The sequence below is a fragment of the Nocardioides marmoriginsengisoli genome (genome assembly GCF_003725695.1).
GTDB lineage: Bacteria > Actinomycetota > Actinomycetes > Propionibacteriales > Nocardioidaceae > Marmoricola > Marmoricola marmoriginsengisoli.
The window spans coordinates 1-98,975 of sequence record NZ_RJSE01000005.1; the positions used below are offsets into that span (position 1 = coordinate 1).

103 protein-coding genes, 1 pseudogene and 1 riboswitch are annotated in these 98,975 nt (G+C 71.0%); of the genes and pseudogenes, 9 read left to right on the forward strand and 95 right to left on the reverse strand.

The genetic code is table 11. The features are described from left to right. On the forward strand, window positions 1-918 hold a 918-nt coding region (locus EFK50_RS22090; RefSeq protein ID WP_221177298.1), incomplete at its 5' end, for a hypothetical protein. Here EFK50_RS22090 and EFK50_RS05820 read toward each other — a convergent pair. From EFK50_RS05820 to EFK50_RS05840, 5 genes are all read right to left on the reverse strand, one after another. Then, a complete protein-coding gene (locus tag EFK50_RS05820) occupies window positions 911-1,759 on the reverse strand; it encodes a CHAD domain-containing protein (protein ID WP_425454375.1) in 849 nt (282 codons plus the stop codon). The genes EFK50_RS22090 and EFK50_RS05820 overlap by 8 nt on opposite strands. A 13-nt stretch (window positions 1,760-1,772) precedes the next feature. Further along, complete coding sequence (locus EFK50_RS05825; RefSeq protein WP_123226644.1) at window positions 1,773-1,973, reverse strand: three-helix bundle dimerization domain-containing protein; 201 nt, start codon at window positions 1,971-1,973, stop codon at window positions 1,773-1,775. 62 nt (window positions 1,974-2,035) lie between these two features. Then, window positions 2,036-3,076, reverse strand: a complete 1,041-nt coding sequence (locus tag EFK50_RS05830) for an AI-2E family transporter (RefSeq protein WP_123226645.1) — start codon at window positions 3,074-3,076, stop codon at window positions 2,036-2,038. A gap of 55 nt (window positions 3,077-3,131) precedes the next feature. Next, the gene (gene rlmC, locus EFK50_RS05835; protein ID WP_123226646.1) at window positions 3,132-4,256 is read right to left on the reverse strand and encodes a 23S rRNA (uracil(747)-C(5))-methyltransferase RlmC; all 1,125 of its coding nucleotides are present in this window, start codon (window positions 4,254-4,256) and stop codon (window positions 3,132-3,134) included. Between the two features lie 6 nt (window positions 4,257-4,262). Beyond that, window positions 4,263-4,967 carry an acyltransferase gene (locus EFK50_RS05840; protein WP_246004055.1) on the reverse strand — a complete coding sequence of 235 codons (705 nt, stop codon included), beginning with the start codon at window positions 4,965-4,967 and terminating at the stop codon, window positions 4,263-4,265. 112 nt (window positions 4,968-5,079) lie between these two features. On the opposite strand from EFK50_RS05840, the gene EFK50_RS05845 reads away from it, so the two are divergent. Genes EFK50_RS05845 through EFK50_RS05855 form a run of 3 tightly spaced genes read left to right on the forward strand, consistent with a single transcriptional unit; the run spans window position 5,080 to window position 9,036 of the window. Then, window positions 5,080-6,495, forward strand: a complete 1,416-nt coding sequence (locus EFK50_RS05845; RefSeq protein ID WP_123226647.1) for a hypothetical protein — start codon at window positions 5,080-5,082, stop codon at window positions 6,493-6,495. 46 nt (window positions 6,496-6,541) lie between these two features. Continuing rightward, window positions 6,542-7,447 (forward strand): ABC transporter ATP-binding protein, encoded by a 906-nt coding sequence (locus tag EFK50_RS05850; protein ID WP_123226648.1) that lies wholly within the window; start codon window positions 6,542-6,544, stop codon window positions 7,445-7,447. After that, window positions 7,444-9,036: an ABC transporter permease gene (locus EFK50_RS05855; RefSeq protein ID WP_123226649.1), complete on the forward strand. Its 1,593-nt coding sequence runs from the start codon at window positions 7,444-7,446 to the stop codon at window positions 9,034-9,036. The genes EFK50_RS05850 and EFK50_RS05855 overlap by 4 nt, the downstream gene beginning before the upstream one ends. A 9-nt stretch (window positions 9,037-9,045) precedes the next feature. On the opposite strand, the gene EFK50_RS05860 is transcribed toward EFK50_RS05855, so the two are convergent. Further along, window positions 9,046-9,633 (reverse strand): 1-acyl-sn-glycerol-3-phosphate acyltransferase, encoded by a 588-nt coding sequence (locus tag EFK50_RS05860; RefSeq protein ID WP_246004056.1) that lies wholly within the window; start codon window positions 9,631-9,633, stop codon window positions 9,046-9,048. Between the two features lie 110 nt (window positions 9,634-9,743). On the opposite strand from EFK50_RS05860, the gene EFK50_RS05865 reads away from it, so the two are divergent. Then, the gene (locus EFK50_RS05865) at window positions 9,744-10,037 is read left to right on the forward strand and encodes a type II toxin-antitoxin system VapC family toxin (protein WP_183407697.1); all 294 of its coding nucleotides are present in this window, start codon (window positions 9,744-9,746) and stop codon (window positions 10,035-10,037) included. A gap of 48 nt (window positions 10,038-10,085) precedes the next feature. Here the strand turns inward: EFK50_RS05865 and EFK50_RS22095 are convergent, their stop codons facing one another. From EFK50_RS22095 to argC, 10 genes are all read right to left on the reverse strand, one after another. Further along, window positions 10,086-10,262 carry a hypothetical protein gene (locus tag EFK50_RS22095; RefSeq protein ID WP_183407698.1) on the reverse strand — a complete coding sequence of 59 codons (177 nt, stop codon included), beginning with the start codon at window positions 10,260-10,262 and terminating at the stop codon, window positions 10,086-10,088. 157 nt (window positions 10,263-10,419) lie between these two features. After that, window positions 10,420-11,757, reverse strand: a complete 1,338-nt coding sequence (locus tag EFK50_RS05870; protein ID WP_183407699.1) for an RNA polymerase sigma factor — start codon at window positions 11,755-11,757, stop codon at window positions 10,420-10,422. An 84-nt stretch (window positions 11,758-11,841) separates the two neighbouring features. Further along, on the reverse strand, window positions 11,842-13,266 hold the full coding sequence (gene argH, locus EFK50_RS05875) for an argininosuccinate lyase (RefSeq protein WP_123226651.1): 1,425 nt from the start codon (window positions 13,264-13,266) through the stop codon (window positions 11,842-11,844). A gap of 28 nt (window positions 13,267-13,294) precedes the next feature. Further along, window positions 13,295-13,819, reverse strand: a complete 525-nt coding sequence (locus EFK50_RS05880) for an arginine repressor (RefSeq protein ID WP_123226652.1) — start codon at window positions 13,817-13,819, stop codon at window positions 13,295-13,297. Then, window positions 13,816-14,739, reverse strand: coding sequence for an ornithine carbamoyltransferase (argF, locus tag EFK50_RS05885; protein ID WP_123226653.1), 924 nt, complete (start codon window positions 14,737-14,739; stop codon window positions 13,816-13,818). Before argF ends, EFK50_RS05880 begins: the two co-directional genes overlap by 4 nt. Next, on the reverse strand, window positions 14,736-15,929 hold the full coding sequence (locus EFK50_RS05890) for an acetylornithine transaminase (protein WP_123226654.1): 1,194 nt from the start codon (window positions 15,927-15,929) through the stop codon (window positions 14,736-14,738). Before EFK50_RS05890 ends, argF begins: the two co-directional genes overlap by 4 nt. Further along, window positions 15,926-16,837 carry an acetylglutamate kinase gene (gene argB / locus EFK50_RS05895; protein WP_183407700.1) on the reverse strand — a complete coding sequence of 304 codons (912 nt, stop codon included), beginning with the start codon at window positions 16,835-16,837 and terminating at the stop codon, window positions 15,926-15,928. Before argB ends, EFK50_RS05890 begins: the two co-directional genes overlap by 4 nt. A gap of 20 nt (window positions 16,838-16,857) precedes the next feature. Continuing rightward, a complete protein-coding gene (argJ, locus tag EFK50_RS05900) occupies window positions 16,858-18,009 on the reverse strand; it encodes a bifunctional glutamate N-acetyltransferase/amino-acid acetyltransferase ArgJ (protein WP_123226656.1) in 1,152 nt (383 codons plus the stop codon). 24 nt (window positions 18,010-18,033) lie between these two features. Beyond that, window positions 18,034-18,444 (reverse strand): ACT domain-containing protein, encoded by a 411-nt coding sequence (locus EFK50_RS05905; RefSeq protein ID WP_123226657.1) that lies wholly within the window; start codon window positions 18,442-18,444, stop codon window positions 18,034-18,036. Next, window positions 18,441-19,481, reverse strand: a complete 1,041-nt coding sequence (argC, locus tag EFK50_RS05910; protein ID WP_123226658.1) for an N-acetyl-gamma-glutamyl-phosphate reductase — start codon at window positions 19,479-19,481, stop codon at window positions 18,441-18,443. The genes EFK50_RS05905 and argC overlap by 4 nt, the downstream gene beginning before the upstream one ends. A 156-nt stretch (window positions 19,482-19,637) precedes the next feature. Between argC and EFK50_RS05915 the strand changes: the two genes are divergently transcribed. Beyond that, on the forward strand, window positions 19,638-20,327 hold the full coding sequence (locus tag EFK50_RS05915) for a sortase family protein (RefSeq protein ID WP_148046068.1): 690 nt from the start codon (window positions 19,638-19,640) through the stop codon (window positions 20,325-20,327). 3 nt (window positions 20,328-20,330) lie between these two features. Here EFK50_RS05915 and pheT read toward each other — a convergent pair whose 3' ends face one another. The 9 genes from pheT to EFK50_RS05955 form a co-directional block, all read right to left on the reverse strand. After that, window positions 20,331-22,811, reverse strand: a complete 2,481-nt coding sequence (pheT, locus tag EFK50_RS05920) for a phenylalanine--tRNA ligase subunit beta (RefSeq protein ID WP_123226660.1) — start codon at window positions 22,809-22,811, stop codon at window positions 20,331-20,333. A gap of 1 nt (window position 22,812) precedes the next feature. Further along, window positions 22,813-23,925 (reverse strand): phenylalanine--tRNA ligase subunit alpha, encoded by a 1,113-nt coding sequence (gene pheS / locus EFK50_RS05925; protein ID WP_123226661.1) that lies wholly within the window; start codon window positions 23,923-23,925, stop codon window positions 22,813-22,815. 70 nt (window positions 23,926-23,995) lie between these two features. Further along, entirely contained in the window at window positions 23,996-25,024 is a 1,029-nt protein-coding gene (locus EFK50_RS05930) for a sensor histidine kinase (protein ID WP_123226662.1), read from the reverse strand. Between the two features lie 32 nt (window positions 25,025-25,056). Beyond that, window positions 25,057-25,209 carry a hypothetical protein gene (locus EFK50_RS22100; protein WP_183407701.1) on the reverse strand — a complete coding sequence of 51 codons (153 nt, stop codon included), beginning with the start codon at window positions 25,207-25,209 and terminating at the stop codon, window positions 25,057-25,059. Continuing rightward, window positions 25,206-26,036, reverse strand: a complete 831-nt coding sequence (locus EFK50_RS05935; protein WP_221177299.1) for a TrmH family RNA methyltransferase — start codon at window positions 26,034-26,036, stop codon at window positions 25,206-25,208. The genes EFK50_RS22100 and EFK50_RS05935 overlap by 4 nt, the downstream gene beginning before the upstream one ends. Window positions 26,037-26,060: 24 nt before the next feature. After that, on the reverse strand, window positions 26,061-26,444 hold the full coding sequence (rplT, locus tag EFK50_RS05940) for a 50S ribosomal protein L20 (protein ID WP_123226663.1): 384 nt from the start codon (window positions 26,442-26,444) through the stop codon (window positions 26,061-26,063). Window positions 26,445-26,476: 32 nt separating this feature from the next. Further along, on the reverse strand, window positions 26,477-26,671 hold the full coding sequence (rpmI, locus tag EFK50_RS05945; protein WP_123226664.1) for a 50S ribosomal protein L35: 195 nt from the start codon (window positions 26,669-26,671) through the stop codon (window positions 26,477-26,479). A 16-nt stretch (window positions 26,672-26,687) separates the two neighbouring features. Continuing rightward, a complete protein-coding gene (gene infC, locus EFK50_RS05950; RefSeq protein ID WP_221177315.1) occupies window positions 26,688-27,368 on the reverse strand; it encodes a translation initiation factor IF-3 in 681 nt (226 codons plus the stop codon). A 242-nt stretch (window positions 27,369-27,610) separates the two neighbouring features. Then, on the reverse strand, window positions 27,611-28,141 hold the full coding sequence (locus tag EFK50_RS05955) for an SseB family protein (protein WP_246004057.1): 531 nt from the start codon (window positions 28,139-28,141) through the stop codon (window positions 27,611-27,613). A gap of 60 nt (window positions 28,142-28,201) precedes the next feature. On the opposite strand from EFK50_RS05955, the gene EFK50_RS05960 reads away from it, so the two are divergent. Continuing rightward, entirely contained in the window at window positions 28,202-29,416 is a 1,215-nt protein-coding gene (locus tag EFK50_RS05960; protein WP_246004058.1) for an amino acid deaminase/aldolase, read from the forward strand. After that, a complete protein-coding gene (locus EFK50_RS05965) occupies window positions 29,413-29,955 on the forward strand; it encodes a nucleoside/nucleotide kinase family protein (protein ID WP_246004059.1) in 543 nt (180 codons plus the stop codon). The genes EFK50_RS05960 and EFK50_RS05965 overlap by 4 nt, the downstream gene beginning before the upstream one ends. A 15-nt stretch (window positions 29,956-29,970) precedes the next feature. Here the strand turns inward: EFK50_RS05965 and EFK50_RS05970 are convergent, their stop codons facing one another. The 50 genes from EFK50_RS05970 to EFK50_RS06215 all read right to left on the reverse strand — a co-directional run bounded on the left by EFK50_RS05970 (window position 29,971) and on the right by EFK50_RS06215 (window position 79,704). Continuing rightward, window positions 29,971-30,432, reverse strand: coding sequence for a PH domain-containing protein (locus tag EFK50_RS05970; protein ID WP_123226985.1), 462 nt, complete (start codon window positions 30,430-30,432; stop codon window positions 29,971-29,973). Window positions 30,433-30,437: 5 nt separating this feature from the next. Continuing rightward, window positions 30,438-31,295, reverse strand: coding sequence for an ATP phosphoribosyltransferase (gene hisG / locus EFK50_RS05975; RefSeq protein WP_123226666.1), 858 nt, complete (start codon window positions 31,293-31,295; stop codon window positions 30,438-30,440). 8 nt (window positions 31,296-31,303) lie between these two features. Next, entirely contained in the window at window positions 31,304-31,567 is a 264-nt protein-coding gene (locus EFK50_RS05980; protein ID WP_123226667.1) for a phosphoribosyl-ATP diphosphatase, read from the reverse strand. Window positions 31,568-31,636: 69 nt separating this feature from the next. Beyond that, window positions 31,637-32,131 carry a 6,7-dimethyl-8-ribityllumazine synthase gene (gene ribH, locus EFK50_RS05985; protein ID WP_123226668.1) on the reverse strand — a complete coding sequence of 165 codons (495 nt, stop codon included), beginning with the start codon at window positions 32,129-32,131 and terminating at the stop codon, window positions 31,637-31,639. Then, on the reverse strand, window positions 32,128-33,420 hold the full coding sequence (locus EFK50_RS05990) for a bifunctional 3,4-dihydroxy-2-butanone-4-phosphate synthase/GTP cyclohydrolase II (RefSeq protein ID WP_123226669.1): 1,293 nt from the start codon (window positions 33,418-33,420) through the stop codon (window positions 32,128-32,130). Before EFK50_RS05990 ends, ribH begins: the two co-directional genes overlap by 4 nt. Continuing rightward, on the reverse strand, window positions 33,417-34,004 hold the full coding sequence (locus EFK50_RS05995) for a riboflavin synthase (RefSeq protein ID WP_123226670.1): 588 nt from the start codon (window positions 34,002-34,004) through the stop codon (window positions 33,417-33,419). Before EFK50_RS05995 ends, EFK50_RS05990 begins: the two co-directional genes overlap by 4 nt. 1 nt (window position 34,005) lies before the next feature. Next, entirely contained in the window at window positions 34,006-35,034 is a 1,029-nt protein-coding gene (ribD, locus tag EFK50_RS06000) for a bifunctional diaminohydroxyphosphoribosylaminopyrimidine deaminase/5-amino-6-(5-phosphoribosylamino)uracil reductase RibD (RefSeq protein ID WP_246004060.1), read from the reverse strand. Window positions 35,035-35,131: 97 nt separating this feature from the next. Next, a riboswitch (FMN riboswitch) is annotated at window positions 35,132-35,262 on the reverse strand. Window positions 35,263-35,405: 143 nt separating this feature from the next. Next, the gene (gene rpe, locus EFK50_RS06005) at window positions 35,406-36,068 is read right to left on the reverse strand and encodes a ribulose-phosphate 3-epimerase (RefSeq protein ID WP_123226671.1); all 663 of its coding nucleotides are present in this window, start codon (window positions 36,066-36,068) and stop codon (window positions 35,406-35,408) included. A 93-nt stretch (window positions 36,069-36,161) separates the two neighbouring features. Further along, complete coding sequence (locus EFK50_RS06010) at window positions 36,162-37,472, reverse strand: RsmB/NOP family class I SAM-dependent RNA methyltransferase (RefSeq protein ID WP_246004061.1); 1,311 nt, start codon at window positions 37,470-37,472, stop codon at window positions 36,162-36,164. Beyond that, window positions 37,459-37,890 carry a hypothetical protein gene (locus EFK50_RS06015; protein ID WP_123226673.1) on the reverse strand — a complete coding sequence of 144 codons (432 nt, stop codon included), beginning with the start codon at window positions 37,888-37,890 and terminating at the stop codon, window positions 37,459-37,461. The genes EFK50_RS06010 and EFK50_RS06015 overlap by 14 nt, the downstream gene beginning before the upstream one ends. Continuing rightward, complete coding sequence (gene fmt / locus EFK50_RS06020; RefSeq protein WP_123226674.1) at window positions 37,890-38,825, reverse strand: methionyl-tRNA formyltransferase; 936 nt, start codon at window positions 38,823-38,825, stop codon at window positions 37,890-37,892. Before fmt ends, EFK50_RS06015 begins: the two co-directional genes overlap by 1 nt. A 3-nt stretch (window positions 38,826-38,828) precedes the next feature. Continuing rightward, a complete protein-coding gene (gene def, locus EFK50_RS06025) occupies window positions 38,829-39,371 on the reverse strand; it encodes a peptide deformylase (RefSeq protein ID WP_123226675.1) in 543 nt (180 codons plus the stop codon). 162 nt (window positions 39,372-39,533) lie between these two features. Then, window positions 39,534-41,567 carry a primosomal protein N' gene (locus EFK50_RS06030; RefSeq protein WP_221177300.1) on the reverse strand — a complete coding sequence of 678 codons (2,034 nt, stop codon included), beginning with the start codon at window positions 41,565-41,567 and terminating at the stop codon, window positions 39,534-39,536. Between the two features lie 95 nt (window positions 41,568-41,662). Beyond that, window positions 41,663-42,859 (reverse strand): methionine adenosyltransferase, encoded by a 1,197-nt coding sequence (gene metK, locus EFK50_RS06035; RefSeq protein ID WP_123226676.1) that lies wholly within the window; start codon window positions 42,857-42,859, stop codon window positions 41,663-41,665. A 115-nt stretch (window positions 42,860-42,974) separates the two neighbouring features. After that, complete coding sequence (gene coaBC, locus EFK50_RS06040; protein ID WP_123226677.1) at window positions 42,975-44,216, reverse strand: bifunctional phosphopantothenoylcysteine decarboxylase/phosphopantothenate--cysteine ligase CoaBC; 1,242 nt, start codon at window positions 44,214-44,216, stop codon at window positions 42,975-42,977. Between the two features lie 12 nt (window positions 44,217-44,228). Then, a complete protein-coding gene (gene rpoZ, locus EFK50_RS06045) occupies window positions 44,229-44,528 on the reverse strand; it encodes a DNA-directed RNA polymerase subunit omega (protein WP_123226678.1) in 300 nt (99 codons plus the stop codon). Between the two features lie 48 nt (window positions 44,529-44,576). Beyond that, complete coding sequence (gene gmk, locus EFK50_RS06050; protein WP_123226679.1) at window positions 44,577-45,131, reverse strand: guanylate kinase; 555 nt, start codon at window positions 45,129-45,131, stop codon at window positions 44,577-44,579. Further along, window positions 45,124-45,444 carry an integration host factor, actinobacterial type gene (gene mihF, locus EFK50_RS06055; RefSeq protein ID WP_123226680.1) on the reverse strand — a complete coding sequence of 107 codons (321 nt, stop codon included), beginning with the start codon at window positions 45,442-45,444 and terminating at the stop codon, window positions 45,124-45,126. The genes gmk and mihF overlap by 8 nt, the downstream gene beginning before the upstream one ends. A gap of 79 nt (window positions 45,445-45,523) precedes the next feature. Next, window positions 45,524-45,961, reverse strand: coding sequence for a hypothetical protein (locus tag EFK50_RS06060; RefSeq protein WP_123226681.1), 438 nt, complete (start codon window positions 45,959-45,961; stop codon window positions 45,524-45,526). Further along, a complete protein-coding gene (gene pyrF / locus EFK50_RS06065) occupies window positions 45,958-46,791 on the reverse strand; it encodes an orotidine-5'-phosphate decarboxylase (RefSeq protein WP_123226682.1) in 834 nt (277 codons plus the stop codon). Before pyrF ends, EFK50_RS06060 begins: the two co-directional genes overlap by 4 nt. Continuing rightward, entirely contained in the window at window positions 46,788-47,837 is a 1,050-nt protein-coding gene (locus EFK50_RS06070; RefSeq protein WP_123226683.1) for a quinone-dependent dihydroorotate dehydrogenase, read from the reverse strand. Before EFK50_RS06070 ends, pyrF begins: the two co-directional genes overlap by 4 nt. Further along, on the reverse strand, window positions 47,834-51,133 hold the full coding sequence (carB, locus tag EFK50_RS06075; protein WP_123226684.1) for a carbamoyl-phosphate synthase large subunit: 3,300 nt from the start codon (window positions 51,131-51,133) through the stop codon (window positions 47,834-47,836). The genes EFK50_RS06070 and carB overlap by 4 nt, the downstream gene beginning before the upstream one ends. Window positions 51,134-51,136: 3 nt before the next feature. Beyond that, window positions 51,137-52,264, reverse strand: a complete 1,128-nt coding sequence (carA, locus tag EFK50_RS06080) for a glutamine-hydrolyzing carbamoyl-phosphate synthase small subunit (RefSeq protein ID WP_123226685.1) — start codon at window positions 52,262-52,264, stop codon at window positions 51,137-51,139. Beyond that, on the reverse strand, window positions 52,261-52,740 hold the full coding sequence (locus EFK50_RS06085) for a PH-like domain-containing protein (protein WP_123226686.1): 480 nt from the start codon (window positions 52,738-52,740) through the stop codon (window positions 52,261-52,263). Before EFK50_RS06085 ends, carA begins: the two co-directional genes overlap by 4 nt. Next, window positions 52,740-54,026 (reverse strand): dihydroorotase, encoded by a 1,287-nt coding sequence (locus tag EFK50_RS06090; protein ID WP_123226687.1) that lies wholly within the window; start codon window positions 54,024-54,026, stop codon window positions 52,740-52,742. The genes EFK50_RS06085 and EFK50_RS06090 overlap by 1 nt, the downstream gene beginning before the upstream one ends. After that, window positions 54,023-55,000, reverse strand: coding sequence for an aspartate carbamoyltransferase catalytic subunit (locus EFK50_RS06095; protein ID WP_123226688.1), 978 nt, complete (start codon window positions 54,998-55,000; stop codon window positions 54,023-54,025). The genes EFK50_RS06090 and EFK50_RS06095 overlap by 4 nt, the downstream gene beginning before the upstream one ends. Beyond that, complete coding sequence (gene pyrR, locus EFK50_RS06100; protein WP_123226689.1) at window positions 54,997-55,566, reverse strand: bifunctional pyr operon transcriptional regulator/uracil phosphoribosyltransferase PyrR; 570 nt, start codon at window positions 55,564-55,566, stop codon at window positions 54,997-54,999. Before pyrR ends, EFK50_RS06095 begins: the two co-directional genes overlap by 4 nt. 106 nt (window positions 55,567-55,672) lie before the next feature. Next, window positions 55,673-57,025, reverse strand: coding sequence for a dihydrolipoyl dehydrogenase family protein (locus EFK50_RS06105; RefSeq protein ID WP_123226690.1), 1,353 nt, complete (start codon window positions 57,023-57,025; stop codon window positions 55,673-55,675). A gap of 54 nt (window positions 57,026-57,079) precedes the next feature. Then, a complete protein-coding gene (gene nusB, locus EFK50_RS06110; RefSeq protein ID WP_123226691.1) occupies window positions 57,080-57,490 on the reverse strand; it encodes a transcription antitermination factor NusB in 411 nt (136 codons plus the stop codon). A 28-nt stretch (window positions 57,491-57,518) separates the two neighbouring features. Continuing rightward, a complete protein-coding gene (efp, locus tag EFK50_RS06115; RefSeq protein ID WP_123226692.1) occupies window positions 57,519-58,085 on the reverse strand; it encodes an elongation factor P in 567 nt (188 codons plus the stop codon). 68 nt (window positions 58,086-58,153) lie between these two features. Then, the gene (locus EFK50_RS06120) at window positions 58,154-58,591 is read right to left on the reverse strand and encodes a type II 3-dehydroquinate dehydratase (protein ID WP_123226693.1); all 438 of its coding nucleotides are present in this window, start codon (window positions 58,589-58,591) and stop codon (window positions 58,154-58,156) included. Then, on the reverse strand, window positions 58,588-59,694 hold the full coding sequence (gene aroB / locus EFK50_RS06125; RefSeq protein WP_123226694.1) for a 3-dehydroquinate synthase: 1,107 nt from the start codon (window positions 59,692-59,694) through the stop codon (window positions 58,588-58,590). The genes EFK50_RS06120 and aroB overlap by 4 nt, the downstream gene beginning before the upstream one ends. Beyond that, complete coding sequence (locus tag EFK50_RS06130; protein ID WP_246004062.1) at window positions 59,675-60,205, reverse strand: shikimate kinase; 531 nt, start codon at window positions 60,203-60,205, stop codon at window positions 59,675-59,677. Before EFK50_RS06130 ends, aroB begins: the two co-directional genes overlap by 20 nt. Then, window positions 60,202-61,380 carry a chorismate synthase gene (gene aroC, locus EFK50_RS06135; protein WP_123226695.1) on the reverse strand — a complete coding sequence of 393 codons (1,179 nt, stop codon included), beginning with the start codon at window positions 61,378-61,380 and terminating at the stop codon, window positions 60,202-60,204. The genes EFK50_RS06130 and aroC overlap by 4 nt, the downstream gene beginning before the upstream one ends. A 43-nt stretch (window positions 61,381-61,423) precedes the next feature. Beyond that, the gene (locus tag EFK50_RS06140; protein ID WP_123226696.1) at window positions 61,424-62,158 is read right to left on the reverse strand and encodes a prepilin peptidase; all 735 of its coding nucleotides are present in this window, start codon (window positions 62,156-62,158) and stop codon (window positions 61,424-61,426) included. Then, window positions 62,155-62,988 carry a shikimate dehydrogenase gene (locus tag EFK50_RS06145; RefSeq protein WP_123226697.1) on the reverse strand — a complete coding sequence of 278 codons (834 nt, stop codon included), beginning with the start codon at window positions 62,986-62,988 and terminating at the stop codon, window positions 62,155-62,157. Before EFK50_RS06145 ends, EFK50_RS06140 begins: the two co-directional genes overlap by 4 nt. Window positions 62,989-62,991: 3 nt before the next feature. After that, a complete protein-coding gene (gene mltG, locus EFK50_RS06150; protein WP_123226698.1) occupies window positions 62,992-64,143 on the reverse strand; it encodes an endolytic transglycosylase MltG in 1,152 nt (383 codons plus the stop codon). Between the two features lie 40 nt (window positions 64,144-64,183). Next, window positions 64,184-64,651: a Holliday junction resolvase RuvX gene (gene ruvX / locus EFK50_RS06155; protein WP_221177301.1), complete on the reverse strand. Its 468-nt coding sequence runs from the start codon at window positions 64,649-64,651 to the stop codon at window positions 64,184-64,186. After that, window positions 64,648-67,323, reverse strand: a complete 2,676-nt coding sequence (gene alaS / locus EFK50_RS06160) for an alanine--tRNA ligase (RefSeq protein WP_123226699.1) — start codon at window positions 67,321-67,323, stop codon at window positions 64,648-64,650. The genes ruvX and alaS overlap by 4 nt, the downstream gene beginning before the upstream one ends. After that, complete coding sequence (locus tag EFK50_RS06165) at window positions 67,323-67,616, reverse strand: DUF6167 family protein (protein ID WP_123226700.1); 294 nt, start codon at window positions 67,614-67,616, stop codon at window positions 67,323-67,325. The genes alaS and EFK50_RS06165 overlap by 1 nt, the downstream gene beginning before the upstream one ends. Further along, the gene (locus EFK50_RS06170; RefSeq protein WP_123226701.1) at window positions 67,613-68,107 is read right to left on the reverse strand and encodes a hypothetical protein; all 495 of its coding nucleotides are present in this window, start codon (window positions 68,105-68,107) and stop codon (window positions 67,613-67,615) included. The genes EFK50_RS06165 and EFK50_RS06170 overlap by 4 nt, the downstream gene beginning before the upstream one ends. A gap of 11 nt (window positions 68,108-68,118) precedes the next feature. Beyond that, window positions 68,119-69,474: a replication-associated recombination protein A gene (locus EFK50_RS06175; RefSeq protein ID WP_221177302.1), complete on the reverse strand. Its 1,356-nt coding sequence runs from the start codon at window positions 69,472-69,474 to the stop codon at window positions 68,119-68,121. A gap of 26 nt (window positions 69,475-69,500) precedes the next feature. After that, window positions 69,501-70,688: an ABC transporter ATP-binding protein gene (locus EFK50_RS06180; RefSeq protein WP_123226702.1), complete on the reverse strand. Its 1,188-nt coding sequence runs from the start codon at window positions 70,686-70,688 to the stop codon at window positions 69,501-69,503. After that, window positions 70,688-71,746, reverse strand: a complete 1,059-nt coding sequence (locus EFK50_RS06185; protein ID WP_123226703.1) for an ABC transporter ATP-binding protein — start codon at window positions 71,744-71,746, stop codon at window positions 70,688-70,690. Before EFK50_RS06185 ends, EFK50_RS06180 begins: the two co-directional genes overlap by 1 nt. 20 nt (window positions 71,747-71,766) lie before the next feature. Continuing rightward, on the reverse strand, window positions 71,767-72,783 hold the full coding sequence (locus tag EFK50_RS06190) for an ABC transporter permease (protein WP_123226704.1): 1,017 nt from the start codon (window positions 72,781-72,783) through the stop codon (window positions 71,767-71,769). Window positions 72,784-72,877: 94 nt separating this feature from the next. Then, entirely contained in the window at window positions 72,878-74,614 is a 1,737-nt protein-coding gene (locus EFK50_RS06195) for an ABC transporter substrate-binding protein (protein ID WP_123226705.1), read from the reverse strand. 87 nt (window positions 74,615-74,701) lie between these two features. Next, window positions 74,702-75,736, reverse strand: a complete 1,035-nt coding sequence (locus EFK50_RS06200; protein ID WP_123226991.1) for an ABC transporter permease — start codon at window positions 75,734-75,736, stop codon at window positions 74,702-74,704. A 148-nt stretch (window positions 75,737-75,884) separates the two neighbouring features. Then, complete coding sequence (gene aspS, locus EFK50_RS06205; RefSeq protein WP_123226706.1) at window positions 75,885-77,663, reverse strand: aspartate--tRNA ligase; 1,779 nt, start codon at window positions 77,661-77,663, stop codon at window positions 75,885-75,887. Next, window positions 77,660-78,991: a histidine--tRNA ligase gene (gene hisS, locus EFK50_RS06210; RefSeq protein WP_123226707.1), complete on the reverse strand. Its 1,332-nt coding sequence runs from the start codon at window positions 78,989-78,991 to the stop codon at window positions 77,660-77,662. The genes aspS and hisS overlap by 4 nt, the downstream gene beginning before the upstream one ends. Then, window positions 78,991-79,704, reverse strand: coding sequence for an MBL fold metallo-hydrolase (locus EFK50_RS06215; protein ID WP_123226708.1), 714 nt, complete (start codon window positions 79,702-79,704; stop codon window positions 78,991-78,993). Before EFK50_RS06215 ends, hisS begins: the two co-directional genes overlap by 1 nt. 121 nt (window positions 79,705-79,825) lie before the next feature. On the opposite strand from EFK50_RS06215, the gene EFK50_RS06220 reads away from it, so the two are divergent. After that, window positions 79,826-81,067 carry a DUF349 domain-containing protein gene (locus EFK50_RS06220; protein ID WP_246004063.1) on the forward strand — a complete coding sequence of 414 codons (1,242 nt, stop codon included), beginning with the start codon at window positions 79,826-79,828 and terminating at the stop codon, window positions 81,065-81,067. 27 nt (window positions 81,068-81,094) lie between these two features. On the opposite strand, the gene EFK50_RS06225 is transcribed toward EFK50_RS06220, so the two are convergent. The 20 genes and pseudogenes from EFK50_RS06225 to EFK50_RS06320 form a co-directional block, all read right to left on the reverse strand. Then, entirely contained in the window at window positions 81,095-83,440 is a 2,346-nt protein-coding gene (locus tag EFK50_RS06225) for a RelA/SpoT family protein (protein WP_123226709.1), read from the reverse strand. A gap of 21 nt (window positions 83,441-83,461) precedes the next feature. Then, a complete protein-coding gene (locus EFK50_RS06230; RefSeq protein ID WP_123226710.1) occupies window positions 83,462-84,007 on the reverse strand; it encodes an adenine phosphoribosyltransferase in 546 nt (181 codons plus the stop codon). 7 nt (window positions 84,008-84,014) lie between these two features. Continuing rightward, window positions 84,015-85,247, reverse strand: a complete 1,233-nt coding sequence (secF, locus tag EFK50_RS06235; RefSeq protein WP_123226711.1) for a protein translocase subunit SecF — start codon at window positions 85,245-85,247, stop codon at window positions 84,015-84,017. Beyond that, on the reverse strand, window positions 85,247-86,971 hold the full coding sequence (secD, locus tag EFK50_RS06240) for a protein translocase subunit SecD (protein ID WP_123226712.1): 1,725 nt from the start codon (window positions 86,969-86,971) through the stop codon (window positions 85,247-85,249). Before secD ends, secF begins: the two co-directional genes overlap by 1 nt. A 14-nt stretch (window positions 86,972-86,985) precedes the next feature. Continuing rightward, window positions 86,986-87,285, reverse strand: coding sequence for a preprotein translocase subunit YajC (yajC, locus tag EFK50_RS06245; protein ID WP_183407702.1), 300 nt, complete (start codon window positions 87,283-87,285; stop codon window positions 86,986-86,988). A 117-nt stretch (window positions 87,286-87,402) separates the two neighbouring features. Further along, the gene (ruvB, locus tag EFK50_RS06250) at window positions 87,403-88,536 is read right to left on the reverse strand and encodes a Holliday junction branch migration DNA helicase RuvB (protein WP_123226714.1); all 1,134 of its coding nucleotides are present in this window, start codon (window positions 88,534-88,536) and stop codon (window positions 87,403-87,405) included. Next, a complete protein-coding gene (gene ruvA, locus EFK50_RS06255) occupies window positions 88,536-89,141 on the reverse strand; it encodes a Holliday junction branch migration protein RuvA (RefSeq protein ID WP_123226715.1) in 606 nt (201 codons plus the stop codon). Before ruvA ends, ruvB begins: the two co-directional genes overlap by 1 nt. Then, complete coding sequence (ruvC, locus tag EFK50_RS06260; protein ID WP_123226716.1) at window positions 89,138-89,662, reverse strand: crossover junction endodeoxyribonuclease RuvC; 525 nt, start codon at window positions 89,660-89,662, stop codon at window positions 89,138-89,140. Before ruvC ends, ruvA begins: the two co-directional genes overlap by 4 nt. Window positions 89,663-89,756: 94 nt before the next feature. Beyond that, window positions 89,757-90,527 (reverse strand): YebC/PmpR family DNA-binding transcriptional regulator, encoded by a 771-nt coding sequence (locus EFK50_RS06265; RefSeq protein ID WP_123226717.1) that lies wholly within the window; start codon window positions 90,525-90,527, stop codon window positions 89,757-89,759. Beyond that, window positions 90,527-91,153 (reverse strand): pyridoxal 5'-phosphate synthase glutaminase subunit PdxT, encoded by a 627-nt coding sequence (gene pdxT / locus EFK50_RS06270; RefSeq protein WP_123226718.1) that lies wholly within the window; start codon window positions 91,151-91,153, stop codon window positions 90,527-90,529. The genes EFK50_RS06265 and pdxT overlap by 1 nt, the downstream gene beginning before the upstream one ends. A gap of 31 nt (window positions 91,154-91,184) precedes the next feature. Further along, window positions 91,185-92,228 carry a signal peptidase I gene (locus tag EFK50_RS06275; protein ID WP_148046069.1) on the reverse strand — a complete coding sequence of 348 codons (1,044 nt, stop codon included), beginning with the start codon at window positions 92,226-92,228 and terminating at the stop codon, window positions 91,185-91,187. A gap of 5 nt (window positions 92,229-92,233) precedes the next feature. Next, window positions 92,234-92,827: a SipW-dependent-type signal peptide-containing protein gene (locus tag EFK50_RS06280; RefSeq protein WP_123226720.1), complete on the reverse strand. Its 594-nt coding sequence runs from the start codon at window positions 92,825-92,827 to the stop codon at window positions 92,234-92,236. Then, window positions 92,814-93,491, reverse strand: a complete 678-nt coding sequence (locus EFK50_RS06285; protein WP_123226721.1) for an LPXTG cell wall anchor domain-containing protein — start codon at window positions 93,489-93,491, stop codon at window positions 92,814-92,816. Before EFK50_RS06285 ends, EFK50_RS06280 begins: the two co-directional genes overlap by 14 nt. Further along, a complete protein-coding gene (locus tag EFK50_RS06290; protein WP_123226722.1) occupies window positions 93,488-94,072 on the reverse strand; it encodes a signal peptidase I in 585 nt (194 codons plus the stop codon). The genes EFK50_RS06285 and EFK50_RS06290 overlap by 4 nt, the downstream gene beginning before the upstream one ends. Before the next feature lie 26 nt (window positions 94,073-94,098). Next, window positions 94,099-94,617, reverse strand: a complete 519-nt coding sequence (locus EFK50_RS06295; protein ID WP_123226723.1) for an alternate-type signal peptide domain-containing protein — start codon at window positions 94,615-94,617, stop codon at window positions 94,099-94,101. A gap of 214 nt (window positions 94,618-94,831) precedes the next feature. Next, window positions 94,832-95,551, reverse strand: a complete 720-nt coding sequence (locus EFK50_RS06300; RefSeq protein WP_148046070.1) for a TetR/AcrR family transcriptional regulator — start codon at window positions 95,549-95,551, stop codon at window positions 94,832-94,834. After that, complete coding sequence (locus EFK50_RS06305) at window positions 95,548-97,200, reverse strand: FAD-dependent oxidoreductase (RefSeq protein ID WP_123226725.1); 1,653 nt, start codon at window positions 97,198-97,200, stop codon at window positions 95,548-95,550. The genes EFK50_RS06300 and EFK50_RS06305 overlap by 4 nt, the downstream gene beginning before the upstream one ends. Window positions 97,201-97,203: 3 nt before the next feature. Next, window positions 97,204-98,175 carry an AurF N-oxygenase family protein gene (locus EFK50_RS06310; protein ID WP_123226726.1) on the reverse strand — a complete coding sequence of 324 codons (972 nt, stop codon included), beginning with the start codon at window positions 98,173-98,175 and terminating at the stop codon, window positions 97,204-97,206. 126 nt (window positions 98,176-98,301) lie between these two features. Continuing rightward, a complete protein-coding gene (locus tag EFK50_RS06315) occupies window positions 98,302-98,853 on the reverse strand; it encodes a DUF6891 domain-containing protein (protein ID WP_123226727.1) in 552 nt (183 codons plus the stop codon). Further along, a pseudogene (locus EFK50_RS06320) lies at window positions 98,853-98,975 on the reverse strand (pyridoxal 5'-phosphate synthase lyase subunit PdxS); the annotation flags it as partial. The pseudogene EFK50_RS06320 and the gene EFK50_RS06315, both read right to left, overlap by 1 nt.

The following is a 98,975-nucleotide window of genomic DNA, read 5'->3' on the forward strand; positions in this document are numbered from 1 at the left end:
ATCGGCGAGGCCATCACTGTCGAGGTCACCGGCACCCTGGCGGGACACACCACGACCGTGAAGACTTCGTCGCCCACTGCTGCGGTGACCGCGGCTCCGGTTCCCCCGGTCACCGGGACGACGCCGACGATCAACGGAACGCCTCAGGTCGACCAGGTCCTCACCGCGACACCGGGAACGTGGGGGCCGTCCGGGGTGGCGCTCGCCTACCAGTGGTTCGCCGGTGCCGACGAGATCACCGGCGCGACCAACCCGACCTACACGCCTGTCACCGGTGACATCGGGGACGCCATCACCGTCCAGGTCACCGGCACCCTGGCCGGACACACCACGACCGTGAAGACCTCCTCGCCCACCGCTGCGGTGACCGCCGCTCCCCTGCCCCCGGTCACCGGGACGACACCGAGGATCACCGGCACCGCGCGCACCGGCTCCACGCTGACGGCGGTCCCGGGCGCCTGGGGACCTGCTGGTGTCCACCTGACCTACCGCTGGTTCGCCAACGACACGGTGATCGCGGGAGCACGGTCCAGCACGTTCAAGCCGCGCAACACCGAGGCCGGCCGAAGGATCACCGTCGAGGTGACCGGCACGTCACCGGGAGTCGCCGCCGTCACGAAGCGGTCGGCGCCCACCGCCACCTCGATCGGCGTCCTGACCCCGACTGCCGTCACGATCACCGGGACCCGCAAGGTGGGCAGGACCCTGAGCGCGAGCACCGGGTCCTGGGGGCCCAAGCCGGTCGCGCTGAGCTACCGCTGGTACCGCGACGGGAAGCTGATCCCCGGACAGGTCCGACGCACCTACAAGCTCCGCAAGGCCGACAAGGGCAAGCGGATCTCGGTGCGCGTCTACCAGAGCAAGACGTCCTACCTGACCGCCAACCGGGTGAGCGCGAAGACCGGGAAGATCAAGTAGCCGTACGGATCGCGCCGGCCCGGGCGACGAGCCGATCGACCGCGGGGACCAGCTTCTCCTCGACGGCGACCATCCCGGCACGCTCCTCCCGGCGGAGCCGGCGTACCAGGTCGGCCGTGGCCGGTTCCCGGATCGCGACCAGCGTCATCCACTCTCGGGCCACGACCGCGTCGTGGTGCTCCCCGAGTAGCTCCTGGACGGACCGCATCGCCTTGTCGAGCCCGGAGCGCTGCTCCGCGGCCACGTCCAGCACACCGGTGACCGCCCGGGCAACCTTCACCTGCTTCCGTTGGTCGTGCAGCAGGCGCGCACGCCGGCCCGGCGGGAGGTCGGTAGCAAGGGCCGCCGGCAGGTCGGCGCAGAGGTCGTCGAGCGTCCGCATCGCCAGTCGCCGGATCTCGAGGTCGAGGTAGATCTGCGGCGCGGTCGGCACCTGGAGGTGCAGCCGGCCCAGCGCGAGCAGCAGGAGGTCGGTGCGCTCGTCGGCGAGGGCCGCTCCGGCCGCAGCTGCTGCCTCGTCCGCCCAGCAGGCCAGGTGGTCGGCGAGGACCACGGCCGCGGCACGCTCCTCGGCTGCCTCCAGGCGCCCGCCCAGTCGCTCGCCGGCGACCTCCGCGTCTCGGGTCGCGGCCAGCTGCCGGGCGAACCAGCGCAGGTCCGTACCGAGCTCGGGCGGGAGGTCCGCCAGCACCGGTCGGAAGACGGTCAGCGTCGCCCGCAGTCTGCGCAGCGCGACCCGGGCGTCGTGGACCGCTCCCAGGTCGACCCGCAGCTCGGCGACGGCGGCACGCACTGCCACCACCTGGTCCTCGACGAGCCGACCCAGGGGTACCCGTGACACCCCCGCGCCGGGGTCAGGCAACCTGCTGTTCCACCTTCTCCAGCGCAGCGCGTTCGACCAGGATCTCCACGAAGTCGCGGATCGGGGCCCCGTCGAACTCGTGGTACGCCGCGTCGACCTGGGCCTTGATGGTGGTGATGTCGATGCTCGGGTGCCGCGCCTTCAACCGGGCCGCGACCTGCTCGAGCGCTTGTGCCTCATCCTTGGACGCCATGACTCATCATCGGCATCGTCCCGCTCCACGACAAGTGAACGGTTGGTGAACAATCCAGAGGCTCAGTCGGCCGCCGGGACCTTCCCGGAGATCAGGGGCAGCGCCCAACGGGCGTCCGGATCGGCCTCGACCAGCAGTGCCTTGAACAGCAGGCTCAGCGGGACCGCGAGCAGTGCCCCGAGCGGGCCGACCGCCCAGGCCCAGAAGACCAACGAGATGAAGGTCAGCGTCGCCGAGAGGCCGACGGCGTCACCGACGAACCGGGGCTGGATCACCGACTGGATCACGAAGTTGATCACCGAGTAGATGATGACCACCGCGATCATCAGGCCCGGGCCGCCGTCGAGGAGCGCGATCACCGCCGGCGGGACCACCCCGATCACGAAGCCGACGTTCGGGATGAAGTTGGTGACGAACGCCAGCACTCCCCAGATGAAGGCGCCGGGCACACCGATGATCAGCAGCGCGCCGACATCGACCACGGCGACGATGAACCCGAAACCGGCCGAGACCGCCATGTAGCTGCGGGTGCCGCTCGCGAAGCTGGCCAGGCCCGCCACCACGTCGGGCTTGTGGTCGGCCAGGGTGCCGACGACCTTCATCGTCGGCGCCGCGTCGAACGCCAGGAAGAGCAGCAGGGTCATGATGAAGAAGATGTCCGAGAGGACGCCCAGGATGCCGCTCAGGATGTCCGTGGCGACGCCCACCAGGCTGCCGACGTCGAAGGAGTCCTTGATCGCGTTGACCTGGTCGCTGCCGACACCCCGGTCCTGCAACCAGGCCGTCACGTCGGTGACGTAGCCGTTGATCTGCGGGGTGTAGTCGGGCACCAGTACCGCGAGCCGCCCGACCGAGATCACCAGGGCCAGGGTCACCAGGATCATCAGCGCGTAGACCGAGAGCAGCAGGATCACCGAGGCCAGCCACCCCGGCACGTGGTGCTTCACCAGCCACACCCGCACGGGGTAGACCGTGATGATCAGGACCAGCGCCAGGAAGGCAGGGCCGACGATGCCGGCGACACCGCGCAGGCCGGCCAGCGCGATCGTCAGCGCAGCCAGCCCGACGAGGACGCTGAGCGCCCGGGGTTGAAGTCGTTCCATCGCCGGCTCCTCGGGTGTCGGTGAGCGTCGAACGTACTGCATCACCTGGTCGCGCTCACCGGCCGGTGCGCTCCAGCAGGGTCAGCACCTCGACGTGCTCGGTGTGCGGGAACATGTCGAAGAGCCGGGCGCGTCGTGGAACGAGGCTCGGCATCCGGGCCAGATCGCGGGCCAGCGACTCGGGGTTGCAGCTGGAGTAGAGCACCTGGCGGACCGTCGAGGCCTCCAGCCAGTCGGTCAGCTCGGTACCGATCCCGCGGCGAGGCGGGTTCACGACCACCAGGTCCGGCGGCGGGCTGTCCAGTGCGTACGCCGTCGCGTCCGCGACCACGAACTCCGCAGCGGCCCCGGCGTCGACCGCGCTCTCCTGGGCGCTCCTGATCGCCTCGGCGCTCGACTCGACGCCGATCACCCGGCGCCCCGGCCCGGCCAGGTGCAGCGCGAAACCGCCGACCCCGCAGTAGAGGTCCCAGACCGCCTCCGTCCCGAGGTCGGCGACCCAGCTCCGGGCGTCCCGGTAGAGCGCCGCCGCCACGGTGGTGTTGGTCTGGAAGAAGCTCCTGGTGCGCAGCTGCAGGTGGACGTCGTTGACCGGCATCGGCAGCGCGTCCGCCTCGGTGAGCAGGATCTCGTCCGCACCCTCCAGCACCGCCTTGTGCTCGGGCTGGAGGTTCACCGAGACCACGAGCAGACCGGGCAGGGTCTCGAGCAGCCACGGCAGGTGCTTCCGGATCCGGGTCACCGGCTCCTGCGAGCGGGCCACGAACCGGAGCATCAGCCGGCCGGTGGGCGCGGCGGTCAGGATCACCAGCTTCAGCTCACCGCGTCGCGCGGCCACGTCGTACGGCGGCAGCTTCGCCCGGGTGACGAACTCGGCGACGACCGGGAGCGCGTCCGTGATCGCCGGCACGTAGAGGCCGCAGTCGCGCAGGTCGACCCCCGCGCCGGACTCCCCCAGGATGCCCAGCCGCGGTGCGTCGGCGGTGCCGGTGACGACCATCTTGGCCTTGTTGCGGAACGCCTGCTCGGGACCGCGGAACGGTACCTCCCAGACCAGTCCCGCGGGGGTCTGGAGCAGCGCCTCACTGCGTGCCTGCAGCGCGGCGACCTGGTCGTCGTACGGGCGGGGCAGCCAGCTGCAGGAACGGCAGCGGCCGGCGTCGTAGTGGTCGCAGTCCATCGGAGCTCAGAAGAGCGGAGGGATCTCGCCGGCGAGCATCGCCTCGACCTCTTCGGTCGTCCAGGTGGGCCGCAGGTCACCGGACCCGCTGGTCGCCAGCCAGCCGACGCCCGGCTCCAGCACCCGGACCACCTTGGCCGGCACACCGGCGATCACGGCGTGGTCGGGGATCTCGCCGCGTACGACGGAGCCGGCACCGACGACCACGTTCCGCCCGATCTGCGCGCCCGGGAGCACGATCGCGCCGTGCCCCAGCCAGCTGCCCGACCCGATCGAGACCGGCTGCTTCGGACCGAGCTGCTGCCCGATCGGCGTGCTCGGATCCTGGTAGCCGTGGCTGGCGTCGGAGACGAAGACGTTGCGGCCGAACCAGACGTCGTCGCCGATCGTGATCGACTCGTGCGCGGTGAGCGTCGCCATCGCGCCGATCACGCAGCGATCGCCGATCACCAGGCCGCGTGCGGGGAGGTCCACCTCGTCCGGGGAGTACCCGACGATCAGGTTCGAACCGGCGCCGATCAGGGTGTCCTCACCGATGTGGATCGCGCGGTGCCCGTAGACGGCGGCCGGCGGGTAGGAGAAGTAGCTCCGCGCCCCGAAGGTGCCGAACTTGTCCGCTTCCGCCGTACCGGGCACGATCGCGCCGGCCTCCAGCACCCAGCGGCGGGCGGCATGGACGGCGCGGTTGCGCAGGCGACGGGACCAGGACACGGGCGGAGATTACCGCTTCGCGCCGGTGCGCACAGCACCGCAGGCGCTAAAGTCCGACCCGCTGGTGCGACAGCCGCCCTTGTCGATCTGCGCCGGCAGCAAAGGACGGGTCGTGCGCACCGAGCACCGCAACACCTCCGCGCCTACCCGGTGGGGGCGCGTGCTGCCGTGGGCGCTGGGACTGCTCGCCGCCCTCGTGCTCACCGAAGCCTGGCGCCAGGTCGGGCACCCCTACATCGCCCACGACGACTGGGGCTTCCTGCTCCCCGTCGATGCGGCGCGACGCGACGCGATGCTCGATCACGTCCTGGCCGAGGGGCGCTGGCTCAACTACCTGTGGTGGCTCGGGCCCGGGCACCTGCTCACCCCGGTGACCGCGGTGCTGCTCTTCGGGACCGCCTACCTGACCTTCGTCGCCGGCGTCGCCCGACGGTGGGCGCCGGGCTGGCTCGGCCTGCCGGTCGCGCTGGCGTTGTTCTCCTCCCCGATGATCGCCGACCTCTGGCTCTGGCCGGCCACCCTCGGGCCCTCGATGCTGATCACGGCCGTGGCCGCCCTCACGGTCTCCCGCTGCGCGCGACGCCCCCAGCTGCTCCGCGCCTGGGTGGTGCTCGCTACCTTCCTGGCGTTCCTGAGCTATCCCCCGGCGGCCCTCGTGATCCTGGTGATCGTCGTGGTCGAGCTCGTCGACCGCAGCCTGCGCGAGCTGACCGGGATCACCGTCGTCTTCGGACTTGCCTACGTCGCCAGCGCGCTGGTCGTCTTCACGCTGAACCAGATCGCCTTCGGCACCTTCGGCATCGAGCCGATGGCCTGGCGGCGCCCGAATCCGCTGCACGACCTGGGCGATGTCGGCCAGAACCTGCGCACGTACGCCGACAGCGTCGGCGAGCTCGTCGGCAGCACGACGATTCCGATCGCGCTCGGCGCCCTGGGCGTCGCCGTCTGTCTCGCACTGCCGCGGTTGCGCGCCCGCGGCCTGCGCCTCGTGCTGCTCGTCGTCGCCCTCCTCGGGGTGCAGGCCGCAACCACGATCGCGAGCGGCACCTTCACGCCGTACCGGTCCAACGCCTGGCTCTGGCTGCTCGTGGTCGTTCCGTTCGTCTGGATCGCCCGGGAGACGAGCGCACGTCAATGGGGCCGCGCGGCCGCGGTGGTGGCGCTGGTCGTCGTCGGCTCCTGGGGTATCCGGTACTGGCAGGCCGCCGTCGAGTACTCCCAGGACCGGCGCGAGCACTACCAGCGGATCGAGGACCGGGTGGTGGCCGAGGCCCGGAAGGCGCCGTACGACGCCATCTACCTCCTCGGCAGCGAGGAGGACTGGCGCCGGGGCCTGTTCCGCCAGGAGACCCAGTACCTCAGCGAGAAGACCCGCGCCGACCACGGGATCACGCTGCTCGGGTGTCACCCGCCGTCCTGCCGGCTCGGCTCGAGACCGAGCGTGGTCGCCCGCATCGCGGCCGGCCGCCACGTGATGCGTACCGGTGACTACATCGTGGTGGTCCCCTCCGCGGCTCGCCACCGGTGACGGGTGTTCTGAGAACTCTGCCGGTCCCTGGTCGTAGTTTGGGTGCATGAGTGCTGCTGTCATCGACGTGCAGGGGCTGGTCAAGGAGTTCGGTGCCTTCCGAGCCCTCGACGGCCTCGATCTCTCGGTCGCTCCCGGCGAGGTGCACGGGTTCCTGGGCCCGAACGGCGCCGGCAAGTCGACGACCATCCGGGCCCTGCTCGGCCTGCTGCGGATCGACGGCGGCACCGCGTCGGTGTTCGGCCTGGACCCCTGGCGCGACACCGTCGCGATCCACCGACGGCTGGCCTACGTGCCGGGCGACGTCGCTCTCTGGCCGAACCTGACCGGTGGCGAGACGATCGACCTGCTGACCCGGATGCGGGGCACCAAGCCGGACCCGGCCCGTCGGGGCGCGTTGCTCGAGCTGTTCGCGCTCGACCCGACCAAGAAGGGGCGGGCCTACTCGAAGGGGAACCGTCAGAAGGTCGCCCTGGTCGCCGCGTTCTCCGCCGACACCGATCTGCTGATCCTCGACGAGCCGACCTCCGGACTGGACCCGTTGATGGAGCAGGTGTTCAACGACTGCGTGGCCGATCACACCGCACGCGGCGCGACCGTCCTCCTCTCCAGCCACATCCTCAGCGAGGTCGAGCGGCTCGCCGAGCGGGTCACGATCATCCGGGACGGCCGGGCGGTCGAGACCGGGTCCCTCGCCGAGCTGCGACACCTGAGGCGCACCAGGATCCGGGCCGAGGTGAGTGCAGCGGTCCCCGACCTCGGCGGCCTCGACGGCGTCCACGACCTCGGCGTCGAGGGCCGGTGGATCAGCTGCTCGGTCGACCCCGACGCCCTGGAGAAGGTGCTCACCGCGCTGACCGGCGCTGGCGTGGTGTCCCTGACCAGCACGCCGCCGACCCTGGAGGAGCTCTTCCTCGACGCCTACCGGACCGATCCGGAGCGGACGCCGTGACCAGCGGCACGCTCGCCGGTACGACGCTCCTGGTCCGGCACTCGTGGCGACGGGACCGGGTGCTCGCGTCGCTCTGGGGACTGGCACTCGTCGCGGTCGCCTACGCCTCTGCCGCCGCCACCTCCTCGCTGTACCCGACCGTGCGCGACCAGGTCGCCGCCGCCGAGGCGATCAACGCCAGCCCGGCGATCGTCGCGCTGTACGGGCCGATCCTCGACGTCACCAGCCTCGGTGAGCTGGCGATGACGAAGATGACGGTCCTGTACTCGGTCTTCGTCGCGGCGCTGTTCGTCGTCCTGCTCCGCCGGCACACCCGGGTGGAGGAGGAGTCCGGACGTGCAGAGCTGCTGGGCGGCACCGCGATCGGCCGGGACGCACCGCTGGCCTCGGCGGTGGTCGAGTCGAGTGCCATCGCGGTGGCGATCGGCCTCCCGACCGCCGCCGTCAACGTCGCCGGAGGCCTCCCGCTCGCCGGGTCGCTGGCATTCGGCGCCGGCTGGATCGGGATCGGCCTCGTCGCGATCGGTATCGGGGCGGTCGCCTCCCAGGTCTCCGCCAGCGCCCGGACCTGCGGCGCGGCGGCGGCCGGGGCGATCGGCGCGGCGTACCTGCTCCGTGCCGTCGGCGACACCTCCGTGCACTGGCTCAGCTGGGCGACGCCGTTCGGGTGGTCGACCCAGCTCCGGGCGTACTCCGACCCGCGCTGGTGGGTGCTCGCCCTCTACGCCGTCCTGGCGGTCGCACTGCTCACCGGCGCGCAGGCGTTGCGAAGCCGGCGCGACCTGGGAAGCGGCCTGGTCGCCGCGCGCCCGGGGCCGGCCGACGCGGCGCCGGGACTCACCGACGCCCTGGCGCTCGCCCTGCGCGTGCACACCCCGACGATCGCGGTCTGGAGTGCGGCGACCGCCGTCCTGGGCGCAGTGCTCGGCGCGATCGTGCCGAACGTCGGCGACCTCCTCGACTCGGAGGCCGCCCGCGAGGTGGTGGCCCGGCTGGGCGGCGACGGTGCTGTCGAACGAGCACTGATCGCTGCGGAGCTCTCGATCGTGGCGATCGCGGTCAGCTGCTTCGGCATCGCCGTGATCGCGCACGGCGGCGCGGACGAGCAGGCGGGCCGCACCGAGCTGGTGCTGGCCACCGGTACCTCACGCGCGCGCTCCTTCGGCGCCACCCTGCTGGTCGCGCTCACCGGCGCGACCTGGCTCCTGGCCGTCTCCGGGGCCGCTGTCGCCCTCGGCTACGGGATCGTGGGCGGCGACGTCGGCGACACCTTCGGCGAGATCCTCCCGGCTGCGCTCGCCCAGGCGCCCGCTGCCTGGGTGGTGGTGGCGCTGGCCGCCCTCGCCTTCTCCGTCCGGGCGTCCTGGACCGTGGCCGGGTGGGGAGCGGTGGCGCTCTTCGTCACGCTCGGCCAGGTGGGCGAGCTGCTCGGGCTGCCGGCCGTGGTGCTGGGGCTCTCGCCGTACACGCACACGCCGTCGATGCCGGTCGAGGCCTTCGCCGTGGTCCCGGAGATGGTGCTGACCGCGATCGCGGCGGCACTCCTCGGCGTCTCCTGGATGCGGTACCGCACCCGCGACCTCGGCTGACCGGTCAGCTCAGACGGTGCCGGTCTCCTCCTCGCGCAGCCGGGGCTCGGTGCGGTTCTCCGGCTTGATGCCGTGCTTGTCGGCGTAGAAGGCACGGACGAAGTCCATGTCGGCGACCAGGTCGCCGGACGGGTGGAAGGTCGGCCCCATTCCCAGGTTCCGGGTCGGACCGTCGACGAAGCCGAGGGTGATCGGCAGTCCGGTCTGCTGGGAGATCCGGTAGAAGCCGGCCTTCCAGTACTCCCCCTTGCCGCGGGTGCCCTCGGCGGCGATCGCCAGCAGGAACGCGTCGCTCCCCTCGGCCTCCGCCAGCAGCGCCCGGATCGCGGCGCCCGGGTTCTCCCGGTCCAGCGGGATGCCACCGGTCGCCCGCAGGATCACTCCGGCCGGCCCCTTGAAGTACGTGTGCTTGATCAGCACCTGCGGCCGGACCCCGTTGCTCCAGGCCATCAGCACGGTGACCAGCCAGTCCCACTGGGACGTGTGCGGGGCTCCCACCAGGATGCCGCTCTCGGGAACGCTCCCGACCAGCTTCCACCGGGTGAGCTTGAGAACGGTTCGGGCGAGGGCGGGACGGATCCTCATCGTGCGGGCCACGGGTCTCCTGCTCAGGGTGGGTGAAGGGTGAGCGTAGTGCGTGCCCCGGTGCGCAGCGTCAGCCGTCCCGCCACGCCCTCGCGGAAGCGCTCGACAGCGGGCGGGTTCTGGTGAACCCGATCGTGTACGCCGAGGTGTCGCTCGGCTTCGACCACGTCGAGGACCTCGACAACGCGATGCCTGCGAGCCAGTTCCTCCGAGAGCCCCTTCCCTACGCCGCAGGTTTCCTGGCGGGCAAGGCGTTCCTCGCGTACCGGCGTCGCGGAGGGTCGCGCCCGACGCCCCTTCCGGACTTCTACATCGGAGCGCACGCGGCTGTCGGCGGCTACCGGCTGCTGACCCGCGACGACAAGCGGTACCGGACGTACTTCGCCGGGCTGGAGCTCGTCACCCCCGGCGGCTGAGCACGGTCCCGGCAGGCTCTACCCCCGTGGTCGAGCCTGCCGAGACCCCTACCCCCGTGACCGCCGGGTCGCCCGGGGAAGGTCGTCGAAGATCGCGGCCAGGTAGTCGACCGGGTCGGACTCGTCGGCGCGCCAGACGGCGATCGGCGTGCCGTCCGCGCTCGCCAGGGTGTCCGGGGACGCCTTGGCCGGCCGTCGGTCGGCACTGATCTGGTCACGCCGCATGCTCGCCTCCAACCGTGGTGAACCTGTCCGGGTAGCGCGTCGCCCGGGCGGAAGGGGGATAAGACTCCGACCGGGCGACGCGCAGTAGATCTCCCGGTGAACTGACGATCCCGGTCCCGAGATCCGACGCGGGCCGGCCTAGCTGGCCTAGACCAGCTCAGGGAACGGGCAGCGGCGGCAGCGTGACGGCGACGTCCGGGAGCGGCACCCGGTCGAGAACAGGCGCGTCCAGGACGTCGAGCTCACGGGTCAGCCGGGTCTCGGGCAGCTCGACCGGGACGACAGCGGTGCGTCCGGGGAGCGGGTCCTGCCGCAGGCTGACGGAGGGACACCCGGCGCCGGTCACCGAGCCGACGGCCGGTGCGACCAGCTCCGGGACCGTCGCGAGGCTGATCCCCGCCAGCGCCGTCGGTACGACGGACGGGAGCAGGTCGGCGCCCGCTGCGCAGGTCGGCGCGACCACCGCTGGAGTCACCTGCGACGCCGCCTTCACCCGGTGCGGAGCCGATGCCTTCACCCGCGCCTTCCGCAGCACGGTCGGCGTCGGCGCGACCTGGACGCGACTCGTTCGGACCGTGCCGTCCGGTTCCGGCTGACGCTCGCCGACGTCCACGGCCAGCACCGTCGCGGCTACCGCCCCGGCGACTGCGGCGGCGACCCCGTACCGGAACCCAGCGCTCGCGAGCCGGACGGACTCGAGCACGCCCATCCGGGCCGACTCCGAACCGGCGAGCACCAACCCGATCGCGGCCGGTCCCAGCAGCGCGCCGAGCCTGGTGTTGATCGCGCTCAGCTCGCGGTATCCCTCGGCGCAGTGCGCGCACCCGCGCAGGTGCTGCCAGACCTGGCGGTCGTCGGCGGTGCGCCGGTTCCGGCCGCGCACGGTGGCGGCCAGGCTCCGGTGCACCTCGGCGCACTCCGGGTCGCAGCCCGGGAGGGCGTGCTCGGTCAGGTAGCGCTGGCGGAGCGCCTCCAGCGCGCGGGCCTTCAGCGCGTAGACCGCCGACGGGGCGATTCCGAGCTCGGTAGCGACCTGGTCGCCCGGCCGTCCCTCGACGAGGGTTGCCCAGAGCACCTGGCGCCAGCGGTCCGGAAGCCCTCGGAACGCCCGGCCGACCAGCGCCGACTCGGTCACGTCCGGAGTCTCGGCCACCAGCCGCAGCACCCGGTCGTCGTCCAGCTCGACCGGGGTGCCGGTCCTCCGCTGGCGGCGCAGCGCGGTGGTGTGCAGGTTCCGGATCGTCGTCGCCACGTACGCCCGGACCACGTCGGTCGGACCGGCCCCGCGCGCGATCGCCGCGAAGACCGTGGCCATCGCCTCGGAAGCCAGGTCCTCGGCGTCCCCGGTGTCGGCCGCGACGAACCGGGCGACCGCGAGCGCGGAGGGCCAGCTGCGTACCCAGAGCACGGCAGCGGCATCCGGGTCGCCGGCGCGGGCCAGCGCCAGCAGCCGTCCGTCGTCGTACGTCTCCAGCGACTCGTGCCGAACCAGCACCGCATCACCCCCCGGTCGATGTCTCCGGCGCCGCCACGATCGACTGCCTGAGGGAAAGACTAAGCGCAGGACACCGCCGGTGTCTCAGCCTGCGAAAGCCCGGGCCCGGACGATCCGCTCCCGCAGCTCGGCGAGCTGCTCGGCGACCCGGACCGGGGCCGTGCCGCCGCGGCCGGTGCGGGACGAGACGGAGCCCTCGACGTTCAGCACCGCGCGGACGCCCGGCGTCAGGTTCGGGTCGATCTCGGCGAACTGGGCGTCGGTGAGCTCGTGCAGCTCGATACCGAGCTCCTCGCACCGCCGGACGCAGGCGCCGGCGACCTCGTGCGCGACCCGGAACGGGACGCCCTCGCGGACCAGCCACTCGGCGATGTCGGTCGCGAGCGAGAAGCCCTGCGGCGCCAGCTCGGCCATCCGGTCGGTGTCGAAGGTCAGGGTCGCGACCTGGCCCGCGAACGCCGGCAGCAGCACCTCCAGGGTGTCGACGGCGTCGAAGACCGGCTCCTTGTCCTCCTGCAGGTCGCGGTTGTACGCCAGCGGCAGCGCCTTCAGGGTCGCCAGCAGTCCGGTCAGGTTGCCGATCAGCCGACCGGCCTTGCCGCGCGCCAGCTCGGAGATGTCCGGGTTCTTCTTCTGCGGCATGATGCTCGACCCGGTCGAGAAGGCGTCGTCGAGGGTGACGAAGCCGAACTCCTTGGTGGCCCAGAGGATGACCTCCTCGGCGATCCGGCTGACGTCGACGCCGATCATCGCGGTCACGAAGGCGAACTCGGCGACGAAGTCCCGGGCCGCCGTACCGTCGATGGAGTTGGCGACCGAGCCGGTGAACCCGAGCTCGGTCGCGACCTGCACCGGGTCCAGGCCGAGGCTCGACCCGGCCAGCGCACCGGCACCGTACGGCGACTCCGCGGCGACCCGCGCGTCCCAGTCGGCGAGCCGGTCGACGTCGCGCAGCAACGGCCACGCGTGCGCCATCAGGTGGTGGCTCAGCAGGACGGGCTGGGCGTGCTGCAGGTGCGTCCGACCGGGCATGATCGCGCCCTGGTGGCTCTCGGCCTGGGCGGCGAGCGCGTCGACCAGGGTGAGCACCTGGTCGGCGATGATCCGGGCGTGGTCGCGCAGGAAGACCTTGAACAGGGTGGCGATCTGGTCGTTGCGGCTCCGGCCGGCGCGGAGCTTGCCGCCGACCTCGGCGCCGATCTCGGCGACCAGCAGCCGCTCGAGGGCGCCGTGCACGTCCTCGTCGCTCGGGTCCGGGTGCAGCTCCCCCGCGTCGTACCGGGCACCGAGGACGTCCAGCCCGCGCTGGAGCTCGGCGTGGTCCGCGTCGGTGAGCAGTCCGGCGGCGTGCAGGGCGCGCGCGTGCGCCCGCGAACCGGCCAGGTCGTACGGCGTCAGCCGCCAGTCGAAGTGGGTGCTCCGGGACAGGGCCTCGAGCTCCGGGCTCGGTCCCCCGGCGAAGCGACCGCCCCAGAGCTTGCCGTGGCCGGTCTTGCCTTCGTTCGTCATGAGTCCTCGATCGGGGTCGCGCGGTCGGTCAGTGGTCGGGGTGGTTGCCGTTGGCCAGGTCCAGCAGCCGCTGGGCGAGGATCTCGCCGCCGTCGGGATCGCGCGAGATCACCATCACGGTGTCGTCGCCGGCGATGGTGCCGAGCACCGCCGCCAGCTCGGCCTTGTCGAGCGCCGAGGCCAGGAAGTTGGCAGCGCCCGGAGGCGTGCGGAGCACCACCAGGTTGGCGGAGGCGTCGGCCGAGACCAGGAGCTCGGCGCAGAGCCGGGCGAGCCGCGCCTCGGAGGCGGCCGTCTCGCGTCCGACCACCGGCGTCCGGTCGCCGCCCTCGCTCGGAACCGCGTAGACCAGGGCGCCGGAGGCGAGCCGGACCTTGACGGCGTCGAGATCGACCAGGTCGCGGGAGAGCGTCGCCTGGGTGACGATCACCCCGGCCTCGGCCAGCCGGTCGGCCAGCTCGGTCTGCGAGCGGATCTCCCCGGTGGCCAGCAGCTCGATGATCCGCTGCTGGCGGGCGCTCTTGGTCAGCGGGATCGACGGGTGCCCGGTCATCGTCGCTCCCCCAGCCAGGTCAGGATCGCCTTCTGCGCGTGCCGGCGGTTCTCCGCCTCGTCCCAGATCACGCTCCGCGGACCGTCGAGGACCTCTGCCGTGATCTCCTTGCCCCGGTACGCCGGCAGGCAGTGCAGCACGATCGCGTCCGGCGCGCCCTGGGCGAGCAGCTCCTCGTTCAGCTGCCAGGGCCGGAACACCTCGGCACGGTCCGCCGACTCGGTCTCCTTGCCCATCGAGACCCAGGTGTCGGTGATCAGGACGTCGGCGCCGTCGCTGGCCTTGCGGGGGTCGGCGACCACCGCCGCCGATCCGCCGGTCGTCGCGGCGATCTCCTGCGCACGCGCCAGGATCCCTGCCTCGGGCTCGAAGCCGTCCGGGCCGCTGACCCGGACGTGCATCCCCGCGGCGGCACCGCTGAGCAGGTAGGAGTGGCCCATGTTGCAGGCGGCGTCCCCGAGGAACGTCATCGTCAGGCCCGCCAGCGTCCCCTTGTGCTCGCGGATCGTGAGCAGATCGGCCAGCGTCTGGCACGGATGGAACTGGTCGGTCAGCGCGTTCACGACCGGGACCCCGGCGTGCGCCGCCATCTCCTCGATCCGGCTCTGGTCGTGGGTGCGCCAGACGATGGCGCTCGCCTGCCGGCCGAGCACCCGGGCGACATCGGCGATGGACTCCCGGGTCCCGATCTGGGCCAGGTTGCCGTCCACCACCATCGGGTGGCCGCCCAGCTCGGCGATCCCGGCCACGAACGACGCCTGGGTCCGCAGGGTCGGCTTGTCGAAGATGATCGCCACCGTCTGCGGGCCGGCGAACGGCTTGCTCGCGTACGGCGCCGCCTTGAGCGCCGCGGCCAGGTCCAGCACCTCGACGAGCTCGGCCGGCGACAGGTCGTCGTCGCGCAGGAAGTGCCGGGTCATGACACGTCTCCCGGGAAAGCCGCGTCGAGGATCGAGGGCCAGGCCGCCAGGAACGCGTTCGCGTCCTCGTCGGTCAGCACCAGCGGCGGCGCGATCCGAATCCGCTCCGGCGTCGGGTTGTTCACGATGAAGCCCGCTGCCTGGGCGGCCGCGGCCACCTCGGCACTGAGCGACGCGGACAGCGTCAGGCCGATCAGCAGACCGACGCCCCGGACCTCCGTCACCCGCGGGTCGGCAGCGAGGCCGTCCCGGAGCTTCTGGCCGAGCACCGCGGTGCGCTCGAGCAGCCCCTCGGCCTCGATCACGCCGATCACCGCCAGCGCAGCGGCGCAGGCAACCGGGTTGCCGCCGAAGGTGGTGCCGTGGTTGCCGGGCTCCAGCAGGGTCGCCGCGTCGCCGAGCGCGAGGCACGCGCCGATCGGGAAACCGCCGCCGAGGCCTTTCGCCACCGTGACCAGGTCCGGCGCGACCCCCGGGTCGTTCGCGGCCGCGAACCAGGCTCCCGCCCGGCCCATCCCGGTCTGGATCTCGTCGAGCCAGAGCAGCGCCCCGTGCTCGGCAGTGATCCGCCGGGCCTCGGCCAGGTAGCCGTCCGGCGGGACCAGGACACCGGCCTCCCCCTGCATCGGTTCCAGGATGACGGCAGCGGTCTCGTCGGTGACCGCGGCCGCGAGGGCCTGGGCGTCGCCGTACGGGACGAAGGTGACGTCGCCGGGCAGCGGCTCGAAGGGACCCCGGTAGGCGGCCTTCGCGGTCAGCGCCAGCGCTCCCATGGTCCGGCCGTGGAAGGAGCCCTCGGCGGCGACGATCCGGGTCCGCCCGGTACGCCGGGTCACCTTGAAGGCGGCCTCGTTGGCCTCGGCGCCGGAGTTGGTGAAGAAGACCCTGCCCGATCCGGACGTCGAGCCTGTCGAGACGAGCTCCAGCAGCTTCTCGGCGAGCTCGACCTGCGGCTCGGAGAGGAACAGGTTCGAGATGTGCCCGAGGGTCTGCAGCTGCCGGGTGACCGCCTCGACCAGGGCGGGGTGCCCGTGGCCCAGCGCGTTCACCGCGATACCGCCGAGCAGGTCGACGTACTCGTTGCCCGCGTCGTCCCAGACGTGCGCACCCGCACCCCGGACCAGGGCGAGCCTGGGCTGGCCGAAGGTGTTCATCATCGCTTGGGCGTAGCGCCCCTGGAGATCGCTCATGAGGTGGCCTTGGCCTTCCTGATCTTGGTGACGACGCCGGGCAGCACCTGGGTGCCCACGCCCTCGTCGGTGAAGAGCTCGAGCAGGACGGCGTGCGGCTCCCGGCCGTCCACCACGGACGCCCGCGGCACGCCGCCGTTCAGTGCGGCCAGGCAGGCGGACATCTTCGGGACCATCCCGCTGGCCAGGCTCGGCATCAGCTCGGCCAGCGCCTCCGGGCTGATCTCGCCGATCACGTCGTCGCTGTCCGGCCAGTCCCGGTAGAGGCCCTCGACGTCGGTGAGCACCAGCAGCTTCTCGGCACCCAGCGCGGCGGCCAGGGCGGCAGCGGCGGTGTCCGCGTTGACGTTGTGGATGGCGCCGTCCTCGTCCGGCGCGACCGAGGAGATTACCGGGATGCGGCCGGCGTCGATCACGTCCTGGACCGCTTCGGGGCGGACCGAGGCGACCTCGCCGACCAGACCGAGGTCCACCTCCTCGCCGTCGATCACGACGCTGGTCTTCTGGGCGGTGAACAGGCCGCCGTCCTCACCGGAGAGCCCGACCGCCAGCGGGCCGTGCTGGTTGATCAGGCCGACGAGCTCACGCTGCACCTGACCGACGAGCACCATCCGGACCACGTCCATAGCCTCGTCGGTGGTCACCCGGAGACCGCCCTTGAACTCGCTCTCGATGCCGAGCCGGTCGAGCATCTCGGAGATCTGCGGTCCACCGCCGTGGACGACGACCGGCTTGAACCCGGCCATCCGCAGGAACACGATGTCCTCGGCGAAGGCCTTCTTCAGGCCCTCGTCGACCATCGCGTTGCCGCCGTACTTCACCACCACGATCTTGCCGTGGTACGCCTTCAACCAGGGCAGCGCGGCTGCCAGGGTCTCCGCCTTCGCCGGCTCGACGGCTGGCCTCATCTCGTCTCCGCTCGTCGCGCTCATGAGCTGTACGCGCTGTTCTCGTGCACGTAGGCGTGGGTCAGGTCGTTGGTCCAGACCGTCGCCCGCTCGGTGCCCGCCTTGAGGTCGATCGTCACCGACACCTCCCGCGCCGTCAGGTCGACACCGGCCGGGTCGGCGTCCGGGGTGGACTTCCGGCAGACCCAGACGCCGTTCATCGCCACGTCCAGGTCGGCCGGGTCGAACGCCGCCGCGGTGGTGCCGACGCTGGCCAGCACCCGGCCCCAGTTGGGGTCCTTGCCGAAGACGGCCGCCTTGAAGAGGTTGCTCCGCGCCACGCTCCGGCCGACCTCGACGGCGTCGTCCTCGGAGGCCGCGTTGAGCACGGTGATCGCGATCTCGTGGTCGGCGCCCTCGGCGTCCTTGAGCAGCTGCATCGCCAGGTCGGTGCAGACCTGGGTCAGCGCGTGCGTGAAGTCGGCCGCGGTCGGCGTGATCCCGCTGGCGCCGCTGGCCATCACCGTGACGGTGTCGTTGGTCGACATGCAGCCGTCGGAGTCGAGCCGGTCGAAGGTGACCCGGGTGGCGGCCCGCAGCGCCGCGTCCAGCTCCGCCGCCGGTACGACGGCATCGGTGGTGATCACCACGAGCATGGTGGCCAGCTGGGGCGCCAGCATGCCGGCGCCCTTCGCCATCCCGCCGATGCTCCAGCCGGCCCCCTCGACAAGAACCTGCTTGGCGACGGTGTCGGTGGTCATGATCGCCTGGGCAGCGTCCGCTCCGCCGTCCGCGCTGAGAGCGGCGACGCAGGCGTCGACCCCGTCGAGGAGGTTCTGCCGCGGATTGGCCAGGCCGATCAGCCCGGTCGAGCAGACGACCACGTCGATCGCACCGATCCCCAGGCCGGAAGCGACCTGCTCGGCCACGGCGTGCGTGGTCTGGAAGCCCTCGGCACCGGTGTAGCAGTTCGCACCGCCGGAGTTGAGGACGACGGCCTTGACGACGCCGTCCTTGACGACCTCCTGGCTCCACAGCACCGGGTTGGCCTTGCACCGGTTCGCGGTGAAGACGGTGGCGGAGTCGAAGGCGGGGCCCTGGTTGACCACCAGGGCGAGGTCCTTGCCGCCGGAGCTCTTCAAGCCGGCGGAGACACCGGTGGCGACGAAACCGGCGGGATGGGTGACAGACATGGGTTCAGCTCTTTCGGATCGGTGCTACTTGACGACGGGGGCGAGGGTGACGGTGTGCCCTCGTCGTCGCCAGGCCTCGGCCGCCTCCTCGGCCTGCTCCGTCGGCACCAGGATCCAGTCGGTCGGGTACGTCGAGACGGTGAAGACGCTGATCTCCGCCTCCGCCAGCGGCGCCAGCAGGCCGTGCAGCACGCCGGTCATCGTGAACTCCAGCGTCTGCGCCACCGCGAACGCGGTGAACGGACCTTCCTTCTGGACCTTCTTCGGCGCGGACCGGCCCGCGCAGACGAGCGTGGTCTCCGTCGCGGTCGCGATGACCGCGAACAGCGACGCCGACTCGGCCCACTCCGGGATCTCGGCGCCGACGGGCAGCGAGGCCACGATCAGCTTCTCCGGGTACTGGTGGAGCGTGAAGGTCTGCGGGGTCTCGCTCATGGCGCCACTCCTACGGTCGAGAGGCCGGTGGCCTCGGGGAGCCCGAGCGCCAGGTTCATGCACTGCACCGCCGCGCCGGCGGTGCCCTTGGCGAGGTTGTCGACCGCACCGATGACGACCACCCGCTGCGCGGCCTCGTCCAGCGCCACCTGCAGGTGCACGCTGTTCGAGCCGTGGACCGCCTTGGTAGCCGGCCACTGACCGGCGGGCAGCAGGTGCACGAACGGCTCCTCGGCGTACGCCTTCTCGTAGGCGGCCCGGAGGTCGTCGAGCGTGGTGCCGTCGACCACCGGAGCGGTGCAGGTCGCCAGGATGCCCCGCGGCATCGGCACCAGCAGCGGGGTGAAGCTGACCCGGACGACCTCGTCGGTGAGCCGGGAGAGGTTCTGGACGATCTCCGGTCCGTGCCGGTGGACGCCGCCGACCCCGTACGCCGAGACGCTGCCCATCACCTCGCTGCCGAGCAGGTGCGTCTTCGCGGCCTTGCCGGCGCCGCTGGTGCCGGACGCGGCGACGACCACCAGGTCGCCGGGGTCCGCCAGACCGGCCGCGATCGCCGGTGCCAGGGCGAGCGAGGAGACCGTCGGGTAGCAGCCGGGGACGGCGATCCGCCGGGCGCCGGTCAACGCTGCCCGGTTCCCGGGGAGCTCCGGGAGGCCGTACGGCCAGGATCCCGCGTGCGGGGTGCCGTAGAACTTCTCCCAGACCGCCGCGTCGGTGAGCCGGTAGTCGGCACCGCAGTCGATGATCACCACGTCGTCGCCGAGCTCGGCCGCGTACTGCGCGGACTGGCCGTGCGGCAGCGCCAGGAAGACGACGTCGTGGCCGGCGAGGACCTCGGTCGTAGTCTCCTCGAGGATCCGGTCGGCAAGCGGGACCAGGTGGGGCTGGAGTGACCCGAGGGACTCCCCTGCGTTCGCGCCGGCGGTCACGGCGCCGATCTGCACCCCGGGGTGGCCCAGCAGCAGACGCAAGACTTCCCCGCCCGCGTACCCGCTGGCGCCGGCGACGGCGACCTTGATCGAACTCATATGCATGACTATACATAAGCATGCATGTTTCCGCGAGACGGGTGTCCGGGAACGGCCTCCGACCAAGGGGACACTAAACTTCGCCGCACCCGCACCGGCGACCACAGGACATCAGAGTTGGCAGGCAGCCACCGCGCACCGCGCCCCCAGCAGTCTTCGCGCGTGTCCCGGCGTGCGGTGCTGATCGCCGTCGTCGTCGCCCTGGTGCCGGCCCTGGTCTTCAGCGTGCAGCGCCTCCTCGACGACGACCCTGCCGGGGCCAGGACTCCGCGGACCGAGCTGCCGATCCCGTCCGTCGGCACCCCGTCCAGCACACCGTCCGGCACCCCGACCAGTACGCCGTCCACGCCGGCTGCGACCCCGACCAGGACCGCACGCATCAACACCGCGGGTCTCCCCCGGGTGGCTCCGGACCCGCCCCGCCGGCTGCTCTCGGCGGGACTGCTCGACGTCGGCTTCGACAATTCCGTCGAACCCCGCAACGGCACCTTCCGGGCGGCGTCGACCGCCGAAGCCGCCCGCTGGGGCTCCCGCGGCACGCCCGGCAATCCGGCGACCGACACGGTCTACGTGATCGGCAAGACGAACTCCCGCGGAGTCAGCGCGTTCGACACCCTGCCCCGCATCAAGGTCGGCGCGAAGATCGTGATCAGGACCGACAACGGCGACCTGACCTACACCGTGCGGACCGTCGGGACCCGCGCCGCGTCCGGACTGGCCCGCAACGCCGGGATCGCGGCGAAGACGCCCGGCCGGCTGATCCTGATCGGGGTGCGTTACGACAACGCGCAGAACCTCACCGGCCAGGCCGTGGTCGTCACTGCGGACCTGACCGGCGCCGCTCGCCGCTAGGGTTCAGCGCTGCACGGCGCCGTGCCGCTCGGCCGCCAGCGCCACCGCGGCACCGCGGGCCTCGCCGGTCTCGGCCTCGGTCAGGGTGCGGTCGGGGGCCCGGAACCGGAGTGCGAACGCCAGCGACCGGTGTCCGGCCTGAACCTGCTCGCCGGTGTAGATGTCGAAGAGCCGGACCGACTCGCAGAGCGCACCCGCGCCCTCCCGCAAGGTCTGCGCGACGTCCTCAGCCGGAACCTCGACGGGCAGCAGCAGCGCGACGTCCTCCTTCGCGACCGGGAACGTCGAGAACTCCGGTCCGGGGACGACCGCAACTGCGTGCGCGAGCAGCGTCGACAGGTTGACCTCTGCCACGGCGGTGCGCTCCGGTACCCCGGCTGCCTTGCAGACCCGCGGGTGCAGCTCTCCGGCGTACCCGATGCTGAGGTCGCCCAGGAAGAGCTCGGCACAGCGTCCGGGGTGCCACGGTGCCTGGTCGCCGGCACGGACGGTCACCTCGATGCCCAGGGCAGCGGCGACCTCGCGGACCGCCTCGACCGCGTCGGCCCACTCGGCCTTGCGGCCGGGCCCCCACCAGCCGGCCGTGTCCCGGTCCCCGGTGAGGGCGAGCGCCAGGTGCAGCGGCTGGTCCGGGAGGGCTTCGTTCAGCTCGTCCCACTCGCTCGGCGTCGGACGACGGTCGACCGGCAGGATCGGGGCGACGGCGCCGACCCGCGGAAGCGTGACCGTGGCCGCCTCGAACAGCGCCAGGTCGCCGTTCCCGCGACCCAGGTTGCGGGCGAGCGCCTCCAGCGCCCCCGGCAGCAGGGTGGTGGCCATCAGCGGAGCCTCGGCCGAGAGCGGGTTCGCCAGCCGCAGCGCCGTACGACGGGCATCGTCCGCCGGCAGGCCCAGGGTGTCGAAGGCGGTCTCGCCGAGGAACGGGAAGGTCAGCACCTCCACGAAGCCGGCTCCGGCCAGGGTGCGACCGACCCGGCGGCGGAACAGCTGCTCCTGGGTCAGGCCGCGTCCGGCCGGTGCCGGTGGCAGCACCGAGGGGACGTTGTCGTAGCCGACGATCCGGGCGACCTCCTCGACGAGGTCGAACGGGTCGGTGATGTCCGGGCGCCACGGCGGCGGGACCACGGTCAGCCGGTCGGTGCCGGTGACCTCGCAGCCGACGGCCAGCAGGTTGTCGACGACGGTCTCGGCCGGGATCTCCATCCCGGTGATCCGGGCCGGCAGGCCGGCCTCCATGGTCACGGTCGGCTGCTCGGGCGCGACGCCGATCTTGGTCACGCCGGGCTCGGCAGTGCCGCCTCCGTGCGCCACCAGGAGCTCCACGACACGGTCAGCGGCCGCCTCGGGAATCGTCGGGTCGACGCCGCGCTCGTTGCGCTTGCCGGCCTCCGAGGTGAGCTTGTGGCGCTTGCCGGTGCGGAACATCGAGGTCGGGTTCCAGGACGCGACCTCGACCAGGATCCGGGTCGTCGTCTCCGACATCTCGGTGGTGGACCCGCCCATCACCCCGCCCAGGCCGATCGGCCCGGTGTCGTCGGTGACGACCAGGTCCTCGGACGCGAGCGTTCGCTCCGCCCCGTCGAGGGTGGTCAGCCGCTCGCCTTCGGTGGCACGCCGCACCCGGATCGGTCCGGCCAGCTTGTCGGCGTCGTACCCGTGGATCGGGTGACCGAGCTCGAGCATCACGTAGTTGGTGACGTCGACGGCCAGCGAGATCGGCCGCATCCCGGCCAGCTGGATCCGCCGCGCCATCCACCGCGGCGTGGGCGCGGCCGGGTCGAAGCCGGACACCGTCCGTGCCACGAAGACCGGGCAGCCCGCGGGGTCGTCGACGACGACCGGGTAGCCCTGGTCGTTCGGCGCCGGTGTCTCCCGCAGGGCGGGGTCCGCGTACGGCGCCTCGAAGGCCAGCGCCGCCTCACGAGCGACACCTCGCAACGAGAGCGCGTAGGCGCGGTCCGGGTTGATCTCGAACTCGATCACCTCGTCGTCGAGGTGCAGCAGCTCACGGACCTCGTCGCCGGGCTTGCCGGCGTCCGGGGGCAGCACGATGATGCCGTGCGCGCCGTCGTCGCCGAGGCCGAGCTCGGCCGACGAGCAGATCATCCCGGCGGAGAGGTGCCCGTAGGTCTTCCGCTCGGAGATCTCGAAGCCACCGGGCAGGACGCCGCCGGGCAGGACCACTACGACCAGGTCGCCGGGCGCGAAGTTGTGCGCGCCGCAGACGATCCCCTGGGGCTCGCCGGTGCCGTTGGCGTCCGCGACGTCTACGGTGCACCAGTTGATCGTCTTGCCGTTCTTCTGCGGCTCGGGGTCCATCGTGAGGACGCGGCCGATCACCAGCGGGCCGGTGATGTCGGCACCCGGGCGCTCCAGCGCCTCGAGCTTGAGTCCGAGCGCGGTCAGCCGGGCGGCGAGCTCGTCGGTGGTCGCTGCGGCAGGCAGGTCGACGTACTCGCGGATCCAGGAAACGGGGGCTTTCATGTCAGATCTCCGTTCCGAAGGCGCGGGAGAAGCGGACGTCGCCCTCGAAGAACGAGCGCAGGTCGCCGACTCCGTGGCGGAACATCAGGGTGCGGTCGATGCCCATCCCAAACGCGAAGCCGGTGTAGCGCTCCGGGTCGACGCCGCAGGCGGTGAGCACCCGCGGGTTGACCACGCCGCACCCGCCCCACTCGATCCAGCCCTCGCCGCGGCAGGTGCGGCAGGCACTCTCACCGGACTCGGCCAGGCCGCTCCCCCGGCAGACGAAGCAGATCAGGTCGACCTCGGCGCTCGGCTCGGTGAACGGGAAGTACGACGGCCGGAAGCGGGTGGTGATGCCCTCGCCGAAGACGGCCTGGGCGAAGTGGTCCAGGGACCCCTTGAGGTGCGCCATCGTGATGCCCTCGTCGACCACCAGGCCCTCGACCTGGTGGAACATCGGGCTGTGGGTGGCGTCGTACTCGTCGGTGCGGAAGACCCGGCCCGGGCAGACCACGTAGATCGGCGGCGTCCGGGTCAGCATGGTGCGCGCCTGCACCGGCGAGGTGTGCGTGCGCAGCACCACGTTGTTCTCGGCGGGCTCGGTCCAGAAGGTGTCTTGCATCGTCCGCGCCGGGTGGTCGGCGCCCAGGTTGAGCGCGTCGAAGTTCAGCCACTCGGCCTCGACCAGCGGGCCCTCGGCGACCTCCCAGCCCATCGCGACGAAGATGTCCGCGATCCGCTCGGACATCATCGTGATCGGGTGCCGGGCCCCGCGCGGCGACCGGTCCCACGGGACCGTGACGTCGACGGTCTCGGTGAGCAGCATCCGCTCCTCGGCCTCGGCCTCCAGCACCTCCTGGCGGGCGGCCAGGGCCTGGTTGACGGCGCCGCGGACCTGTCCGACGCGCATCCCGGCGTCCTTCTTGGCCTGCGGCGGCAGCGCGCCGATCTCGCGGTTGGCGAGACCGAGCGGCGAGCGGTCGCCGGCGTGCTCGGTCCGGACCTGCTTGAGAGCGTCCAGGTCCGCGGCCGCCTCGATCGCCTGCAGCGCCGCGTCGCGCATCGCAAAGACCTGCTCCTCCCCGAGCGGGGTGACCTGCACGGGATCGAAGGAGTTGTTGGGCGCTGACATGACGGCCTCTCGTGACGCGGGGGTGACAACGGAGCAGTCTAGAGGCCGGCGCCGGCCCGACGAACCGGTTTCAATTCCGGCGGTCCGCGGCGGGCCAGTCGACCACGATCCGGGCGCCGCCACCGGGAGCGTCCTGGATCCGCAGCTCACCGCCGTGCACCCGGACCAGACCGTTGACGATGTACATCCCCAGCCCGGATCCGCCCCGGGTGCCGTGCTTCCAGAACTTGGTGAACACCCGGGCGCGGAGCGCCTCCGGGATGCCCGAGCCCTGGTCGTCTACGGTGAACCGGGTGCCCAGCGGACCGTCGTCGACGGTCACGGTGACCGGCCCCTCGCCGTGTCGGACCGCGTTGTCGACCAGGTTGGTGAGCACCTGCACCAGCTTGTCCGGATCCGCGAAGACAGCAGCCGTGCCGCCGGGCGCGACGATCGTGATGCTCCTGCTGGTGCTGGCCCGGACGGAGGCGACCACCCGCTCGATCGTCGCCATCGCGTCCATCTCGCGGGGGTAGAGCGGCAGCCGGCCGGTGTCGATCCGGGCGACGTCGAGCAGCTCGGTGATCAGCCGCGACAAGCGCTCGGAATCGGTGGCGACGGTCCTGAGCATCAGCTTCTTCTGGTCGTCGTTGAGCCGCTCCCACTTGCTCAGCAACGTGGTCACGAATCCCTTCACCCCGGTCAACGGCGAGCGGAGCTCGTGGGCCACCGTCGCCACCAGGTCGGAGCGTTCCCGGTCGAGGCGCGCCCGGCCGCGTCCGGAGCGGAGCACCAGCGCGACCCGCTCGACCGGCACGTTCGGCCCGCTGCGCTCCAGGCGGGTGGTGACCAGGACCTCGGTGCCGTCCGGCAGCAGCCAGGACTGCTCGGGGACGCCGGACCGGGTCCCGATGCCGTCGTACGGGCGGACCTGGGCGAACCAGTCGCCGGCGTCCTGGTCCTGCAGGGTGAGCGCGTCGGCCAGCCGGGCGCCCGGTGCGGCCTGGTCCCCCAGCATCCGGCGCGCAGTCGCGTTCACCAGCAGGATCACCCCGGATCCGTCGGCCACGACGACACCGTCAGGCAGCGCATCCCACAGGTCGCGCGCGTCGGAGTCCACGAGTCGAGGCTACCGAGCGTCCGGGTCCGCCCTCACCCGGCGTTGCGCAGGACGAACGTCGTCTCCGGGTTGGTGCCGCCGTCGGGATCGGGAACCGGGCGGGTGTCGACCTCGGCGATGGTGTCCTCGAGCGCTACCGGCGCCGGGAGCGTTCGGTAGTCAGGCGATGCCGAGTCGGAGGTCATTCCCCTACGGTGCCACGCGCCTGGGCCGATGCATAGAGGCACACCGCGGCGGCGGTGGCGAGGTTCAGGCTCTCGGCCCGGCCGTAGATCGGGATCGAGACCCGGTGGTCGGCAGCGGCCGCGATCTCGGCGGGCAGGCCCCACGCCTCGTTGCCGAAGAGCCAGGCGACCGGTCCGGCGAGCAGGTCGCCGGCGGCGAACAGGTCGGTCTCCCCGGAGCCGTCGGCGGCGAGCACCCGGTACCCCGCCGCCTGGGCCGTGGCGATCGCCTCCAGCACGTCGATCCCGGTAGCGATCGGCACGTGGAAGAGGGAGCCGACGGTCGCCCGGACGGTCTTGTCGTTGTACGGGTCCACGCTGCTGCCGGCGAGCACGACCGCGCCCACCCCGGCGGCGTCCGCCGTACGGATGATGGTGCCGGCGTTGCCGGGGTCCCGTACGTCGGCGCAGATCACCACGGTGCGCCCGGTCAGGACGACCTCGACCGGGCGGTCGACGTACCGGCAGACGGCGACGACGCCCTGCGGGGCCTGGGCACCGGCCAGGGACGCGACCGCGTCGTCGGTGGCGGGCTGCCAGGGGAGCCCCGCTTCCTCGACCGCGGCCCGGAGCTCGGGCTCGGCCGCGGTGGCCGCCACGGTGGCGAAGACCTCGACGACGCAGCCGGGCAGCTCCAGCGCCTCGACCAGGGCCTTGGTGCCCTCGGCCAGGAAGAGCCGGACCTCGGCCCGGGAATTGCGACGGGCGAGCTTCCTGGCCGCCTTCACCCGGCCGCTGCTGCTGGTGAGCAGAACAGCGTCGGAGAGGTCGGTCGGGAAGCTCGCCACGTCGTCAGAGAGGTGTTGCGTCGATCAGGCGTTGACCGGGGCGTTCACGTCCGCCGGCAGCGCCGCCTTGGCGACGTCGACCAGCGCGACGAACGCGGCGTGGTCGTTGACGGCCAGGTCGGCGATGATCTTGCGGTCGACCTCGACACCGGCCAGGTTCAGGCCCTGGATGAACCGGTTGTAGGTCAGACCCTGCTCGCGCACACCGGCGTTGATCCGCTGGATCCAGAGCTTGCGGAAGTCGCCCTTGCGCTTGCGGCGGTCGTTGTAGCTGTAGACCAGGGAGTGGGTGACCTGCTCCTTGGCCTTGCGGTACAGGCGCGAACGCTGACCCCGGTAGCCGGAGGCGCGCTCGAGAACAACCCGACGCTTCTTCTGGGCGTTTACCGCCCGCTTAACGCGTGCCATCTTGTGTTACTCCTTCAGAAATTTCGGGTGACTCAGAGACCGAGCAGCTTCTTGGCGCGGGGGACGTCGGCCTTGGCGACCTCGGTCGTCCCGGACAGGCGGCGCTTCACGCCGGCAGACTGCTTCTCCAGGTTGTGGCGCAGACCGGCCTTCTGGCGGCGGATCTTGCCCGAACCGGTCACCCGGAAGCGCTTGCTGGCTCCGGAGTGCGTCTTGTTCTTCGGCATCTGTACTTTCCTTCTCTCAGGCTTCGATCTCGGGATCGAGGTTCTCTGAACGCTTGCGTTCCTTCTTCTGCGCGGCGGGTCCGGTGTGCGAGGCCTTGATCTCGGCCTCGATCTCGGCCTGCTCGGCTGCCTTCTCGGCGGCGGCCTCGACCTTCTCGGCCTTGACCTCGGCCTTCGCCTCCGCCTTCTTCTTGTGCGGGCCGATCACCATCGTCATGTTGCGGCCGTCCTGCTTGGGCGACGACTCGACGAAGCCCAGCTCGGTGACCTCCTCCGCCAGCTTCTGCAGCAACCGGTACCCGAGCTCGGGACGGTGCTGCTCGCGGCCGCGGAACATGATCGTGATCTTGACCTTGTCGCCCTGGCGCAGGAAGCGCACGACGTGACCCTTCTTGGTCTCGTAGTCGTGCGCGTCGATCTTGGGGCGCAGCTTCATCTCTTTGATGACGACGTTCGTCTGGTTGCGACGGGCTTCACGGGCCTTTTGCGCGTTCTCGTACTTGAACTTGCCGTAGTCCATGAGCTTGCAGACCGGCGGCCGGCCCTGGGGCGCGATCTCGACGAGGTCGAGGTCCGCTTCCTGGGCAAGCTTGAGCGCCTGGTCGGTCGGCACGATGCCAACGGTCTCCCCGTTGGGTCCCACGAGACGGACCTCGGGAACCCGGATCCGATCGTTGATGCGCAGCTCAGTGCTGATGTGTCCTCCTGGGTCGTGTTACCTGGTCGACCGGAGGGCGGCCCGTCATGACGAAAGGGCTCCCGCACCGACGCGGAAGCCCCTGGGACAGCGGGCCCGATGCATCCATCGAACCGCTGGACCTGACCCGACGACCTGATCGTGCTGCGGTCGGTGCGGGTGGGAGGAGGCCTCCACTTTGTCGGATCGGGCGCCCTGGAGTGATCCGGGACGTCCGATCGGTCGTCAACCAGGGTACAGGCTTATCGCTCCTGGGTCACATCGGGCCGCTCGACCGCTTGGGCCCAGCCCCAGCCCTCGCCCACGCGGACCAGCAGCAGGTCCTCGCCGAGCGCCCGCAGGTCGTCGCCCTCGATCGGGAAGAGCACCGGGCCGGCGACGTCGACCAGGAGTGCGTCGGCACCGTCCTGGATCGCCGAGAGCGCCGCCTTCCGCAGGCTCACCGCCACCGGGCGCGCCTCGGGGTTCCAGGTGGTCAGGGCTTCCTGGGAGGTGAACGCGAGCAGCGCCGTGCGGCCGTCCTGGCCGGTGATCAGCACGGTGGCCATGTCGCTGGTCTTGTCGTGGGCGAGTCCGTTCTCGTCGTACTCGACCTCGCCGAGGACGGCCAGCACCGGCACCAGCACCCTGGTGTCCTGGAGCGTTGCCAGCGTCGGCGCGTTTCGTCCGTGCGGGTCGGCGTCGTAGGCGGCCAGCGCCGCGGTGACGGCGGGGTCGGCACGGCCGTCGTCGTCGGCGAAGCCGGGATCGGGGATCACTCGTTCCAGCGCCACGCCGACCATCATCCCAAACCTGCTCCCCGCTCCGCAGCCCGGCTCCGTAGGCTGGCCGGTGTGAACGACTCCACTGCCCGCAATTCTCTGGCCCGCCGGCTCTCCGGGGCCGTGAACGCACTCGCCGACCCGGTCACCCCGATGGTGGTGGTCGACCTCGACGCCTTCGACGCCAACGCCGACGACCTGGTACGCCGGGCCGGCGGCACCCCGATCCGGGTCGCCTCCAAGTCGTTGCGGGTGCCGGCGCTGCTGACCCGGGCGCTCGCCCGCGACGGGTTCGCCGGGGTCCTGGGCTACACGCTGCGCGAAGGTCTCTGGCTCGTCGAGCAGGGCATCAGCACCGACGTCGTGCTCGCGTACCCGACCGTGGACCGCGGCGGCCTCCGACGCCTGCTCGCCGACGAGAAGGCACGCGCTTCGATCACCCTGATGGTCGACAACGTCGCCCACCTCGACCTGATCGACGGCTGCCGGGAACCGGGCACCAGCGTCCCGGTCCGGGTCGCCCTGGACATCGACGCCGGGCTGCGGCTCGGGCGCTCGCACGTAGGACCGAAGCGGTCCCCGCTGCACGACAGTGCCGACGTCCTCGGTTTCGCCCGCGCGGTGATCGCCCGGCCCGGTTTCGAGTTGGTCGGCGTGATGACCTACGAGGGCCAGGTCGCGGGCGTCCAGGACGCGGTGCCGACCCAGCGCGCCAAGTCGCTCGTCGTACGGCGGTTGAAGTCGGCCTCGATGGCCCAGCTGGCCGAGCGCCGCAGCCAGATCGCGTCGGCGCTCGCCGAGCTGGTCGAGCTGGAGTTCTGGAACGGCGGCGGATCGGGCAGCGTCGAGGCCACCGCCGCCGACCGCGCGGTGACCGAGATCGCTGCCGGTTCCGGGCTGCTGGTGCCCACGCTCTTCGACCACTACCAGAGCTTCCGGCCCCGTCCGGCGGCCTTCTACGGGGTTCCGGTCGTCCGGAAGCCGTCCGAGGGCATCGTCACGGCGGCTGGCGGCGGGTTCATCGCGAGCGGACCGGCCGGGAAGGACCGCGCGCCGCTCCCCTGGGCTCCGGCCGGGCTGCACCTGACCGGACTCGAGGGTGCCGGCGAGGTCCAGTCCCCGCTCACCGGACCCGGCGTCGCGGCGCTGGAGATCGGCGACTGGGTCTGGTTCCGGCACGCGAAGTCCGGCGAGCTCGCCGAGCACACCAACCTGGTGCACCTGGTCAGCGGTGATTCCGTGGTCGAGACGGTCCGCTCCTACCGCGGGTTCGGCTGCTCCTGGTGAGCAGCGCCGCGGAGATCGGCCGGCTCCTGGACCTGCGGGCCGGCGACGATCCCAGCGCACGGCAGATCCTCTGCATCGACGGCCGGGCCGGGACCGGCAAGAGCACCCTGGCCGCCGAGCTCTCGGCGGCCTCGGGCGGGATCACCGTCGTGCACACCGACGACCTCCTGCCGGGCTGGGGCGGTCTCCCCCGCCTCCCGGACCTGCTCGCCGCGCTGGTGGAGCCGCTGGCCGCGGGCCGACCGGGCAGCTACCCGCGGTACGACTGGATCGCCGGCCGGGTCGCGGAGACCGTCGTCGTCGACCCGCTGCCAGGACTCGTGATCGTCGAGGGCGTCGGCGCCGGGTGCCGGTCGCTGCGGCCGTGGCGCACCGTCCTCGCCTGGCTGGAGACGCCGACCGAGCTGCGTCGTACCCGCGCCCTCACCAGGGACGGCGACACCTTCGCGCCGTACTGGGACGCCTGGGCCGAGGCCGAGCTGGAGTACCTGCGCACCGACGCCGACCGGGACGCGGCCGACCTGGTCCTCAGGACCTGAGTCCGCGCAGGCCGATCAGCCTTCCGGCGGAGCCGGCGTGTTCTCGACGACCAGGCGGCGCAGGTCCCGGACCGCCTGCTGTGCGCGGGACCCGTCCGACGACTGGATCGCGACCGCGGAGATCGAGGTGCCGTCGGAGAGGTCCAGCCCCGCCCACGGTGCCCCGCGACGCAGGTTCACGGCGACGATCTGCGACCAGTCGTAGTGCCGGGTCCGGTAGCCGTTGACGACGGTGACGCCCTGGTCGTCGACGCTGACCCGGGACCGCATCAGAGCGAACCAGACCCCCAGCGCGATCAGGCCGAGGAAGACCAGCGTCGACTTCTGGAAGACGGTGAACCGGGCGCGCACGTCCGGTCCGAACGCGATCCAGACGGCCAGGGTGAGCACCAGCAGCATCACGCCGAGCGCGGTCCCCATCATCCGGGCGCCGAACGGGCGCCAGGTGTGCGGCAGGGTGACCGGCTTGGCAGTCATCGTGGTCACAGCCGGCAGGCGTGGATGTCGGTGAGCAGGATCGCCCGGGCTCCGAGCTCGTAGAGATCGTCCATCAGCCGCTGCGCACCGTCGCTGGGCACCATCGACCGCACGGCGACCCAGCCCTCGCGATGAAGCGGCGAGACCGTCGGGCTCTCCAGACCGGGGGTCAGCTTGACGGCTTCCTCGACCCGGTCCATCGGGATGTCGTAGTCCATCATCAGGTACGAGCGCGCCACCAGGACGCCCTCGAGGCGCCGCTTGAACGCGGTCAGTCCCTCCGGCTCGGCACCGGCCCGGGTGATCAGGACCGCTTCGGACTCCATGATCACGTCGCCGACGATCACCAGCCCGGCCTGCTTCAGGGTGCTGCCGGTCTCGACGACGTCGGCGATCACGTCGGCGACGCCGAGCTGGATGCTGGTCTCGACGGCGCCGTCGAGGTGGACGACGCTCGCTTCGATCCGCTGCTCGTCTAGGTAGCGCTGCACCACACCGACGTACGAGGTGGCGATCCGCTTGCCACGCAGCTCGGCGAGGGATTCGAGCACGCCGGGCCGGGCGGCGAACCGGAACTTCGAGCGGCCGAAGCCGAGCTGCATGGACTCCTCGGCGACCGAGCCCGAGTCGAGCAGCAGGTCGCGCCCGGTGATGCCGATGTCGAGGGTGCCCTCGCCGACGTACAGGGCGATGTCGCGGGGGCGGAGGTAGAAGAACTCCACACCGTTCGCGGTGTCGAGCAGGCTCAGCTCCTTGGAGTCCGTGCGCTGGCGGTAGCCGGCTTCACGGAGCATCTCGGAGGCAGCGGTGGAGAGGGCGCCCTTGTTGGGCAGGGCGATCCTCAGAAGATTGCCGTTCGTCATGAGACTTCCTAGAGGTGTGCGTAGACGTCGTCGAGCGAGATTCCGGCGGCGAGCATCAGCACCTGCGCGTGGTAGAGCAGCTGGCTGATCTCCTCGGCCGCCCGCTCATGGCCCTCGTGCTCGGCGGCCATCCAGGACTCGGCGGCCTCCTCGACCAGCTTCTTGCCGATCTGGTGCACACCGGCGTCCAGGGCCGCCACGGTGCCGGAGCCCTCCGGACGCGTCTCAGCCTTCTCGCTGAGCTCGGCCCACAACTCCTCGAACGTCTTCACGGGGTCCAGCCTAGTGGTCGCTGTCGATCGGTTTCCCACCGCGTCTCGACAAGCTCGACGACCGGGTCCTCAGTTCCCGAGATGCTCGCGGCGCCGGATCTTGCGCAGCGTGACCGCGGTCTGCAGCGCGGCGCTGGTCGCCTCGTACCCCTTGTCCTCCCGCGAGCCCTCCAGGCCGGCGCGATCCAGCGCCTGCTCCTCGTCGTCGCAGGTGAGCAGCCCGAAGCCGATCGGGACGCCGTGGTCCAGCGCGACCCGGTTCAGGCCGTCGGTGGCGGCGGTGGAGACGAACTCGAAGTGCGGGGTGCCGCCGCGGATGATCACGCCGAGCGCGATCACCGCGTCGAAGCCCTGCCGGGCGAGCGCGTCGGCCACCACCGGGAGCTCGAACGAGCCCGGGACGCGGACCACTACGGGAGACTCGACCTGGTGCTTCTTCAGAGCGTCCAGGGTGCTCTCCAGCAGCCCGTTCATCACCTTCTCGTGCCAGCTCGCCGCGACGACGGCGACCCGGAGGTCGTGGCAGTCGAAGGGCCGGTCAGCCGGGGTGCCGTCACCGCTCATGAGGTCGCTCCTGTGGTCTCGGCGTGCGGGGCCTGATCGGTGGCGAGGCCGGGCAGGTCGTGCCCCATCCGGTCGCGCTTGGTCCGAAGGTAGGCGATGTTGTGGTCGTTCGGCCGCGGTGTGAGCCCGACCTGCTCGGCGACCGGGATCCCGTACGACGCCAGGCTGTCCGTCTTGTCCGGGTTGTTCGTGAGCAGCCGGACCGAGCCGACGCCCAGGTCGCGCAGGATCTGCGTCGCCGCGCCGTAGTGCCGGGCGTCCGCGGGCAGGCCGAGGTCGAGGTTGGCATCGACGGTGTCGCGGCCGCCGTCCTGCAGCTGGTAGGCCTGCAGCTTGGCGAGCAGGCCGATCCCCCGGCCCTCGTGGCCGCGCAGGTAGATCACCACGCCGCGACCCTCCTGGGCGATCCGCTCGAGCGCCTCGTCGAGCTGGGGACCGCAGTCGCACCGGGACGACCCGAAGACGTCCCCGGTCAGGCACTCGCTGTGCACCCGGGCCAGCACCGGCTCCCCGGTGCGCAGCGCCCCCGGGTCGCCGTACACGAGGGCGATGTGCTCGGAGCCGTCGACGGTGATCCGGTAGCCGAACGCGGTGAAGTCGCCGTGCGCCGTCGGCAGCCGGGTCTCGGCGACGCGCTCGACGTGGGTCTCGTTCTTGCGGCGGTAGTGCACCATCTGCTCGATCGAGATCATCTTGAGGCCGTGCTCGTCGGCGAACTCACGGAGCTCCGGGCCGCGCTTCATGGTGCCGTCGTCGTTGACGACCTCCACCAGGACGCCGGCCGGGGTCAGACCGGCCATCTTCGCCAGGTCGACGGCCGCCTCGGTGTGGCCGCGGCGGACCAGGACTCCCCCTTCGCGGTAGCGCAGCGGGAAGACGTGGCCGGGCCGGGTGATCTCCCAAGGCTCGGTCGCCGAGTCCGCCAGCACCCGGGCGGTGTGCGCCCGGTCAGCGGCGGAGATGCCGGTGGAGACGCCGTCGCGGGCGTCGACCGAGATCGTGTAGGCGGTCCGCAGCTTGTCCTTGTTGTGCGGGGTCATCAGCGGGATCTCGAGCCGGTCCAGCATGTCGGCGGGCATCGGCACGCAGATCACGCCGCTGGAGTGCCTGATCGTGAACGCCATCAGCTCCGGGGTCGCCTTGGAGGCGGCGAAGATGAGGTCGCCCTCGTTCTCGCGGTCCTCGTCGTCGACGACCACCACCGCCTTGCCGGCGGCGATGTCGGCGATCGCCTCCTCGATCGGGTCCAGCCGGACCGGACCGCGGTTGTTCGGGTCTTTCGCGCTCATTGCTTCACCATCTTCTCGACGTACTTCGCGATCACGTCAACCTCGAGGTTGACCGGATCGCCGGGTTGCTTGAAGCCCAGGGTGGTCCGGGCGAGGGTCTCGGGGATGAGGCTGACGGTGAACGACTCCGCCTCCACGTCGGCCACGGTCAGGCTGATCCCGTCCACGGTGATCGAGCCCTTGTCGACCAGGTACCGGTTGAGCTCGAAGGGCAGCGAGATCCGGACCAGCTCCCAGTGCTCGCTCGGGGTGCGGGAGAGGATCTCTCCGGAGCCGTCGACGTGACCCTGGACGATGTGGCCGCCGAGCCTGGTCGCCGGAGTGACGGCCCGCTCCAGGTTCACCCGGGTGCCGACCTTGAGGGCGCCGAGCGAGGTGTTGGCCAGCGTCTGCAGCATCACGTCGGCGGTGAAGACGCCCTTCTTGTTCGTCACCACGGTGAGGCAGACGCCGTTGACCGCGATGGAGTCGCCCGGGCGGGCGTCGCCCGCGACCACGGGTCCCTTGACGGAGAGGCGGACAGCCTCGTGGAGCGGTTCGATGCCCGCGACCTGTCCGAGCTCTTCGACGATGCCGGTGAACATGTCAGTCCTTCCCTCTCAGCCTTCCGGTGATCCGGACGTCGGAGCCGAGGACGGTGACGTCCTCCACCACGAGGTCCAGCGCATCGGTGATCGATTCGATTCCCAGGTCGGCGACGGCGTTGCGGCCGGACCCGAGGAGCTTGGGTGCCAGGTAGCCGACGACCTCGTCCACCAGGCCCGCGCCGACGAAGGCGGACGCCACGGTCGGGCCGCCCTCCAGGAACAGGTGCTGGCACCCCCGGGCATGCAGCTCGGCCAGGACGGCGGCGACGTCGCGGGTGCGCAGGTGCACGGTCTCGGCAGCGTCGTCGAAGACCTTGGCGTCCTGGGGCAGGTCCCGCTCCCCCATCACTACGCGCAGCGGTTGCCGGTCCGCGGGTGCGCCGACCTCGTCCCGGACGGTCAGCGCGGGGTCGTCGCGGAGCACCGTGCCGGTGCCGACCAGGATCGCGTCGCACGCGGACCGGAGCCGGTGCACGTCACGGCGGGCGGGTTCGTCGGTGATCCACCGGCTGGACCCGTCGGCGGCGGCACTGCGGCCGTCGAGGGTCGCGGCGAACTTCCAGGTCACGAACGGGCGGCCCCGCTCCATCGCGAACGTCCAGGCCCGGTTCAGCCGCCGGGACTCGTGCTCGAGCAGCCCCAGCTCGACCGCGATCCCCGCGTCGCGCAGGGTCTGCGCTCCGCCGGCCGCCTCCGGGTTCGGGTCCGGTTGTGCGAAGACCACGCGGGCGACCCCGGCTTCGACCAGCGCGCGGGCGCACGGTCCCGTCCTGCCGGTGTGGTTGCAGGGTTCCAGGGTGACGACCGCGGTGGCGCCTCGGGCGGCGGCACCGGCCTCGGCCAGCGCTGCGGCCTCGGCGTGCGGCGTACCGGCTCCGCGGTGGAAGCCCTCGGCGATCTCGGAGCCGTCCGGGGCGAGCAGGACGCACCCGACGCGCGGGTTCGGGCCGTGCGGGACGCCGGGCGTGGCGGCGAGCTCGAGGGCGCGGCGCATCGCACGTTCCAGCGTGCTGCTGTCGATGCTCATCGGTCCCGCCTCTCGTCCTGGCCCGCGGACTCTGAGAGGTTGTCGAGAAGGGGACGCACGGGAACGCGGACGAACTCGGAAAGTCCGTCGACGGGCCCTGCGTGCAACTTCCCATCCGGACTTTCACCGTCGGTCCAGGAATTTCACCTGGTCAACCGGTCGCTGGCTGCGATCGGGTCGCGGACTTTAACCGCCGGCTCGGACTTTCACCGATCCCAGTGCACGCGAGTTGTTTCACTCGTCTTGGGGACAAGCCTGCCATATCTGGGACGGATGTGGACTGTGAGGTCCCTTACGCTCCGTTGAACAGGCCCTTCTAGCCCCTTCAATCGGCCCTTGCCGTCGCTTGACACTGCCGGGACCCGAGTCCGTCAACCGAGAGTGGCTTCGGCCTTCGCCTTCAGCTCACGCACCATCGCGTCCGGGTCCTCGGCGGAGAAGACAGCCGAACCGGCGACGAAGACGTCCGCGCCGGCGTCCGCGCAGCGCTCGATGGTCTCCAGGGAGACGCCCCCATCGACCTGGAGCCAGACCTCGAGGCCGGCCGCCGAGATCAGCTCGCGGGCACGGCGGATCTTGGGCAAGCAGAGGTCGAGGAACTTCTGACCTCCGAAGCCCGGCTCGACGGTCATGATCAGCAGCATGTCGAGCTCGCCGAGCATGTCGGCGTACTGGTCGATGCCGGTCGCCGGCTTGAGGGCCATCGAGGCGCGCGCGCCCTTGGCACGGAGCTCGCGGGCGAGTCGGACCGGAGCGGCGGCCGCCTCCGCGTGGAAGGTCACCGAACCCGCGCCTGCCTCGGCGTACGCCGGCGCCCAGCGGTCCGGGTCCGCGATCATCAGGTGCGCATCCAGCGGCGTCGTCGTCGCCTTCGCGAGCGATTCGAAGACGGGGATGCCCAGCGTCAGGTTCGGGACGAAGTGGTTGTCCATCACGTCGACGTGGATCCAGTCGGAGCTGGGGATGCGGGCGACCTCGTCCGCAAGGCGTGACAGGTCGGCGTTCAGGACGCTCGGCGTGATCTGGATTCCCATGGCGGGTCGATCCTAGTGGCCGCCGTCTGCGCCGACCCAAACGGCCGACTCAACGGACGGCAACGGCCTGTTCAACCGACGAGAAGGGACTACTCAACGGCGGCGGAGGAGGGAGAGGAACATGGCGTCGGTGCGGTGGCGGTGGGGCCAGAGCTGGAGGGCGCCGGGGAGATGGGCGGACTCGGCGTCCTCGAGGTCGCCGATCAGGTCCAGGGCCGGCTCCACGACCGCGTCGGTACGGCGCTCCAGCACCGTGCGCACCACGCCGGCGGTCTCGGCGACCACGGGCGAGCAGGTCGCGTAGAGCACGACTCCTCCGGGGCGGGCCGCGTCGAGCGCCGCATCGAGCAGGGCGACCTGGAGCGGCACCAGCTCCTCGACATCCGCTGCGGTGCGCCGCCACCGGCTCTCCGGACGACGGCGCAGCGCCCCCAGGCCGCTGCACGGCGCATCGACCAGGACCCGGTCGAAGGTGCCCGGCGACCAGGGCGGTCGGGTGCCGTCGCCGGTGACCACGCCCAGGACCCCCGCGCGTGCGGCGCGCACACCCTGGGCGACCAGCTGGGCCCGGTGCCGCTGCCGCTCGTTCGCGAGGACGCCGGCACCGCGCTCAGCGGCGATCGCGGCCAGCAGCGCCGCCTTGCCTCCGGGGCCGGCGCAGACATCGAGCCAGCGCTGATCGTCCCCCTCCAGAGCGGCGCGGGCCAGGACCAGGGCGACGAGCTGGGAGCCAGCGTCCTGGACCCCTGCCCGACCCTCGCGGACGGCCGGTACGGCGCCAGGATCGCCCCCCTCCAGCTCCACCGCGTACGGCGACGCCGCCAGCGCGCTGCCGCCGAGCTCGGCCACGTCGGCCAGTCCCGGCCGGGCGACCAGAACGACGGCCGGACGCTCGTTGTCCGCGGCGAGCAACGCGTCCAGCTCGGCGGGCCGGTCCAGCGCCTCGGCGAGCGCGTCGATCACCCAGGCTGGATGGGCCGTCCGTGCCGGCCGCGGCCGATCGGTGAGCCAGCTCTCCAGGTCCTGCGCGGCCACCTTGCGGAGCACCGCGTTGACCAGTCCGGACGGCTTGTGCCCGATCTGCTCCTTGACCAGGTCCACCGTGGTCGTGACCGCGGCGTGGGTCGGCACCCGCATCGAGAGCAGCTGGTGGGTGCCGAGGCGCAGGGCGTCGCGCACGGGCGGTTGCAGCGTTCCCTTGACCAGCCGGTCCAGGATGTCGTCGTAGGACCCCTGGAGGCGGAGGGTGCCGCCGACCAGCTCGGTCGCCAGGGCGGCGTCACGACCGCTCACCCCGCGTTCGCGCAGCAGCCGGGAGAGCTCGAGGTTCGCGTAGGCGTCCTGGTCGCTGACCGCGCGCAGCACCTCGAAGGCGACCAGGCGCGCCGGATCAGTCCGAGCCACCGGCACGGTCCGCGAGGAAGGCCTTCACGAGCGACTTCGCGGCGCAGGCGCACCAGGCATCGGTGATCACCTCGACCAGCTCGTCGTAGGAGATCTCACCCAGGCGCGAGGTCTGGACCAGGACGGCGTTGTAGCCGTTGAAGTGCGGGATCGTGAAGTACGGCCCGCCCCCGGCGAGGAGCGCCTGCTTGTCGCCGTCGTCAGCGGTCCGGATCACCAGCAGGTCGTCGTACAGGTCGCCGGTCTCGGGATCGATCGCGGACTTGTGCGGCTGCCGGTAGAGCAGGAACCCCCGGCCCTTGTCGCGGTGCGGCACCAACCAGGTCGGGACGTCGCCCCAGCTGGTCCCGAACCAGGTCTCGGGCAGCGAGGCGCAGATCGCGTCCACGTCCTCCGGGGTCGCCGGCCGGGACGCCATCAGGACCCCAGCGCCGGGTTCTCGGGGAACTGGGTCCCGCGGGCCCAGTCGGCGGCCGGCATCTGCTTCTTGCCGAACGGCTTCACGTCGCCGAGCTGCACCGGCGTAGTCGCGGTGCCGACCCGGACCGAGTTCTTGGTGATCTCCAGCCGGCCCGGCGGCAGCGGCTCGCCGTCCGAGGACTCGACCAGCCTGACCGGGCCGATCTTCATCCGCTCGCCGCCGAACGTCGTCCAGGCGCCCGGCCCGGGCGTGCAGGCGCGGACCCGACGGTCGATTGCGAGCGCGGGATCGTCCCAGTCGATCCGGGCGTGCTCGACCAGGATCTTCGGCGCGAAGCTGATCCCCTCGGCCGGCTGCTCGCGCGCCTCGATGGAGCCGTCGGCGATGCCGTCGAGCGTCGCGACCAGCAGGCCGGCGCCGCCCTCGGCCAGCTTGGCCAGCAGCGTCCCGGCGGTGTCGTCGTCGTGGATCAGCTGGGTCATCAGACCGAACGTCGGACCGGCGTCCAGCTCCTTGACGATCCGGAAGGTGGTGGCGCCGGTGACCTCGTCGCCGGCGAAGATCGCGTGCTGCACCGGCGCGGCCCCGCGCCAGTGCGGGAGCACCGAGAAGTGCAGGTTCACCCAGCCGTGCACCGGGATGTCCAGGGCCGACTGCGGCAGCAGCGCCCCGTAGGCGACCACCGGGCAGCAGTCGGGCTGCAGCGCCCGCAGCTCCTCCTGGAACGCCGGGTCCCGCGGGTGCTCCGGCTTCAGGACCGGTACGCCGAGCGACTCGGCCAGCTGGGCGACCGGCGAGGCGACCAGCTTGCGGCCCCGGCCCGCGGGCGCATCCGGGCGGGTGATCACGCCGACGAGCTCGTGCGGACTGTCGGCGATCGCCTGCAACGCGGGCAGGGCGGGCTCGGGGGTGCCGGCGAAGACGACGCGCATCGCCTAGATCCCCAGCCCGTTGGTGCCGTGCGGGGAGATCCGGACCTGGGTGTCGGCACTGAACCAGTCGGACTCCCGGATCGTCCGCATCGCTTCCCGGCGGGCTTCGCGGTCCAGCCGGTCGAGGAACAGGATGCCGTCCAGGTGGTCGGTCTCGTGCTGGATCGCCCGGGCGAGCAGCTCCGACCCCTCGATCGTCACCGGGTCGCCGTGCATGTTGAACCCGTTCGCCACCACCGACATCGCCCGGACGCAGTCGATCGACAGCCCGGGGAGGGAGAGGCAGCCCTCCTCCCCGTCCTGGGTGTCCGAGGAGAGCGTCAGCTTCGGGTTGATCAGGTGGCCGAGCAGACCGTCGACGTGCCAGGTGAACACCCGGAGGCCGACGCCGATCTGCGGCGCGGCCAGACCGGCACCCGGAGCGTCCAGCATCGTCTCGGTCAGGTCGGCGACCAGGGTCCGGATCTCCCGGTCGAAGTCCACGACCTCGAGAGCGGGGGTGCGCAGCACCGGATCACCGAACAGTCGGATGGGCCTGACAGACACTCGTTCTCCTTCGCATGGGGCGCGGCAAGTCTATGCGGGCACGCACGTCGTCAGACGTGGTGGAGGGCAAGGCGGAGGAGCGAAGGAGTCCACAGGCGGAGCGAAGCGGAGCGGACTTCGAGCGACGACAACGCGGCCAGGCGCCGCGTATGGCGCCGTGCGTCAGCCGAGACTCGTCGGGTCGACCTCTACCCGCAGGTGCGGCTCCTTGCGTGCCGACCGCCGTGCCTGCAGCTCCACCAGGGCGGCCGAGAGCTGGGCGCCCGCGGTCCGGGGCACCCGGACGACGTACCGCTGGTCCTCGGGGTCGTCCCCGCTGGGCACCGGGCCGAGCACCTCGGCACCCTCGGGGAGCGCGAGCGAGCCGAGCGCCGCTTCGAGGAGATCAGCCGGGCCGGTCACGGTCGCGACCCGGGAGGCGGGCGGCAGGTGCGCGTCCTGACGCTCGGCGATCTCGCGGCGGGCGAACCCGGCGGGGTCCCAGCGGATCAACGCCTGCAGCACCGGCCTTGCCGGATCCCCGACGACCACCACCCGGCCCGGCGCGTCCCCGGAGCCGACCAGTGCGGCCGCGTTCAACCAGCGCCGCAGCGCCTCCTCCTCGGCGCGCAGGTCCGAGCGCGCGAGCAGCAGCCAGGAGTCGAGCAGCACCACCGCGACGTACCCGCCGGGCACCGTCGGCTCGGCTCCCGGGGTCGCGACGATGATCGCCGGCCGCGCCCGGACGTCGAGCAGCACCCGGTCGGCCGACGACGTCTGCACCGGCACCGAGGGGAAGGCCCGGCCGAGCTCCTCGGCGGTGCGCTGGTCCCCGAGCACCGGTGCCCGCAGACCGCGGCCGCCGCACTCGGCGCACGTCCACCCCAGGGCCTGGGTCCCGCACCAGGTGCAGGTCGGCGGCGCCTGGGGCCCGGGGATCCGCAGCGGACCGTGACAGGTCGCGCAGACCGCGGGTGTCCGGCAGGTCTCGCACGCCAGCCGGGTCGCGTACCCGGATCGGGGCGTCTGCACCAGCACCGGACCCGCGGTGAGCGCGTCCCGCAGGACGTCGAAGACCTCCCGCGGCAGCCTGCTGGTCCGGGCTCGCGGGTCGCGGACGAGGTCGAAGTCGCTCCCGCCGGTGACGTTCGCGGCCACCCGCGTGCGCAGCTCGGCCCTGGGCAGCGAGACGTCCCGCGCCCAGCCGCTGCGGACCAGGTACTCGGCCTCCACGCTCCGCGCGTGCGCCGCCAGGAGGACGGCGCACCCGCTGCGCTGGGCTCGGATCAGCAGTACCTCACGCGCGTGCGGGTACGGCGCCCGCGGCTCGGCGTACAGGTCGTCGCCGTCGTCCCAGATCGCCACCAGCCCGAGGTCGTGGACCGGGGCGAACGCGGCGGCGCGGGTGCCGATGACGATCCGCACGGCCCCGCGGGAGACGGCCAGGAACGCCCGGTAGCGCTTGGCCGGTCCGGAGTCCGCCGTCAGCACCACGTGGTGACCGGGACCGAGTCGTTCGGTGAGCGCCTGGTCGAGCCGGGCCACGTCCCGTACGTCGGGCAGGCAGACCAGGGCGCCGCGTCCGCCGGCCGCCGTGGCCGCGACCGCCTCGGCGAGCAGCCGGGCGCCGTCGTCCCCGGGGCCGACCGTCCAGACCGCTCGGGCCTGCTCCCCCGCGGCCAGCGCCTCCAGCGTCTCGGCGCCGCCGTCGTACAGGCGCCAGGGACCGGGCTCGACCGTGCCGCTGAAAGGCGGGGCAGTGGCGCTCTCGAGCTTCTCGGTGGTGGCGTGCCGGGACGGAACCGCGAGCCGGAGCACGTCGGAGCGGGTCCCGGCGTACCGGGCGGCGACCTCGCCGACGACGGCCGCGATCTCCGCGGAGAGCACCGGCTCCGCGCTGACCACCCGGCGCAGGTAGGCGAGCCGGCCGGCGTGCTCGGTCTCCGCGACCCGGGCGACGAGGTAGCCGTCGACGTCCTGGCCGGCGAACCGGACCTTCACCCGCGCGCCCGGGACGGCCGTTTCCGCCATCGACGCCGGGACGGCGTAGTCGAACGGACGATCCAGGTGGGCGAGCGGCAGGTCCACCAGGACCTGGGCGATCGGATCGACCTCCGCGCGCTCCTGGGGCTTCTTCTCCACCGGTGCCTTGGCCTTGCGCGCCTCTGCTCGCGCGATCCCGGGCAGCGAGAGCTGCGCGTCGGGGTCCTCGGTCATGGGGTCATCCAATCAGTCGGGGCCGACTGATGCGGAGCGGCGGTGGAAACGCAGAACCGGCCGTTCCCCGCGGGGGAACGGCCGGTTCTGAGGGATCAGATGCCGGCGGCCTTCTTCAGGGCCTCGGCGCGGTCGGTGCGCTCCCAGTAGAACTCCGGGAGCTCGCGGCCGAAGTGACCGTACGCCGCGGTCTTGGCGTAGATCGGGCGCTTCAGGTCCAGGTCGCGCACGATCGCGGCCGGGCGCAGGTCGAAGACCTCGAGCACGGCCTTCTGGATCTCCTCGTCGGAGACGACGCCGGTGCCGAAGGTCTGGATGAAGACGCCCACCGGGGCGGCCTTGCCGATCGCGTAGGCGACCTGCGCCTCGCAACGGGTGGCCAGACCGGCGGCGACCACGTTCTTCGCGACCCAGCGCATCGCGTAGGCGGCCGAGCGGTCCACCTTCGACGGGTCCTTGCCCGAGAACGCGCCACCACCGTGACGGGCCATGCCGCCGTAGGTGTCGACGATGATCTTGCGGCCGGTCAGGCCGGCGTCACCCATCGGGCCGCCGACCACGAAGTTGCCGGTCGGGTTGACCAGCAGCCGGTAACCCTCGGACGGGATGTCGAAGGTCTCCAGGATCGGGTCGATGACGTGCTTCTTGATGTCCGGCGCCAGGGTGCCGTCCAGGTCGATGCCCTCGGCGTGCTGGGTGGAGAGCACCACGGTGTCGACGCGGACCGGGCGGTCGTTCTCGTCGTACTCGATGGTGACCTGGGTCTTGCCGTCCGGGCGGAGGTAGTCGAGGGTGCCGTTCTTGCGGACCTCGGTCAGCTTCTCGGAGAGGCGCTGCGCCATCGAGATCGGGAGCGGCATGAGCTCCTTGGTGTCGTCGCAGGCGTAGCCGAACATCAGGCCCTGGTCGCCGGCGCCCTGGCTGTCCAGGTCGTCGCCGGAACCGTCGACGCGGGCCTCGAAGCCCTTGTCCACGCCCTGGGCGATGTCGGGAGACTGCGCGCCGATGGCGATCTGGACGCCGCAGGAGGCCCCGTCGAAGCCCTTCTCGGAGGCGTCGTAGCCGATCTCGAGGATCTTGCCGCGGACCAGCTGCGCGATCGGCGCGTAGGTCTTGGTGGTGACCTCACCAGCGACGACGACGAGACCGGTGGTGATCAGGGTCTCGACCGCCACCCGGCTGTGCGGGTCGTCCGTCAGCAGCGCGTCCAGCACCGTGTCGCTGATCTGGTCGGCGATCTTGTCCGGGTGTCCCTCGGTGACAGATTCCGAGGTGAACAGGCGTCCAGTCACTTGTAGTCTCCTGCAATTTCTCCGGTCCCGAAACGGCCCGGTGAGTCATGGATTGGGTGCAACGGAGTCAGCCTAACGGCTTGTCCTCATGCTGAGATGGCATCTCAGAAACTTGTCAGCGGGATTCGAGCAGACCGGCTACCCGGTCCCAGATCGCTTGCGCCACCGCGCTCTTGGCGCCTCGCGGTACCGGCGTGGTCACACCGTCGGCGCCCAGGATCACGGCCTCGTTCTCCTCGGACCCGAAGACCTTGCCGCCGCCGACGTCGTTGACGACGAGCAGGTCGCAGCCCTTGCGCGCGAGCTTGGCCCGGGCGTGCTCCATCACGGTGCCGTGGGCGTCACCGGTCTCTGCCGCGAAGCCCACGACCACCTGGGCCGGGCTCGGACGGTCCCGGGCGAGTCCGGCCAGGATGTCCGGGTTCTGGGTGAGCCGGATGTCCGGCGCCGAACCGTCCTCGGCCTTCTTGATCTTGGAGTCGGTGAACTGCGCCGGGCGGAAGTCCGCGGGCGCGGCCGCCATCACCACCACGTCGGCGCTGCGGGACGCCGAGACCACCTGCTCCTGCAGCTGGGCCGTGGTCTCGACCTTGACCACCTTCACCCCGGCCGGGTCCGCCAGGGTGACGTTCGCGGCGACCAGGGTCACCTCGGCGCCGCGGGCGGCCGCGGTCCGCGCCAGCGCGTAGCCCTGCAGGCCCGAGGACCGGTTGCCGAGGAAGCGCACCGGATCGAGGTACTCGCGGGTGCCGCCGGCGGAGACCACCACGTGCCGGCCGGCGAGGTCCTGGGCCTGCGCTCCCCCGCGGGCCAGTACGTCGACCGCGTAGGCGTAGATCTCGGCCGGGTCCGGCAGCCGGCCCTTGCCGGTGTCGGCGCCGGTCAGCCGGCCCTCGGCGGGCTCGATCACCAGGGCGCCGCGCTCCCGCAGGGTGGCGACGTTGGCGACGGTGGCCGGGTGGTCCCACATCTCGGTGTGCATCGCCGGCGCGAAGACCACCGGGCAGCGGGCCGTCAGCAGGGTGTTGGTGAGCAGGTCGTCCGCCAGGCCGTGGGCGGCCTTGGCGAGCAGGTTCGCGGTGGCCGGCGCGACCACGACCAGGTCGGCGGTCTGGCCGATCCGGACGTGCGGCACCTGGTGGACGTCGGTCCAGACCTCGGTGCTCACCGGCTTGCCGGAGAGGGCGGCCCAGGTCGGCGCGCCGACGAACTCGAGCGCGGCCTCCGTCGGGACGACCGTGACGTCGTACCCGGACTCGGTGAAGCGCCGGAGCAGCTCACAGGCCTTGTACGCAGCAATCCCGCCGCTCACGCCGAGGACGACGTGAGGACGGGATGGTGCTGACGAAGTGGTCATCGTGAACCTGCGTCAGGCGGTCGCGGGCTCCGCGACGGCCTCGTCGGGGTCGATGTCCTCGCACACGAGCAGGTCCTCGTTGATCTCGCGCATCGCGATCGACAACGGCTTCTCCTGCACGTGGGTGTCCACGAGCGGGCCGACGTACTCCAGCAGGCCCTCGCCGAGCTGGGAGTAGTAGGCGTTGATCTGCCGAGCACGCTTGGCGCTGTAGAGCACCAGCTTGTACTTGGAGTCGGTCTTGGTCAGCAGGTCATCGATCGGGGGGTTGGTGATCCCCAGGGCGACGGGCTGGTTACCGGACACGCTCATGCGGGCCTCTCGAGAGCAGTGGAGTGGGCGATCCGAGGCGGATCAGCCTCAGGACCGCATCAACTCTACCAACTCTTCGACCGCAGCGGGAATCGTGTGGTTCACGACGGTGGCGTCGAACTCGGCCTCGGCCGCCAGCTCGGCCCGGGCGGTGGTGAGCCGGCGCTCCCGTTCCTCCTCGGTCTCGGTGCCGCGCCCGACCAGCCGGCGCACCAGCTCGTCCCACGACGGCGGCGCCAGGAACACGAACCGGGCCTCCGGCATCCGCTCGCGGACCTGCCGCGCACCCTGCAGGTCGATCTCCAGGAGTGCCAGCCGGCCCTCGGCGAGCGCTGCCGTGACGGGGCCGCGCGGCGTGCCGTACCGAGCGGCCCTGTGCACGACCGCCCATTCGAGCAGCTCGTCCTCGGCGACCATCCGGTCGAACTCGGCGTCGTCGACGAAGTGGTAGTGCACCCCGTCGACCTCGCCCGGACGCTGCTTGCGCGTGGTGGCGGAGACCGAGATCCAGACCTCCGGGTGGTGCTCGCGCAGGTGCGCGGTCACGGTGCCCTTGCCGACCGCGGTGGGGCCGGCCAGCACCGTCAGGCGCGCGTCACTCACCGGCGGGGAACTCGGCGACGAGCGCCGCGACCTGCTTCGCGCCGAGGCCGCGGACCCGTCGGCTCTCGGAGATCTTCAGACGTTCCATCACCTGGGCCGCCCGCACCTTGCCCAGGCCGGGCATCGACTGCAGCAGCTCGCTGACCCGCATCTTGCCGATCACCAGGTTGTGCTCGCCCTCGGCGAGCACCTCCGCGATCGACGCCCCCGAGTGCTTGAGGCGGTTCTTCACCGCGGCCCGTTCCCGACGGGAGGCAGCAGCCTTGTCCAGTGCAGCCTGGCGCTGTTCTGGAGTTAGTGGTGGCAGAGCCACGACGGCGACCTCTTTCAAATGTCCAGTGCGGTGTGGAGCAATCTAGTCAGCGATGCCGGTTCCCTGCAACGCGGGGCCTTCAGAGACCCAGCTGGAGCTTGCAGACATCCTTTGCCTGCTGGTCGATCCCGGTCAGCGCATCCGCCACCGTGGGCGAGGCCAGCTCGTTCGCCGCCGCCTTGATCTCCGCCCAGTCCGCCTCGGAGACGCTGTCGGGGCGCACTCCACCGACGATGTCGGCCGGCTTGACCCCGGCCGCGGTGATCTTGTCCCGCAGCTCCCCCAGCGCTCCGAGGAAGACCTGCCACTCGTCGCTGAGGTCGTCGGGCGCGTCGTCGCTGATCTCGGTCAGTGCCGACAGGTTCTCGACCAGGCTCTCGCCGGTGCCGTCGTCGGAGAAGATCGACTGGTGCTTCTTGAGCGCCGCGCAGTAGTCGGCCTCCTGGTCACCGCAGGCAGTCGGGCCGGCGAGCAGCACCACGGCGGTCAGGACGGCGCCGACCCGACGCGGGCTCATCGGGCACCCAGGGCCGCGAAGGAGGCCGCTGCCTGCTCCGCTGCCGCGGCGAGCGCGGCCGGATCGGGACCGGCACCGAGGATCTCGCGCGAGCTGGAGGGCAGTACCTGGTGCAGCACGTCACCGAAGAGCCGCCGTACGTCGTCCGCCGTCCCGCCCTGGGCACCGATACCGGGCACCAGCAGCGGTCCGTTGATGTCCAGCTCCGGGACCGGCTCGGCGATGGTGGCGCCGACCACCGCACCGAACGACCCCAGCGGGTCCGCTCCCGCGTTGGCGGCGCGCAGCGAGTCGAGCACCGACGCCGCGACCATCCGGCCGTCCGGCTTGGTGGCGTGCTGGAACTCCGGCCCCTCGGGGTTCGACGTGAGCGCCAGCACGAAGACGCCGGCATCGTTGCGCCGGGCCGTCTCGATCATCGGGTCCAGGCTGCCGAACCCGAGGTAGGGACTAGCGGTGATGGCGTCCACGGCGATCGGCGAGCGCTGGTCCAGGTAGGCGTCCGCGTAGGCCTGCGCCGTGCTCCCGATGTCCCCGCGCTTCACGTCGAGGACGACCAGGGAACCGGCCTCGCGGCAGACGGTGATGGTCTCCTCCAGCACGGCGACCCCGGCGGAGCCGAAGCGCTCGAAGAAGGCCGACTGGGGCTTGATCGCGGCCACGGTGGGCGCGAGTGCCTCGGCCGCCCCGAGCGCGAACCGGCGGAGGCCGTCGACGGTGTCGTCCAGCCCCCAGGCCGTGAGCAGGCCGACGTGCGGGTCGATGCCGGCGCACAACGGCCCGCGGGCGTCCATGGCCGCGCGCAAGCGGGTTCCGAACGGTTCGGTCATCGGCGCTGCTCCTTCGCGATGGCGGTGTTCATCCGCCGGGGCCACAGCGGGCCCTCGTAGATGAACGCGGTGTAGGCCTGGAGCAGGTCCGCTCCGGCGTTGAGCCGCTCCAGGGCGTCCTCGATGCCGGCGATGCCGCCGACCCCGATCAGGGTCAGGTCGTCGCCGACCGCGCCGCGGAGCAGCCGCAGGACCTCCAGGGACCGCTTGCGCAGTGGTTCACCGGAGAGGCCGCCGGCACCGGCCTGCTCGATCTCCGCGGCCGACGAGGTCAGGCCGGACCGGTCGATCGTGGTGTTGGTGGCGACGATGCCGTCCAGGCCGATCGCGGTGGCCAGCGCCGCCACCTCGAGGACGTCCGCGTCGCTGAGGTCGGGCGCGATCTTGACCAGCAGCGGCACCCTGGTGTCGGTCACCTCGTCGGCGCGGCGCCGTACGGCCAGCAGCAGCGGCTCCAGCTTCGCGACCGCCTGGAGGTCGCGCAGGCCGGGCGTGTTCGGTGAGGAGACGTTGACCACCAGGTAGTCGGCGTACGACGCCAGCAGCCCGGTGCTCTTCTCGTAGTCGGCGATCGCGGCGTCCTCGGGGACGACCTTGGTCTTGCCGATGTTGATCCCGAGGACCGGCCCTCCGGGCCGGCCGCCGGCCGCGCGGCGGGCCAGCCGGCGCGCCACCGCTTCGGCGCCGTCGTTGTTGAAGCCCATCCGGTTGACCACGGCGCGGTCGTGCGGCAGCCGCAGCAGACGGGGCTTCGGGTTGCCCGGCTGCGGTTCGCCGGTCACGGTGCCGATCTCCACCGAGCCGAAGCCGAGCGCGCCGAGCGCATCTATCCCGACCGCGTTCTTGTCGAAGCCCGCGGCCAGTCCCAGTACCCCCGGGAAGTCGAGGCCCATCACCCGGACGCCGGCCCTGGACGGGAGCGCCCGGGAGATCCCGCGCAGCGCCGGGGCCGCGGCCCGGATCCCCGCGAAGCCGAGGTGGTGCGCCTTCTCCGCGTCGAGGTTCACGAACCCCTTGTCGAAGAGCAGCCGGTAGGGACTCGTCACCCTGCGATCACCTTCGCCCAGTCCTGCAGCGACCGGACGCCGATCGAGCCCGCGCGGATCGCAGCGATGCCCTGGACGGCGGCAGCAAGCCCCTGGACCGTGGTGATGCACGGCGTCCCGGTCAGCACCGCGGACGACCGGATCTCGTAGCCGTCGATCCGCGAGTCGCCGCCGCCGGTCGAGCCGTGCGGGGTGTTCACGATCAGGTCGATCTCGCCGGCCAGGATCATCTCGACAACGGTCGGCTCCCCTGCCGGCCCGGTGCCCTCGAAGTGCTTGCGCACCACGGTCGCCGGGATCCCGTTGCGGCGGAGCACCTCGGCGGTGCCCTGGGTGGCGAGGATCTCGAAGCCGTAGTCGAAGAGCACCCGCGCCGGGAAGATCATCGTGCGCTTGTCCCGGTTGGCGATCGAGATGAACACCTTGCCCTCGGTCGGCAGCGACCCGTACGCGGCAGCCTGCGACTTGCTGAACGCGGTTCCGAAGTCGGCGTCGAAGCCCATCACCTCACCGGTCGACTTCATCTCCGGCCCGAGCACGGTGTCGACGAAGTGGCCCTCCTTGGTCCGGAACCGGTTGAACGGCAGCACCGCCTCCTTCACCGCGATCGGGGCGTCGGCCGGCAGCGAGCCGCCGTCCCCCTCCGCCGGGAGCGCGCCCGCGGCCCGCAGCTCCGCGATCGACTCGCCGAGCATCAGCCGGGCCGCCGCCTTCGCGAGCTGGGTGCCGGTCGCCTTGGAGACGAACGGGACGGTGCGCGACGCCCGCGGGTTGGCCTCGATGACGTAGAGCACGTCGGCGCCCAGCGCGAACTGGATGTTGATCAGGCCGCGCACCCCGACGCCCTTCGCGATCGCTTCGGTGGCCTCGCGGATCCGGGTGATCTCGGCGGCGCCGAGGGTGATCGGCGGCAGCGCGCAGGAGGAGTCGCCGGAGTGGATACCGGCTTCCTCGATGTGCTCCATCACGCCGCCGAGGAACAGGTCGGTGCCGTCGTACAGGGCGTCGACGTCGATCTCGACCGCGTCGTCGACGAACCGGTCCACCAGCACCGGGCGGTCCGGGCTGATCTCGGTCGCGGCGTTGATGTAGGCCTCCAGAGCGGCGTCGCTGTAGACGATCTGCATGCCGCGTCCGCCGAGTACGTACGACGGCCGCACCAGGACCGGGTAGCCGATCTCGTGCGCGATCGCGAGCGCCTCGTCGAAGGTGACCGCGGTGCCGTGCTTCGGGGCGACCAGACCGGCCTCGGCGAGGACCCGGCCGAAGGCGCCGCGCTCCTCCGCGAGCTCGATCGCCTCCGGGCTGGTACCGACGATCGGGACGCCGGCGTCCTCCAGGCCCTGCGCCAGGCCGAGCGGGGTCTGGCCGCCCAGGGTGGCGATCACCCCGGCGATCGGACCGGCAGCCTGCTCCGCCTCGTAGATCTCGAGGACGTCCTCCAGCGTGAGCGGCTCGAAGTAGAGCCGGTCCGAGGTGTCGTAGTCGGTCGAGACCGTCTCCGGGTTGCAGTTCACCATGATGGTCTCGTAGCCGGCCTCGGCGAGCGCCAGGCTGGCGTGCACGCACGAGTAGTCGAACTCGATGCCCTGACCGATCCGGTTCGGTCCGGAGCCGAGGATGATCACGGCCTGCTTGCCCTCGGCCCGCGGCAGCACCTCGGTCTCCTCGTCGTAGGACGAGTAGTAGTACGGCGTGGCCGCGGCGAACTCGGCCGCGCAGGTGTCGACGGTCTTGTAGACCGGGCGCACCCCGGCCTCGTACCGGGCACTCCGGACCTCGGCCTCGCTCAGGGTTCGGATCCCGGCAATCTGGGCGTCGGAGAAGCCGTGCCGCTTGGCCAGCCGCAGCACGTCCGCGTCCAGGCTCTCGGCCGCGGCGACCTTCTGCGCGATCTCGTCGATCAGGAAGACCTGGTCCACGAACCACGGGTCGATCTTGGTCGCGTCGTGGACCTCTGCCTGGGTGGCGCCGGCCCGGATCGCCTGCATCAGCTTCTGCACCCGGCCGTCGTGCGGCACCTTGATGAGCTCGAGGAGCTCGTCCTTGTCACCCAGGTCGGAAGCCCACTCGAACGGGGCCTTCTTGTCCTCCAGCGACCGCAGCGCCTTGTTGAACGCCTCGGTGAAGTTGCGGCCGATCGCCATCGCCTCGCCGACCGACTTCATGTGCGTGGTCAGCGTCGGGTCGGCGGTCGGGAACTTCTCGAACGCGAACCGCGGCACCTTCACGACGACGTAGTCCAGCGTCGGCTCGAAGCTCGCCGGGGTCTCCTTCGTGATGTCGTTCGGGATCTCGTCCAGGGTGTAGCCGACGGCGACCTTGGCCGCGATCTTCGCGATCGGGAAGCCGGTGGCCTTCGAGGCCAGCGCGCTGGAGCGCGAGACCCGCGGGTTCATCTCGATCACGATCACGCGGCCGTCGGCCGGGTTGACGGCGTACTGGATGTTGCAGCCGCCGGTGTCGACGCCGACCTCGCGGATGATGCCGATCGCCAGGTCGCGCAGGTGCTGGTACTCGCGGTCGGTCAGCGTCATCGCCGGGGCGACCGTGATCGAGTCACCGGTGTGCACACCCATCGGGTCGAAGTTCTCGATCGAGCAGATGATCACGACGTTGTCGGCCTTGTCGCGCATCACCTCCAGCTCGTACTCCTTCCAGCCGATGATCGACTCCTCGATCAGCACCTCGGTGGTCGGGCTGGCGGACAGGCCCGCACCGGCGATCCGGCGCAGGTCGGTCTCGTCGTACGCGATCCCGGAGCCCAGGCCGCCCATCGTGAACGAGGGCCGGACGACCACCGGGTAGCCGAGCTCGGCGGTCGCCTTCTCGACCTCGTCCATCGAGTGGCAGACGAAGGAACGGGCGACCTCGCCGCCGACCTTGTGCACGATCGCGTTGAACAGCTCACGGTTCTCGCCGCGGTGGATCGCCTCGAACGACGCTCCGATCATCTCCACGTCGTACTTCTCCAGGACGCCGTTCTCGTGCAGCGCGATCGCGGTGTTGAGGGCGGTCTGGCCGCCGAGCGTCGGCAGGATCGCGTCCGGGCGCTCCTTGGCGATCACCTTCTCGACGAACTCGGGGGTGATCGGCTCGACGTACGTCGCGTCGGCGAACTCCGGGTCGGTCATGATCGTCGCCGGGTTGGAGTTCACCAGGATGACCCGGATGCCCTCCTCCTTCAGCACCCGGCAGGCCTGGGTGCCCGAGTAGTCGAACTCGCAGGCCTGGCCGATCACGATCGGCCCGGAGCCGATCACCAGGATGGACTTGATGTCGTCGCGCTTGGGCACGGGTCAGGCCTTCTTCCGGTCGTTCATGAGCGTGAGGAACCGGTCGAACAGGTACGCCGCGTCGTGCGGCCCCGCTGCTGCTTCCGGGTGGTACTGGACCGAGAAGGCCGTCAGGGCGCCGGCCGCGTCCCGCAGCTCCAGGCCCTCCACGACGTCGTCGTTGAGGCAGACGTGGCTGACCGTGGCCTCGCCGTACGGCGTGGTCGTCGCGCCCTCCAGCGGCGCGTCCACGGCGAACCCGTGGTTGTGCGCGGTCACCTCCACCTTGCCGGTCGTGCGATCCATCACCGGCTGGTTGATGCCGCGGTGCCCGTACTTCAGCTTGTAGGTGCCGAACCCGAGCGCGCGCCCGAAGAGCTGGTTGCCGAAGCAGATCCCGAAGTACGGGAGGCCGCGGCCGAGAGCGTCCTTGAGCAGCTCGACCTGCCCGACCGTGGCAGCCGGGTCGCCGGGACCGTTGGAGAAGAACAAGCCGTCCGGCTCGACCGCGAGGACGTCCGACAGCGTGGCCGTCGCCGGGAGCACGTGCACCTCGATGCCGCGCTCGCTCATCATCCGCGGCGTGTTCGCCTTGATGCCGAGGTCGAGGGCCGCCACCGTGGCCACCTTGGCGCCGACCGCCGGGACGACGTACGCCTCGGTCGTGCTGACCTCGCCGGCCAGCTCCGCGCCGGCCATCTCGCCGGACGCGAGCACCCGCTCCAGCAGCGCCTTCGGGTCGGTCTCGGTGGAGGAGATCCCGACCCGCATCGCGCCGCGCTCGCGCAGGTGCCGGGTCAGTGCGCGGGTGTCGATGCCGCTGATGCCGACCACCCCCTGGGCGCGGAGCTCGTCGTCCAGGCTGCGCACCGAGCGCCAGTTGGAGGGCGTCCGCGCCGGGTCGCGGACCACGTAGCCGCTCACCCAGATCCGCGACGACTCCGGGTCCTCGTCGTTCATCCCGGTGTTGCCGACGTGCGGGGCCGTCATCACCACGACCTGCCGGTGGTACGACGGGTCGGTCAGGGTCTCCTGGTAGCCGGACATGCCGGTGGAGAACACCGCCTCGCCGAAGGTCTCGCCCTCGGCTCCGTAGCTCTCGCCCCGAAAGGTGCGCCCGTCCTCGAGGACCAGGATCGCTTCGTTCGTCATGAATTTCCCTTGCTCTCTCGGGCCAACTTCGAAATCGTGCGGACCCAGGCGCCGACGTCCGCGGCCGGCACCTGCCTGCCCTTGCCCAGCTGGGCCTTCGCCGCGTCCCGGACGCTGCGCGCCGCGTCCAGCCGGAACCCCGTCTCCCACTCCCGGCCGTCGTGCTGCCAGCGGATCACCAGCAGGTCGTCGACCGCCTTGCCGTTGAAGCGCTCCCCCGGACGGGCGCCGTCCAGCGCATCCGGCCGGATCCGGAACGAGCCGGCGATCCGGACCACGTCGATCCCCTCGGCGGAGAGCGACAACCGGGCCGCGCTCTTGGCGGAGAGACTCTGCCCGATCACCCGGTTGCCGTCGGCGTCCAGCGTGCCGAGGTACCGCGCCGACGCCTGCAGCTTCGCCGGCGGCAGCTCGGCGATCGGCGGGATCGGCACCAACGGCGCGATCCCGTCCGAGGCGTGCCTGAAGAGGGGCATCAGGCGAGCTTTCCGTCCAGCACGGTTGGCCTGCCGCGCAGGAACGTGGCCACCACGCGGCCGGGGAGCTCGCGGCCGGCGTACGGGGTGTTGCGGGAGAGGGACGCCATCGCGCCGGCCTCGATCACCCGGGTCGCGTCGGCGTCGTACAGGACGATGTTGGCCGGCTCGCCGACCGCGATCGGACGGCCGTGGTCGCCGACCCGACCGATCCGCGCGGGGGCGTAGGAGAGCCGCTCAGCGACGCCCTCCCAGTCGATCAGCCCGGAGTCGACCATCGTCTGCTGCACGATCGAGAGCGCGGTCTCCAGCCCCAGCATCCCGAAGGCCGCCGCCTGCCACTCGCAGTCCTTGTCCTCGTGCGGGTGCGGGGCGTGGTCGGTCGCGACGATGTCCAGGGTCCCGTCCGCCAGACCGGCCCGGACCGCCTCGACGTCGGCGGCCGAGCGCAGCGGCGGGTTCACCTTGTAGATCGGGTCGTACGTGGCCGCGAGCTCGTCGGTCAGCAGCAGGTGGTGCGGGCAGACCTCGGCGGTGACGTTCCACCCTTTGCTCTTCGCCCAGCGGACGATCTCCACCGAGCCGGCGGTCGACACGTGGCAGACGTGCAGCCGCGAGCCGACGTGAGCGGTGAGCAGGCAGTCCCGGGCGATGATCGCCTCCTCCGCCACAGCGGGCCAGCCGCGCAGCCCGAGCCGGCCGGAGAGCTCGCCCTCGTTCATCTGGGCGTCCTCGGTCAGCCGCGGCTCCTGGGCGTGCTGGGCGATGACGCCGTCGAACGCCTTCACGTACTCCAGCGCCCGGCGCATCAGCACCGGGTCGGCGACGCACTTGCCGTCGTCGGAGAAGACCCGGACCCGAGCGGCCGAGTCGGCCATCGCGCCGAGCTCGGCGAGCTGCTCGCCGGCCAGACCCACGGTGACCGCGCCGACCGGGTACACGTCGCAGTGCCCCGCCTCGCGGCCCAGGCGGTGGACCTGCTCGACGACGCCGGCGGTGTCGGCGACCGGATCGGTGTTCGCCATCGCGTGCACCGCGGTGAAGCCGCCCAGCGCCGCCGCCTGGGTGCCGGACTCCACGGTCTCGGCGTCCTCGCGGCCGGGCTCGCGGAGGTGCGTGTGCAGGTCGACCAGCCCCGGCAGCGCGATCAGGCCGGTCGCGTCGACCACCTCGGCGCCGTCCGCCGTCAGCCCGGTGCCGATCGCGGAGACGACGCCGTCCGCGATCAGGATGTCGGTCGGCTCCGCGCCGAGGATGCGAGCGCCGGACAGGAGGTAGCTGGTCACGCGGGGGTCTCCTCGGTGGTGGGGGTCTCGTCGGCGCCGATGGCCGGTTCGCTGCCGCCGAGCAGCAGGTAGAGCACGGCCATCCGCACGGCCACGCCGTTGGTGACCTGCTCGACGATCACCGAGCGGTCCGAGTCGGCGACGTCGGCGGTGATCTCCATGCCGCGGATCATCGGACCGGGGTGCATCACGATGGTGTGGTCCTGCAGGGTCGCCATCCGGCGGGCGTTCAGGCCGTAGCGCCGCGAGTACTCGCGCACGCTCGGGAAGTACGAGTCGTTCATCCGCTCGCGCTGGACCCGCAGCATCATCACCGCGTCGGCCTTGGGCAGCACCGAGTCCAGGTCGTACGACGTCTCGACGCCCCAAGTCCCGACGCCGTACGGGAGCAGCGTGGGGGGCGAGACCAGGGTGACCTCGGCGCCGAGGGTCTGCAGCAGCAGCGCGTTGGAGCGAGCCACCCGGCTGTGCAGCACGTCGCCCACGATCGCGATCCGGCGGCCGTCGAGGCCGCCCCCGTCGCTAGCCAGGTGCCGGGTCATCGTGAAGGCGTCGAGCAGCGCCTGGGTGGGGTGCTCGTGGGTGCCGTCGCCGGCGTTGATCACGGTGGACCGCGACCAGCCGGCGTTGGCGAGCGAGTGCGGGGCGCCGGACGCCCAGTGCCGGACGACGACGGCGTCGGCGCCCATCGCCTCCAGGGTGAGCGCGGTGTCCTTCAGCGACTCCCCCTTGCTCACCGAGGAGCCCTTGGCGGAGAAGTTGATGACGTCGGCGGAGAGTCGTTTCGCGGCCGCCTCGAAGGACATCCGGGTCCGGGTGGAGTCCTCGAAGAACAGGTTGACGACGGTGCGGCCGCGCAGGGCCGGCAGCTTCTTGATCGGCCGGTCGGCCAGGGCGCGCATCTCGCCGGCGGTGGCCAGGATCAGCTCGGCGTCGTCCCGGGTCAGGTCCCCGGCGGACAGCAGGTGCTTCATCGGATCGTCACCGAGTCCTCCCCGTCGTACTCCTCGAGCCGGACGGCCACCTTCTCGGCCTGGGACGTCGGCAGGTTCTTGCCGACGAAGTCGGCCCGGATCGGCAGGTCCCGGTGCCCGCGGTCGACCAGGACGGCGAGCCGGACGGCCTGGGGGCGACCGATGTCGTTCATCGCGTCCAGCGCCGAGCGGATCGTCCGCCCGGAGTACAGGACGTCGTCGACCAGGACGACGATCTTGTCGTCGATGCCGCCGGCCGGGATCTCGGTCGGCAGCAGGGTCCGGGCCGGGCGCATCCGCAGGTCGTCGCGGTACATCGTGATGTCCAGGGAGCCGACCGGCACCTCGACGCCCTCGACCTCGGCGATCCGGGCGGCGATCCGCTGGGCGAGGTGGACGCCGCGGCTCGGGATGCCGAGCAGGACCAGGTCGTGCGAACCCTTGTTGCGCTCGAGGATCTCGTGCGAGATGCGCGTCAGTGCCCGGGCGATGTCACGGGCGTCGAGGACGGTGCGGCCGTCGGCCGGCAGGTCCGTCCCGGGTGGGGGCGCAGCGGTAGGCGTCATCGCGCCTGACCTCCTTCTCCGCCTCACGGGACGGATCGTTAAAGGATGTCGAACAGCCCCGACTCTACCAGTCCGGCGACGGACCCCGGCCGCCGGTACTGCCGCGCTAGAGCAGGTCCCGGAGGACGGGCTGCACGGCCCGGTAGAACGTCGGGTAGGCGAAGTGCATCTCCGCCAGGGTCGCGATCGGGATCTCGGCGTGGATCGCGGTCGCCAGCATCGAGAGCACCTCGCCGCCGGTGGAGGCCACCACGCACGCGCCGACCAGCACCCCGCGGGACCGGTCCGCCACCAGCTTGACCAGGCCCTCCTCCTTCGCCAGCCAGCCCCGGGAACCCAGGTCGCCGGTCGCCACCCGCACGTCCAGGCCCTGCTGGCGCGCGGCCGCCTCCGAGAGGCCGACCGACCCGATCTCCGGAGCGGTGAAGGTTGCCCGCGCCACCGCCCGGTAGTCCGCCCAGGGACCGTCCTCGCCGAGGACGTCGCGGACGACCACGTCGGCCTGGTACATCGAGACGTGCGTGAACGCGCCCTTGCCGGTGATGTCGCCGACAGCCCAGACCCCGTCGGCCACCCGCATCCGCTGGTCCGGTTCGAGCACCCGCGCCTCCGGGTCCAGGCCGACGTGCTCGAGCCCGATCCCGGCGAGGTTGTTGCGCCGCCCGGCCGCGACCAATAGCCGCTCGGAGACGATCTCCCGGTCGTCGAGGACCACGGTGAACGCGTCCCCGGCGTGCTCGACCCGCTGGATCCTCGCCCCGGTGACCACCTCGATGCCCTGCGCGGCGAACGCCCGGGTCAGCAGGTCCGACGCCTCGGGCTCCTCGACCGCGATCAGCCGGTCCGCGACCTCGACCACGGTGACCGCGACGCCGAACGTCGCGAGCACCTGGGCCAGCTCGCAGCCGATCGGGCCGCCGCCGATCACGGTCAGGGACGCCGGCAGCTCGGTGACCTTGACGATCTCCCGGTTGGTCCAGAACGGTGTCTCCGCCAAGCCGTCGATCGGCGGTGCGCCGGGCGTCGTACCGGTGTTGAGGACGATGCCGCGGCGGGCGACGTACGCCGTCCCGTCGACGGTGACCTCGCGCGGAGCCGTGATCGTCCCCCGGCCGCGGACGAAGGTCGCGCCGGCCGCCTCCAGCCGCTCGACGGCCACCTTGTCGTCCCAGTCGTCGGTAGCCTCGTCCCGGATCCGGGACGCGACCGGACCCCAGTCGGGGCGTACGTCGGCTCTCCCGGCCAGGCCGGGGACCCGGCGGGCCTGCTGCAGCGCGGTCGCCGCGGCGATCATCATCTTCGACGGCACGCACCCGAAGTACGGGCACTCGCCGCCGACCAGGCGCTCGTCGATCGCGACGACGTCGAGGCCCTTGCCGGCGAGCACCGCGGCGGCGTGCTCACCGCCCGGCCCGAGTCCGAGGACGACGACGTCACACTCCTGCTGGTGCTGGCTCATACGGCCAGACAACCACCCGGAGCCGACGAGGACCAGTGCCGGCTAGGGCGTGCCCTAGGCGAGCAGGCGTTCCTTGTCGCGGGTCACCGACGCCAGGATGCCGTTGACGAACCCCGGGGACTCGTCGGTGGACAGGTCCCGGGCCAGGTTGACCGCCTCGCTGACCGCGACCGCGTCCGGGACGTCGTCGACGTACAGGAGCTCGTAGATGCCGAGCCGCAGCACGTTCCGGTCGACGGCCGGGAGCCGCTCGATCGTCCAGCCCTCGGCGTAGGTCGAGATCAGCTCGTCGAGACGGGCAGCCTTCTCGTGGACACCGCGGACCAGGGTGACCGTGTACTCGTTGGACGGGGCCTCGCCGGCGTCGACCTGCGAGCTCAGCAGCTCGTCGACGGACATTCCACGGGCCTCGGCGGCGAAGATCAGGTCGAGAGCCCGCTTCCGGGCCTTGGAGCGGGCGCTCATCGTGCTGCGATTCGCGTGGACAGCCGACTCAGCCCTTGACCCGGCCGAGGTAGGAACCGCCCTCGCGGGTGTCGACCTTGATCTTCTCGCCCTGGTTGATGAAGAGCGGGACCTGGATCTCGTGGCCGGTCTCCAGGGTGGCCGGCTTGGTGCGCCCGGTGGCGCTGTCACCGGCCAGGCCGGGCTCGGTGAAGGTGATCTCCAGCTCTACGGAGGCGGGCAGCTCGACGAACAGGACCCGGCCGTCGTTGGTCGCGACGATCGCCTCCTGGTTCTCCAGCAGGTAGTTGGTGGCGTCGCCGACGATCTCGGGCGAGACCTCGAGCTGGTCGTAGGTCGAGGTGTCCATGAAGACGAACGAGGTGCCGTCGTTGTACAGGTACTGCATCGTCCGCTTGTCGACCGTCGCGGTCTCGACCTTGGTGCCCGCGTTGAAGGTCTTGTCGACGTTCTTGCCGGACTCGACGTTGCGCAGCTTGGTGCGGACGAACGCCGGACCCTTGCCCGGCTTCACGTGCTGGAAGTCGGTGACAGCCCAGAGCTGACCGTCGATGTTGAGAACCATGCCGTTCTTGAGGTCGTTCGTCGTTGCCATGCGCGCAGGAACCTTGTCTTTGGAGTGCGGTGGAGGGGCGGCACCTGGAGGCGCGCCAGCGGGAGAGTCTATCCGTTCCGGGACGAAGCCAGGTGCTCCAGTGCCATCCGGTACCCGTCGACGCCGTACCCGGCGATCACCGCGGCCGCGTGCGGGGTCACCACCGAGGTGTGCCGGAACACCTCGGGACGGGACTCCGGGTCGGAGATGTGCACCTCGACCAGGGGGGCCGTGAGCTGACCGCAGGCGTCGAAGATCGCGTACGAGTAGTGCGTCCAGGCGGCGGCATTGAGCACCACCGGGGTCTCGGTGTCGGCCGCGTCGTTGAGCCAGTCCAGCAGCTCGCCCTCGTGGTTGGTCTGCCGGACCTCGACCTCCAGGCCGAGGTCGAGACCCCAGCCGACGCAGCGGTCGGCGAGCTCGTCGTGGGTGGTGTACCCGTAGATCTCCGGCTGCCGCCGACCGAGCCGGCCCAGGTTGGGGCCGTTCAGGACGAGCACCTTCATCGCGCACCGGCCAGGTGCTCGTACGCCGCCCGGAGGTCGGCGTCGGTGGGACCGGCCAGGATCGACGGCTGCGCGAGGCCGTCCAGGACCACGAACCGGAGCTGGGAGCCGCGAGTCTTCTTGTCGACGCGCATGGCGTCGTGCAGCACCTCGAAGTCGACCTCGCCGAAACGGACCGGCAGGCCCACCGACGCCAGCGCGGCGGCGTGCCGGGCGGCGGTGTCCGCGTCGAGCCGGCCGGCGAGCCGCGCGAGCTCGGCGACGTAGACCATGCCCAGCGCGACCGCCTCGCCGTGCCGGACCCGGTACGACGTCGCCTTCTCGATCGCGTGCGCCATCGTGTGGCCGTAGTTCAGGACCTCGCGCCCGGGGTGGCCGTCGGCTCCCCCGGTCTCCTTCAGGTCGCCCACGACGACCGCGATCTTGACCGCGATCGCCCGCTCGACGAGCTCCCGGAGCTCCGCCGAGCGCGGCTCCAGCGCATCGGCCGGGCAGCGCTCGATCAGGGCCAGGATCTCCGGGTCGGCGATGAAGCCGCACTTGACGACCTCGCCGAGACCGGCGATCAGCTCCGGCTCCGCCAGGGTGCCGAGGACGTCCAGGTCGACCACGACGCCGGCGGGCTCGTGGAAGGAACCGACCAGATTCTTGCCGGCCCGGGTGTTCATCCCGGTCTTGCCGCCGACGGCCGCGTCCACCATCGCGAGCAGCGTGGTCGGCACGTGCACCACCGGGACGCCGCGCAGCCAGGTGGCCGCGATGAAGCCGCCCATGTCGGTGGTGGCGCCGCCGCCGACCGTGACGACGGCGTCGGAGCGGGTGAAGCCGGCAGCGCCGAGCTGCTCCCAGGCGTCGATCGCGACCGCGCCGGTCTTGGCGATCTCGCCGTCCGGCAGCACGATCCGGAGCACCTCGTAGTCGCCGAGCGTGGCGATCACCCGCTCGGCGATCCCGGCCAGCGGCTCGGCGTGGACCACGGCGACCCGCTGCGGGCGGTCGCCGAGCATCCCGGCGACCTCGCCGAGGACGCCGTGCCCGACCACCACGTCGTACGGCGAGGCGCCACCGACGTGCATCCGGGTCTCAGTCGTGCTGGTGGACATGCTCACCATCCTGCACCAGCGCCAGCACCAGGTCAGCAACCTCGGCGGCATCCAGCCCGTCGGTGGGGACGGTGTGCCGGGCCACCGCCGCGTAGATCGGGGTGCGCTCGTCGAGCAGCTGCTTGATCCGGCCGCGGACGTTGCCGAGCAGGAGCGGGCGGGAGACGCCCAGGCCGACCCGGGACGCGGCGTCGCTCAGGCCGACCTGCAGGAAGACGACCTGGTGGCCGTCGAGCAGTGCCCGGGTGGACTCGTCGAGGACCGCGCCGCCACCGAGGGCCAAGACTCCCCCGTGGGAGCTCAGCGCCGCCGCTACGGCGATCCGCTCGAGCTCACGGAAGTGGTCCTCGCCGTCGTCGACGAAGATCTCCGCCACCGGCTTGCCCGCGGTCGCCTCGACCAGCTGGTCGGTGTCGAGGAACTCGACGCCGAGCGCCGTGGCGACCAGACCGCCCACGGTCGTCTTGCCGGCGCCCATCGAGCCGACGAGCACGAGCAGCGGTGCCGTCACCTGAACCTCAGGTTGGCCAGGTAGTTCTCCAGGTTGCGCTTGGTCTCGCCCACGGAGTCGCCGCCGAACTTCTCCAGCAGCGCGTCCGCCAGCACCAGCGCAACCATCGCCTCGGCGACGATCCCGGCCGCCGGCACCGCGCAGACGTCGGAGCGCTGGTGATGCGCGACCGCGGCCTCCCCGGTGGCGACGTCGACGGTGCGCAGCGCCCGCGGGACGGTGGCGATCGGCTTCATCGCGGCCCGGACCCGGAGGGTCTCGCCGGTCGACATCCCGCCCTCGGTGCCGCCCGAGCGTCCCGACGTACGGCGGATCGCCCCGTCGGTGCTCACGATCTCGTCGTGCGCCAGCGACCCCGGAGTGGCGGCCAGGTCGAAGCCGTCGCCGACCTCGACACCCTTGATCGCCTGGATGCCCATCAGCGCGCCGGCCAGCTTGGCGTCGAGCCGCCGGTCCCAGTGCACGTGCGAGCCCAGGCCCGGCGGGAGGCCGTGCACGACCACCTCGACGACGCCGCCGAGGGTGTCGCCGTCCTCGTGGGCCTGGTCGATGCGGGCGACCATCGCCGCCGACGCGTCCGCGTCCAGGCAGCGCACCGGGTCCTCGTCGAGGCGCGGCGTGTCACCGCGCTCCGGGACAGAACCCGCCGGAGCGGGCACCCCGCCGAGCTCGACCACGTGCGAGAGGACCTCGACGTCGGCCACCTGCGCGAGGAAGTTGGTGGCCACCCGGCCGAGCGCCACCCGGGCGGCGGTCTCGCGCGCCGACGCGCGTTCCAGGATCGGGCGGGCCTCGCCGAAGTCGTACTTCTGCATGCCGGCGAGGTCGGCGTGCCCGGGGCGCGGCCGGGTCAGGGCGGCGTTGCGCCCGGTCTCCTTGAGCAGCGAGGGGTCGACCGGGTCGGCCGCCATCACCGTCTCCCACTTGGGCCACTCGGTGTTGCCGACGCTGATCGCGATCGGGCCGCCCTGGGTGACGCCGTGCCGGACCCCGCCGGTGATGGTGACCTCGTCCTGCTCGAACTTCATCCGGGCACCACGGCCGTAACCGAGCCGCCGGCGGGCCAGCGCATCGGCGATGTCGGCGGAGGTCACCTCGACGTGAGCCGGGAGACCTTCAAGGATTGCGGTCAGGGAGGGGCCGTGCGACTCCCCCGCGGTGAGCCATCGGAGCATGTGCGAAGTCTTTCACGCGCGGCGCCGGCGGTGGCCGTCGCCGTCAGTAACCGAGACTGCCGGCGATCCACGGCCCGGTCGCGATCCCGACCAGTGCCCCGATCACCATGAACGGACCGAACGGGATCCGGCTCTTCAGGAAGCCCCGGTCGCGGCGGACCAGGGCGACCACGATCCCCGGGGCCACGAAGACCACGAACCCGGCGTAGATCCCGATCACGACCTCGGCCCAGCCCAGGTAGCCCAGGCCGAAGGCGAGCAGCGCGGAGAGCCGCACGTCGCCGAAGCCCATCCCCGCGGACCTGATCCACCAGAGCATCCAGAAGATCGAGCGCACCACCAGCATCGCGATCACGGCTCGGAGCAGGGCGTCGAGATCGGCGGACACCAGGGCGGCGACGACCCCCAGCGCGAGCAGCACGGCGTGCGCCGGCAGCAGCAACCGGCTGGGCAGCAGCCGGGTGTGCCAGTCGATGTAGCCGAGCGCCACGCAGACCGGGACCGCGGGCAGCAGGACCAGCAACGGCCAGTGCCAGCCGACCGAGGCGCCGATCACCGCGCTGGCGAGGCCGGTCGCCACGGCTGCCTGCCAGGCGAGGCCGCGGCGGGCCGCCAGATCGACGTACAAGAGCTTCGGCGCGGCATCCGGGGCCGCCTCGGGGTCGGGATCCGGTTCGGGGACCAGAGCCACCATCCTGGGCACCAGCAGACCGGCGAGCAAGCCGATCGCCAGCGCCGCCAGTGCGGTCGCCGGATGACCCGGGTCGAACCAGCTCACCGCCGGGTCCGGGCTGCCAGCGCACCTTCCCCGGCGGCCCGCATCGCGGCGACCGGAGCGGTCTGCTTGGTCATCAGCTCGACCTGCAGCGCTGCCTGGTTGATCAGCAGGTCCAGGCCGCTGATCAGGATCCGGCCGGACACCAGGGCGGCGGCGGCCAGCGGCGTCGGCCACGGGTCGTAGATCACCTCGAAGACGACCGGGCACGGGTCGGCGCTCTTCACCAGCCACTTCGTCTGGGCCACGGCCGGGATCGTGGAGACCACCAGGTCCACCGCGCCGACCGGGTCGCCCAGGGTCCCGACGGTGACCGCCGGGCCGCGCTCGAAGGCCGCCACGACCTGGAGGGTCTCGGTGGCCCGGGACGGCTCCCGGACCAGCAGCCGCGCGTGCTGGCAGCCGAGCTCGCCCAACGCCAGCAGCATCGAGGCCGCGGTGGCACCGCCGCCGAGGACCACGGCCTCGGTGAACGGCCCGGGGACCCGCTCCCGGAGCGCGGCGATCGCGCCCGGGATGTCGGTGTTGTAGCCGGTCAGCGCGCCGTGGTTGAGAACCACCGTGTTCGCCGACCCGGACAGCCGAGCCCACGGGTCCGCGTCGTCGAGCATCGGCATCACGGTGCGCTTGAGCGGCATCGTCAGCGAGAGGCCGCGCCAGGTGCGGTCCAGCCCCTTGATGAACCGGGCCAGCTCACGCTCCTCCACGTCGATCGCCTGGTAGCTCCAGGGCAGCCCGAGCTCGGCGTACGCCGCCCGGTGCAGCACCGGGGAGAGCGAGTGGTCGATGGGCGAGCCGAGAACGGCGCACTTCGTGGCTGCGGTCGTGGGCATCGGTCAGCAGGCGTCCGAGGTCTGGCAGTACTGGCGGAAGACCTCGACGTCTTGCTGGTGCGCCGCGAAGGTCTCGTTGAACCGGGTCTCTCCGGTCTTCAGGTTCACCACCACCCAGTACAACCACGGTCCGTCCGCCGGGTTCAGAGCGGCCTTGATGGTCTGCTCCCCCGGCGATCCGATCGGGCCCGGCGGCAGGCCCTTGTGCAGGTAGGTGTTGTACGGCGACGGGTTCGCCCGGTCCGCGTCGCTGGTGTAGATCGTGCCGGAGAGGTTGTTGGCGAACGCGACGGTCGCGTCGGACTGCAGCGCCATCCCGTCGTCGAGGCGGTTGTAGATCGCCCGGGCCACCTTCGGGTAGTCCTGGTTCCGGCTGGCCTCGTACTCGAGGATGCTGGCGATCGTGATGATCTGCGCCGGGGTGTAGCCGAGGGCCTGCGCCTTCGACTCCAGGTCCAGGTCCTTCTCGACCTGCTTGGCCTTGGTGACCATCTGCTTGAGCAGCTCGGCCGCGGTCTCACCGGGGACGACGCTGTAGGTGGCCGGGAACAGGTAGCCCTCCGGGTCGCCGTTCGCGGACGCGGGCAGTCCCAGGGCCCTGGTGTTCCTCAGCGCCTTGTTCACCTGGGCCTTGGTGAAGTCGGTAGCCTTCACGATCGCCTTCACGACCGACTCCTTGCGGGACCCCTCGGGGATCACCACCCGGGTCTGGATCAGGTTCTTCGGGTTGATCAGGATCGCCAAGGCGTCGACCGCCTTCATCTCCTTCTTGACCTCGTAGAACCCGACCTGGATCGACCGGGACGCCTCGTCCGCCCGGGCGGCGTCGACGAACGCGTCCACGCTCTTCACGACGCCCTCGGCCTTCAGGGTCCGGCCGATGTCGGAGGAGGTGTCGCCGCTGTGCACCTCGACGACGGCGGAACCGGAGCCCGGACCGCCGAAGTCGGGGCTCGAACCGGTCAGCGACTTGACCTTGTCCAGCGCCCAGCCGCCGCCGAAGTACGCGCCGGCGACGATCACCAGCAGGACCAGGAGCATCGGCAGGCACCCGCGGGTCCGGCTGGCCGTGGTGCGCTCGGCCCGTCGGGACCCGGCCCGCGGCAACGGCTGCTCGTCGTCGCCGGGTTCGAAGTCGAGTCCGATGTTGCTCACGTCTGTTCCTTCTCCTCGGGTCGTCCGGCGGCCTCGCGGCTCAGCCGGCCGCTACCAATTCGCCGGTGGGTCGCCCCTGGGTACGTTCGGTGTCGATCGCGTTCTGGAGGATGACCACGGCTGCCGCCTGATCCACCACCGCGCGCCGCTTCTTGCCCTTCTTGCCGCGGTCACGGAGCACTCCCTCGGCAGTGACCGTGCTCAGCCGCTCGTCGACCAGCCGGACCGGAAGTGGAGCCACCCGGACCGCGAGCTCGGCGGTGAATGCCCGAACCTTACCCGCCGCGGGGCCCTCGCCCCCGCCCAACGAGCGAGGAAGTCCGACGTAGAGCAGGACGGCGCCCAGGTCGTCGGCGATTGCCGCGATCCGATCCAGATCGCCCTCGCCGCGTGGGACCGTCTCCACCGGGGTCGCCAGAATCCCGCTCGGGTCGCAGCTCGCGACCCCGATCCTGGCATCGCCCGGGTCGAGGCCGACCCGGACGCCGCGAGGCTCCAGATCGGTCAACGCCGTGCCAGCTCTGCGCGCGCGGCCTCGAGCGCGTCGGTCACGCGGCTGGCGTCCGAGCCACCACCCTGGGCGACGTCGTCCTTGCCGCCGCCCTTGCCGCCGAGCAGCGACGCCGCCGCCCGGAGCAGGGTGTTGGCGGAGACGCCCGCGGCGATCCCGGCCTCGTTGACCGCAGTCACCAGGGAGGGCTTGCCGTCCTGGACGCCGATCACCAGCACCGCGCCCGGCCGGTCGCCGGGGAGCCGTCCGCGGACGTCGAGCGCCAGGGTCCGTACGTCGCCGCCACCGGCCCCCTCGACCACCTGGCCGACGAAGCCGACCCCGCCGATGTCCTCGGCGGCCGAGGCCAGGGCGCCGGCTCCGGCGAGCAACTGCTGCAGCCGCCCCTTCTCGAGCTCCTTCTCGACCGCGCGGAGGCGCTCGACCAGGTCCCCGACGCGGCCCACCAGGTCGTCGGGCTGGGTCTTGAGCAGTCCGGTGAGCTGGGCGACCACATCGCGCTCGCGGGCCAGGTAGGCGAAGCCCTCGTAGCCGGTCAGGGCCTCGATCCGGCGGTTCCCCGAGCCGACCGACGACTCGCTGGTCAGCACGATCGTGCCGATCTGCGAGGAGTGGTCGACGTGGGTGCCGCCGCAGAGCTCCCGGGACCAGCGACCGCCGATCTCCACGACCCGCACCTTGGTGTCGTCGTACGTCTCGCCGAAGAGCGCGATCGCGCCCCAGTCGCGGGCCTGGTCCAGGGTCATGTACTCCCAGCCGACGGCGAGGTCGGCGCGGAGCGCGTTGTTGGAGACCGTCTCCAGGTCCCGGTACTGCGCGTCGGTGAGGCCGGTGGTCCAGCCGAAGTCGAGGCGGAGGTAGCCGGGACGGTTGTACGAGCCGGACTGCAGCGCGGTCGGGCCGAGCACCTCGCGCAGGGCGGCGTGCACGACGTGGGTGCCCGAGTGGGCCTGGCGCGCGCCGGTCCGCCAGTCGGGGTCGACCTCGGCCTGGAGCGTCCCGCCGCTGACGAACTCGCCCTCCAGCACCCGAACCTGGTGCACGACCAGTCCGCGCACCGGGCGCTGGACGTCGAGGACCTCCAGGACGCCGCCGTCGAACACGATCCGGCCCGCGTCGGCCACCTGGCCGCCGGACTCGGCGTAGAACGGAGTGCGGTCGAGCACGAGCTCGCCGATCTCGCCCTGGCCGAGCGCCGGGACCGGGGCGCCGCCGGCGAGCAGCGCCAGCGGCCGGGACTCGGTGGTCAGGGTCTCGTAGGCCAGCCACTCGGTCGGGCCGTTGGCGTCGAGGATGCCGCGGTAGACGCTGGTGTCGGCGTGCTGGCCCTTCTTGGACTTCGCGTCGGCCTTGGCGCGGTTGCGCTGCTCGGCCATCAGGGCGCGGAAGCCCTCCTCGTCGACGGTGAGGCCGTTCTCGGCCGCCATCTCCAGGGTCAGGTCGATCGGGAAGCCGTAGGTGTCGTGCAGAGCGAAGGCCTGCTCACCCGCGAGCACGGTGGCGCCGGCCGCCTTGGTCTCCACGGCGGCGTTGTCGAAGATCTGGGTCCCGGCGCGCAGGGTGCTCCGGAACGCGTCCTCCTCGGCGAACGCGACCTGGGCGATCCGGTCCCAGTCCGCGGTGAGCGCCGGGTAGCCGGGCGCCATCCTGTCCCGGCTCACCGGGAAGAGCTCGGGCAGGGCGCGGTCCTCGTAGCCGAGCAGCCGCATCGACCGGACCGCCCGCCGCAGCAGCCGGCGCAGCACGTAGCCGCGGGACTCGTTGCCCGGCGTGACGCCGTCACCGATCAGCATCATCGAGGAGCGGACGTGGTCCGCGACGACCCGGAACCGGACGTCGTCGACCGGGTCCGCGCCGTACCGGCGGCCGGAGAGCTCCTGGGCACGCTCGATCACCGGGAACATGGTGTCGATCTCGTACATGTTGTCCTTGCCCTGGAGCAGGAACGCGACCCGCTCGAGGCCCATGCCGGTGTCGATGTTCTGCTTCGGCAGCGCGCCGGCGATGTCGAAGTCGACCTTGCTCCGGACCGCGGAGAGCTCGTCCTGCATGAAGACCAGGTTCCAGATCTCCAGGTACCGGTCCTCGGCGCCGAAGTCGCCGTCGGCGCCGTACGCCGGGCCGCGGTCGTAGAGGATCTCCGAGCACGGGCCGCCGGGTCCGGGCACGCCCATCGACCAGTAGTTCTCGCTCTTGCCGAGGCGGGCGATCCGGTCGTCGGGGACGCCGGTGATCTTCTTCCAGAGCTCGACCGCCTCCGGGTCGTCCTCGTAGACGCTCGGGTAGAGCCGGGACTCCTCGAGCCCGAAGCCGCCGTCGGCGACCGGCTTGGTGATCAGGTCCCAGGCGAGCTCGATCGCGCCGGCCTTGAAGTAGTCGCCGAACGAGAAGTTGCCGCACATCTCGAAGAAGGTCCCGTGCCGGGTGGTCTTGCCGACGTCCTCGATGTCCGGGGTGCGCACGCACTTCTGCACGCTGACGGCCCGCTGGTACGGCGGCGTCTCCTGGCCCAGGAAGAACGGCTTGAACGGCACCATCCCGGCATTGACGAAGAGCAGGTTGGGGTCGTCGACCAGCAGCGGCGCCGAGGGCACGGCCGTGTGGCCGGCGGCCTCGAAGTGCTCGACGAAGCGGCGGCGGATGTCCGCGGAGCTGGTGTCGGGGTGCATCAGTGTCTGCCTTCCAGCGGGAGTGGCGCCGAGCTCTCGGTCAGCGACCCATGGTTGTTCGCACGGTTTCCGTCAGGTCCGTCCAGTACGTAGCCGAAGCGCTCGCGCAGCTCGGTCTCGCGTTCGGTCATGCCGTTGCGGACCTCGTCCGCGAAGAGCTGCGCGCCCACGCCCAGGCCGGCCACCCGGTCGCGGAGGCCTTCGGGGGTGAACACCTCGGCGGCGCGGCGGGCCTTGACCATCACGTAGACCCCGGCACCGGCACCGGCGACGAACCAGAAGCCACGCCTCATGCGAGGCCCTCCTGGGCACGCTCGTCGGCGCGCACGTTCCGGAGGTGCTCTCGGACCTGCCGGCGGCGTCGCTTGCGCGAGCTGCGCACCTCTCTCCGCATCTCGAACCAGATCCTGTTGCGGGACTCGGCCGAGAACGCCCGGCGGAGGCCGTGCGTGAACGCTGCGGCCTTGACCAGCGGAGCTCCGAGGGTGGCCGAGAGGACGAGCCGGTCGGGAACCGGAACCGGCTCCTCGGCGGGCTCGACCGGGCCGGAACCCGCGTCGGTGATCACGTACGTCGGCGAGGCGGGAGCGCTCCGCGGAGCCACGGAACCAGGTGCCACCAGGTCGTCCAGCTGGGCCCGCAGGTCATCGCTCTCCCGGTGCGCGGCGTCCAGCATCGCCTCCAGGTCGGCCCGCCCGCGGCTGCGTCGGCGCGCGACCGAGATCAGCGCCACCACGAGCAGCGCCGAGACGGCTCCGCCCAGGGCAGACAGGATCTCGCTCATGGCAGATGACCCTACCTGCCGCGGATCATCCGCCGAACCCGCTCCCAGCGCTCCCGGAAGCCGGCCTCGGCGCCGAGCGCGGTCGGCTGGTAGTACTCCGCGTCCTCGACCGTGTCCGGCAGGTACTGCTGCTCGGCGATCCCGTAGGGCTGGTCGTGGGCGTACAGGTACCCGGCGCCGTGGCCGAGATTCTTCGATCCCGGGTAGTGCGCGTCGCGCAGGTGCGGCGGGACGGTGCCGATCTTCCCGGCCCGGACGTCGGCGATGGCGGCGTCCACCGCCTTGATGACCGCGTTCGACTTCGGTGCCAGCGACAGCTCGATCACCGCCTGGGCCAGGTTGATCCGTGCCTCCGGCATCCCGATCAGCTGGACGGCCTGGGCAGCCGCGACCGCGGTCGTGAGCGCGGCCGGGTGCGCCAGGCCGATGTCCTCGCTCGCCGAGATCACCAGCCGCCGGGCGATGAACCGAGGGTCCTCCCCCGCCTCGATCATCCGGGCCAGGTAGTGCAGCGCCGCGTCGACGTCCGATCCGCGCACCGACTTGATGAACGCGCTGATCACGTCGTAGTGCTGGTCGCCGTCCCGGTCGTAGCGGACCGCCGCCCGGTCGACGGCGGTCTCCGCGGTGGCCAGGTCAACCACGTCGAGGCCCTGGGAGACCGCGGCCCCGGCGGCGGCCTCCAGGTAGGTCAGCGAGCGGCGGGCGTCGCCGCCGGCCAGCCGGACCAGGTGGTCCAGCGCCTCGTCGCTGACCTTGACCGCGCCGGCCAGGCCGCGTTCGTCGGTGACCGCCGAGGTGACCACCCCGCGGACGTCCTCGTCGGTCAGCGGCTCCAGGGTGAGCAGCAACGACCGGGAGAGCAGCGGCGAGATCACCGAGAAGTGCGGGTTCTCGGTGGTGGCGGCGATCAGGGTCACCCAGCGGTTCTCCACACCGGGGAGGAGCGCGTCCTGCTGGGCCTTGCTGAACCGGTGCACCTCGTCGACGAAGAGCACCGTCTCCTGGCCGGTGGCGACCAGCCGGGCGCGCGCGGCGTCGATCGCGGCCCGGACGTCCTTGATCCCGGCAGCGACTGCCGAGACCTCGACGAAGACCCGGTCGGTCTGCCCCGAGACGATCGCCGCGATGGTGGTCTTCCCGGTGCCGGGCGGACCCCAGAGCAGCAAGGACATCGACTGGTCGCCCTCGATGAGTCGCCGGAGCGGCGATCCCGCCGCCAGCAGGTGCTGCTGGCCGACGAGCTCGTCCAGGGTGCGCGGGCGCATCCGGACCGCGAGCGGGGCGGACGTGTGGGTATTGCCCGCCAGCGTTCCGCCGCCGGGGGCGGCCGGGGTCGCAGGCGTGTCGAACAGTCCGTCATCCACGGACGACAGCCTACGGACCCGCTCCGTCAGGCGCCGGTCCGCTGTCCCGTCGCCAGGTCCAGCCAGGTCGTGTCGTACCCCGGGGCGTTCAGCTGGATGTCGGCCGTCTGACCGGCCACCGTGTTGCCCTGGGCGTCGACGCCGCAGATCCCGGTGGTCACCGGAGTCTGCGGAGCGTGCCCGAGCTCGCCCGGGAAGTGGCAGGCCACCTTGTGGCGAGCACCGACCTGGAGCAGCGGCGGCTCGACCTTGGCGCAGATCTCCTTCGCCAGCGAGCACCGCGTCCGGAACCGGCAGCCCGAGGGCGGGTTGATCGGGCTCGGCACGTCGCCGGTGAGCCGGATCCGCTCGCGCCGACCGCCGACCGCCGCCTGGCGCACGTCCGGAACCGCGGAGAGCAGCGCCTGGGTGTACGGGTGGTGCGGACGGCTGTAGAGCGTCTCCCGGTCGGCGATCTCGACGATCTTGCCCAGGTACATCACCGCGATCTCCGGGCAGAAGTGCCGGACGATCGCCAGGTCGTGGGCGATGAAGAGGAACGCGATCCCGAATTCCTTCTGGACGTCCTGGAGCAGGTTGACCACCTGCGCCTGGATCGAGACGTCGAGGGCGGAGACCGGCTCGTCGGCCACCAGCAGCTTGGGCTGCAGCATCAGCGCCCGGGCGATGCCGATCCGCTGGCGCTGCCCGCCGGAGAACTCGTGCGGGTACCGGTTGTAGTGCTCCGGGTTGAGCCCGACCACCTCCAGGATCTCCTGCACCCGCGGGAGCACCTTGTCCTTCGGCACCAGGTTGTGGATCTCCAGCGGCGCCCCGACGATCGTGCCCACGGTGTGCCGCGGGTTCAGCGAGGTGTACGGGTCCTGGAAGATCATCTGGATGTCGCGGCGGATCGGCTTGAGGTTCTTCGGGCTGATCCGGGCGATGTCCTTGCCCTCGAAGCGGATCGCTCCGCCGGTGGGCTCGTAGAGACGGGTGATCGCGCGTCCGGTCGTCGACTTGCCGCAGCCGGACTCGCCGACCAGGCCGAGCGACGAGCCCGCTCCGAGCTGGAACGAGACTCCGTCCACGGCCTGCACCTGTCCGACGACGCGCCGGACCAGGCCGTGCGAGCGCACCGGGAAGTACATCTGCAGATTCTCGACCTCGAGGATCGGGGCGGCGTCCGGGTTCAGCTGGGACGGTGCGTGCGCCTCTGCGACGAGCTCTTCCATCAGTCCTCCACGATCAGGTCGGGCATGATCTCCGGGAGGATCTCCGTGCGGTAGAGCTCGTCAGGATCGGCCAGGTGGCAACGCTTGGTGTGTCCGGGGCCCTGCGAGCCCGGGAGCAGCTCCGGCAGCGTCGTGGTGCACAGGTCCGCCGGCACCTTGCTCCGGTGCACGCAGCGCGGGTGGAACGCGCAGCCGGTCGGCGGGTTGAGCAGGCTCGGCGGATTGCCCGGGATCGGGATCAGGGCGGCGTTGGTGTCGCCCTGGACGTCCGGCACGCTGGAGAGCAGCCCCCAGGTGTAGGGCATCTGCGGGTGCGTGAGCACGTCCTTGGTCGGGCCGTACTCGACGGCGCGGCCGGCGTACATCACCAGGACGTCGTCGGCCATCTCCGCCACCACGCCGAGGTCGTGGGTGATGATGATGATCGCTGAGTTGAACTCGCGCTGCAGGTCCTGGAGCAGGTCGAGGATCTGCGCCTGCACGGTCACGTCGAGCGCGGTGGTCGGCTCGTCGGCGATGATCAGGCCGGGGTCGTTGATCAGGCCCATCGCGATCATCGCGCGCTGGCGCATGCCGCCGGAGAACTGGTGCGGGTAGTCGTCGATCCGGCGGTCCGGCTGCGGGATGCCGACCCGCTCGAGCATCTCGAGCGTCCGGGCACGCGCCGCCTTCTTCGAGACGTCGTTGTGCACCAGGTAGGCCTCGGCGATCTGGTTGCCGACGGTGTAGTAGGGGTGCATCGCGGACAGCGGGTCCTGGAAGATCATCGAGACCTCCTTGCCCCGCCGCAGCCGCATCTCCTCGTCGGAGAGCATGAGCAGGTCGGTGCCGCCGAGCACGATCCGGCCGCTCACCTGGGCACTGCTCCCCCGGTGCAGACCGAGGATCGCCGAGCTCGAGACCGACTTGCCGGAACCCGACTCGCCCACCACGCCGATCGTCTTGCCCCGGCCGAGCGTGAAGCTGAGCCCGTCGGTCGCCTTCACGATCCCGTCCGCGGTCGGGAAGTGGACCACCAGGTCCTCGACCGACAGGTACGGGCCGTCGTTGCTGTGCATGTCCGTCACTGCAGTCCTTCCTAGCTCAGCCGCACGCGCGGGTCGATCACGGCGTACAGGACGTCCACGATGATGTTGGCGATGATCACGAAGCTGGCGAGCAGGATGACCAGTCCGACCAGCGTCGGCAGGTCGAAGTCCGTGTTGGCCGCGACCGCGAGCTTGCCCAGTCCCGGGTAGTTGAAGACCGACTCGGTGATGATCGCGCCGCCCATCAGGCCGGCGAAGTCGAGGCCCGCCATGGTCACGATCGGGGTGAGCGCGGCGCGCAGGGCGTGCTTGAAGGTCACCGTGCGCTTCGGCAGGCCCTTGGCCCTGGCCGTGCGCACGTAGTCCTCCGAGAGCGACTCCAGCACGAAGGCACGGGTCATCCGGACGTAGCCGGCCATGAAGAAGACCGCCAGGGTGATCGCCGGCAGCAGCAGGCTGGAGAGCCACCCGGTGATGCCGCCCTCGGCAATCGGGGTGTACTCCGGCACGGGCACCCAATTCCACTGGATCGCCACGAACTTGAGCAGCAGCAAGCCGATGAAGAAGGTCGGGAACGCGTAGAGCACCAGGGAAAGTCCGACCAGGCCGCGGTCGATCAGGGTCCCGCGCTTGAGCGCGGCTATCACGCCGAGCAGCACGCCGCCGATGATCCAGAAGGCGAACGCGACGACCGCGATCGACAGGGAGACCGGCATCGTCTGCTTGATCAGGTCGGTGACCGTCGAGGTGCGCTCCTTGGAGTAGCCCAGGCAGGGCGCCGCGCAGTGCGCGATCGTCTCCGGTGCGGTGATCTTGAGCTTCGGGTCGTCCGGGAAGTCGCGGCCGACGAAGACACCCTTGGCGAACTTGCCCCACTGGGCGAAGAAGTTGTCGTCGTACCCCATCGAGGCCGCGGTCTGCGCCTTCATCGCCGGCGAGCAGTTCTTGCCGCAGGCGAACTGCGCGGGGTCGATCGGCGAGGCGAAGAACAGCGCGAAGGTCACGATGCTCATCACGACGAGCAGGACCACACCGGCGATCAGCCGGCGGATGATGTAGGCAACCAAGGGAGAAGACCTCTGCAGTCGGACGTGCGGACGGCGTGGCGTCGACGGTCGGGATCGTCGGAACGATCCCGACCGTCGACGTACTACGTGGTTGTTACTTCGTCACTCCGATGGTCGCGAGGTCGGCGTAGCCGTTCGTCGAGACGTTGTTGGAGTAGCCGGTGATCTTCGATCCGTGCAGGAAGTTGAAGATCGTGATCTCGAGCGGGATGTACGCGACATCCTCACCGAGCTTGGCGTCGACGCCGGCCCACAGGGAGGCGGCCTTCGTCAGGTCGGTCTCGGCGTAGGCAGCATCGATCATCGCGTCCACCTCAGGACCGCCCTTGTAGTTTCCGTAGTCGTTTCCGTTGGACGACGGCGTGATGTTGATCCGGCTGTCGAACAGCGGCGGGATCACCGTGCCGATGGACGGCCAGTCAGCACCCCAACCACCCCAGGTGACGTCGAAGTCGGCGTCCGGCTTCTGGATCACGGAGTAGTAGGTGTCGGCCAGCGGGTCGAGCTCGGTCTTGAAACCGGCCTTGTCCCACGCCGCCTTGAGAGCGGAGGCCTGCTTGTCGGAGGTCGGGGTACCACCGGAGTAGGTGAACTTGATCTTCACCGGCTTCGGAGCCGAGCACTCGGCAAGAGCAGCCTTGGCCTGCTCGATGTCACCGTTGTCCGGGATGTCGCCGAACGCGGCGTTCTTCTCGTAGCCCGGGACCGACGGGTTCACGGCCGAGTACGCCGGCGTGAAGGCACGCTCGCCACCACCCGCGTTGATCCAGGCGGTCTTGTCGGTCGCGAACTTCAGCGCCTCGCGGCACTTGATGTCCTTGAAGACCGGCGAGTTGAAGTTCGGCAGCACGTAGTCGACGAACGGCGACTCGACCTTGGTGTACAGCTTGCCCGCCTCCGCGATCCGGCTGTAGAACGTCGGCGGCATCCGACGCTCGGTCACGCCGAAGTTGGCGTCACCGGTCTTGGCGAGGAACTGCTCGTAGATCGTCTCCTCGGTGTCACCCTCCTTGAACTGCCAGGTGTCCGGCAGCGCCTTGCGGATGGTGTCGGTCTTCGCGTCCCAGTTGGTGTTCCGGACGAACTTGCCGCCGGTGCCTTCGGTCCACTTGCCATCGAGCTTGTAGGGACCGTTCGAGATGATCTGGAAGTTGCTCGCGTCGCCCTTGTCCAGGTCCGCACGGTACGGGTCGAGGTAGCGCAGCGAGGCGATCGACTGCGGGAAGTCCGGCCACGGCTTCTTCATCTTGTAGGTGATGGTGTTGCCGTCGCAGGACACGGCCTTGTCGAACAGGTCCTGGCCGGTCTTCTTGAAGGGGCCCTTGTACTCCGGGAGCCCGTCCTTGCCGGTCGGGATGTCCAGGTAGGTGAAGAGGTAGTTCGCCGGGCCGCCGATGATCACGTCGGTGGCGAAGTTGCGCGAGGCGCCGTAGGCGAAGTCCTCACACGTGATGGCCTTGCCGTCCTCCCACTTCACGTCGTCGCGGACCGTGAACTTCCAGACCTTGCCGGCCTCCTCCGACGTACCGGTGTCGGTCGCCAGGTCGGGGATCGGCGTGGTGCCCTTCACCGGGTCGTTGGACGCCGGGTAGGCGACCAGGCTCCGGTAGAAGAGACGGCCCGAGTTGTTCAGGTCGCGGCCGATGTACATCCGCTGCGGGTCCCAGTGCTCGGTGTTGCGAACACCGTTGTAGAAGATCGCGTTACCGCCGGCGGTGCCTTCGCTCTTGCTCCCGCCTCCGTTGTCCCCGTCACTACCACCGCACGCGACCAAGGTGGTCGCGAGCGCAGCTACCGCCAAGGCGGCAAATGGTTTCTTGCTGATAGCCATCCAACTTTCTCCTATCTGGTGTGACGGCGCCGGGAACACCCGGCGTCCGACAGCCTCCGCCGGCTCTGTCGGCAGGGGCTGAGTCTGTTATCGATGGGTCTTCGGATCGAGGGCGTCCCGGGCTCCGTCGCCGACGAGGTTGAAGGCCACGACGGTCAGTGCCAGCACGATCCCGGGAAGGAAGAAGTACGTCGGATCCGCCGTCGTCCAGCTGACCGAGTCGCGCAGGATGTTGCCCAGGGTGGGCGTCGGCGGCTTGATGCCGACTCCGAGGAAGCTGAACGCGGCCTCGGCCGAGATGTACGCCGGGATCAGCAACGTCGTGTAGACGAGGATCGGCGCCCAGACGTTCGGCAGCACTTCCTTGAAGTAGAGGCGCTTGCGCGACGCGCCGATCAGCTTGGCGGCCTCGATGAACTCGCGCTCGCGGATCGAGAGCACCTGGCCGCGGACGACGCGGGCCACCGGCGGCCAGCCGAAGGCGGAGAGGATGATCACCACGAACAGGCCGTTGGCCAGATCCGGATTCTCCAGGAACCCGAGGAGCGGTAGCTCGGAGACGTCCTTGCGGATCAGCAGCACGGTGGGCGCGGCGAGCGCCAGCAGCATCATCGTCTGCGGGAACGACAGGGTCAGGTCGATGAACCGGCCGACCGTGGCGTCGACGAAGCCGCCGCTGAAACCCGAGATGATGCCGAGCACCACGCCGATCAGCACGGTGATCAGGGTCCCGGTCAGCGCGATGCCGAGCGAGTAGGTCATCGAGAACGAGAGCCGTGAGAGCAGGTCCTCGCCGTTGCCCGGAGTCAGTCCGAGCGGGTGCGACCAGCTGACGCCGCCGAAGGCTCCGTGCGGGATGCCGCCGAGATCGGTGTTCAGCTTGTCCTGGTTGAGACCGTCCGGGTCGAAGACCCCGATCTTGACCAGGATCGGCGATGCCACCGCCGCGAAGACCACGAAGCACGAGACGTAGAACGAGATCATCGACAGCTTGTCGGCACGGAACCGCGCCATCGCCAGCTGGGTCGGTGAACGACCGGCGACCTTACCCGCGACGCCTTCCTCGGATTCACCCAGAGGAGGAACGGCGTGGCCCTCCATTTCGGAAGCCGGGATGGTCATCTTCACCTCGTCCGTTCGTCACCGAGTCGATAGTCCGGACAAGGGGATTGCCCTGGTCCGTCCGCGACTCTATGGGAAGAACATGGTGGAAATGGTCACCGTGGAGTAACGATCACGTCACGACGCGTGACGGCGAAACACCGGCTTCTCAGGCTTTGGGGTGAAGATCCTCCGTCGGGCGCGCGTCGACTCCGGCTTCCTTACGCTGCTCAGCAGTGATGGGCGCCGGGGCCGCGGTGAGTGGGTCATACCCGCCACCGCTCTTCGGAAACGCGATCACGTCGCGGATCGAGTCGCTCCCGGCGAGGATCGCGCAGATCCGGTCCATGCCGATCGCGATGCCGCCGTGCGGGGGCGCGCCGAACTTGAACGCGTCCAGCAGGAAGCCGAATTTCTCCTGCGCCTCGTCCTCGGTCAGGCCCATCACGGCGAAGACCCGCTTCTGGACGTCCTCGCGGTGGATCCGGATCGAACCGCCGCCGAGCTCGTTGCCGTTGCAGACGATGTCGTAGGCGTACGCCAGCGCACTCCCCGGGTCGGTGTCGAAGGTGTCCGCGAACTCGGGCTTGGGCCCGGTGAACGCGTGGTGCACCGCCGTCCAGGCACCCGCGCCGACGGCGACGTCACCGCTGGCGACCGCGTCCGAGCTCGGCTCGAACATCGGGGCGTCGACGACCCAGGTGAAGGCGAAGGCGCTCTCGTCGATCAGGTCGCCGCGGCGGCCGATCTCCAGCCGGGCCGCGCCCAGCAGCGCGCGGCTGGACTTGGGCGCGCCGGCGCCGAAGAAGATGCAGTCCCCCGGCTGGGCGCCGACGTGCGCGGCCAGTCCGGCCTGCTCGGTCTCCGACAGGTTCATGGCCACGGGCCCGCCCAGGGTCCCGTCCTCGGCCACCAGGACGTAGGCCAGGCCCTTGGCTCCGCGCTGCTTGGCCCACTCCTGCCAGGCGTCCAGCTTCTTGCGCGGCTGGCTCGCTCCCCCGGGCATCACCACGGCGCCGACGTACGGCGCCTGGAAGACCCGGAAGGTGGTGTCGGCGAAGTACTCGGTGCACTCGACCAGCTCGAGACCCATCCGCAGGTCCGGCTTGTCCGAGCCGAACCGGCGCATCGCCTCGGCGTACGTCATCCGCGGGATCGGGCGCGGGATGTCCACGTCGATCAGCTTCCACATCGCGGCGAGGACGTCCTCCATCAGCGCCATCACGTCGTCCTGGTCGACGAAGCTCATCTCGATGTCGAGCTGGGTGAACTCCGGCTGCCGGTCGGCCCGGAAGTCCTCGTCCCGGTAGCACCGGGCGATCTGGTAGTACCGCTCCATGCCGGCCACCATCAGCAGCTGCTTGAAGAGCTGCGGGCTCTGCGGCAGCGCATACCAGGAACCGGGCGCGAGTCGCGCGGGCACCAGGAAGTCGCGGGCGCCCTCCGGGGTCGACCGGGTCAGCGTCGGCGTCTCGACCTCCACGAAGTCGTGGCTGTCGAGGACGTCGCGGGCCGCCTTGTTCACCTTGCTGCGCAGGCGGAGCGCGGCGTTCGGGCCGCTGCGGCGCAGGTCCAGGTAGCGGTGCTTGAGCCGGGCCTCCTCGCCGACGTCCACGTGGTCGCTGATCGGGAACGGCAGCGGAGCCGCTTCGCTGAGCACCTCCACGTCGGTCGCGACGATCTCGATCGCGCCGGTGGCCAGGTTCGGGTTCTCGTTGCCCTCCTTGCGGGCAGCCACCTCACCGGTGATCTTCAGGCAGTACTCCGCGCGGAGCGCGTGCGCGACGTCCTCGTCGCGGATCACGACCTGGACGACCCCGCTGGCCTCGCGCAGGTCGATGAAGGCCACCCCGCCGTGGTCGCGGCGGTTGGCCACCCAGCCGGCGAGGGTGACGGTCTGGCCGACGTGCTCGGCGCGCAGCGCGCCGGCGTCGTGGGTGCGGATCACGGGAGTTCCTTCTTGTCGTCGGTGGTCGAGCTGGTGCCGGAGACTGAGCCGGTGCCTGAGATTGAGCTTGTCGAAATCAGGTGAGCCACGTGTGCGGCCACCTCGTCCAGGGGTACAGCGACCTGTTCCCCGCTGTCCATTGCTTTGAGCTGGCACTCGCCGGCTTCCAGGTCGCGCTCGCCGATCACGATCGTGTACGGCGCACCGGAGCGGTCCGCCCCCTTCATGGCGCCCTTGAGCCCGCGCGAGCCGAACGAGAGATCGGTGCGGATGCCGGCCCGGCGGAGCTCGGTGACCAGGAGGGCGGCGCGCGTCCGGGCCTCGCCGAGCGGGACGACGTACACGTCGAGCGACCGGGTCGGCCCAGGGGTCAGTCCTTCGGCCCGGCAGGCCAGGAAGGTCCGGTCGATGCCGAGCCCGAAGCCGATGCCGGAGAGCTCCTGGCCGCCGAGCTGCGCCATCAGGCCGTCGTACCGGCCGCCGCCACCGATCCCTCCCTGGGCCCCGAGGCCGTCGTGGACGAACTCGAAGGTGGTCCGGGTGTAGTAGTCGAGCCCGCGCACCATCCGCTTGTTGATCACGTAGGTGACCTCGTTGGCGTCGAGCAGGGAGCGGACCGCTGCGAAGTGCTCGGCGCAGGCCTCGCAGAGATGGTCGAGCATCAGCGGCGCATCGGCGAGCTGGGCCTGGACTTCGGGCCGCTTGTCGTCCAGCACCCGCAACGGGTTCAGCTGAGCCCGCTCCCGGGTGGCGTCGTCGAGGTCGAGGCCGGCCAGGAAGCCGACCAGCAGGTCGCGGTACGCGGGCCGGTCCTCCGCACATCCCAGCGAAGTGAGCTCGAGCCGGTAGCCGGTCAGGCCCAGCGACTTGTACCCGTCGTCGGCGATGGTGATTACCTCGGCGTCCAGGGCCGGGTCGTCGGACCCGATCGCCTCGATGCCGAACTGCTGGAGCTGGCGGTAGCGGCCGTGCTGCGGGCGCTCGGCGCGGAAGAACTGCCCGCGGTACCAGAGCTTCACCGGCAGCTGGCCGCGATCCAGGCCGTGCTCGATGACCGAGCGCATCACGCCGGCGGTGCCCTCGGGGCGCAGCGTCAGCGACCGGTTGCCCCGGTCGGTGAAGGTGTACATCTCCTTGCTGACCACGTCGGTGGACTCACCGACGCCGCGTACGAACAGGTTCGTGTCCTCGAAGACCGGCAGCTCGACGTACCCGTACCCGGCCAGGATCGCCGGTGCCGCGAGCGCCTCGTGCACGGCGAGGAAGGTGGCCGAGTCCGGCGGGAGGTACTCCGGGACGCCCTTGGGGGCGGAGATGCGGTCGCTCATCACAGCCCCCGGGTCACCGGCGAGGCGGTGGGATCACCGTCGATGAGGTCGAGCAGGTAGGGGTTGGTGGCCCGCTCCTGTCCGATCGAGGTCTGTTCACCGTGCCCGGGAAGCACCACGATGTTGTCGGCCAGCGGCAGCACCTTGGTGCGCAGGCTGCGCAGCATCGTCGGGTGGTCGCCGCCCGGGAGGTCGGTACGGCCGATCGAGCCGGCGAAGAGCAGGTCCCCGGAGAACATCACCTCGGCGATGTCGTCCTGCGCGTAAGGCGTGCGGAAGACGATCGAGCCCGCGGTGTGCCCCGGCGTGTGGTCGACCAGGAACTCCAGACCGGCCAGCTCCAGGGTGGCGCCGTCCTCGATCTCCTCGACCCGGTCCGGCTCGGCGAACTCGTACTTGCCGCCGAGCATCATCGCGGTGGTCTCCGCGGACATCCCCGCCATCGGGTTCGCCAGCAGGTGCCGGTCGTCCGGGTGGATGTACGCCGTGGCGTCGTACGCGCCCGCCACCGGGGCCACGCACCACATGTGGTCGACGTGCCCGTGGGTGACCAGGACCGAGACAGGCTTCAGCTTGTGCTCGCGGATGACCGCGTCCACACCGGCGGCGGCGTCCTTGCCCGGATCGATCACCACGCACTCGGTGCCCGCGCCGGTCGCCACCACGTAGCAGTTGGTACCCCACGGCCCGGCCGGAAAGCCTGCGATCAGCACTGACAATTCTCCTGCTCGGGGGGTGGACGAACGGGGTTCAGCCTACTGTCCCCGGACAGGGGCGTTCGTCATGGCTACGATGAACCCCGCAGCAGGTGCTCCACCGGACGGAAGGGTCATAGTGACCGCGCAGGGCAACCAGGGCGACAGCTTCGGACGCGTCGACGCAGACGGGACGGTCTACGTCCGCATCGGCACCGAGGAGCGGATCGTCGGTCAGTACCCCGAAGGCACGCACGAAGAGGCGCTTGCCTTCTACACCAAACGATTCGAGGGGCTGGAGTTCGAGGTCCATCTCCTCGAGCAGCGGGTCCGGTCCGGGGCGATGTCCCCCGACGAGGCGACCTCGTCGATCGCGCGCCTGGCCGAGCAGCTGGACGAGCCGAAGGCAGTGGGCGACATCACCGCGCTCACCGCGCGGCTGAACTCCCTGCGACCCGTCATCGGCATGCAGCGCGAGCAGCGCCGCGAGGAGCGCAGCAAGAAGATCGAGGAGTCGCGCACCCGCAAGGCTGCGATCGTCGCCGAGGCCGAGAAGATCGCCGGCGGCACCGACTGGCGCAACGGCGCCAACAAGCTGCGCGACCTGCTGGCGGAGTGGAAGGAGCTCCCCCGCCTGGAGAAGGCGGCCGACGACGAGCTCTGGCACCGGTTCTCCGGCGCCCGAACGGCCTACACCCGTGCCCGCAAGGCGCATTTCGCGGTGATGACCGAGCAGCGCGAAGGCGCCCGGGTGATCAAGGAGCGTCTCGCCAAGGAGGCCGAGGCCCTCGCCGACTCCACCGACTGGGGCGCGACCGCGGCCAAGTACCGCGGCCTGATGGCCGAGTGGAAGGCCGCTGGTCCGGCGCCCAAGGACGTCGACGACGCCCTCTGGAAGCGCTTCCGCGGTGCCCAGGACCAGTTCTTCGGGGCCCGTGACGCCGACAACGCGAAGATCGACGAGGAGTTCGCCGCCAACGCCGTCGTGAAGGAGGCGCTCCTGGTCGAGGCCGAGGCGCTGCTCCCGATCACCGACCTCGCGGCGGCGAAGAAGGCCTTCCGCGACATCGGCGAGCGCTGGGAGGCGGCCGGCAAGGTCCCCCGCGACCAGATCAAGACGCTGGAGGCGCGGATCCGCAAGGTCGAGCAGGAGATCCGCGGGCTCGAAGAGGACCAGTGGAAGAAGTCCGACCCGGAGAAGTCCGCTCGTGCCGACGGGATGGTCGGCCAGCTGCAGGACGCCATCGCGAAGATCGAGGCGGACCTGGAGAAGGCCCGTGCCGCCGGGGACGCCAAGAAGGTCAAGGACCTCGAGGAGAACCTGGCGTCGCGCCAGTCGTTCCTCGACCTCGCGATGAAGACGGCGTCCGAGTTCTCGTAGTCCCTGCCGACCTGCGCGCCGACCCGATCAGTGCGTGACGCGGTAGGCGTCGAACACCCCGTCGATCATCCGGACCGACTTCAGGATCGCGCCGAGGTGCTTGGGGTCGCCCATCTCGAACGCGAACTTGCTCTTCGCCACCCGGTCCCGGCTGGTGTTCAGCGACGCCGACAGGATGTTGACGTGCTGATCGGCCAGCACCTGGGTGATGTCCGAGAGCAGCCGCGCGCGGTCGAGCGCCTCCACCATGATCTGGACCAGGAAGGTCGAGGTCGAGGTGGGCGCCCACTCCACGTCGACCAGCCGCTCCGGCTGGCCGAGAAGGTCGGCCGCGTTGGTGCAGTCCTTGCGGTGCACCGAGACGCCTGAGCCCCGGGTCACGAACCCGAGGATCTCGTCACCCGGGACCGGGGTGCAGCACTTGGCCAGCTTCACCAGGACGTCGGTGCCGTCCAGGCCCATCACGATCACGCCGGAGTCGCCGGCCGTCTTCTGCGCGCGCCGCGGCCGGGTGATCGTGACCGTCTCGGCCATGTCCTCGGCAGCGCCCTCGGTGCCGCCGACGAGCTCGACCACCTTCCGGACGACGGCCTGGGCGCCGAGGTTGCCCTCACCGACCGCGGCGTAGAGCGCCGAGACGTCGGCCAGCCGGAAGTCGTTGGCCACCTGGGTCAGCGACTCGTGCGTCATCACCCGCTTGAGGGAGACGCCTTCCTTGCGCATCAGCTTCGCGATCTGGTCCTTGCCGACCTCGATCGCCTCTTCGCGGCGCTCCTTGGTGAACCAGTGCCGGATCTTGCTGCGCGCCCGGGGCGACTTCACGAAGCCGAGCCAGTCGCGGCTCGGGCCGGCGTTCGGGGACTTCGAGGTGAAGACCTCGACCACGTCGCCGTGCTCGAGCTTCGACTCCAGCGGCACCAGCCGGCCGTTGACCCGGGCACCGATGGTGTGGTGGCCGACCTCGGTGTGGATCGCGTAGGCGAAGTCGATCGGCGTCGAGCCGATCGGCAGCCCCATCACGTCGCCGCGGGGGGTGAAGACGTACACCTCGGCCGCGTTGATCTCGAAGCGCAGCGACTCCAGGAACTCGCCCGGGTCCTCGACCTCGTTCTGCCAGTCCAGGAGCTGGCGCACCCAGGGCATGTCGCTCTGGCCGCTCTCGGCAAGCGTCTTGTCGGTGTCCACCCCGGCGCGGGTGTCCTCCTTGTACTTCCAGTGCGCGGCGACGCCGTACTCGGCGCGGCGGTGCATCGCGAAGGTCCGGATCTGCATCTCGACGGCCTTGCCGGAGGGGCCGATCACGGTGGTGTGCAGCGATTGGTACATGTTGAACTTCGGCATCGCCACGAAGTCCTTGAACCGGCCCGGGATCGGGTTCCACCGGTTGTGCAGCACGCCGAGGACGCTGTAGCAGTCCGGGTCGTTGTCGACCAGGATCCGGATCCCGACCAGGTCGTAGATGTCGGTGAACTCGCGGCCGCCGTGGATCATCTTCTGGTAGATCGAGTAGTAGTGCTTCGGCCGGCCGGTGACCCGGGCCTTGATCTTCGCGCCCTTCAGGTCGCTCTCGACCACGTCGATCACCTGGCGCATGAACTGGTCGCGCGAGGGCGAGCGCTCCGCGACCATCCGCACGATCTCGTCGTAGATCTTCGGGTGCAGGGTCGCGAACGCGAGGTCCTCCAGCTCCCACTTGATCGTGTTCATGCCGAGCCGGTGCGCCAGCGGGGCGAAGATCTCCAGGGTCTCCCGGGACTTGCGCTCCTGGGTCTCGGCCTTCACGTAGCGCAGCGTGCGCATGTTGTGCAGCCGGTCGGCCAGCTTGATGACCAGCACCCGGATGTCCCGGCTCATCGCCACGATCATCTTGCGGATGGTCTCGGACTGCGCCGAGTCGCCGTACTTGACCTTGTCGAGCTTGGTGACCCCGTCGACCAGCAGCGCCACCTCGTCGCCGAAGTCCTTGCGGAGCTGGTCCAGCGTGTACGGCGTGTCCTCGACGGTGTCGTGCAGCAGCGACGCCACCAGCGTCGGCTCGGTCATGCCGATGTCCGCGAGGATCGTCGTCACGGCCAGCGGGTGGGTGATGTACGGGTCCCCGCTCTTCCGCATCTGCCCGCGGTGGTGCAGCTCCGCGGTGGCGTACGCGCGCTCGAGGAGGGCCAGGTCGGCCTTCGGATGATTCGCCCGTACGGCGCGGAAGAGCGGCTCGAGCTCGGGGTTGCCGACCTGCTTGCTGGTGCCGATCCGGGCTAGCCGGGCCCGGACGCCGCGACCGCCGCTGAGGATCGGTCCGCTCGGCTCGACGATCGGCGGCGAGGCGGGCGGGGGCGCGCTCGGAGCAGCGTCCGCGATGACCCTTTCCTCCGCCATGCGTCCAGTCTAGGGCTCAGGTCAGAGAGTGCGCAGGGACAGCAAGGGGGTCTCCCCCAGGGCGCCCCGGCCGTGCAGGAACGAGAGCTCCATCAGCACGGCCAGAGCGTGCACCACACCACCGCCCTGCGCGACCAGGGAAGCGGTCGCGGCGGCCGTCCCGCCGGTGGCCAGGACGTCGTCGATCAGCAGCACCCGCTCGCCCGGCACCAACGCGTCGGTGTGCATCTCCAGGGTGGCCTCGCCGTACTCCAGCGAGTAGCTGACGGCATACGTCGCGGACGGCAGCTTGCCGGGCTTGCGCACCGGGACGAACCCGACGCCGAGGGCGAGCGCCACCGGTGCCGCGAGGATGAACCCGCGGGCCTCCATCCCGATCACCTTGTCGACGCAGACCGCGCCGGACTCGTCGCGGCCGGCCGCGGCCAGTGCCTGCACGACCGCCGTGAAGCCGTCATGGTCGGCCAGCAGCGGGGTGATGTCCTTGAACATCACGCCCGGCTGCGGGAAGTCCGGGATGTCCCGGATCAGTCGATCGAAGATCGCGTCCAGGCTCTCGGCGGTCATCGAGCGGTCACTTGCCGCGCTTGGACCGGGGCTGCCTGGTCGGTTGCGGGCGGTGCGCCGAGCCGGACGGCTCGATCGGTGCCTTCGGCTCCGGGACGACCCGGCCGCTTCCGGTTGCCGAGGCTCGTGACGCCGGCGTCACGAACGGGGTCCGGGGCTGGCCCTCGTCGTCCTCGTCCAGCTCGCCGCTGCCCTCGACCACCGGCATGTCCTCGGTGAAGGTGGGCACGTTGGCGTACTTGTCGACGTCCCGCTTGGCGCGCGCCCGTGCCCGGCGGTCGGCGTCGACCACGGTCGCCTCGCTCTGCTTCATGTGCACCAGCAGGCGCGGCGCGATGAAGACCGAGGAGTAGATGCCGACGCCCATGCCGACGAACTGCGCCAGCGCCAGGTCCTGCAGCGAGCTGGCGCCGAGCTGGACGGCGCTCACGTAGAGGATCGCGCCGATCGGGATCAGGGCCACGATCGAGGTGTTGATCGAGCGCACCAGGGTCTGGTTCACGGCCAGGTTGGCCGCGTCGCTGTAGGTCTGGCCGCTACGGCGCAGGTCGTGGGTGTTCTCCCGGATCTTGTCGAAGACGACCACCGTGTCGTACATCGAGAAGCCGAGGATCGCGAGCAGACCGGTCACCGCCGCCGGCGTCACCGTGAAGCCGGAGAGCGAGTACACGCCCATCGTGATGACCACGTCGTGCAGCAGGGCCACCAGACCCGCGACGGACATCTTCCACTCCCGGAAGTAGCCCCAGATGAAGAGGACGACCAGGATCAGGAAGATGCCGACGCCGAGGATGGCCCGCTTGGCCACCTCCTTGCCCCAGCTGGCTCCGATCTCGGTCGGCGACACGTCGCCGGGCTTCACCCCAAGCCCCTCCTGGAGCTTCGACTGCAGCTCGCCGGCCTCGTCGCTGGAGATCGGCTCGACCTGGACGATCAGGGAGTCCTTGCCCGAGGTCGTCACGACCGGGGTTCCGGCGTCCTCGATGCCGGAGCTGGCCACGAGGTCGCGGGCCTTGTCCGCCCCGGACTGACCCGCGTTCTGGCCGGTGAGGTTGAGGACCCGGTACTCGGTACCGCCGGTGAACTCGATGCCGAACTTGAACCCGTTCAGCACGATGACCGTCAGGAAGAACCCGACGATGACGACGGAGACCGAGTACCAGACGGAGCGGCGGCCGACGAAGTCGATCGACCGGGCACCGGTATAGAGCTCGTTTCCTGCTCGTGAGAAGCGGCCCATCAGACCCTCCCTCCCTGGGGCTCGGCGTCGAGGCCGAGCGTCGCGCGGCTGAGGCCCGAGAGCGCGCCGCCACCGTTGAAGAACTTGAACCGGGCCAGGTAGGACACCGCGTGCTTGGTGAACCAGAACAGCACTGCGAGGTCCACCAGGGTCGAGAGACCGAGCGCGAACCCGAAGCCCTTGACCACGCCGGTGGCGAAGAAGTAGAGCACGCCGGCGGAGAGCAGCGAGACCACGTTGGCGGCCATCCGGGTCTTCCGAGCCCGGGCCCAGCCGGTCTCGACCGCGACCCGCATCGACCGGCCCTCGCGCATCTCGTCACGTATCCGTTCGAAGAAGATGACGAAGGAGTCCGCTGTCACGCCGACACCGATGATCAGACCCGCGATACCCGGCAGGGTCAGCGTGAAGCCGGCCGCCTTGCTGAGCAGCAGCACCAGGGCGTAGGTGATCGCGGCTGCCACGACGAGCGAGGCGAGCACGACGGTGCCGAGGCCGCGGTAGTAGATCAGGCAGTAGAGCATCACGAGGACGAAGCCGATGCCGCCGGCCCAGAGGCCCGCGCTGAGCTGGTTGCCCGCCAGCGACGGCCCGATGATCTCGGTGGACGGGTCCGCCTCGAACTTGATCGGGAGCGCGCCGAACTTCAGCGAGTTCGCCAGCGCGGTCGCGGACTCCTCGTTGAAGGAACCGGTGATCTGGGCCGAGCCGTCGGTGATCACACCGGTGAAGCCCGGGTAGGAGAGCACCTGACCGTCGAGGACGACGGCGAACGAGCCGCCGTTGTCGATCAGGGCCCGGCTGATGTCGGCGAAGTCCTTGACCGCCTTGCCCTTGAGCTCGAGGTTCACCGCCCAGGCCGCCTGGCCCTGCGGGATGCCGGCGGAGGCCTTCTTCAGCGAGGTGCCCTCGATGACGGCCTTGGAGAGCAGGAACTTCTGCCCGTCCTCGTCGCAGGTGATCAGCGGCTCTGCCGGGTTGTCGACCACCGGTGCCGCGGCGCCGTCGGCCGGGCAGGTGAAGGCAGCGAACTTGGTGACCCACTCGGCCGGCGGGTTCGCCGCCCAGGCCAGCTCGGAGGTGACGTTGGCGTCGTCCTGCGTCGGCGTGCCGGTCGGGGTGCCCGTGGGCGTCCCGGTGGGTGTTCCTGTCGGAGTCCCCGAAGGCTTCCCGGTGGGCGTCGGCGTCGGGGTGTCCGCCTGCTTCGCGAACCCGGGGGCCGGGCGCGGGTTCGGCGTGGAGGTCGCCTTCTTCTTCGGGCTGGCCTTGTCGGTCGGCTTGGCCTTGTTGGTGGCCTTGCCGGACGGCGTCGCGGTCGGGGACGGGGTCGGGGTCGGGGTACTGGTCACCGGGACACCGGGCTGGCGTCCGCCGTTGGCGACCAGGCGGAACCGCAGCTGCGCGGTCCGCTTGACCGTGTCGACCAGGTCACGACGGCTCCTGCCGGGGATCTCGACGACGAGGAACCGGTTGCCCTGGGTGGTCACGTCGGCCTCGGCGACACCGGACCCGTTGACCCGCTGGTCGATGATCTTGCGGGCGAGATCCAGGTTCGCGGCCTTCGGGTTGCCCTCGGCGATCAGCGTGATCCGGGTGCCGCCCTGGAGGTCGAGGCCCAGCTGGGGCTTCCAGGTACCGGCGAGCGCCACCAGCCCGAAGAGCACGGCGACGCCGACGAAAAACACCACCAGCCGTTGGCCCGGCCGATACTTCTTAGTTGCCACGGTCCAGCGTCTCCTCAGTCTTCGGGGTCGTGCTCGTCGGTGGTGGGTGCTTCAGCGTCAGGCGCCCGTCGTACGACGACCTGACGGGCGACCGTGATCACGGTGCCTTCGGCGATCTCCAGCTGGACCTTGTCACCGTCAAGCGAACGAACGGTGCCGAAGATACCCGCGGAGAGGATCACTTCGTCGCCGATCTCGATCTCTGCCTGCAAAGCGGCGACACGGCGCTGCGAGGCGCGGGTCGACCGGGTCAGCAGGAACCAGAGGCCTACGAGGGCAACCAGGTAGAGCACGATCTGCAGCTCTGGGGGCACGGGGAGGACTCTCGGTGTCGGGTTCAGGTGCTTCGGCAGTAGCGCGCGCCAGCACAGGGGTGCGCCACGCCGAGGAAGTGTAACCGGCAACACGTCATCGGACCGACGCCGGGCGGATCAGCCTGTGGGTTCTCCGTCGCCGAAGAGGGTTCCGTGGTCGGAGAACGGCGACGAGGCCGGTACGGCGAGCCCCAGGTGGGTCCACGCAGCCGGGGTCGCGACCCGTCCGCGCGGGGTCCGCGCGAGCATCCCGGTGCGCACCAGGAAGGGTTCGGCGACCTCCTCCACGGTCTCGCGCTCCTCGCCGACGGCGACCGCGAGCGTGCTCAGCCCGACCGGCCCGCCCCCGAACCGCCGGCAGAGCGCGTCCAGCACCGCCCGGTCGAGGCGGTCCAGCCCGGTCTCGTCCACCTCGAAGAGCTCCAGCGCCCGGCGGGCGACGTCCCGGGTGACGATGCCGTCCGCGCGGACCTGGGCGTAGTCCCGGACCCGGCGGAGCAGGCGGTTGGCGATCCGCGGGGTGCCCCGCGAGCGCAGCGCGATCTCGGCGGTGCCCTCGGGCACGGTGCCGACCTCCAGCAGGCCGGCGGAACGCTGCACGATCAGGTCGAGGTCCGCGGCCGCGTAGAACTCCAGGTGGCCGGTGAAACCGAACCGGTCCCGCAACGGCCCCGGCAGCAACCCGGCCCGGGTGGTCGCCCCGACCAGCGTGAACGGCGGGATCTCCAACGGGATCGCGGTGGCGCCCGGCCCCTTGCCGATCACCACGTCGACCCGGAAGTCCTCCATCGCCAGGTAGAGCATCTCCTCGGCCGGCCGGGACATCCGGTGGATCTCGTCGACGAAGAGGACGTCGCCCTCGTTCAGCCCCGAAAGGATCGCGGCCAGGTCCCCCGCGTGGGTGATCGCCGGACCGCTCGTCAGCCGCAGCGGGGCGGACATCTCGGACGCGATGATCATCGCCAGAGTGGTCTTGCCCAGGCCCGGCGGTCCGGAGAGCAGCACGTGGTCGGCGGTGCGGCCGCGCGACCTAGCGGCGTCGAGGACCAGCGAGAGCTGCTCGCGCACCCGCTCCTGGCCGATCACCTCGTCCATCGACCGCGGCCGCAGGGCGGCCTCGACCGCGCGCTCGTCGGGATCGGCATCGAGATCGGTCACCGAGTCGGCCCGGGCCGCCCGTTGCTCCAGGAACTCGCGCTCGGCCTGCTCCAGGGCCGCCTGGACCGCGGACTCCACGTCCTCGGAGGCCATCAGGCCCTGCTCAGCGTCTGCAACGCGAGGCGGAGGAGCTGCGCCACGTCGGGCGCCTCCATCGTGTCGGCGGTCGGGGTGACCGCGGTGACCGCGCGGTCGGCCTCCTTGCCGGACCATCCCAGGCCGACGAGCCCGCCGTGCACCTGGCTCTGCCACTCCGCCACGGCGGCCTGCCCCGGCATCGCCGCGGACACCGAGCCGGGGGCGCCGATCCGGTCGCGCAGCTCGAGGATGATCCGCTGGGCGCCCTTCTGGCCGATGCCCGGCACGTTCGTCAGGGTCTTCACGTCGTCGCTGCCGACCGCTCGGCGGATCGCCTCCGGGTTCAGTACGGCGAGCATCGCCTGGGCGAGCTTCGGCCCGACGCCGCTGGCGGTCTGGACGAGCTCGAACATCTGCTTCTCGTCCTCGTCCGCGAAGCCGAACAGGGTCAGCGAGTCCTCGCGGACGACCATGCTGGTCGGCAAGGTGGCCTCGCTCCCCCGGCTCAGCTCCGCCAGCGTGTTCGGGGTGCACTGCAGCTCCAGGCCCACACCGCCGACCTCGAGAACGGCCGAGGTCAGGCCCACGGCCGCGACCCGGCCCCGGACGAACGCGATCATCGACCGGCTCCTGCTGCCTGGGCGACCGCGGCCTGGATCCGGTTGGTAGCGGCTCCGCGCCAGATGTGGCAGATGGCGAGCGCGAGCGCGTCAGCGGCGTCGGCAGGCTTCGGGGTCTCGTCGAGGCGCAGCAGCCGGGTGACCATCGCCCCGACCTGGGCCTTGTCGGCCCGACCGTTGCCGGTCACCGCCGCCTTCACCTCGCTGGGCGTGTGCAGGGTCACCGGGATCCCCCGGCTGCATGCCGCCACCAGCGCCAGGCCGCTCACCTGGGCGGTGCCCATCACGGTGCGGACGTTCGCCTGCGCGAAGACCCGCTCGACCGCGATCGCGTCCGGCTCGGTGGCGTCGATCCACGCCTCGATGCCGCGGGAGATCAGCAGCAGGCGTTCCTCGATCTGCAGCTCCGGGGTCGTCTTCACGACACCGACCTCGACCATCGTCAGCGGTCGGCCGATCCCGCCGTCGACCACGCCGATGCCGCACCGGGTCAGACCCGGGTCGATGCCCAGAACACGCATACCAGCCTCACTCGTCGTACGAACACCTGTTCGGACGAATCTATCCCGGGCACGGGACGACGCGGTGAGCGACACACCGCAACGGGGTCGAACCTCAGCCGGCGGCGTCGACCTCGGCCATGACCTCGTCGGAGATGTCGAAGTTCGCGAAGACGTTCTGGACGTCGTCCAGGTCCTCGAGCGCGTCGACCAGGCGCAGCACCTTGGTGGCGCCGTCGGCGTCCAGGGCGACCTGCATCGACGGCACGAACATCGCGTCCGCCGAGTCGTAGTCGAGGCCCGCGTTCTGCAGCGCCGTCCGTACGTCGACCAGGTCGGTCGCCTGGCTGACCACCTCGAAAGCCTCGCCGAGGTCGTTGACGTCCTCCGCGCCGGCGTCCAGCGTCGCCTCCAGGACGTCGTCCTCGGAGACCGACTTGCCGTCCTGCTCGGTCGGGACGATCACGATGCCCATCCGGTGGAACAGGTACGCGACCGAGCCGGGGTCGGCGAGCGAGCCGCCGTTGCGGGTGACCGCGGTGCGGACCTCCATCGCGGCCCGGTTCTTGTTGTCGGTGAGGCACTCGATCAGCAGTGCGACGCCGTTCGGGCCGTAGCCCTCGTACATGATCGTGGTGTAGTCGGCACCGCCGGCCTCGGCACCCGAACCGCGCTTGACCGCGCGGTCGATGTTGTCCTTGGTGACCGAGGACTTCTTGGCCTTCTGGATCGCGTCGAAGAGCGTCGGGTTGCCGGCCGGGTCGCCGCCGCCCAGCCGGGCCGCGACCTCGATGTTCTTGATGAGCTTGGTGTTCATCTTGCTGCGCTTGGCGTCGAGGGCGGCCTTCTTGTGCTTCGTTGTTGCCCACTTGGAGTGGCCGGACATCAGCGTTCCTTCCCTACGACAACGGTGTCGCCCGTCGAGACCAGGTCCACGAACGCCTGATGGATGCGCGTGTCGCTCCCCACCTCGGGGTGGAAGGACGTCGCCATCAACGATCCCTGACGGACGGCGACGATCCTACCCGCGGCCGGACCGGACGCGACCCGGGCAAGCACCTCGACCTCCGCACCGACCTGCTCGACCCACGGCGCCCGGATGAAGACGGCGTGCACCGGGCCGTCGAGTCCCTCGAACGCCAGGTCGCCCTCGAACGAGTCGACCTGCCGCCCGAAGGCATTCCGCCGGACGGTGATGTCCAGACCGCCGAGCGTCTCCTGGTCCGAGGTGCCGTCGACGATCCGGTCGGCGAGCATGATCATCCCGGCGCAGGTCCCGAAGGTCGGCATCCCGCCGGCGATCCGCTTCTGCAACGGCTCGAAGAGGTCGAACGCGCGCGCCAGCTTGAACATCGTGGTGCTCTCGCCGCCGGGGATGATCAGCCCGTGGCAGCGCTCGAGCTCCTCGGGACGCCGTACGCCGATCGCGTCCACGCCGAGGGTGGTCAGCGCGCGCAGGTGCTCGCGCACGTCGCCCTGGAGCGCGAAGACACCGATCGTGGGGGAAGTCATGCCCCGATTGTCCCAGCCGGTCGCCGGAAGATCAGTCGCAGGTCGGCACCTTGTTGTTTCCGTTGCCGAACGTGTAGCTGATCGACGTCGAATTGGCCGAGAACGGACCGGCTCCGATCTGTGCCTGCACGTACGCGGTGCCGCTCTGGTTGTTGCTTCCGGTGAAGGTCTGACTCGTCGCGGCTCCGCTGATCGGAGAACCCGGCGTTCGAGTCACTCGATAGTTGGTGGCACTCGGTACTGCTGTCCAACTGATGGTGATGGTGTTCGCGTTCGCCGATCCGGCGGTGCAGGTGACGCCGGTCGGCGCAGGGGGCGCGACCGCACCCCAGGTCCCCGTCGCGATCGACGTCCCACTCGTCGCCACCGTGTCGTTCCAGGCCGCCCACGTCGTCTGCGACCACCCCGACACCACGGCGGCCGCCAGCGCCACGATCGCGCCCGCGGTCACGACGGCGAACGGACCGCGCCGGCTCTTCTTCCGGGCACCGGGTGCGACAGGCTCGACAGGCGGGACCGGGGCCGGCCCGGGACCGGCCCCCGCCTCGTCGAGAACCGGGGTCGCCGTACCGGCATCGTCCGAGTCCTGCCGGCGCCGGAACGCCAGCATCAGCATCAGCATCACGTAGCCGCCGAGCAGGTAGCTCCCGGGCGCCTTCGAGAACCAGGCGATCACGTAGCCGCCGTCGGGGATCGCGAACCAGAGCTTCGGCACCGACGCAACGGTGTAGATCTCCTGGTCGGCGACCGGGTTGTCGTCGCCCTTGAGCTGGAGGGTCGCCGATCCGTCGCCCGGCCCGATCGCGACGATCCGGTGGGTGACCGTCTTCTTCTGGGCGTTGGTGACCGTGACGATGTCCCCGACCCGGAGGTCGGCGGCATCGGTCGTGCGGGAGAAGCCCAGCGCGCCGGTGTCGACCGCCGGCGCCATCGACCCGGACCGGAACACGATCGGGCGGACACCGAGGACGAGCGCCAGCACGGCGACCACCGCGCAGAGGGCACCGACGATCGCGGTGAGCGTCAGCAGCAGCCGACCTCCCCGGGATCCCCAACGTCCGACGAGTGCCTTCATGGTGATCACTGCGAAGCGGTGAAGGTCAGCGCCACGTTCGTGGTCTTGTTGGAGTAGAGAGCCTGGTCGGCGGCGTTGTCGAGGGTGGCCTGGACGCAGAAGGTCTCGGTGGCTCCGGCCGCGAGCGGACGCTGGGTCCCGACCGAGCCGATGAAGTTGCCGGCCACGAAGCCGCCCGCCGTGTTCGCCAGGGTCGCGCCGCCGCAGGTGCCGCCGAGACCCGGGCCGCCGGTGGTCGTGGCCGCGGCGGTCAGCTTCACGGTCAGCGTGCCGGCCGGGAACGCGGTCCCGGTGATCGCCTGGGTCGCGTAGTAGGTCAGCGGCGACAGTCCGTCGTTCTTGACGGTGATCACGCCCGCGGTGGTGTTGCCGGGCAGCATGCCGGTGACGTTCAGCGTCGTGAAGGCGACCGCGTCGTCGGCGTCACCGTTCACCAGCAGGTCGATGCTGCCGGTGGTGATCGACGTACCGCTGACCGCCACGGTGTCGCTCCACAGCGCGAAGGTTCCCGAGGCGCCGAGAGCTGCCACGACTCCGAGGCTCAGCAGCGCCTTGGTACGGGTGCTGCGCAGACGGCGGGTCAGATCAAGCTTGGACATGGGAAGGCCTTTCCTCGAGAGCGGTGTAGCGGCGTCGGCTGTACCCGACGAGTCCGGCGCCGGCGGCGCAGAGCAGCACGGCGAAGAGCAACATGAAGGGCGAGACGACGGTGCCGGTGTCCGGCAGTCCGCCGCCACCGTCTCCACCGTCGCCGTCGCCGCCGTCGGTGGGCGGCAGGACGGACGCGTCCTGGCTGAGCGTCACGTCGAAACGGAAGTCCAGGCGCTGGGACTGCGTGGGATTGGCCGACTGCGGGTCGAAGTCGATCTTGACGGTGACCTCGTGGACCGTGCCGGCATCGACCGGCAGGTTGTCGAGCAGCAGGTGCGAACCTGCGGTGAGCGCGCCGGTGAACGGCCCGCCGTCGAGCTGCGCACTGATCGTCAGGTCGCCCGAGTTGATCAGGTCCTCGACCGGACCGGTGAGCAGGGTGACGTTCAGGACGGCTGCGTCCGCGCTCTGGTTGCGCACGAAGAAGCTCGCCTGCTCGGAGTCGCCCGGCACCCAGGTGAACGCGGGGTCGAAGAGCGGGCCGGGCAGTGTCGGCCCCCAGGTGACCCCGTCGGAGCTGAGGCCGAGTTCGCCGGCCGCGGCGGCGGGCGCCATCGATCCGGCGAGGACCAGCACCCCCGCGACTGCGGCGAGAACCAAACGGCGGATCACGATCCCACTCCTGCCATCTCGGGTGCTTCCTGCTCGGGTGCTGCCTGGGTCGGTGCTGCGGTACGGCGGTCCCGGAAGGCACCGGCGAAGGAGAAGGCCGCGTAGCCGAAGAGCAGCACCACCGCGCCCATCACGATCGCTCGGCGGATGTTCCCGTCGACCAGCAGCGAGGGGTAGGCGAGGTACGGGACGGAGTACCAGACCCTGCCCTTGATCTGCTCGGGGCGGACGACAGCCGGGTCCGCCGCGTCGTTCGCGTCCCCCTTCATCACGAAGCCGTACTCCCCGTTCATCGACATCGAGATCGAGTCGACCCGGTGGGTCGCGACGACGGGGTCGCCGGACTTGATCTGGTAGGTGACCGCGTCGCCGATCCGGAGCTGGGACGGCTCCACCGGCCGGGTCACCACCAGGGTCCCCGGCGGCATCGTCGGCCGCATCGAGCCGGTCAGGATCGTGTAGGCGTTGCCACCGGCGAACGTCGGCAGCAGCACCCCGAGGACGAGGACGACCACGACGAGACCCGCGGCCAGCAGGGCGAAGGCCCTGCCGGCCACGGAGCGCACGGAGCGCAAACTCATCGATTCCTACCTCGGGCTCAGGTCGATCAGTTGTGGACCTGGTTGACGTTGACCGTCACGTCGCCGAGCACGGCGTTGAGGTCCATGTGATCGGTCACGCTGCTGTTGAACGTGGCCTTCACGGTCACCTGGAGGGTCTGGCCGTCGTTCAGCTCGGTGAACTCGGTCGCCGCCACGTTGTTGACCTGCAGGTCAACGGCCGAGACGGTGAAGGCGTCCGCGAGCGGGGCCGGCAGGGTCGGCGCAGCCGCGGAGACGGTCGCCCGCAGGTGGTTGCCGGAAGCGTCGATGACGTAGGTGCAGACCCGGGTGAGGGCGTCGCCCGGGACCAGCGGGTCGCCGTCGGCGTAGGTCAGCGGAGCGTTCTCGCCCGAGTCGAGCTGCCAGGCACCGCAGTTCGGCGTGAGCAGGGCCAGGTGGCCGGTGGCGACGTCGGTTCCGGTGACGGTCGCACTGGTGCTCCAGTACGCCAGCGAGCCGGCGCCGCCGAGGAGCAGGGTTCCGGCTGCGGCTGCCGCGAGGGCGCCCTTGGTGGACTTCTTCATGGTTGAACCTCCAGGAGGAATCGATGAGCGGGGCTTGCCCGAGAGGCCCACCCGCCCAGATTCCTCGGTGCACCGATCCAGCGTCGAATTACGTCGCAGATGGGCAGATTTGGTCCAGACCGCGAACCGGATCAAACGGACACTTTCCGCAACTTGCCACGCGGATTACGGAACTCGGTTAGGAAGGGGGATTGCGCATTTCCCGCGTTCCGGGTCAGTCGCCGCGCAGTGCTCCGAGGATCAGGTCGTCGAGCGCGGCGGTCGGGTCCAGGACCGCACCTCGGTCCCGGGCGTGACCGTCGAGCTGGAACCAGACCGAGCGCGACAGGTGCGCCGCGATCACCTCGACCGAGGGCTCGCGCACCTCGCGGGCCAGCCAGAACCGGACCGTGCCGACGGCCTGGCCGACGATGCCGAAGACCAGCGGGTCCAGGACCTTGCGGTCCTCGTCGGTCAGCTCGACCTCCAGCAGGCTGGCACCCGAGGTGACCAGGATGGCGATCAGTCCGCCGATCTGCTGGGTCGCCTGGATCACGTCGCCGAGACGCTCGGCGTCCTGGCTCTCGGCGGCACCGATCCGGTGCAGCGCCGGATGCTCGGCAGCCCACTCGACGTACGCGTGCACGATCCGGCCGATGATCTGCTCGATCGTCCCGGAGAGCTCGAACTCGGGGACCAGTCGCTCCATCAGCAGCTCGATGATCTGCTTCTGCACGGCACGGTCCAGATCGGCCCGGTCGGCGAAGTGCCGGTAGATCACCGCCCGGCCGAGACCGGCCTCGGTAGCGATCTGCCGGACGTGGATCTCGGCGCCGACCGGCTCGCGCTCGATCACCGCGATCGCCGCCGCCAGGATCTGCATCCGGCGCTCTTCGCGATGCGCCGCCCACCGTTCGTCACGCCCGTCGGGGGTGGGGGTGGGCTTGGCGGTCACGAGGACAAGCCTAGGCGGTACGACCGTCGGCGGGTGCCGGCCTTGGCGATCCGGACCATCTCCGCGGCGTCGAGGAGCTTGACCCGGGGCCGCCCGGCGGCAGTACCGCGGGAACGCTCGTCGGCGTCCAGCCGGCGCCAGCCCTCGAGGTCGACCTGGTCGGGAGCGACCGCGTCGAGCCAGGCGTCGACCTCGCGGCGGCTCCCCTGGGGAGTCGCCAGCGCACCGGCCGCGAGGTCATCCAGGAACGACTCGACGGTCCGCTCCGAGCAGGACTTGTTCGTTCCGATGAACCCGTTGGGGCCGCGCTTGATCCAGCCGGCGACGTAGACGCCGGGGACGACCCGGCCCTCGTCGTTCGGCACGGTGCCGGTGGCCTCGTCGAAGGGCAGGCCCGCGACCGGACGGCCGCGGTAGCCCACCGAGCGCAGCACCATCCGGGCCTCGATGACCTCGGTCTCGCCGGTGCCGCTCGCGACCACCCGGCCGTCGATCGTCTCCAGCCGGGTCCGCTCGACCTCGATCCCGGTCACGGCCTCGTCGCCGAGCACCCGGAGGGGCGCGGCGCAGAACCGGAGCACGATCCGCCGCGCGTCCGGACGCTGCGGGCGGGCGGCGAGCTCGGAGAGCAGCCGTCCCTTCGCGGTGGTCCGATCGAGGTCGGCACCGCCGGTGTCGACGACGACGTCGACGTCCGCCAGCCCCGCGAGGCCGACGAGCTCGGGCATCGTGAAGGCCGCCTCGCTCGGGCCGCGCCGGCCCAGGACGACGACCTCGGTGACGTGGCTGCCGCGCAGGGTGGCCAGCGGCAGGTCGGCGATGTCGGTGGACGCGAGCGCGTCCGGGTCCGCGGTGAGGACCCGGGCGACGTCGAGCGCCACGTTGCCGTTGCCGACGATGACGACGCGTTCACCGCCGAGGTCGACCGGCGCGTCCTGGTGGTCCGGGTGGCCGTTGTACCAGCCGACGACATCGGTCGCGGAGAGGCTGCCGAGCAGGTCCTCCCCCTCGATGCCCAGCGGCTTGTCGGTCGAGGCACCGACCGCGTAGATCACGCCGTGATAGCGCGCGGTCAGGTCGTCGTGGGTGATCGCGGCGTCCGCGCCGACCTCGACGTTGAGCCGGTAGCCGAACCCGGGCTGGCCCTCGATCGCGGCGAAGAGCTTCGTTACCTGCTTGGTGTGCTGGTGGTCCGGCGCGACCCCCGCGCGCGCCAGCCCGTACGGCGTCGGCAGCCGGTCGAAGACGTCGACCGTCACGCCCGGGTGCTTGAGCAGCTCGTCGGCCGCGTACATCCCCGCCGGACCCGAGCCGACGACCGCCACCCGGACGTCCTGGGTCGGCAGCGTGCGCGGCGTGGGGATCACCGCGAGCGGCGTCCGGTCGGCGTGCGGCTGGTCGGCGTAGTAGAGCCGGTTGAGCTCGATGAACGGGAGCTCGGGACCGGTCAGCTTGGTGTGCGGCTTGAGCGCGTCCACGGGGCACGCGGTCGCGCAGGCGCCGCAGTCGACGCAGGCCTGCGGGTCGACGTACAGCATCTCGGCCTCGGCGAAGCCCGGCTCGCCGGGAGCCGGGTGGATGCAGTTGACCGGGCACGCGATGACGCAGGAAGCGTCCGCGCAGCAGGACTGCGTGACGACGTACGGCATGGCTCAGGCGGCCTTCCGGGCGCTCGGCTTCACCGGCTCGCTGCGGAAGCGGGCACCGGAGCCGTCGATCTTCAGCGCCTTCCAGACCTGGCGGGAGACCGGGTTCATCAGGTCGAGCTCGTCCGCCAGGGCGCGGACGTCGTAGAAGACGTCGCTGAGCATGGCGCGGGCCTCCGGGCTGTCCCAGAAGACGTCCTTCAGGACCTTCTTCGGGACGCCGACCTGCTGGGTCATCTCCTTGCCGGGCACCATGATCGCGTCGCCGAGAACGCGCATGACGACGGGCAGGACGACCGAGAGCACGCCCTTGCGGACCTTGCCGACCTTGGGCACGTTGCGCTTGAGGTACTCGTGCGCGAACGAGATGTGCCGGGCCTCCTCAGCGATGTGGATCTGCATGATGCGCTGCAGCAGCGGGTGCATCGCGTCACCCTCACGGAGGATCGCCTTCTGCAGGTGGTCGATCGGCTCCTCGCCGGCCAGCACGCCCATGAAGAACACGATCGAGAGCGGCCGGGCGGCCAGCGGCAGGAACGGCGCGACGACCCGGAAGTAGCGCGGACCACCCGGTACGTCGACCCCGGTGCGGTTCACGAACTCCTGGAACATCTGGGTGTGGTGGGTCTCCTCGGTCGCCTCGTGGGTGACGTAGCGGAACTCGGCCGAGTTGTTCGGCAGCCCCATCACGTACTCCATGAGGCCGCGGATCAGGATGTTCTCGAACTGCAGGCCGACCTTGGCGACGTTCGCCTGGCGCCAGATGCCGACCTCGATCTGCCGCTCCAGCGGCAGCGACTGGTACCACTCGCTGCGACCGAGGGCGTCCGCCTTCGGGAGCACCCAGCGCGGGTCGTCGTGGGAGACGGCGTAGTCCGGGTTGTCCCAGTCGATGTCCTCCCACGGGTCGAAGTGCTGGTGGACCGAACCCTCGGAGAGGGTCAGCAGCTTCTCTTCGTAGGTCTGGATCGCGGTCATCGGACACTCCTCGAGGACGTCGTTGTCTGTCCTGAGCAGGTTAGTGAGACACCGCGTCACATGTAAAGCACTACACGTGACTTCGTGTCACAGATATCTCCGCGTCCGCGGGGCATGTGGTGCGCGTCACCCGGTTCCGGGCCGTCGACGCCAGTGTGCGGCGACCTCGATCCGGCCCTCGTCGAAGTGCGCTTCCAGCCCGGCGGCCCCGAAGGCCGCGATCGCCTCCGCCAGCAGGTCGTCCCCCGGAGCGGCGTTCGCGGTGGTGCCGTGCCAGAGGTTCACCTCGAGCATGCCCTCCTCGACCGCGTGCCAGACGTCGGTCGGCGTGAACCAGCCGATCCCGCGCGGCGGCGGGACGTGGCGGGCGAGCTCATCGCGGGCGGACCAGTGGTCGGCGCAGCCCTGGAGCACGACGACTCCCCCGGCCTCCAGCGCGGCGAAGGCTGCCTGCAGCCGGTCGTAGTCGGTGGTCTCCGGCCAGGTCGCCGCTTCCGCGCGCCACGAGGCCTCCGCTTCGGCGATCCAGTCGGTCGCGGTGCTCGCGGCGTCCAGTCCCGGGTGGTCGGCCCGGACCGCCTCGACGACCTGACGACGCACGTCCGCAGGTGTGCCGAGTCCGGACCTGACCAGGTCGGCGACCCAGGACCGCGTGTCGGCCTGGGTCGGCCGCGCCATTACCAGCCGCGTTCGGCGAGGCGGTGGGGCTGGGGGATGTCTTCGACGTTGATGCCGACCATGGCCTCGCCCAACCCACGCGAGACCTTCGCGACCACGTCCGGGTCGTCGTGGAACGTGGT

What these genes read in the sequence shown, in the direction of transcription:
- EFK50_RS06105 (WP_123226690.1), bottom strand. Translation starts at nt 57,025, where the DNA reads ATGAGCCAGCACCAGCAGGAGTGTGACGTCGTCGTCCTCGGACTCGGG.
- EFK50_RS06290 (WP_123226722.1), bottom strand. Translation starts at nt 94,072, where the DNA reads ATGAGTTTGCGCTCCGTGCGCTCCGTGGCCGGCAGGGCCTTCGCCCTG.
- ruvA (WP_123226715.1), bottom strand. Translation starts at nt 89,141, where the DNA reads ATGATCGCGTTCGTCCGGGGCCGGGTCGCGGCCGTGGGCCTGACCTCG.
- ribH (WP_123226668.1), bottom strand. Translation starts at nt 32,131, where the DNA reads ATGAGCGGTGACGGCACCCCGGCTGACCGGCCCTTCGACTGCCACGAC.
- ruvB (WP_123226714.1), bottom strand. Translation starts at nt 88,536, where the DNA reads ATGGCCTCCGAGGACGTGGAGTCCGCGGTCCAGGCGGCCCTGGAGCAG.
- EFK50_RS06275 (WP_148046069.1), bottom strand. Translation starts at nt 92,228, where the DNA reads ATGAAGGCACTCGTCGGACGTTGGGGATCCCGGGGAGGTCGGCTGCTG.
- rpmI (WP_123226664.1), bottom strand. Translation starts at nt 26,671, where the DNA reads ATGCCGAAGAACAAGACGCACTCCGGAGCCAGCAAGCGCTTCCGGGTG.
- hisS (WP_123226707.1), bottom strand. Translation starts at nt 78,991, where the DNA reads ATGAGCGACCGCATCTCCGCCCCCAAGGGCGTCCCGGAGTACCTCCCG.
- rpe (WP_123226671.1), bottom strand. Translation starts at nt 36,068, where the DNA reads ATGGGAATCCAGATCACGCCGAGCGTCCTGAACGCCGACCTGTCACGC.
- EFK50_RS06170 (WP_123226701.1), bottom strand. Translation starts at nt 68,107, where the DNA reads ATGAGCGAGATCCTGTCTGCCCTGGGCGGAGCCGTCTCGGCGCTGCTC.
- aroB (WP_123226694.1), bottom strand. Translation starts at nt 59,694, where the DNA reads ATGTCCACCAGCACGACTGAGACCCGGATGCACGTCGGTGGCGCCTCG.
- rlmC (WP_123226646.1), bottom strand. Translation starts at nt 4,256, where the DNA reads ATGGACTGCGACCACTACGACGCCGGCCGCTGCCGTTCCTGCAGCTGG.
- EFK50_RS06265 (WP_123226717.1), bottom strand. Translation starts at nt 90,527, where the DNA reads ATGTCCGGCCACTCCAAGTGGGCAACAACGAAGCACAAGAAGGCCGCC.
- EFK50_RS05995 (WP_123226670.1), bottom strand. Translation starts at nt 34,004, where the DNA reads ATGTTCACCGGCATCGTCGAAGAGCTCGGACAGGTCGCGGGCATCGAA.
- ribD (WP_246004060.1), bottom strand. Translation starts at nt 35,034, where the DNA reads ATGAGCATCGACAGCAGCACGCTGGAACGTGCGATGCGCCGCGCCCTC.
- EFK50_RS05890 (WP_123226654.1), bottom strand. Translation starts at nt 15,929, where the DNA reads ATGAGCGATCTCCAGGGGCGCTACGCCCAAGCGATGATGAACACCTTC.
- EFK50_RS06315 (WP_123226727.1), bottom strand. Translation starts at nt 98,853, where the DNA reads ATGGCGCGGCCGACCCAGGCCGACACGCGGTCCTGGGTCGCCGACCTG.
- EFK50_RS06085 (WP_123226686.1), bottom strand. Translation starts at nt 52,740, where the DNA reads ATGCCCCTCTTCAGGCACGCCTCGGACGGGATCGCGCCGTTGGTGCCG.
- EFK50_RS06225 (WP_123226709.1), bottom strand. Translation starts at nt 83,440, where the DNA reads ATGGCGGAGGAAAGGGTCATCGCGGACGCTGCTCCGAGCGCGCCCCCG.
- rplT (WP_123226663.1), bottom strand. Translation starts at nt 26,444, where the DNA reads ATGGCACGCGTTAAGCGGGCGGTAAACGCCCAGAAGAAGCGTCGGGTT.
- EFK50_RS06310 (WP_123226726.1), bottom strand. Translation starts at nt 98,175, where the DNA reads ATGACCGCGATCCAGACCTACGAAGAGAAGCTGCTGACCCTCTCCGAG.
- EFK50_RS06120 (WP_123226693.1), bottom strand. Translation starts at nt 58,591, where the DNA reads ATGAAGGTGCTCGTCCTGAACGGCCCCAACCTGGGCCGGCTCGGTCGG.
- EFK50_RS05970 (WP_123226985.1), bottom strand. Translation starts at nt 30,432, where the DNA reads ATGACTGCCAAGCCGGTCACCCTGCCGCACACCTGGCGCCCGTTCGGC.
- EFK50_RS06295 (WP_123226723.1), bottom strand. Translation starts at nt 94,617, where the DNA reads ATGAAGAAGTCCACCAAGGGCGCCCTCGCGGCAGCCGCAGCCGGAACC.
- coaBC (WP_123226677.1), bottom strand. Translation starts at nt 44,216, where the DNA reads ATGACCACTTCGTCAGCACCATCCCGTCCTCACGTCGTCCTCGGCGTG.
- EFK50_RS06185 (WP_123226703.1), bottom strand. Translation starts at nt 71,746, where the DNA reads ATGCACAGCAACGACGGCCCGTACCTGTCGGTCGAGGACCTGGTGGTC.
- EFK50_RS06060 (WP_123226681.1), bottom strand. Translation starts at nt 45,961, where the DNA reads ATGAGCCCGCGTCGGGTCGGCGCCGTCCTGACCGCCGTGGTGCTGCTC.
- EFK50_RS06230 (WP_123226710.1), bottom strand. Translation starts at nt 84,007, where the DNA reads ATGACCGCCGAGAGCCTGGACGCGATCTTCGATCGACTGATCCGGGAC.
- aroC (WP_123226695.1), bottom strand. Translation starts at nt 61,380, where the DNA reads ATGCTCCGATGGCTCACCGCGGGGGAGTCGCACGGCCCCTCCCTGACC.
- hisG (WP_123226666.1), bottom strand. Translation starts at nt 31,295, where the DNA reads ATGACGAACGGCAATCTTCTGAGGATCGCCCTGCCCAACAAGGGCGCC.
- EFK50_RS05825 (WP_123226644.1), bottom strand. Translation starts at nt 1,973, where the DNA reads ATGGCGTCCAAGGATGAGGCACAAGCGCTCGAGCAGGTCGCGGCCCGG.
- argC (WP_123226658.1), bottom strand. Translation starts at nt 19,481, where the DNA reads ATGCATATGAGTTCGATCAAGGTCGCCGTCGCCGGCGCCAGCGGGTAC.
- argJ (WP_123226656.1), bottom strand. Translation starts at nt 18,009, where the DNA reads ATGTCTGTCACCCATCCCGCCGGTTTCGTCGCCACCGGTGTCTCCGCC.
- EFK50_RS05905 (WP_123226657.1), bottom strand. Translation starts at nt 18,444, where the DNA reads ATGAGCGAGACCCCGCAGACCTTCACGCTCCACCAGTACCCGGAGAAG.
- EFK50_RS06015 (WP_123226673.1), bottom strand. Translation starts at nt 37,890, where the DNA reads ATGGCGTCCCGGCCGGCGACCCCGGAGGACGTGGACGCGATCTGCGCC.
- pyrF (WP_123226682.1), bottom strand. Translation starts at nt 46,791, where the DNA reads ATGACCGAACCGTTCGGAACCCGCTTGCGCGCGGCCATGGACGCCCGC.
- pyrR (WP_123226689.1), bottom strand. Translation starts at nt 55,566, where the DNA reads ATGACGCCTACCGCTGCGCCCCCACCCGGGACGGACCTGCCGGCCGAC.
- secF (WP_123226711.1), bottom strand. Translation starts at nt 85,247, where the DNA reads ATGGGCCGCTTCTCACGAGCAGGAAACGAGCTCTATACCGGTGCCCGG.
- pheS (WP_123226661.1), bottom strand. Translation starts at nt 23,925, where the DNA reads ATGTCAGCGCCCAACAACTCCTTCGATCCCGTGCAGGTCACCCCGCTC.
- argH (WP_123226651.1), bottom strand. Translation starts at nt 13,266, where the DNA reads ATGACGAACGAAGGCAAGACCGGCCACGGCAAGCTCTGGGGCGGTCGC.
- EFK50_RS06305 (WP_123226725.1), bottom strand. Translation starts at nt 97,200, where the DNA reads ATGCCGTACGTCGTCACGCAGTCCTGCTGCGCGGACGCTTCCTGCGTC.
- EFK50_RS05880 (WP_123226652.1), bottom strand. Translation starts at nt 13,819, where the DNA reads ATGACCGGGCACCCGTCGATCCCGCTGACCAAGAGCGCCCGCCAGCAG.
- efp (WP_123226692.1), bottom strand. Translation starts at nt 58,085, where the DNA reads ATGGCAACGACGAACGACCTCAAGAACGGCATGGTTCTCAACATCGAC.
- EFK50_RS06280 (WP_123226720.1), bottom strand. Translation starts at nt 92,827, where the DNA reads ATGTCCAAGCTTGATCTGACCCGCCGTCTGCGCAGCACCCGTACCAAG.
- EFK50_RS06180 (WP_123226702.1), bottom strand. Translation starts at nt 70,688, where the DNA reads ATGGAAGAGCTCGTCGCAGAGGCGCACGCACCGTCCCAGCTGAACCCG.
- EFK50_RS06200 (WP_123226991.1), bottom strand. Translation starts at nt 75,736, where the DNA reads ATGACCATCCCGGCTTCCGAAATGGAGGGCCACGCCGTTCCTCCTCTG.
- pheT (WP_123226660.1), bottom strand. Translation starts at nt 22,811, where the DNA reads ATGAAAGCCCCCGTTTCCTGGATCCGCGAGTACGTCGACCTGCCTGCC.
- EFK50_RS06145 (WP_123226697.1), bottom strand. Translation starts at nt 62,988, where the DNA reads ATGCCCACGACCGCAGCCACGAAGTGCGCCGTTCTCGGCTCGCCCATC.
- ruvC (WP_123226716.1), bottom strand. Translation starts at nt 89,662, where the DNA reads ATGCGTGTTCTGGGCATCGACCCGGGTCTGACCCGGTGCGGCATCGGC.
- EFK50_RS06030 (WP_221177300.1), bottom strand. Translation starts at nt 41,567, where the DNA reads ATGACCGAGGACCCCGACGCGCAGCTCTCGCTGCCCGGGATCGCGCGA.
- argB (WP_183407700.1), bottom strand. Translation starts at nt 16,837, where the DNA reads ATGAGGCCAGCCGTCGAGCCGGCGAAGGCGGAGACCCTGGCAGCCGCG.
- EFK50_RS05830 (WP_123226645.1), bottom strand. Translation starts at nt 3,076, where the DNA reads ATGGAACGACTTCAACCCCGGGCGCTCAGCGTCCTCGTCGGGCTGGCT.
- rpoZ (WP_123226678.1), bottom strand. Translation starts at nt 44,528, where the DNA reads ATGAGCGTGTCCGGTAACCAGCCCGTCGCCCTGGGGATCACCAACCCC.
- EFK50_RS22100 (WP_183407701.1), bottom strand. Translation starts at nt 25,209, where the DNA reads ATGACCTCCGACTCGGCATCGCCTGACTACCGAACGCTCCCGGCGCCG.
- EFK50_RS06165 (WP_123226700.1), bottom strand. Translation starts at nt 67,616, where the DNA reads ATGAGGCGTGGCTTCTGGTTCGTCGCCGGTGCCGGTGCCGGGGTCTAC.
- carA (WP_123226685.1), bottom strand. Translation starts at nt 52,264, where the DNA reads ATGACGAACGAAGCGATCCTGGTCCTCGAGGACGGGCGCACCTTTCGG.
- EFK50_RS05990 (WP_123226669.1), bottom strand. Translation starts at nt 33,420, where the DNA reads ATGAGCGCGAAAGACCCGAACAACCGCGGTCCGGTCCGGCTGGACCCG.
- EFK50_RS06095 (WP_123226688.1), bottom strand. Translation starts at nt 55,000, where the DNA reads ATGAAGCACCTGCTGTCCGCCGGGGACCTGACCCGGGACGACGCCGAG.
- alaS (WP_123226699.1), bottom strand. Translation starts at nt 67,323, where the DNA reads ATGCACCCCGACACCAGCTCCGCGGACATCCGCCGCCGCTTCGTCGAG.
- fmt (WP_123226674.1), bottom strand. Translation starts at nt 38,825, where the DNA reads ATGCGCGTCGTCTTCGCCGGCACCCCCGAGCCCGCCCTGCCCGCGTTG.
- pdxT (WP_123226718.1), bottom strand. Translation starts at nt 91,153, where the DNA reads ATGACTTCCCCCACGATCGGTGTCTTCGCGCTCCAGGGCGACGTGCGC.
- argF (WP_123226653.1), bottom strand. Translation starts at nt 14,739, where the DNA reads ATGACCCGGCACTTCCTGCGCGACGACGACCTGTCGCCGGCCGAGCTC.
- EFK50_RS05850 (WP_123226648.1), top strand. Translation starts at nt 6,542, where the DNA reads ATGAGTGCTGCTGTCATCGACGTGCAGGGGCTGGTCAAGGAGTTCGGT.
- nusB (WP_123226691.1), bottom strand. Translation starts at nt 57,490, where the DNA reads ATGAGCGCCCGCTCCAAGGCCCGGAAGCGGGCTCTCGACCTGATCTTC.
- EFK50_RS06195 (WP_123226705.1), bottom strand. Translation starts at nt 74,614, where the DNA reads ATGGCTATCAGCAAGAAACCATTTGCCGCCTTGGCGGTAGCTGCGCTC.
- EFK50_RS22095 (WP_183407698.1), bottom strand. Translation starts at nt 10,262, where the DNA reads ATGCGGCGTGACCAGATCAGTGCCGACCGACGGCCGGCCAAGGCGTCC.